89 protein-coding genes (1 of these 89 only partly in view) are annotated in these 110,453 nt (G+C 65.8%); 35 read left to right on the plus strand and 54 right to left on the minus strand.

Annotated features, from left to right (window positions below; translation table 11 throughout):
* Both AAF604_02170 and AAF604_02175 read left to right on the plus strand, forming a co-directional pair.
* Positions 1-2,330, plus strand: partial view of a tetratricopeptide repeat protein gene (locus AAF604_02170; protein ID MEM7048429.1) — the 3' portion only. It extends 844 nt beyond the left edge of the window; the window shows 2,330 of its 3,174 coding nt (coding positions 845-3,174); its start codon lies off the left edge, out of view; it ends in the stop codon at positions 2,328-2,330.
* A 40-nt stretch (positions 2,331-2,370) separates the two neighbouring features.
* Positions 2,371-3,255, plus strand: a complete 885-nt coding sequence (locus tag AAF604_02175; GenBank protein ID MEM7048430.1) for a hypothetical protein — start codon at positions 2,371-2,373, stop codon at positions 3,253-3,255.
* A 207-nt stretch (positions 3,256-3,462) separates the two neighbouring features.
* Here the strand turns inward: AAF604_02175 and AAF604_02180 are convergent, their stop codons facing one another.
* Positions 3,463-4,152, minus strand: a complete 690-nt coding sequence (locus tag AAF604_02180; GenBank protein MEM7048431.1) for a DUF2461 domain-containing protein — start codon at positions 4,150-4,152, stop codon at positions 3,463-3,465.
* Positions 4,153-4,332: 180 nt separating this feature from the next.
* On the opposite strand from AAF604_02180, the gene AAF604_02185 reads away from it, so the two are divergent.
* From AAF604_02185 to AAF604_02195, 3 genes are all read left to right on the plus strand, one after another.
* Entirely contained in the window at positions 4,333-5,124 is a 792-nt protein-coding gene (locus AAF604_02185) for a hypothetical protein (GenBank protein ID MEM7048432.1), read from the plus strand.
* Positions 5,121-7,961: an Ig-like domain-containing protein gene (locus tag AAF604_02190; GenBank protein ID MEM7048433.1), complete on the plus strand. Its 2,841-nt coding sequence runs from the start codon at positions 5,121-5,123 to the stop codon at positions 7,959-7,961. Before AAF604_02185 ends, AAF604_02190 begins: the two co-directional genes overlap by 4 nt.
* Positions 7,962-8,061: 100 nt before the next feature.
* The gene (locus AAF604_02195) at positions 8,062-8,928 is read left to right on the plus strand and encodes a class I SAM-dependent methyltransferase (GenBank protein ID MEM7048434.1); all 867 of its coding nucleotides are present in this window, start codon (positions 8,062-8,064) and stop codon (positions 8,926-8,928) included.
* A gap of 31 nt (positions 8,929-8,959) precedes the next feature.
* Here the strand turns inward: AAF604_02195 and AAF604_02200 are convergent, their stop codons facing one another.
* From AAF604_02200 to AAF604_02215, 4 genes are all read right to left on the minus strand, one after another.
* Complete coding sequence (locus tag AAF604_02200) at positions 8,960-9,514, minus strand: hypothetical protein (GenBank protein MEM7048435.1); 555 nt, start codon at positions 9,512-9,514, stop codon at positions 8,960-8,962.
* Between the two features lie 98 nt (positions 9,515-9,612).
* The gene (gene carB / locus AAF604_02205; protein ID MEM7048436.1) at positions 9,613-12,840 is read right to left on the minus strand and encodes a carbamoyl-phosphate synthase large subunit; all 3,228 of its coding nucleotides are present in this window, start codon (positions 12,838-12,840) and stop codon (positions 9,613-9,615) included.
* A 65-nt stretch (positions 12,841-12,905) separates the two neighbouring features.
* Positions 12,906-13,241, minus strand: coding sequence for a gamma-glutamylcyclotransferase family protein (locus tag AAF604_02210; GenBank protein ID MEM7048437.1), 336 nt, complete (start codon positions 13,239-13,241; stop codon positions 12,906-12,908).
* The gene (locus AAF604_02215; protein MEM7048438.1) at positions 13,238-13,501 is read right to left on the minus strand and encodes a hypothetical protein; all 264 of its coding nucleotides are present in this window, start codon (positions 13,499-13,501) and stop codon (positions 13,238-13,240) included. The genes AAF604_02210 and AAF604_02215 overlap by 4 nt, the downstream gene beginning before the upstream one ends.
* A 376-nt stretch (positions 13,502-13,877) precedes the next feature.
* On the opposite strand from AAF604_02215, the gene AAF604_02220 reads away from it, so the two are divergent.
* The gene (locus AAF604_02220) at positions 13,878-15,026 is read left to right on the plus strand and encodes a serine hydrolase domain-containing protein (GenBank protein ID MEM7048439.1); all 1,149 of its coding nucleotides are present in this window, start codon (positions 13,878-13,880) and stop codon (positions 15,024-15,026) included.
* Here AAF604_02220 and AAF604_02225 read toward each other — a convergent pair.
* Entirely contained in the window at positions 14,978-16,366 is a 1,389-nt protein-coding gene (locus tag AAF604_02225; protein MEM7048440.1) for a MiaB/RimO family radical SAM methylthiotransferase, read from the minus strand. The genes AAF604_02220 and AAF604_02225 overlap by 49 nt on opposite strands.
* 112 nt (positions 16,367-16,478) lie before the next feature.
* Positions 16,479-17,303, minus strand: a complete 825-nt coding sequence (locus tag AAF604_02230) for a hypothetical protein (GenBank protein ID MEM7048441.1) — start codon at positions 17,301-17,303, stop codon at positions 16,479-16,481.
* Between the two features lie 216 nt (positions 17,304-17,519).
* On the opposite strand from AAF604_02230, the gene AAF604_02235 reads away from it, so the two are divergent.
* Entirely contained in the window at positions 17,520-19,442 is a 1,923-nt protein-coding gene (locus tag AAF604_02235) for a PilT/PilU family type 4a pilus ATPase (GenBank protein MEM7048442.1), read from the plus strand.
* Between the two features lie 18 nt (positions 19,443-19,460).
* Positions 19,461-21,233 carry an SLC13 family permease gene (locus AAF604_02240; protein MEM7048443.1) on the plus strand — a complete coding sequence of 591 codons (1,773 nt, stop codon included), beginning with the start codon at positions 19,461-19,463 and terminating at the stop codon, positions 21,231-21,233.
* Between the two features lie 39 nt (positions 21,234-21,272).
* On the opposite strand, the gene AAF604_02245 is transcribed toward AAF604_02240, so the two are convergent.
* The 4 genes from AAF604_02245 to mutM all read right to left on the minus strand — a co-directional run bounded on the left by AAF604_02245 (position 21,273) and on the right by mutM (position 26,319).
* The gene (locus tag AAF604_02245; protein ID MEM7048444.1) at positions 21,273-21,866 is read right to left on the minus strand and encodes an ECF-type sigma factor; all 594 of its coding nucleotides are present in this window, start codon (positions 21,864-21,866) and stop codon (positions 21,273-21,275) included.
* A gap of 92 nt (positions 21,867-21,958) precedes the next feature.
* Complete coding sequence (locus AAF604_02250) at positions 21,959-24,787, minus strand: tetratricopeptide repeat protein (protein MEM7048445.1); 2,829 nt, start codon at positions 24,785-24,787, stop codon at positions 21,959-21,961.
* Between the two features lie 43 nt (positions 24,788-24,830).
* The gene (udk, locus tag AAF604_02255; protein ID MEM7048446.1) at positions 24,831-25,457 is read right to left on the minus strand and encodes a uridine kinase; all 627 of its coding nucleotides are present in this window, start codon (positions 25,455-25,457) and stop codon (positions 24,831-24,833) included.
* Positions 25,458-25,494: 37 nt separating this feature from the next.
* Entirely contained in the window at positions 25,495-26,319 is an 825-nt protein-coding gene (gene mutM / locus AAF604_02260; GenBank protein MEM7048447.1) for a bifunctional DNA-formamidopyrimidine glycosylase/DNA-(apurinic or apyrimidinic site) lyase, read from the minus strand.
* A gap of 83 nt (positions 26,320-26,402) precedes the next feature.
* On the opposite strand from mutM, the gene AAF604_02265 reads away from it, so the two are divergent.
* Positions 26,403-27,332 (plus strand): radical SAM protein, encoded by a 930-nt coding sequence (locus AAF604_02265; protein MEM7048448.1) that lies wholly within the window; start codon positions 26,403-26,405, stop codon positions 27,330-27,332.
* A gap of 103 nt (positions 27,333-27,435) precedes the next feature.
* Here AAF604_02265 and AAF604_02270 read toward each other — a convergent pair whose 3' ends face one another.
* Positions 27,436-27,930 carry a YHS domain-containing (seleno)protein gene (locus AAF604_02270; GenBank protein MEM7048449.1) on the minus strand — a complete coding sequence of 165 codons (495 nt, stop codon included), beginning with the start codon at positions 27,928-27,930 and terminating at the stop codon, positions 27,436-27,438.
* Positions 27,931-28,214: 284 nt separating this feature from the next.
* Between AAF604_02270 and AAF604_02275 the strand changes: the two genes are divergently transcribed.
* From AAF604_02275 to AAF604_02295, 5 genes are all read left to right on the plus strand, one after another.
* Positions 28,215-29,147 (plus strand): AraC family transcriptional regulator, encoded by a 933-nt coding sequence (locus AAF604_02275; protein MEM7048450.1) that lies wholly within the window; start codon positions 28,215-28,217, stop codon positions 29,145-29,147.
* On the plus strand, positions 29,144-29,740 hold the full coding sequence (locus tag AAF604_02280) for a uracil-DNA glycosylase family protein (protein MEM7048451.1): 597 nt from the start codon (positions 29,144-29,146) through the stop codon (positions 29,738-29,740). Before AAF604_02275 ends, AAF604_02280 begins: the two co-directional genes overlap by 4 nt.
* Positions 29,741-29,821: 81 nt before the next feature.
* A complete protein-coding gene (locus AAF604_02285; protein MEM7048452.1) occupies positions 29,822-31,183 on the plus strand; it encodes a PQQ-binding-like beta-propeller repeat protein in 1,362 nt (453 codons plus the stop codon).
* A gap of 8 nt (positions 31,184-31,191) precedes the next feature.
* Positions 31,192-32,205, plus strand: coding sequence for a hypothetical protein (locus AAF604_02290; protein MEM7048453.1), 1,014 nt, complete (start codon positions 31,192-31,194; stop codon positions 32,203-32,205).
* A gap of 60 nt (positions 32,206-32,265) precedes the next feature.
* The gene (locus AAF604_02295) at positions 32,266-32,718 is read left to right on the plus strand and encodes a YaiI/YqxD family protein (protein MEM7048454.1); all 453 of its coding nucleotides are present in this window, start codon (positions 32,266-32,268) and stop codon (positions 32,716-32,718) included.
* Between the two features lie 9 nt (positions 32,719-32,727).
* Here AAF604_02295 and AAF604_02300 read toward each other — a convergent pair whose 3' ends face one another.
* From AAF604_02300 to def, 4 genes are all read right to left on the minus strand, one after another.
* Positions 32,728-34,212, minus strand: a complete 1,485-nt coding sequence (locus AAF604_02300; protein MEM7048455.1) for a hypothetical protein — start codon at positions 34,210-34,212, stop codon at positions 32,728-32,730.
* Between the two features lie 338 nt (positions 34,213-34,550).
* Complete coding sequence (locus tag AAF604_02305; protein MEM7048456.1) at positions 34,551-34,940, minus strand: TraR/DksA family transcriptional regulator; 390 nt, start codon at positions 34,938-34,940, stop codon at positions 34,551-34,553.
* 279 nt (positions 34,941-35,219) lie between these two features.
* Entirely contained in the window at positions 35,220-35,687 is a 468-nt protein-coding gene (locus AAF604_02310; GenBank protein MEM7048457.1) for a 23S rRNA (pseudouridine(1915)-N(3))-methyltransferase RlmH, read from the minus strand.
* A 27-nt stretch (positions 35,688-35,714) separates the two neighbouring features.
* Complete coding sequence (gene def / locus AAF604_02315) at positions 35,715-36,248, minus strand: peptide deformylase (protein MEM7048458.1); 534 nt, start codon at positions 36,246-36,248, stop codon at positions 35,715-35,717.
* Positions 36,249-36,404: 156 nt separating this feature from the next.
* On the opposite strand from def, the gene ileS reads away from it, so the two are divergent.
* Together ileS and AAF604_02325 are read left to right on the plus strand one after the other, a co-directional pair.
* Positions 36,405-39,737: an isoleucine--tRNA ligase gene (gene ileS, locus AAF604_02320; GenBank protein MEM7048459.1), complete on the plus strand. Its 3,333-nt coding sequence runs from the start codon at positions 36,405-36,407 to the stop codon at positions 39,735-39,737.
* A gap of 142 nt (positions 39,738-39,879) precedes the next feature.
* Positions 39,880-41,226, plus strand: a complete 1,347-nt coding sequence (locus tag AAF604_02325) for a phosphomannomutase/phosphoglucomutase (GenBank protein ID MEM7048460.1) — start codon at positions 39,880-39,882, stop codon at positions 41,224-41,226.
* Positions 41,227-41,534: 308 nt separating this feature from the next.
* Here the strand turns inward: AAF604_02325 and AAF604_02330 are convergent, their stop codons facing one another.
* On the minus strand, positions 41,535-42,245 hold the full coding sequence (locus AAF604_02330; protein ID MEM7048461.1) for a zinc metallopeptidase: 711 nt from the start codon (positions 42,243-42,245) through the stop codon (positions 41,535-41,537).
* A 93-nt stretch (positions 42,246-42,338) separates the two neighbouring features.
* Between AAF604_02330 and AAF604_02335 the strand changes: the two genes are divergently transcribed.
* Positions 42,339-43,049, plus strand: a complete 711-nt coding sequence (locus AAF604_02335; protein ID MEM7048462.1) for an SDR family oxidoreductase — start codon at positions 42,339-42,341, stop codon at positions 43,047-43,049.
* A gap of 80 nt (positions 43,050-43,129) precedes the next feature.
* Here the strand turns inward: AAF604_02335 and AAF604_02340 are convergent, their stop codons facing one another.
* Together AAF604_02340 and AAF604_02345 are read right to left on the minus strand one after the other, a co-directional pair.
* Entirely contained in the window at positions 43,130-43,990 is an 861-nt protein-coding gene (locus AAF604_02340) for an anti-sigma factor (protein ID MEM7048463.1), read from the minus strand.
* On the minus strand, positions 43,990-44,577 hold the full coding sequence (locus AAF604_02345) for a sigma-70 family RNA polymerase sigma factor (protein ID MEM7048464.1): 588 nt from the start codon (positions 44,575-44,577) through the stop codon (positions 43,990-43,992). Before AAF604_02345 ends, AAF604_02340 begins: the two co-directional genes overlap by 1 nt.
* A gap of 105 nt (positions 44,578-44,682) precedes the next feature.
* Here AAF604_02345 and AAF604_02350 point away from each other — a divergent pair, with 105 nt between their 5' ends.
* A complete protein-coding gene (locus AAF604_02350; GenBank protein MEM7048465.1) occupies positions 44,683-45,171 on the plus strand; it encodes a TIGR00725 family protein in 489 nt (162 codons plus the stop codon).
* Positions 45,172-45,197: 26 nt separating this feature from the next.
* Here the strand turns inward: AAF604_02350 and AAF604_02355 are convergent, their stop codons facing one another.
* The 3 genes from AAF604_02355 to AAF604_02365 form a co-directional block, all read right to left on the minus strand.
* Positions 45,198-45,791 (minus strand): thymidine kinase, encoded by a 594-nt coding sequence (locus AAF604_02355; GenBank protein MEM7048466.1) that lies wholly within the window; start codon positions 45,789-45,791, stop codon positions 45,198-45,200.
* Positions 45,792-45,977: 186 nt separating this feature from the next.
* Entirely contained in the window at positions 45,978-46,331 is a 354-nt protein-coding gene (locus AAF604_02360; protein ID MEM7048467.1) for a DUF2203 family protein, read from the minus strand.
* 23 nt (positions 46,332-46,354) lie between these two features.
* Entirely contained in the window at positions 46,355-47,062 is a 708-nt protein-coding gene (locus AAF604_02365) for an HAD family phosphatase (GenBank protein MEM7048468.1), read from the minus strand.
* Between the two features lie 222 nt (positions 47,063-47,284).
* Between AAF604_02365 and AAF604_02370 the strand changes: the two genes are divergently transcribed.
* Positions 47,285-47,656 carry an iron-sulfur cluster assembly accessory protein gene (locus AAF604_02370; protein MEM7048469.1) on the plus strand — a complete coding sequence of 124 codons (372 nt, stop codon included), beginning with the start codon at positions 47,285-47,287 and terminating at the stop codon, positions 47,654-47,656.
* Here the strand turns inward: AAF604_02370 and AAF604_02375 are convergent.
* A complete protein-coding gene (locus AAF604_02375; protein ID MEM7048470.1) occupies positions 47,653-48,567 on the minus strand; it encodes a hypothetical protein in 915 nt (304 codons plus the stop codon). The two genes, AAF604_02370 and AAF604_02375, sit on opposite strands and share 4 nt — an antisense overlap.
* Positions 48,568-48,608: 41 nt before the next feature.
* On the opposite strand from AAF604_02375, the gene AAF604_02380 reads away from it, so the two are divergent.
* Together AAF604_02380 and AAF604_02385 are read left to right on the plus strand one after the other, a co-directional pair.
* Complete coding sequence (locus AAF604_02380) at positions 48,609-49,445, plus strand: alpha/beta hydrolase (GenBank protein MEM7048471.1); 837 nt, start codon at positions 48,609-48,611, stop codon at positions 49,443-49,445.
* Positions 49,442-50,104 (plus strand): cysteine hydrolase family protein, encoded by a 663-nt coding sequence (locus AAF604_02385; protein MEM7048472.1) that lies wholly within the window; start codon positions 49,442-49,444, stop codon positions 50,102-50,104. Before AAF604_02380 ends, AAF604_02385 begins: the two co-directional genes overlap by 4 nt.
* 8 nt (positions 50,105-50,112) lie before the next feature.
* On the opposite strand, the gene AAF604_02390 is transcribed toward AAF604_02385, so the two are convergent.
* From AAF604_02390 to AAF604_02400, 3 genes are all read right to left on the minus strand, one after another.
* Positions 50,113-51,294, minus strand: a complete 1,182-nt coding sequence (locus AAF604_02390) for a LysM peptidoglycan-binding domain-containing protein (GenBank protein ID MEM7048473.1) — start codon at positions 51,292-51,294, stop codon at positions 50,113-50,115.
* Positions 51,295-51,341: 47 nt separating this feature from the next.
* Positions 51,342-53,402: a serine/threonine-protein kinase gene (locus tag AAF604_02395; GenBank protein ID MEM7048474.1), complete on the minus strand. Its 2,061-nt coding sequence runs from the start codon at positions 53,400-53,402 to the stop codon at positions 51,342-51,344.
* A 149-nt stretch (positions 53,403-53,551) separates the two neighbouring features.
* Positions 53,552-55,039, minus strand: coding sequence for a deoxyribodipyrimidine photolyase (locus tag AAF604_02400; protein MEM7048475.1), 1,488 nt, complete (start codon positions 55,037-55,039; stop codon positions 53,552-53,554).
* Positions 55,040-55,256: 217 nt separating this feature from the next.
* Here AAF604_02400 and AAF604_02405 point away from each other — a divergent pair, with 217 nt between their 5' ends.
* Positions 55,257-56,453 carry a low temperature requirement protein A gene (locus AAF604_02405; GenBank protein ID MEM7048476.1) on the plus strand — a complete coding sequence of 399 codons (1,197 nt, stop codon included), beginning with the start codon at positions 55,257-55,259 and terminating at the stop codon, positions 56,451-56,453.
* 80 nt (positions 56,454-56,533) lie between these two features.
* Here AAF604_02405 and AAF604_02410 read toward each other — a convergent pair whose 3' ends face one another.
* The 7 genes from AAF604_02410 to AAF604_02440 form a co-directional block, all read right to left on the minus strand.
* Positions 56,534-57,214, minus strand: a complete 681-nt coding sequence (locus tag AAF604_02410; protein MEM7048477.1) for an HAD family hydrolase — start codon at positions 57,212-57,214, stop codon at positions 56,534-56,536.
* Positions 57,211-59,538, minus strand: coding sequence for a YfhO family protein (locus AAF604_02415; protein MEM7048478.1), 2,328 nt, complete (start codon positions 59,536-59,538; stop codon positions 57,211-57,213). Before AAF604_02415 ends, AAF604_02410 begins: the two co-directional genes overlap by 4 nt.
* A gap of 38 nt (positions 59,539-59,576) precedes the next feature.
* A complete protein-coding gene (locus tag AAF604_02420) occupies positions 59,577-60,386 on the minus strand; it encodes an enoyl-CoA hydratase-related protein (GenBank protein ID MEM7048479.1) in 810 nt (269 codons plus the stop codon).
* A complete protein-coding gene (locus AAF604_02425) occupies positions 60,383-60,724 on the minus strand; it encodes a hypothetical protein (GenBank protein MEM7048480.1) in 342 nt (113 codons plus the stop codon). Before AAF604_02425 ends, AAF604_02420 begins: the two co-directional genes overlap by 4 nt.
* Positions 60,721-61,113, minus strand: coding sequence for a hypothetical protein (locus AAF604_02430; protein MEM7048481.1), 393 nt, complete (start codon positions 61,111-61,113; stop codon positions 60,721-60,723). The genes AAF604_02425 and AAF604_02430 overlap by 4 nt, the downstream gene beginning before the upstream one ends.
* Complete coding sequence (locus AAF604_02435) at positions 61,110-62,477, minus strand: acyclic terpene utilization AtuA family protein (GenBank protein ID MEM7048482.1); 1,368 nt, start codon at positions 62,475-62,477, stop codon at positions 61,110-61,112. The genes AAF604_02430 and AAF604_02435 overlap by 4 nt, the downstream gene beginning before the upstream one ends.
* Before the next feature lie 102 nt (positions 62,478-62,579).
* Positions 62,580-64,400, minus strand: a complete 1,821-nt coding sequence (locus tag AAF604_02440; GenBank protein ID MEM7048483.1) for a long-chain fatty acid--CoA ligase — start codon at positions 64,398-64,400, stop codon at positions 62,580-62,582.
* Positions 64,401-64,620: 220 nt separating this feature from the next.
* Here AAF604_02440 and AAF604_02445 point away from each other — a divergent pair, with 220 nt between their 5' ends.
* Together AAF604_02445 and AAF604_02450 are read left to right on the plus strand one after the other, a co-directional pair.
* Positions 64,621-64,995 (plus strand): NFACT RNA binding domain-containing protein, encoded by a 375-nt coding sequence (locus tag AAF604_02445; GenBank protein ID MEM7048484.1) that lies wholly within the window; start codon positions 64,621-64,623, stop codon positions 64,993-64,995.
* 55 nt (positions 64,996-65,050) lie between these two features.
* Entirely contained in the window at positions 65,051-65,392 is a 342-nt protein-coding gene (locus tag AAF604_02450; GenBank protein ID MEM7048485.1) for a hypothetical protein, read from the plus strand.
* A 79-nt stretch (positions 65,393-65,471) separates the two neighbouring features.
* Here AAF604_02450 and AAF604_02455 read toward each other — a convergent pair whose 3' ends face one another.
* The 6 genes from AAF604_02455 to AAF604_02480 form a co-directional block, all read right to left on the minus strand.
* Positions 65,472-67,085 (minus strand): carboxyl transferase domain-containing protein, encoded by a 1,614-nt coding sequence (locus AAF604_02455; GenBank protein ID MEM7048486.1) that lies wholly within the window; start codon positions 67,083-67,085, stop codon positions 65,472-65,474.
* Between the two features lie 247 nt (positions 67,086-67,332).
* Positions 67,333-68,943, minus strand: coding sequence for a S8/S53 family peptidase (locus AAF604_02460; GenBank protein ID MEM7048487.1), 1,611 nt, complete (start codon positions 68,941-68,943; stop codon positions 67,333-67,335).
* A 135-nt stretch (positions 68,944-69,078) separates the two neighbouring features.
* Entirely contained in the window at positions 69,079-69,366 is a 288-nt protein-coding gene (locus AAF604_02465; protein MEM7048488.1) for a hypothetical protein, read from the minus strand.
* A 344-nt stretch (positions 69,367-69,710) separates the two neighbouring features.
* Positions 69,711-70,499 (minus strand): hypothetical protein, encoded by a 789-nt coding sequence (locus AAF604_02470; protein MEM7048489.1) that lies wholly within the window; start codon positions 70,497-70,499, stop codon positions 69,711-69,713.
* A 57-nt stretch (positions 70,500-70,556) separates the two neighbouring features.
* Entirely contained in the window at positions 70,557-73,286 is a 2,730-nt protein-coding gene (locus AAF604_02475) for a CHAT domain-containing protein (protein MEM7048490.1), read from the minus strand.
* 41 nt (positions 73,287-73,327) lie between these two features.
* Positions 73,328-73,921 (minus strand): sigma-70 family RNA polymerase sigma factor, encoded by a 594-nt coding sequence (locus AAF604_02480; GenBank protein ID MEM7048491.1) that lies wholly within the window; start codon positions 73,919-73,921, stop codon positions 73,328-73,330.
* Between the two features lie 152 nt (positions 73,922-74,073).
* Here AAF604_02480 and AAF604_02485 point away from each other — a divergent pair, with 152 nt between their 5' ends.
* Both AAF604_02485 and AAF604_02490 read left to right on the plus strand, forming a co-directional pair.
* Positions 74,074-74,319, plus strand: coding sequence for a MoaD/ThiS family protein (locus AAF604_02485; GenBank protein ID MEM7048492.1), 246 nt, complete (start codon positions 74,074-74,076; stop codon positions 74,317-74,319).
* A 34-nt stretch (positions 74,320-74,353) separates the two neighbouring features.
* A complete protein-coding gene (locus AAF604_02490; GenBank protein MEM7048493.1) occupies positions 74,354-74,782 on the plus strand; it encodes a molybdenum cofactor biosynthesis protein MoaE in 429 nt (142 codons plus the stop codon).
* Here the strand turns inward: AAF604_02490 and AAF604_02495 are convergent.
* The 3 genes from AAF604_02495 to AAF604_02505 form a co-directional block, all read right to left on the minus strand.
* Complete coding sequence (locus AAF604_02495) at positions 74,725-76,170, minus strand: hypothetical protein (GenBank protein MEM7048494.1); 1,446 nt, start codon at positions 76,168-76,170, stop codon at positions 74,725-74,727. The two genes, AAF604_02490 and AAF604_02495, sit on opposite strands and share 58 nt — an antisense overlap.
* Positions 76,171-76,232: 62 nt before the next feature.
* The gene (locus tag AAF604_02500) at positions 76,233-78,383 is read right to left on the minus strand and encodes a sulfatase (protein MEM7048495.1); all 2,151 of its coding nucleotides are present in this window, start codon (positions 78,381-78,383) and stop codon (positions 76,233-76,235) included.
* A gap of 194 nt (positions 78,384-78,577) precedes the next feature.
* A complete protein-coding gene (locus AAF604_02505; GenBank protein MEM7048496.1) occupies positions 78,578-79,525 on the minus strand; it encodes a methylenetetrahydrofolate reductase in 948 nt (315 codons plus the stop codon).
* A gap of 158 nt (positions 79,526-79,683) precedes the next feature.
* On the opposite strand from AAF604_02505, the gene AAF604_02510 reads away from it, so the two are divergent.
* Positions 79,684-81,087, plus strand: coding sequence for a sugar transferase (locus tag AAF604_02510; GenBank protein ID MEM7048497.1), 1,404 nt, complete (start codon positions 79,684-79,686; stop codon positions 81,085-81,087).
* Positions 81,088-81,358: 271 nt separating this feature from the next.
* Here AAF604_02510 and AAF604_02515 read toward each other — a convergent pair whose 3' ends face one another.
* The 3 genes from AAF604_02515 to AAF604_02525 all read right to left on the minus strand — a co-directional run bounded on the left by AAF604_02515 (position 81,359) and on the right by AAF604_02525 (position 87,704).
* Positions 81,359-81,802 (minus strand): gamma-glutamylcyclotransferase family protein, encoded by a 444-nt coding sequence (locus AAF604_02515; GenBank protein ID MEM7048498.1) that lies wholly within the window; start codon positions 81,800-81,802, stop codon positions 81,359-81,361.
* Positions 81,803-81,824: 22 nt separating this feature from the next.
* Positions 81,825-82,307, minus strand: coding sequence for a GNAT family N-acetyltransferase (locus AAF604_02520; GenBank protein ID MEM7048499.1), 483 nt, complete (start codon positions 82,305-82,307; stop codon positions 81,825-81,827).
* Positions 82,308-82,700: 393 nt separating this feature from the next.
* Entirely contained in the window at positions 82,701-87,704 is a 5,004-nt protein-coding gene (locus AAF604_02525; protein ID MEM7048500.1) for an RHS repeat-associated core domain-containing protein, read from the minus strand.
* A gap of 248 nt (positions 87,705-87,952) precedes the next feature.
* On the opposite strand from AAF604_02525, the gene AAF604_02530 reads away from it, so the two are divergent.
* Together AAF604_02530 and AAF604_02535 are read left to right on the plus strand one after the other, a co-directional pair.
* On the plus strand, positions 87,953-90,322 hold the full coding sequence (locus AAF604_02530) for an FdhF/YdeP family oxidoreductase (protein MEM7048501.1): 2,370 nt from the start codon (positions 87,953-87,955) through the stop codon (positions 90,320-90,322).
* 90 nt (positions 90,323-90,412) lie between these two features.
* Positions 90,413-90,991, plus strand: coding sequence for a hypothetical protein (locus tag AAF604_02535; GenBank protein MEM7048502.1), 579 nt, complete (start codon positions 90,413-90,415; stop codon positions 90,989-90,991).
* A 229-nt stretch (positions 90,992-91,220) separates the two neighbouring features.
* Here the strand turns inward: AAF604_02535 and AAF604_02540 are convergent, their stop codons facing one another.
* Together AAF604_02540 and AAF604_02545 are read right to left on the minus strand one after the other, a co-directional pair.
* The gene (locus AAF604_02540; protein ID MEM7048503.1) at positions 91,221-92,459 is read right to left on the minus strand and encodes a tryptophan 7-halogenase; all 1,239 of its coding nucleotides are present in this window, start codon (positions 92,457-92,459) and stop codon (positions 91,221-91,223) included.
* The gene (locus tag AAF604_02545) at positions 92,422-92,844 is read right to left on the minus strand and encodes a hypothetical protein (protein MEM7048504.1); all 423 of its coding nucleotides are present in this window, start codon (positions 92,842-92,844) and stop codon (positions 92,422-92,424) included. The genes AAF604_02540 and AAF604_02545 overlap by 38 nt, the downstream gene beginning before the upstream one ends.
* A gap of 143 nt (positions 92,845-92,987) precedes the next feature.
* On the opposite strand from AAF604_02545, the gene AAF604_02550 reads away from it, so the two are divergent.
* Both AAF604_02550 and AAF604_02555 read left to right on the plus strand, forming a co-directional pair.
* On the plus strand, positions 92,988-95,108 hold the full coding sequence (locus tag AAF604_02550) for a tyrosinase family protein (protein ID MEM7048505.1): 2,121 nt from the start codon (positions 92,988-92,990) through the stop codon (positions 95,106-95,108).
* A gap of 12 nt (positions 95,109-95,120) precedes the next feature.
* Complete coding sequence (locus tag AAF604_02555) at positions 95,121-97,766, plus strand: LodA/GoxA family CTQ-dependent oxidase (GenBank protein ID MEM7048506.1); 2,646 nt, start codon at positions 95,121-95,123, stop codon at positions 97,764-97,766.
* 180 nt (positions 97,767-97,946) lie between these two features.
* Here AAF604_02555 and AAF604_02560 read toward each other — a convergent pair whose 3' ends face one another.
* Positions 97,947-99,479, minus strand: coding sequence for a YifB family Mg chelatase-like AAA ATPase (locus AAF604_02560; protein MEM7048507.1), 1,533 nt, complete (start codon positions 99,477-99,479; stop codon positions 97,947-97,949).
* A 116-nt stretch (positions 99,480-99,595) separates the two neighbouring features.
* On the minus strand, positions 99,596-100,618 hold the full coding sequence (locus AAF604_02565) for an alpha/beta hydrolase-fold protein (GenBank protein MEM7048508.1): 1,023 nt from the start codon (positions 100,616-100,618) through the stop codon (positions 99,596-99,598).
* Between the two features lie 233 nt (positions 100,619-100,851).
* Here AAF604_02565 and AAF604_02570 point away from each other — a divergent pair, with 233 nt between their 5' ends.
* Positions 100,852-102,282 carry a winged helix-turn-helix domain-containing protein gene (locus tag AAF604_02570; protein ID MEM7048509.1) on the plus strand — a complete coding sequence of 477 codons (1,431 nt, stop codon included), beginning with the start codon at positions 100,852-100,854 and terminating at the stop codon, positions 102,280-102,282.
* A gap of 115 nt (positions 102,283-102,397) precedes the next feature.
* Here AAF604_02570 and AAF604_02575 read toward each other — a convergent pair whose 3' ends face one another.
* Positions 102,398-103,675 carry a hypothetical protein gene (locus AAF604_02575; GenBank protein ID MEM7048510.1) on the minus strand — a complete coding sequence of 426 codons (1,278 nt, stop codon included), beginning with the start codon at positions 103,673-103,675 and terminating at the stop codon, positions 102,398-102,400.
* Positions 103,676-103,996: 321 nt separating this feature from the next.
* On the opposite strand from AAF604_02575, the gene AAF604_02580 reads away from it, so the two are divergent.
* Both AAF604_02580 and AAF604_02585 read left to right on the plus strand, forming a co-directional pair.
* Positions 103,997-104,170 (plus strand): hypothetical protein, encoded by a 174-nt coding sequence (locus tag AAF604_02580; GenBank protein MEM7048511.1) that lies wholly within the window; start codon positions 103,997-103,999, stop codon positions 104,168-104,170.
* Positions 104,163-104,657: a nucleotidyltransferase gene (locus tag AAF604_02585; GenBank protein ID MEM7048512.1), complete on the plus strand. Its 495-nt coding sequence runs from the start codon at positions 104,163-104,165 to the stop codon at positions 104,655-104,657. Before AAF604_02580 ends, AAF604_02585 begins: the two co-directional genes overlap by 8 nt.
* 152 nt (positions 104,658-104,809) lie before the next feature.
* On the opposite strand, the gene AAF604_02590 is transcribed toward AAF604_02585, so the two are convergent.
* The 4 genes from AAF604_02590 to AAF604_02605 form a co-directional block, all read right to left on the minus strand.
* Positions 104,810-105,637, minus strand: coding sequence for a hypothetical protein (locus AAF604_02590; protein MEM7048513.1), 828 nt, complete (start codon positions 105,635-105,637; stop codon positions 104,810-104,812).
* A gap of 701 nt (positions 105,638-106,338) precedes the next feature.
* The gene (locus AAF604_02595; protein MEM7048514.1) at positions 106,339-106,761 is read right to left on the minus strand and encodes a PIN domain-containing protein; all 423 of its coding nucleotides are present in this window, start codon (positions 106,759-106,761) and stop codon (positions 106,339-106,341) included.
* Complete coding sequence (locus AAF604_02600; protein MEM7048515.1) at positions 106,758-106,958, minus strand: type II toxin-antitoxin system VapB family antitoxin; 201 nt, start codon at positions 106,956-106,958, stop codon at positions 106,758-106,760. The genes AAF604_02595 and AAF604_02600 overlap by 4 nt, the downstream gene beginning before the upstream one ends.
* Positions 106,959-107,153: 195 nt before the next feature.
* Positions 107,154-108,158: a serine hydrolase gene (locus tag AAF604_02605; GenBank protein MEM7048516.1), complete on the minus strand. Its 1,005-nt coding sequence runs from the start codon at positions 108,156-108,158 to the stop codon at positions 107,154-107,156.
* Between the two features lie 436 nt (positions 108,159-108,594).
* On the opposite strand from AAF604_02605, the gene AAF604_02610 reads away from it, so the two are divergent.
* Complete coding sequence (locus tag AAF604_02610) at positions 108,595-110,358, plus strand: acetate/propionate family kinase (protein MEM7048517.1); 1,764 nt, start codon at positions 108,595-108,597, stop codon at positions 110,356-110,358.
* Positions 110,359-110,453: the final 95 nt, after the last annotated feature.

Below are 110,453 nucleotides of genomic sequence, written 5' to 3' on the forward strand. Positions count from 1 at the left end.
TCAACCAGCTCACCACCCGCCGTCGACTGGAGCTGATGGGGCGCGAGGCTTCCGGCGACGGCCTCTCGCCCACGATGGTGGCACAGCTTCTACGGCGCATCGCCGAGACTCACGCCTCCCGCGGCCAGCATCCCCTGACCCTGGTTTGTGACGACCTCGAACGGGCCTCGCAGGACGACCTGGCGCTCCTCGCCGAGCTCGCTGCCGGCTGTTCCGTGAGCTCTTTCCAGCTCGTCCTGGTGGGCCGCGGCGAAGTCGCTTGGCCCGACGAGGTGCGCTCCGTCGAGGTGCCTCCCTTCGAAGCCGAAGAGATGGACGAGGTCACGGAAAGCCTGTTCTCGGGCCTTTCCCTGCCGGAAGCGGTGCATCAGGACCTCCTCGAGTCCGCCGGCGGCGTTCCCTTCGTGCTCGAGGAAGGCCTCGCCGCCCTCATCCACGCCAAGCTCCTGCGCCAGATCTACGGCTCCTTTTTCTTCAGCGGCGAGGACGACGTGCGGTTTCGGCCCTCGGATCGCCTGGTGGCCCACGTCGAGGCGGAGGCGCTGCGGGTCGGCCACGCGGTGCCCCTTCGCCTGCTGGCCGCTTCGGCCTTTGCCGTCCCATCTTCAGAGCTGCGCTCGGCGGCGAGCATTCTGGGGTCGGCCGGCGGGCCCAAGAACTGGTATCAGTCCTACCTCGAGGCCGGATGGCTGGAAGCTCGAGAATCCCCCTGGGGCGAGGGTCTGCAGTTCGCCAGCCGCGGGATCGGCGACAGCCTGCGGCGCACCCTCGACGATCCGGTGGCCTGCCGCCACGCGGTGGGCGAGCTGTTGGTCGAGCTCTCCGGTAGCGACCGCGCTCGCTGGCAGGCTTATCAGTTGGTCAGCGGCAGCGCCGAGGGAGTTCCGATCTTGCTGCGCGTCGCCCGGCAGCGACGCGACGCCATCAACTCCAGCGACCGACCGGCAACGGATGAGGACCTGCTCGCCGCCCTCACCCACGAGGTGGTCGCCCACCGCAGCCGCAAGGGCGATTCGGAAACCGAGCTCGAGCTGCTCATGACGCTGCTGCCAATCGCCCTCCAGACGGCCAACCTTGAAGGCCTGGCGGAAGAGCTCAAGCACGCCATGCACCTGGCCCTGCAGCAGGCCGAGGCGAGCCCCGAGACGCTGCTGGCGCTGGCCCGCCTCAAGGCTGACCTCGACCGCCGCGAAGGCCGCCTCGACAAGGCCGAACAAACCCTGCAGTCGGCCCTGCGTTCGTCGCGCACCACCGACAAGGCGGGCAAGGCCGCCCTGCTGCTCCAGCTCGGCCGGGTGCTGATGGAGCAGCAACGCTTCGACGAGGCCGAGCGCCTGCTGGAGCAGGTGCTCGAGCCCATCGACCAGCCCGGGTTCGAGTCCCTCACCGCCACCTGCCGCTTCTATCTCGGCAATATCGCCCTGCGCCAACACCGCCTGGACAAGGCCTACGATCATCATCTGCAAGCCCTCAAGCAGCGTCGCGAGCGGCCCGAAGACTCGGGCAAGCCGACCATCGCTTCTCTCACCGCCCTCGGCGCCGTCTGTTTGTCGATGGGACGCTACTCGGAGTCCCTGCTGCACTATCAGGCCGCCGAGCAGGGAGCCCGCGCGCTAGGCGACCGGTCGGAGCTCTCCTACGTCCTGCTCGGCCTCGGCCGCATCCTCGGCCGACTGGGCGACTTCGCCGCCGCTTCGGCGCCGTTGCGCCAAGCCCTCGCCTTGCGGGAAGAGGCCGGCGACGAGCTCGGCGAGGCCCTCGCCCGACTGGCGGTAGCCGTCAACCACCTCGACCTCGACCGCCCGCAGGATGCCCTGCGGGAAGCCCGCGAGGCCAGCTTTCGCCTCAACTTGCTGCCGGACAGTCCCTTCGGGGGCCGCGCCGAGAGGCTTCTCGGTCGCATCCAGCTCGCCCGTCGGCGCACCGAGGAAGCCCACTCGCATCTGCTCAAAGGCCTGCAGCTCCATCAGCGCTTCGACGATCCGCTGGCGGCGGCCTTCGACCGCGCCTGGCTGGTGGAAACGGCGATCACCCAGGAACGCACCGAAATCGTCGATGGCTTGATTCAGGAGCTCGGCGACTTCCTCGCCCGGGAGGAGTATCCGGAGCAGGGAGAGCGGCTCGACTACCGCATGTTCCGGGCCCTCGAATGGATGGCCGAGCGCGGCCACGCCCGCAAGAACCCCCTACCGTTCCTGCAGCGAGCCTACGATGCACTGTTGCGCAAGGCCGGGCGCCTCGATCCGGAGCTGCGCCAGCACTTCCTCTACCAGATTCCAATCAATCAGCAGATTCTGGTCGCCGCCACCCGCAACGGTATCGCCAGTTGACCTGACCTTCTCACGGCCCATGCCCTCGAGAGGAGCCCCCATGCGAGCTGTTCTGCCCGTCTTGATCGCCCTCGCTCTCATGCTGTCGGCGGGCTCTTCCGCCAGCGCCCAGCTGCTCTTCGCAGACGCCTTCGACTCGGGCGATCTCTCCGCCTGGACCTCGTTCCTGAGCGTTCCGGAGCGGGTCTACCGCTTCGATGACCTCGATCTGCGCGATCCCCACCTGTTCGTCGACGCCGGTCCCTTCGGCTGCCTCGACGTCACCGACGGTCCGGTACCGTTCGACATCGCGCCGGCTTTCAACGAGCTGGTCGCCACCGCCCTCGGCGGGGACGGCGACGGCGATGGCTTCCTCGATCTCAATCCGCTGCTGATCTTTCGCCCCTTCGACCTCGGTGCTAAGGCGGCCCGCCTGAACTTCGATCCGGGCCGGTGCGACGCCCCACCGGATCCGCTGTCTTGCTTCCAGGTCAGCGGCGGATCCGCCGCCGACTACGATGGCGAAGAGTTCGGGCCGGCAACCTGCCTCGAGGTCGTGACCGGCACCACCGGCGGCTACTCACCGGCGATTGCGGAGCCCACCAATCCCTGCTTCTCCAGTCGCCCGCGGACCCTGTTCCTCGAGGTCCAGGGCATCAATGTGCCGCTGCAAGAGGGTCGCATCGGCGCGACCACCGTCTTCGCCGGCACCGAGACGCTGGCCGACGGTCTGCTGAGCGGCTTTCTCTTGCAGAGCGACGCCGACGCCATCACCCTGCCGGCGGACTTTCCCATCGTCGGCGGTCAGCCGCTCTCGGTGCTGCTGCCGGGAGGTACCGGCAACTGCGCCGCGGTCAGCGATCTCGATTCCCTCGACGGCGACGATGGCTGGTGGTTCTACTTCAACTTCACGGCCGCCGAGCTCGACCTCTTCACCGGCTTCTAGCGGCGCGCGAGCCCCTTTTGCCCAGGAGAAGCCGCCTGCTACTCAGCAGGAGGCCTCCGAGGGCGAAGCCCGAGGCGGCGGCAAAGCCGCCGAGGACGGGGGTGAGGGCGCGCGACATGTGCGCGCGGCCGAGGGGGGCGCCTCTAGCCCCCCTGAAGCAATCAGCAGGCGCTAAAGAAGTCGCAACGCGACTTTTTCAGCAGCCTGCTAGAAGGGCACGTCGACGGCGCGGCAGAGAAAGCTCATCAGGGGCGCCCCCTGACTGCAGAGCTCCGTCAGACGATCGAGCAGCGTGGACTGGGTGGCCTGGCGTTCGGTGAACCGGGTCACCGCAATGAAGTCCTTCCGCTTGATGTCCTCGATCAAGGGATGGTCGCCATCGAAGCCCCGCGGCGGACGCTTCAAAGAATCACCTTCGAACTGAAAACCGCTGTCCTCGCCGTAGTGGGACGCCGCCTTCTTCCAGGCTGCCGACCGCTCGACGATGGCGCCGCGAATCTGCTTCAGGGTCGCCGAGTCCGGGTGCCAGATCCCGGCCCCGAAGAACACCTGGCCGGGTTCGAGATGGAGATAGAAACCGGGCGCATGGACGTCCTTCGCCTGCTTGTGGCGGAAGTGAATCCCGGCGTGGGTCTTGTAGGGGCTCTTGTTTTTGGAGAAACGAACGTCGCGGTAAATCCTGAAAAAGGAACCGCCAACTGCCTTGGGGATGGCATCGACGTGCCGGCTGACGGTCTCGAGCCGCGGACCGAAGTCGCTGATGAGCTGCAACGCCGGTGCCTTGACATCGTCCTCATAGCGCTTCTTGTTGGCTTGGAACCAATCGCGGTTGTTGTTGTCCTTGAGCTCGCGAAGGAAATCGAACAGCGCCGGGCGGATGGGGTTCTTCCAGGTCATGGTCGGAATTCTAGCTCGGGCGGCTCACAGGCTCATCAGCGAGAGTGTAGGTTCCAACCTCGAGCTCTTCACCATCGGGTGAATGGTACTCGCCAACAGGATATGATTTGCTCAACAGCGAAAAGCACCGCAAAGTCAACCGCTGTCCGAACTGAACCTCGAGACCGTGGGAACCGCCCTATGACTGGCTACTTCCTGATTCTGTTACTCACATCCTCGGCCTTCGGCGAAGCATCAGCCTCGGGTGCGCGTATCGCACCGCCGCTCGACGCTGGCTCTCAATCGAAGACCGAATCCCCTCTCACTCTCGAACCACCGCACACGCTCTGGAACCTCGAAGAAAAAACAGGGGCTGCGCTCTTCATTTCGGGGGACCTGATCGACCAAGTACCAAGGGACGAGCTCCCCGCCGACGACTATTGCCTGAGGGCTCTCTCGAGATCCGCCGATTTTCACAAGATGGCGACGTCACCAGAGACCTGGTACGTAGGGCTACCAAAACAAGGGTGCTCATTTGTTGGATCGCGCCGTGATGATTCGACAGTAGACCGCGAGGCAGAGATCTCGAATACGGTCCAGACCGCCAAGATCCTCCTCACAGCCAAAGTTCGAAGTGATCGCATCGGCTGGAACTGCCATCGCTCGCGCGTCGAACGGATCGTTGTCGTCGACATCCTCGAAGTGATCAAGGGGGACTTGTCCGACCAAGATCCACAGCAAGCTCTATTTCTCGACACCGGCGGATCTCTCACTTTCGAAGGCCGAAAGCTCTGTACCTTCCCGATTCGAAATCAATATCGACCTCAGATCGGCGACACCGTCGTGGTCGCCGCGAAACACTTCGAACCAAGCAATCGCCTCCTGCACCAAGTCACAGTGCTGCCATCCGAAGACGGATCGATCTACTGGCTCACCGACTCCCTGCGTGAAGGGCCCAGCGTTTTGATGCGAGATATGCCGAGGACTCCATGATGCGTTCCATATCTCCGGCTGTCGGTATCTTAGCTTGCTCAATAACCTTTTGCGCCGCCGGCCAGCCCAGCTTCTGCCCGAGGGGAACCTCTCTGGAAGAAGGCAATACGATCCCCTTTCTCGGCAATAGATACGCCGGCATTCACCAAGTCACAATCTACGCGAACGGAGAAGCCCGATCGACCAACTTTCTCGACCTCCAGGATGTCGAGACCGGTGCAAACGAATGGAACGACGCATGTCCTCAGGAAGAAAGTTCCCCCTATCGGGGATTCCCGAGCTTTAACGTCGACTGGGAAGGAACCCGGCCTCCTCTCGAGGGCGGCCAGAACGGAATGACCTACCGTAGCTCGATCCAGCTCAATTACCTCCCAAACGAGAGGGCCTACATTGAGGCCATTGCCGGAACGAGCAAACTCGTCGCTGCAAAGTGGATCCCTGAAGACAACTCCCTAGAACTTTACGGAAGATGCCCTTCAACAGACGCCGGCAACCTACCTTGCATCCCAGGGCCCAATGGAAAAATAAATTTCTCAACGCCATGGGGCCGCAAGCTCATTGCCCATGAACTAGGACATGCCCTGGGATTCGATCATGATGCGACGACGGGCTGCTCCGGCCCTTCAGTAATGCAGGCCTCCATCGATCCCGTAGACGCTCATCTCCTCGGCGTTACACCGGCAGCCGCCCAGCTCGCAAAGAACATCAATGACGAGGAGTCAGGCTGCCATAGTGAGGAGCCCGCGCCAGGCCACACCAGCCCCTGCGATCCCCTGACTCCGCGTGAGGCAGGTCAAGACCCTCGATCGGAGACTCGCATCGACGGTGCAGGCGCCGACCTCTGCCTGCGGACGCCCGACGCCTGTAACCAACCCAACGTACCCGGCGGACCCTGGATTCACTGCGGCTGGGCCTGCGTCACTGTGAAGGACGGGGCAGGGAATATCATCTCGACCCACTGCTCTTGGCAATGTGACCAGTTTGCCCTAGCGAGCGCCCCGGCCAACGGCCTCGGTCCTCTGGTCGCGCTGACCGATCCCGGTCCGGGCACTGTCCTCAGCGGCACTGTCCGGCTCTCCGGATGGGCAGTCGACTACGCCGGCGTGCCGATCCTGAAGGCCAGCGTCGACGGCGCGGAGATCCCTCTAACCCAGCTCAATCTCGGTTTGCACAACCCTGCAGCCTGTCAGCCACCCTTCGGCTGGAATCACTTCGCCTGTGATCCAAACAGCGGCTTCACGGCCCTATGGGACACTACGACCGTGGCCGATGGAGCCCATGAGCTGCAGATCATTGCCTTCGACTCCAACGGCTGGGTGACACCCCTTCACCGCGACATCATCGTCGATAATTCGGTCTGTAGCGATTCCGTTCTCCCCTCAGCAGTCATCACTTCACCTTCTGAGGGCTCCACCGTCGCCGGCACGACAACGGTTCGAGTCAACGCTTCGGACAACGGGGTGGTGACGAAAGTCCAGTTGCTGATCGATGGTCAATTTCACAGCAGCGATAGCTCTCCCCCGTACTCATTCAGCTGGAACACGACCAACCTTCCAGACGGGCTGCATAAGCTGCGGGTTCGGGTCATCGATGGATGTGAAAATCGGGCGCTTTCGAGCCCCGTTCAGATCACGGTCCAGAACTCCGATCCACCGCCGCTACTTCACATCGCTGCGCCCATTCAGGACGCGACCGTGACGGAAATCGTCTCTCTAACGGGCTGGGCGACGGCAACCGATGGCGTGCAAAGGCAGGACGGAGTGACCTTCAGTATCGACGGCCAGCCTTTAACCCTCCACTCAACGCTCACCTGGACGGGACGCCAGGATGTCTGCGACAGTCACCCGATAGGGGATCCCTTCTGCCCTTGGGTTGGCTGGACAGCTGCCTTCGACTCGTCGGTTCTCGCCGACGGACCAAAAACCCTTCGCGTAGAGGCAGATGACGGGAGATCGTCTTCGGTTGTAGAACGACAAATCGTCATTGCGAACAACTCCAGCGGACCGCGTCCACTGTTGGTCATCGACTGGCCACAGCAGAACCAAGTAGTCTCTGGTCCTCAAGTGACCCTGGAAGGCTGGGCCTCTGACCCCAGCGGAATCGAAGACTTGGTGTTCACTATCAATGGCCAACCTCTCGTTCTCAACGCAACCTGGAGTAGAGGCCCGAGGCCAGAGGTCTGTGACGGAATCGGTTCCGGCGACCCTTTGTGTCCGGACATTGGCTGGCGCGCATCCTTTGATTCCGGCGCGATTGTGGACGGCCTTCACACTCTCGCCGTGGAAGCCGACAACGGCAATGCTAGGTCCCTTGCCGAGCGGGTGATTACGGTCAACAATAACCCCGCAGGAACGACCACGGATTTTTACCCTGAGGCCGACAGCTACGCCCAACAACTCTACCCTGATTCAGCTCTCGGAGGCTTCCGGCCGAATCTCTCGATTCGCGGTCCAGGTAGTGGCTTCGGGCGACGGTCTTTCGTCCGCTTCCACGTCACCGGGCTTTCCGGCCCGGTCACTTCAGCCAAGCTCATCCTGTCGGAGTCCGACGGTGTCGATATCCCCGAGATCAGGGTCTGGCACGTTCCGGATTCGTCGTGGAACGAGCAGAGTCTCACTTGGAACATGACGCCTTCAGGGCCCTACGTCCAGCACTCGGTCAGCTACGACCTGATCCGCTGGGGTGCCCACGAGCTCGACGTCACTCCTCTCGTGCAAGGCAATGGCCTCCTCACGATCGGGCTCTCGACAAACACCGACGCCGAGAGCTTCCTTGGAAGCCGAGAGAACCAGAGTCCGAGCAGGCGACCGGTCTTGAGGATCACCAGCCTGCCCTGAGATTGCCCGGGGACTTGACTTACTCCAGGCTGAAGACTCGGCTTCCTCGAAAACCGTGCCTGTTCTAAAACCACCAGAACAATGACCTCGGACGGTAGCCATGACCCACTCCGATATCGAAGAATCCGCAGCCTATTGGGATCAGCACAATCTTGCGCCAACTGACGACATTCGCTACTGGCTGGCCGTTCCCGAGTTGCGGCAGGACATCAATCAGCGCCTGAGTGGCGATCCGGCGGTGCTTTTCATCGCCAGGTTTCTCGACGGACTGCCTTGCCCGGCGGAAAGAGCACTCTCGATCGGCTGCGGTACCGGAGACCTCGAAAGAGGCGTGGCCAATCTGCAGGCGGCCCGAGAGGTACACGGCGTCGATGTCAGCACTGCTTCCCTGGACGAAGCGCGGAGGCTCGCCGACGAATCCGGACTGTCAGAGCGGGTCCAGTACTTCCTCGAGAACGCTTCGACTTGGCTCGGCCGCCAGCCATCGGCATCCTATGGACTGGTGTTCTTCCACGGCAGTCTCCACCACATCGAAGATCTGGAAGGAGTCCTCGACGGCGCCGCCAGGGTTCTCAACGGTAGCGAGCCAGGACTTCTCTACGTCGACGAATACATCGGACCTTCGCGAGGGGAGTGGTCCGACCAGAACCTGATCACGGCACGCGAGTTGTTTGCGCAAATCCCCGAGCGATTTCGCCGAACCCCAGAGGTTTGGCCACCGATCGCCATGGAAGATCCTACGGAGATGATCCGGTCCTCAGAAATCCCCACCATGCTCGAAGAACGTTTCGAGATCATCGATCGGCAACTCTATGGAGGACAAATTCTCTCCCCCTTGGTTTCAGCCCTGCGGGGAAGCACCCTCGAGCATCCGGCGGTGGCACCAATTCTCCGCGAAGCTCTCGAGCTCGAGCAACGGGATATCGAGAGCTCTCACTACGGAATCTTCACGGCGCGACCGCGATAAAGGGGGACCTCACTCTCCCGAAAGAAAGCCCTCAGTCCTGCTCCCGCTCGCCGGTCCACCAGAGCTTCGACTCCGGGGTTCCGGCATCTAAGAAGCGCCCGACGAAGGAGGCGCCGTCGGCGAAGGCCAGGAACTCGAGCTTGCCGGTGGCGAGGGTGCCTTCGCCGCGCTCTTCCCAGGTGGCGTTGAGTCGCGCTCCCGACGCCTGACCTTCGATGCGACCACGAACCGGTTGCTGACGCTCGGGATCGAGGTACTCGTAGCTGCCGACGACCTCCCCCGCCGCCGCAGTCTCGAAGACGACCACGATGTTGCTCGGCGTGTCGTTGATCGAGGTACCCCAGGCGGTGTTCCAGGTTCCTTCCCAGGAGACCGTGGGCGGAGGCGAATCTGCCGCCACGGGCACCTCCTGGCTGAGATAGCCGCTCCTTCCGAGGGCCAGCAGCGTGAAGACCACCCCGATGACGGCAGCGATCACCCGTGCCGGCACCTGATCGGTGCCGACCTTGATTTCACGAGCCTCGACGCGGCCGATCAGGCCGAGCAGAAACAGGACGACGCCGAAGCTGAAGATGACCGTGTCCATGGCGGGCTCCTCACCCCTTGAGACCAACAGCCGGTTGCGGGAAGGCTTGCTGCGGGCAGCTTAGCAGCCGCGCAAGCCCTGCACTGCCGCCAAGGTCCTCAGGCTTCCGCTGCCCGCGTGACGGACGCCGTGAGGTCCTGCAGCGAGCGCACCCCCAGACCGTCGTCGCGCAGGGCGCGGATGGCGGCGGCGGCGGCGCGGGCGCCGGTCAGGGTGGTGACACAGGGCACGTCGTGCTTCAAGGCGGTCTGACGAATCACCCCGTCATCGATGTGAGACTCGGAGCCGAGGGGCGTGTTGACCACCAGGGCGATGTCGCCGTTGATCAGGCGATCGACGACGTGGGGGCGACCCTCGTGGACCTTGAGAACGGTCTCCACCTCGAGCCCCTCCCGACGCAGAAAGTCGGCGGTGCCGGCGGTGGCGACGAGGGCGAAGCCGAGCTCCGCGAAGGTCGCCGCGATCGGCGCCAGGGTCTGCTTGTCGCGATCGTGCACGGTGAGGAAGACGGTGCCCTCGAGGGGCAGGCTCTGGCCGGCCCCCAACCAGGCCTTGGCGAAGGCGTTGCCGAAGGTGCGACCGACCCCCATCACCTCACCGGTGGACTTCATCTCCGGGCCGAGCAGAGGGTCGAACCCCGGGAAGCGCCGAAAGGGGAACACCGGAGCCTTGACGAACACCCCGGGCACCGGCGGCTCACGGACGAAGTCGATCTCGGCGAGGCGCCGGCCGGCCATCGTCTGCACGGCGATGTCGACCAACGGCCGGCCCACGGCCTTGGCGATGAACGGCACGGTGCGGGAAGCGCGGGGGTTGACCTCGAGCACGTAGACGCGGTCTTCGTAAACGGCGAACTGGATGTTCATCAGGCCGACCACCCCGAGGCGCAGCGCGAGGCGCCGGGCGATGTCGCGCATCTCGTCGAGGTGGGGATCGAAGAGGCGGTGCGGCGGCAACACCGCCGCCGAATCCCCGGAGTGGATGCCGGCTTCCTCGATATGGCCGAGGAGGCCGGCCACGACCGCCGTCTCGCCATCGCAGATCAGATCCAGGTCGAGCTCGGCGGCATCTTCGAGGAAGCGGTCGAGGAGCACCGGGTGCCCTTCGGAAACGTCGGTGGCGCGCTCCATGTACTCGATCAGCGAACGCTCGTCGTAGCACATCGCCATCGCCCGACCGCCGAGCACGTAGCTCGGCCGCACCATCACCGGAAAGCCGATGCGCCGCGCCACCTCGAGGGCCTCTTCGAGGGACTCGGCGGCGCCGTTCTCGGGCTGCAGGATGTTCTCCTCGGCGAGCAGGGCACCGAAGCGCTCACGGTCCTCGGCGAGATCGATGGCGTCCGGCGAGGTGCCCCAGATGGGCACCCCGGCAGCTTCGAGGCCACGGGCGAGCTTCAAGGGCGTCTGGCCGCCGAGCTGCACGATCACCCCCTCGGGCTGCTCGCGCTCGACCACCGCCAGCACATGCTCGAGGGTCAAGGGCTCGAAGTACAGCCGATCGGCGGTGTCGTAGTCCGTCGACACGGTCTCCGGGTTGCAGTTGAGCATGATGGTTTCGTAGCCGATACGCGACAGGGCGAAGGCGGCGTGGACGCAGCAGTAGTCGAACTCGATGCCCTGACCGATGCGGTTGGGCCCGGAACCGAGAATCAGCACCTTCGGCCGGTCCGTCGGGTTGCTCTCGCACTCGTCGCCGAGGGTCGAGTAGAGGTAGGGGGTGGTGGCCGGGAACTCGGCGGCGCAGGTGTCCACCCGCTTGAAGACGCGCCGGATGCCGGCTTCGTCGAGGGCCTCGCGCAGCGCCGTTCGGGAAGCGCCCAGGAGGCCGGCGATACGCACATCGGAAAGGCCGGAGGCCTTGGCCCGGCGCAACAGACCCGGAGGCACCGAGGCGAGATTCCAGCAGCCGAGCTCCGTCTCGAGAGCGATGATGGCCTCGATCTCGCGCAAGAACCAGGGGTCGATGCGCGACAGGGCAGAGACCTCTTCGACGGTCCAGCCCTGACGCAGGGCGGCGAACACCGCGAACAGGCGCTCCCAGTTGGGCTCCGAAAGACGCTTGCGCAGGCGCACCGGATCGGCCATCCGGCGGTCGCGGGTGGCCTGCTTGCCGTCGAGCTCGAGGGAGGCCAGGGCCTTCATCAAGGCCTCCGGAAAGCTCGAGCCGAGGGCCATCACCTCGCCGACGGACTTCATCGACGGCCCGAGGTGCGCCTCGGAACCGGGGAACTTCTCGAAGGCCCAGCGCGGGATCTTCACCATCGTGTAGTCGAGGGAGGGCTCGAAGGCGGCGAAGGTCTTGCCGGTGATGTCGTTCTCGATCTCGTCGAGGGTGTAGCCGACCGCCAGCAGCGCCGCGATCTTGGCGATCGGGAAGCCGGTGGCCTTGGAGGCCAGGGCCGAGCTGCGGGAGACCCGCGGATTCATCTCGATCACCACCTGATCACCGTTCTCCGGGTTGACGGCGAACTGGATGTTGGACCCGCCGGTGGCCACGCCGACCCGGCGGATCACCCGAAAGGCGTCGTCGCGCATCCTCTGGTACTCGCGATCGGAAAGGGTCTGCTGCGGCGCCACGGTGATCGAATCGCCGGTGTGCACCCCCATCGCGTCGACGTTCTCCACCGAGCACACCACGATGGCGTTGTCGGCGACATCGCGAATCACCTCGAGCTCGTACTCCTTCCACCCCAGCACCGACTGTTCCACCAACACCCGATTCGCCGGGCTGGCCTGCAGCGCCGCGCTGACCACGTCCTCGAACTCGTCGCGGTTGTAGGCCACGCCGCCGCCCTCGCCGCCGAGGGTGAAGCTCGGCCGGATGATCACCGGATAGCCGACCTCGCCGACGATCTCGTGGGCCTCTTCGAGACTGCCCGCATAGCCGCTCTGCGGCACCTCGAGACCGATTTCCTCCATCGCCTGCTTGAACAGCAGGCGATCCTCGCCCAGGCGCAGGGCGGCGATATCGGCCCCCAGAACCTCGACGCCGAGGCGCTCGAGGACGCCGCTCTCGGAAACCGCAATGGCGAGATTGATGCCGGTCTGACCGCCGACCGTCGGCAGCAGCGCATCGGGGCGCTCTTTTTCGAGCACCTTTTCCACCACCTCCGGCACCAGCGGCTCGATGTAGGTGGCGTCGGCGAACTCCGGGTCCGTCATGATGGTGGCCGGATTCGAATTGATCAGGATCACCCGATAGCCGTGCTGGCGCAGGACACGGCAAGCCTGGGTTCCGGAGTAGTCGAACTCACAGGCCTGGCCGATGACGATCGGCCCAGAGCCGAGGACGAGAATGGAGCTCAGATCTTGACGGCGTGGCATGTCTCGCGGTCCCTTTTCGAGGTCAGATCACGACAGGAAGGAGCGATCTCCAGGGGCGAGGCCGGTCAAGAAGGGCGCAGAACGTACACGAAGGCCTCGACGGTCTGGCCGTCGTCGAGCCGCACGCGGGTCGCGACGCGCTCGTAAGCCTCCCCTTCGAAGGCGTCCAGCCTCTCCCAGTGGTCGGCGAGCTTATCCGAAGTCAGCACGAACCCGGACACCGGATCGCCGGCCGGGTCGAGGATCAGAGCGGGATAGCCGTAGGTCGCTCCCCAGCCGGCGGCATGGAGGGTTCCGCGCACCTCCGCCGGCTGCCAATCGCCGCCGAGGGCGGTCAGCTGATGCTGGTTGCGCCGGCCCGGCGCCAAGGTGCCGTAGACGAAGAGCCGAGATGGCCTCATGGCGATGGCGGCTCTTGGGGACGCTTTTCGTATCCCAGACAGACGTGCACCGGCAAGCGGGGATAGCGCGGGAAGCGCTCATCGTCGTCCGAGCGGCCACAGCGCACGAAGACGCTGGTTTTCGAAGCTTGCAGCTCGAGGAACTGACAGTTGGCACACAGCCCGGGATGGAGCGGTAGACGCTCCAGAGCGGAGCTATCGAGCTGGCCGCGGCGGCGCTTGCGGGCTCCGGCCCGAGGGCGCGACGAGGAATCGACCATAGACGAAAAAAATATCAGGAACTTTTGGTCAATCGGGCATAAAACGAACACTCGTTCTGTTCCGTATAGGTGAATAGAACAGGTCATCATCCTTCGGGGTGGCGACCTCCTACCGGGGACCCACCAGATTGCGTCCGCGATCTGGGAAGCCCGGGGCCCCAGCGGCGGCAACGTCGCCCTTCCAGACCTCCTACCACCCCCGCGGTTTCGGCCGCGCGGTTCACATCCGAAAGGGGCCGAAATTCTTCGGCCCCTTTCGCCTGCCCGCTGAAAACAATTCGCCCGGCCATTCTGTTTCAGGCGGCGACTTGCCAGGGAAAGCCGATTGCGGCATGGTGACCGCTTCGAAGACCGGCCCGGAGAGAGGAACCGTCCCGTGACCAACAGCTCAACCCGCCTCACCAAGACCCTCGCCGCCATCGAGGGCGGCATCGCAGACCAGCTCCACCTCGGAGCCCAGCTCTACGTCTCCCTGGGAGGACAAGCCGTCGCCGATCTCGCCATCGGGACCGATCGCGAGGGCCAACCCTTGACCTCGGAGCACCTGACCCTCTGGCTGTCGGCCAGCAAGCCGATCACCGCCGTCGCCATCGGCCAGCTTTGGGAGCGCGGACGCCTCGAGCTCGACGATCCGGTGGCCCGCCATCTGCCGGCCTTCGCCGCCCATGGCAAGGAGACGATTACGATTCGTCATCTCCTCACCCACACCGGCGGTATCCGTATGCTCGAGGTCGGCTGGCCCCACGCCACCTGGGAAGAGATCGTCGACAAGATCTGCAACCGTCGACCGGAGCCCCGCTGGATTCCGGGCGAAAAGGCCGGATACCACCTGACGTCGAGCTGGTTCGTGCTCGGCGAGCTGGTGCATCGTCTCGATGGCCGTCCCTTCTCCACCTACGTGCGCCAGGAAATCTTCGAGCCCTTGCGGATGGCCGATTCCTGGATCGGCATGCCGGAGGAGTCCTACCGCGGCTACGGCGATCGTATCGCTCGCTCCTACAACACTGCCGATGGCGAGGGCGCCCCGTTTCGGCGGCCGCGGGAGCATTCCTGGCACGGCATCGAGAGGGTGACACGGCCCTCCCCCGGCGGCAACGGCAGGGGACCGATCCGGGAGCTCGGGCGCTTCTACGAAGCCCTCGCCGCCGGCGGCAGTCTCGGTGGCGGCAGAATCCTGCAGAGCCCGACCGTCGAGGCACTCACCGCGCGCCACCGGGTGGGTCTCTTCGACCATACCTTCAAGCACGTTCTCGACTGGGGGCTGGGCTTCATCCCGGACTCCAAGCAGTACGGCGAAGACACCGTGCCCTACAGCTATGGCCGCCGCTGCTCGCGCCGTACTTTCGGCCACAGCGGCTACCGATCGTCGACGGGCTTCGCCGATCCCACCCACGGGCTGGTCGTCGCCCTGGTGTTCAACGGCACTCCCGACGATGCCGGTCACGACCGCCGCCAGCGGGCGGTGGTGGAGGCGATCTACGAAGACTTGGAGCTGAGCAGCGACGCGTCGACGGCCGCTGGCTGAGCCGCCAGCGGCGTCAGCGCCAGCCGGCGTCCGGCATCCAGAAGGTCCCGCGACGCCGCCAGGTCTCCGACCACACCTCCTCCGGTGGTTGCCACGACGGGGGTCGCCGTCAGGCGATTGAGGAAGTCGCGACCGTCGTCCGGCGCGAAGACCTTCAAGTAATTGTCACTCACCCCCGACCAGCGCCCCTCGCGGCAACGCTCCCAAAGGACCGGCAGGGTTTCGCCGACTCGACTTTCCTGGAAGCGCCGCTCGCTGTCGGCCGCCACTTCCAGCATCGCCTCCATGCGGCGGCGCTTGACCTCGTGAGGCACCGCATCCGGCAGCTCCGCCGCCAGCGTGCCCTCGCGCGTCGAGTAAGGAAAGACGTGAATCTTGGCGAAGTCCATCGAGCGCACGAAGTCGAGGCCGGCGGCAAACTCGTCGTCGCTCTCGCCGGGAAAGCCGACGATGACATCGGTGGTCACCGCCATGCCGGAGATCTCCCGTCGCACCGAGTCGACCACCTCGCGATAGCGCTCGCCGCTGTAGGGACGGCGCATGCGTCGCAAGGTGGCGTCACAACCGCTCTGCAGCGACATGTGGGTGTGCCGGCACAGGCGCGGATCACGCCACAGGTCGATGATCCGGGGATCGAGCTGCCAGGGAGCGATCGAGGTCAATCGCAGGCGTGGCAGGTCGGTGTCGTCGAGAATCGCCCGGGCGAGATCGTAGAGGCGAGCCTGACCCGCCCGATAGGCGGAGATCTGCACCCCCGTCACCACCACCTCGACGGCACCGCCGGCCACCAGCTCGGCGACCTCCGCCACCACCTCCGCCACCGACCGGCTGCGCTGGCGACCGCGGGTGAAAGGAATGATGCAGAAGGAGCACTTCATGTTGCAGCCGTCTTCAGCCTTGACCAAAGCCCGGGTGTTGCCGAAGGCGAGGGCCTGCTCCGGCTGGCCGAGGGCGTCGAGAGGCAGCCCGCCACCCTTCGCCACTCCCGCCGCGGACAGCTCCGGGAAGCGCGCCTCGACCCGCTCGAGAAGCTCTTCCTTGTGGCTGTTCGGCACCACCAGATCGATGCCTTCATGGGCCGCCGCGGCGAGCTCCGGATCGCTGACATAGCAACCCGTGACCACCGTCTTGATGTCGCCTTCGAGGCGCCCTCCCCGTCGCGCCACCTTGCGCGAATCGCGCGCCGCCCGATGGGTCACGGTGCAACTGTTGACGACGTGGAGGTCGGCCTCTTCGAGGCGCCCGACGACCTGGTGCCCGGCGGCGTGAAAGCGCCGCGCCAGGCGTTCGAGCTCCGCCTGGTTGAGCTTGCAGCCGAGATTGGTGAAGTGGACGCGCATGACCAACCGGTACGTTATCGCAGGACTCTCGAGGTCTCGCGCCGGCGCCCTGAGTCGCGGGACTTGCCAAGACCAGGGCGCGGCCCGGCAGGGCCGCCGCGAGGGCGCTCTCCTACTCTCCCCAGGAAACCTCCAGCAAGCCGACCGAGCGCGGCTCCGGATCCTCCGGCAGGAGCAGGGTGTAGTTCGGCGTCAGCGTGAAGCGGCAGTCCTCCGGCACCGCCAGGGAAAGGCGGTGGACGCCGGCTCCGCGCAGCCAGGCCTCGCTGCCGCAGGTCGAGCTCACCCGCACCGTCTGCTCGCGCTCTTCGCCGAGAAAGGTCAGCCCCTGCGCCGCCGTCGGAAGCTCGACCAGTAGCTCGAGGGAACCGGCCCGCTCGACCCCACGCACCTCGAGGGTCGCCTCGCGGCGCAGCCAACGCTTGGCCAGAATCTGACGATCGGCTCCGGCCTCCACCGGCGACCAAGGGCCCTCGAAGTGGAAGGTCGGGAAGGTCGCTCCCGGTGCCGGCACCTCGACGCGGGCAATCACCGTCTCGCGGCCATCGCCGCCGGCGAGAGGAAAGCGCTTGCCCGCCGGCACGAACAGCCCGGCGACCAGCTCGTAGGACCCGGCCTCGAGTGGCGGCGCCAGCATCGATTGGGTCAAGGGCAGGTCGTAGCGCGCCGTGTCCCCGGCCTGCCAGCGCTCCGGAAAAGGATGGTCGAAGGTTTTCACCAGGTCGCCCGCGGCGTTGCGCAGGTGAACGAACACCATCGGCCGCGGCACCGCCTCGAGGTCCATCCGCCACTGCCACTGCACCGCAACGTGGGCCGGGTAATCGAGGCGGATCTCCGCCGGTGACACGGTGAGCTCGCCGACGGCCGGCGGTGATGGCGAGCATCCCCAGAGGAGAAGCGGCAAGAGGGCGAGTAACGAAGCAGTCGTGCGCAGCATTGGGAGTACCTCCCGGGTCGGGTTTTCAGCAGCTGGCGGCGACGCAAAGTAGCTCGTCGCCGCGCACCAAGTCAAGATTTGCCGGTGGCCCAGCGCCTCCGATCGCGTCTTCCGGGCCGCCCCTGGGAGCGGTCGCGGCGAGGGCCGGCGAGGCCTTGATAAACTCCCCATCCGCCTCGACTTCAATGGCGAAACGCTGGGAACGGAGCGATCTTCATGGCAACGATCGACAAGCTCTTGCTGGCTCTTGCAGCCAAGAAGATGGACTGTTTGGTGCTGGAACCCGGCCGTCGGCCCTGCCTGCGCAAGGGGGGAACCGACCACGAGGTGACCAAGACGCCCCTCGATGGTCCGGTGATCGATCGCCTGCTGCGCGAGATCGCTCCACCGGGCGAGGTCCCGGAGGCCCAGGAGCAGGATCGTTGGGAATTCGACTACGCGGTCGGCCAAAGAGTTTTTCGCTTCTTCGGCCTGAACACTCCCAATGGCTGGCTGGTCTCGGTGACCCACGACCCCACAGCCAAAGTCCCCGAGCCACCGCCGGAGACCATGCAGCCGCCGATGCCGGAGCCGGCCCTCTTCGAGCCGCCGGCGGCCGGCGATTCGCTGGAGAGCGCGCCTCCACCGCAGAATCTCTGGCCCAAGGGCGGCGGCGGCAGCTCCGCCGCGGCCGACTCCGTGCTGACGGCCGAGGCCGGTCCTTCCCTTGCCGAGCCGGTACAGACGGAGCTGCCCAAGATCGAGCCGCCGCAGCTCGAGCCCCCGAAGGTCGAGCCGACGGCACCGACGGCCGGGGCGCCATCGCCCCCCGAGGTACCCAAGATTCAGCCGACCGTCTCGCCACCGGTGCTTCCGGCAACGGAGACCGGATCTCCGCGGCCCAGCAGCCCCGAGCCGCCGGCAACCCCGACCGAGGCCGCTCAGGCACCGCCCCGTCCGGTGCTGGTGACGGAGCCGCCACCGCCGGTCCCAGACCCACGGGACGAGACCGTCCCTCCGACCGACCCTCGTCTCGAAGCTTCCGCCACCGGCTCCTTCGAGGTCTCCGATGTCCGACCGCTCCTCGTCGAGGTGATCGGTCGGGGAGCTTCGGACCTGCACCTCGCCCCGGGGCAGCAGCCGCGACTGCGGATCGACGGCACCCTCGAGATCCTCACCGGCTATTCGGGCCCGCGAGCCGACGTCCTCGAGCGCTTGCTGCGGGACGTCACGCCGGACAGCGCCTGGCGCGAGCTCGACCGCGTCGGCGACACCGAGTTCGCCTTCGAGCTCGAGGGTCGCGGCCGCTTCCGCGCCCACCTCTATCGCGATCGTCGCGGCATCGGCGGTGCCTTCCGGCTGATTCCCCCGGAGATTCTTTCCCTCGAGGAGCTCGGCCTGCCGGAGATCACGAAGAGCCTGACCGGTTTGCCCGACGGCTTGATCCTGGTGGCCGGCTCGACGTCGTCCGGCAAGACCACCACCCTGGCCGCGCTGCTCGACGAGATCAACCGCAACCGGACGGCCCACATCGTGACCCTCGAAGAGCCGGTGGAGTTCATCTTCCCGACTCGCAAGAGCCTGGTGGTGCAACGCCAGATCGGTAGCGATAGCGAGACCTACAAGATCGCCCTGAAGGCCGCCTTGCGGAAGGACCCGGACGTCATCGCCGTCGGCGAGCTGCGCGATCCGGAGACCGCCTCCCTCGCGCTGGAGACCGCCGACACGGGCCACCTGGTGTTCTCGACGGTGCACGCCAGCTCCGCGGCCAGCGCCGTGTCACGGCTGATCGACCAGTTCGCGCCGGCCGAGCAACCGCGCATTCGGCGCATGCTGGCCTCGAGCCTGCGAGCGGTGCTGCATCAGACCCTGCTGCGGCGCAAGGGCGGCGGCCGCGTCGCCGCCTACGAGATTCTCCTGATCACCCGTTCCATCGCCGAGCTGATCCGCAACCAGCGCAGCTCGGAGATTCCGAACGCCATGGAGCAGGGTCGCAAGCAGGGCATGGTGCTGCGCGATGACGCCCTTCACCGGCTGGTGGTCATGGGCCTGGTCGAGCCGCGTGAAGCCTACCGCCATGCCCAGGACCGTCCCACGTTCCAGGCCCGCCTCCGCAGCCTCGAAGAAGAGAGCGGAGCGTCGGGCGACGACACCGCCTAGAGCGCCGAATCGATCCCCTTGGAAGTCGCTCTACTCGCCGGCATCGTTCTCTTCACCACCGCTTCCTTCGCGAAGCAGTGGCTGCCGATCGACGTCACCGCCCTCACCGCCTTGGGGCTGCTGCTGCTGTTCGATCTGGTCACGCCGCAGGAAGCCATCGCCGGCTTCAGCAATCCCGCCGTCATCACCGTGATGATGATGTTCGTGCTCAGCGACAGCCTGGTGCACAGCGGGGTCGTCAACCGCCTCGGCCACCGCATCGCCCACCTTTCCGGGCGCTCCATGTGGAAAGCCGCCGTCCTCCTGTTGCTGTTGACCGGAGCGCTCTCGGCCTTCATCAACAACACCGCCGCCGTCGCCATCCTGATGCCCGTCGGCATCCTGATCGCCAAGCACTACCGCATCAGCCCCTCGAAGATTCTGATGCCGCTGTCCTTCATCTCGATTCTCGGCGGAACCTGCACCCTGATCGGCACCTCGACCAATCTCTTGGTCAGCTCGATGGCGGCCGAAAGCGGCCTCGAGCCCTTCAGCATCTTCGAGTTCGCGTGGGTCGGTGGGCTGCTGTTCGTCGTCGGCGGGGCCTATCTCTTGCTGGTTCCCATGCGTTTCCTGCCGTCGCGCAGCATCCTGTCGAGCCTGACCCGCAAGTACCACATGGGTGCCTTCCTCACCGAGGTCAAGGTGCCCGCCGACTCGCGCCTGATCGGCAAGACCGTGGCCGAAGAGGAGATCAGCGACCGCTTCCAGCTCAACGTGCTGGAGATTCTGCGCGGCGAGCTCAAGATCTCGATGGACCTGCGCAATACCCGCATCGCCGCCGGCGATGTGCTGATCGTCCGCGGCTCGATGGAAGACATCCTGTCGTGTAAGGAGCACTACAGCCTGCTGCTGCTGTCGGACACCAAGCTCGGCGATGAGAGCCTGAGTGACGAGTCCAACATCCTGGTCGAGGTCCAGCTCTCCCCGACCTCGCAGCTGGTGGGCCAGACCCTCAAGCAGATCGACTTCCGCAAGCGCTACGGCTGCTTCGTCCTCGCCCTCAACCGCACCGGCGAGATGATCCATCGCAAGATCGCCTTCATCCCTCTCGAGCACTGGGACACGCTGTTGGTGTTCGGCCCTCGGGCCCGCATCGAGGCCCTCAACGGCCTCGAAGACTTCACTCCCCTGCAGGAGGTCGACGTGCGGCTACGGCTGAGCCGACGGTGGTGGATCAGCGCCGCCATCATCCCGATCGTGGTGCTGCTGGCCGCCACCGGAGTGATGCCCATCTTGAAGGCTTCGATCCTCGGTGTGGTGGCGATGCTGCTGACCCGGACGATTCAGATTCAGCAGGCCTACAAGGCGATCAACTGGACGGTGATCTTCCTGATCGCGGCCGTCTTGCCGATTGGCAAAGCGATGGTCAACACCGGCCTCGATTCTCTGATCGGTGATTCCCTGGCCGCCGTCGGCGGACCCTACGGACCGGTCGCCGTGCTCGCCATGATGGTGGTGTTCACCTCGCTTCTGTCGGAGGTCATCTCCAACAACTCGGCGGCGGTGATGATGGTGCCCATCGCCCTGTCGGTGGCGAGCACCCTCGGGGTCGACCCCAAACCGTTGTTGATGGGGATCACCTTTGCCGCCTCGATGAGCTTCATGACCCCCATCGGCTACCAGACCAACACCATGGTCTACGGCCCTGGCGGTTATCGTTTCACCGACTTCACCCGCGCCGGCGCTCCCTTGAGCATCTTCTGCTGGATCACGGCGATTCTGCTGATCCCGCGCATCTGGCCCTTCTAGCAGGCTGCTGCAACGGTCGCGCAGCGACCGATTGAGCGCCTACGATTCCACCTCGATCTGGCGCATTTCCCGGCGCAACCAGAGGCGCGACACCCGCCACTCGCGGGTGACGGTGCCGCGCGAGATTTCGAGCAATTCGGCGACCTCGGCGGCGGTCAGGCCGGCGAAGTAGCGCAGCTCGATGATCTGAGCCTGCCGTGGATCGATCACCGCCAGGCGGTCGAGGGCCTGATCGAGGGCCAAGATCTCGATGTCGAACGGATTGACGAGGTAATCGTCGGCGAGCTCGATGGGGATCAGCTCGTCCTTGGGGATGCGCTTGCCGGCTGTCACCCGGCGGGCGTGATCGATCAGCACCCGGCGCATGGCAATCGCCGCCGAGCCGAAGAAGTGACGCCGGTCGTCCCACACCAGCGTGTCGCGATCGAACAGCCGCAGATAAGCCTCGTGGACGACCTCGGTGGCCTTCAGAGTGTGACCGGATCGCTCGCGCCGGATCAGGCCCATGGCGACCCTTCGCAACTCCCCATAAACGAAGCCAATCAATCGCTCCAATGCATCGTCGCGGCCGCGCCGCAGCTCGCCGAGGAGCTGCGTCACTTCCCCGCGGGGATCTGGAGCTACCTGGTTCAAGTCTCGCCTGCGCTTTGGTCGACGTTCTCGGCCCTGACTCCATCCTACTCGCTGCTCGCCCGTCGCCGAAGCTCGGTTCGCCGACGACCCCTTCACGAAGCGGCAGCGACGGCTTCGGCCCTGGCCTCCAAGAGCTCCGGATGGTCGTCCGGCAGGACGCCCTCGAAGATCTCGAGAGCCCGCCGCAGAAACTCGGCCCCTTCCTCGCGCCGCCCCTGCTTCAGGCGCAGACGGCCGAGCTGGAAGAGATCCTGAGCGACATCACGGGTTGGAACATCGTAGAGGGTTTCGTGGGTCTTCAGGGCCTGGTCCAGCAGCGCTTCGGCCTCATCGTAGAGACCTTGCTCGATCCGGACCGTCCCCAGCCGGCGGAACATCACGGCGCTCACCGGGTGATCCTCGCCGCGCTGCCGAACGGACTCCGCCAGCAAGGGCTCGAAGGCGGCCACGGCGGAGGCGAGATCGCCCCTTTTCCAGGCGACCTGAGCCAGGTCGGTTTGCACTCGACGGACCGCAAACTGGTCTTGTCCGTAGAGCTCGAGGGCGCGCCCTAAGACCCTCTCGGCGCCCGCGAAATCCTCGGCGAGCAACAGCGCCCTCCCCAACTCCCGAAGGGTCCTGCCGATCTCCCGGGCATCGCCCTCGCCCGCCGCCTCCTGCTCGGCCAGCAGGCCTTCCAGATGAACGATCGCTTCGTCCGCTCGCGACCCTCGGCGCCAGAGGGCGCCGAGGGCGCGACGCGCCAAGAGGGTGCGATGGTGGGTCGGGCCGTGCACCTCTTGCCAGGCGCTCGCCGCCCGTCGCAGCAGCCGCTCCGCTTCCTCCCAGCCGCCCAACTGCTCTTCGATCCCTGCCAGATTGAGCCAACACCCCACCACCAACGGGTGCTGGTCTCCAAAAGCCTCGATGAAGAAGCCCTCGGCTTCGCGAAGGATCGGTCGCGCCTCGCCATAGCGGCCGAAGCCGCGCAGCGCGACTCCCAAGTTGTTGAGCGACTCTCCGATCGCTCCGGGGTTGTCGGCCAGCTCGCTGCGCCGGATCTCCAGAGCCCGCCGGTGCCCGGCGATGGCCTCGTCGAACCGGTGCAGACGGTAGTGCAGGTTCGCCAGCCAGGTGACGGTGGCGGCGAGTCGCGCCGGATCCCGCTCGGCGGCGGACTCGATCAGCTCGATAGCCCGCAAGCCGAGGGCTTCCGCCTCGTCGAAGCGCCCCTGGCGGCGATAAATGACCCCCAAGGAGCCGACACAGGTGATGATCTCGGGATCGCCCGGATCCAGCTCCGCTTCGCGCAGCGCCAGCGCTCGCTCATAGAGGGCTGCCGCGCGATCGAGGTCGCTGCGCGTCATCGCGATCCGTCCGAGGGTCTGCAAGAAGCGAGCTCTGACCTGTGGTTGATCCGCCAGCTCGTCGCCCATCGACCCCTCCGCTCGGGCGATCAGCTCGTCCACCGACTCCGGGTCGTCCTCGCCACGATCCGGATCCGCCAGCTCGAAGAGGCCGATCAGGAAGTCCGACACCTGCTCGGCCTCGACCTGGGCCTGACGAGCGCGATCGGCTTCCAGATTGGCGCGGCGCGCTTCCTGAGTGCGCGCCACCACTCCCGCGGTCAAGACGCCGATCACCGCCGCCACCGCCAGCACCGTCCCGACATTGCGCCGCAGATAGCGCGACAGGTTGTAGCCCAGGGACGGTTCCCGAGCCTCCACCGGTCGATGTTGCAGGTAGCGCCTCAGGTCGGCCGCGAGACTCGCCGCGGAGTCGTAGCGGGCATCGCGATCCCGCGCCGTCGCCTTGACCAGCATGGCGTCGAGATCGCCCTGCAGATGGCGTCCGAGGGCTCGAGGGCCGACTGCGCGGCGTTCGGCGAGTGGCCCTCGACGGCCGGTGTCGAGCTCCGCCCAACGCCGGCTCGGCGGCGGCGGATCGATGGTTCGGGCGCGATGTAGCAGGGCCCCGACGCCGAGCTCCGAGGCCTCGTAGGGAGGCACCCCGACGAGCAGCTCGTAGAGCAGGATCCCGAGAGAGTAGACATCGGTTCGGGTGTCGACTTCGGAGCGAAGATCCCAACTCGCGGCCTCGGGGCTCATGTAGGCCGGCGAGCCCATCAACAGGCTCTGGCTGCGGTCCACCTTCAGATCGCCGACCCGTTCGGGGTCGGCATTGGGGGCCGAGGCCTCCGCTTCGTCGAGGGAACGGGCGATGCCGAAATCGATCACCTTGGCCACCGCCTGGCCATCGATCTCGGCGACCAACACGTTGGACGGCTTCAGATCCCGGTGCACCAGGCCCTTCTGGTGAGCGTGGCCGACCCCGGCACAGACGCCGAGAAAGAGCTCGATTCGAGCCCGGATCGACAGCCGATGGCGATCGCACCATTCGGTGATGTGAGAGCCCTCGACCCACTCCATGGCGACGAAGGCGCGGCGATCGTCCGCCACCCCGGCATCGTAGACAGCGGCGATATTGGGATGCTTCAACCGGGCGAGGGCTCGGCACTCGGCGGCAAATCGCCGAGTGCCCTGGTCACCCTCGAAGCCGTGGATCACCTTGAGGGCGATACGGCGCTCGATCGGCTCCCGCTGCTCGACGAGATAGACCGTCCCCATGCCCCCTCGACCGAGCTCTTCGAGGACCCGATAAGGCCCGACATGATCCGGCAGCGCGGGCCGAGCCGCGTCGTCCGAAGCCTCGAGAGCCAGACGATGCTCATCGGCGATGACATCAACCGCCTGGAGCACCGCCGGAATGCCGAGGAAGTCGGCCTTGAGGGCATCTTCCTCGCCGAGCAGCGATTCGACTTCGGCCCTGAGCTCGGAGTCGTCGGAGCATTCTCGATCGAGAAAGGCGGAGCGATCCGGCGGCTCGAGCTCGAGGGCCGCGTCGACCAGCTCGACGACTCGACGATAGTCGGACGGTGCCATGATTGAGCTCCGCGGCCGGTCTCGCGGCGATTGAGGAGGCGCCCTAGCGGGTCGGAAGGGCTTTTTCGACTCGCGCCACCACCATCTCGAGCGCGACCTGATTCGCCCCACCTTCGGGAATGATGACGTCCGCCCAGCGCTTCGATGGCTCGACGAACTCGAGATGCATCGGTCGCACCGAGTCTTCGTACTGGCGCATGATGTCCTCGACCTCGCGACCGCGCTCGCAGAGGTCGCGCTTCAAGCGCCGCAGGACCCTCAGATCAGCATCCGTATCGACGAAGATCTTGAGGTCGAGCAGCTCGCGGATCTCCGGCTCGGTGAAGATCAGGATGCCTTCCAAAACCACCACCGGCAGCGGCTCGACGCGCCGCGTCTCGGCGGTGCGGCGGTGCTCGACGAAGTCGTAGATCGGCACATCCACCCCACTGCCGGAGCGCAGCGCCCGGAGGTGCGAGATCAAGAGTTCGTTGTCGAGGGCGTCCGGGTGATCGAAGTTGTGGCGACGGATTCCCTCGACGCCGCCCCACTTCACATCGCGGTAGTAGCTGTCCTGCTCGAGAAGCCCGATGCGGCCCTCGTCGACGGCGTCGAGAATGGCGCGGGCGACGGTGGTCTTGCCGGATCCGCTCCCTCCGGCGACTCCGACCAAGAAGCATGGCGAGCTCATGGCGCCATTCTATGCCCAGCCGATAGGCGCCGACCGGTCAGGTCTGACAGGAGACACAGTAGAAGGTGCTGCGCCCGGTTTGGACGATGCGCCGCAGGGCCTGGCCACAGCGCCCGCAGGGTTCCCCCTCACGACCATAGACGTTCAGCGACACCTGGAAGTAGCCGCTTTGACCCTCCCCGTCGGCGAAATCGCTGAAGGTGGTGCCGCCCTCACCGATGGCTTCGGACAGCACCGCCTTGACCGCCGCGACCAGCCGATCCCAGCGCGCCGGCGCGATCCGCGCCACCGAGCGCTTGGGATGGACACCGGCTCGAAACAGGGCTTCGGAGGCGTAGATGTTTCCCACCCCGACGACCACGTTGGCATTCATCAGGAAGGGTTTGACCGGCCCGCGGCGGCCGCGAGCCGCGTCGCGCAGCGCATCACCGGTCCAGAGGTCGTCCAGGGGCTCGGGTCCGAGGTGGAGAAAATGGCGGTCGAACTCCAGGTCCTCGGTGGGCAGCGCAAAGACCAGACCGAAGCGCCGCGGATCGACGAACCGCAGGCGGCGACCGGAAGCCAGGGCAAAGGCGACGTGCTCGTGTTTGTCGCGGCCCTCGGCGCCTTCCGAAACCAGCAACTGGCCGCTCATCCCGAGGTGCACCACCAGCGTTCGTCCGCCCTCGAGATCGATCAGCAAGTACTTCGACCGGCGCCTCAGGCGCTCGATCCCGCGGCCGGCGACAGCCTGCTTCAATCCTCTCCGGTCGACCGCCTCGCGCAGATCCGCCGGTCCCACCCAGACCCCTTCGATGCGCTCTCCGACGAGGTGCGGCTCGAGACTTCGGCGCAGGACTTCAACCTCCGGTAACTCAGGCATATCCGCCATATTACCGCCCCCGAAGGCGGTAATCGAACGCAAAATCTCTTGACTTACGCCCCAGAAAGGCGTAAATAGAGCGTATGACAACGACGACCCTGCCCCTGTTTCCCACCCTCGCGCCGCTGCCGGCGCGCGTCGATGAACCGACGACGGAGCACATCGAGCTCGATCGCCGGCAGATTCTCCGCCGGGTGCAGGACGCACGCACCGGGACGGTCTGGGCTCTCGATCCCTACCGCGGCTGCGAGGCGGCCTGCATCCACTGCCCCAACCGCCGCGGGCACCACGCCTTCCAGCTCCTGCGGTGGCGAGACTTCGAGACCAAGATCTTCGTCGAGACCGGCGCCCCCAAGGCCCTCGAGCGCCATCTCCTGTGGCAAGAGTTCGCGGGCGAGACGCTCTCCCTCGGCCACTTCGCCGATCCTTACCAGGAGGCCGAGGAGCGCTTTCGCCTCACCCGCTCGCTGCTCGAGGTGATGACCAAGTTCCGGGGCCTCGACCTGTCGATCGCCACCCGCTCACCGCGCATCGTCGCCGACCTCGACCTGCTGATGGAGCTCGACCTGCGACACACGGTGACGGTCCACATGGGGATCGCGACCACCGATGCTCGCCTGTCGCGGGAGCTCGAACCCGGTGGCGCCGATCCCGCGGACCGCTTCGCCGCCATCGAGCGGCTCACCGAGGCCGGCATTGCCACGGACCTGCGCTGCATTCCCCTGATGCCCGGTATCAACCATGAGGCCGAGCAACTCGCACCGCTCTTCGAGGCCGCCCGCGACGCCGGCGCCTTCGACATCGTCGGCCACTGTCTCGAGCTACCGATGGCGACCCGGCCACGCTTCATGGCTTGGATCGAAGAGCGCAAGCCCCGGCTGATCAGCCGGTACCGGCGCCTCTATGGTCGGCGAAGCAGCCTGCGGCGACCGGACAAGAATCGCCTGCTCTCGGACTTTCGGCGGCTCTACCTGGAAATGGGCTACCCGCGCCCGACGATCAGCCGCGGTTGAGGAACGCCACCGGCCGACCGATCGAGGCTGGAGGAATCTCGGACAAAGAAAAGAGGGCGGCTCCTGCCGCCCTCGAGAAGTCCAGCCATCTGACCCGCCGGCCTCACAGCTCGTCGACGGCCACGGAGGCAATCTTCTGCCACTGCTTTTCGGCTTTGCGCAGGTTGCGCTCCAAGCTCTTTTCCCAAGTCGCCTGGATCTCGGGATTGAGGTTGAAGTAAAGCCGACCGTCGACGATCTTGAAGACCTCCGGATCGCCGTCGAACTTCTTGCCCACCGACACACCATAGGCACAGAAGCCACCGAAGGCCGGCGCGTAGCGCTGCGGATCGGATTCGAAGGTTTCGAGATTGGCCTTGCTGGTGAAGCGATAGACCGCGCCCTGCCACTTGGTCTGGTGCTTCGCCAGACCGCGCCGGGACTCACCTTCCTGGTGATAGGCCACCGCGTCAAAGCCATGGATCGCCAGAGGCGCGCCGGCGCTGGTCAAGCCATTGGAAGCGCTGGTGGCGACACCGGCGGAGGCAACGCCGGCCCCCAGCATGAGAGCCACGGCAGCCAGGGCAAAGAGAAAGCGAAGTCGCGTGAAAGTCGTCATGGAACGGTACTCCTGAGCTCGATTGAGGTTTCCGACATCGACCGTTGGAGTATTGGTCTCTTCGCCCGCTCAGAGGAATGCCCTGACGGCCGCAGTTCCTGCTCGATCGTTCACGACTTCGTTCGATCTGCAAGATGCTCACATGGGCCTTTGCCAGCAGATATCCCAGAAAAGAACTCTCAGAAATAGCCTTCCGCCGCCACGGACCTGCTGATCCGTTCAACATTTCTGCTCGATCGTTCAGAATAATCCGCAAAGACATGACGATGAGTTAGCCTGGAGCCATGGATGTTCTCAGCCGTATTCTCGATCGCGTCGCCATGCGAGGCAGCCTTTACTACCCCACAGAGTTTCGCGCCTGTTTCGGGCTCACCGTACCGGCGAACCGGCACGTGTGTCGCTTTCACGTGGCGGTCGAGGGAGGCTGCCTTCTCAGTGCCAATGGCCAGACCCTTCGCCTCGAACAGGGCGATCTGGCCCTGGTCCCGCACGGCCTCGAGCATCTGCTCCAAGACCAAAAGGCGACGCCACCGGTGCCCCTCGACGAAGCCATCGACGAGGCCGGCTACAGCGGTGATGGCCCCTTTCGATGGGGCGGAGAGGGTCCGGCCTGTCGCCTGATCTGCGGCCACTTCGATTTCGACAAGGACTTCAGCCAGACCTTCCTGCGGTCTCTTCCCCCCATCGTCCATGTCCCCGCCACGTCGACCTACGATTTCCGCTGGATCGACCAGGTCATGCGCTTCATCGGTGAGGAAGTCCACGACCGGCGCCCCGGCAGCGAAGCCATCGCCCGCCGCCTCTCGGAGGTGCTGTTCGTCCAGGTCATTCGACACTACGCCGAGTCGGCGGAGGCTCCCGTCCCGATCCTCGCCGGCATCGCCGATCCGCAACTGAGCCGAGTCCTCGATGCCGTGCACTCTCGTCTCGATCACCCCTGGACCCTCGAGGCGCTGGCGCGCGAAGGCGCCATGTCCCGCACCTCCTTCACCAGCCACTTTTCGAAGCTGATGGGCATGACACCGATGACCTACCTCACCGAGCAGCGCATGATTCAGGCTTGCAAGCTGCTGCGCGCCGGCGAGACCCTCGGCAGCGTCGCCGATCGAGTGGGCTACCGCTCCGAAGCCGCCTTCAGTCGCAAGTTCAAAGAGCACTTGGGACAAGGTCCCGGAGCCTATCGCCGCGCTCACCGCCAGTCGGCGGAAACACGATGAGCCTTTCAGGCCTTCTCGACGACGTCTCGCGCTGCGAAATCTGCCAGTCCCACCTGCCTCTCGGACCTCGTCCTCTGCTGCGCATCGAGTCCGCGGCTCGCTTGGTGATCATCGGACAAGCTCCCGGTCGCCTCGCCCACCAGAGTGGCATCCCATGGAACGACCCGAGTGGTGATCGCCTGCGGGACTGGCTGGGAATCTCCCGCGAGGAGTTCTATCGGCACCCAGCCCTCGCCATCATGCCGATGGGATTCTGCTTCCCGGGGACTGGTCGAGGCGGCGATCTGGCGCCGCGACCGGAGTGCGCCTCTACCTGGCACGCGGCACTGCTTGCCGAGATGCCGCGACTCGAGACAACCCTCCTCATCGGCCGCTACGCCCAGAACACCTATCTCGATGGAACGAAGCGCTCGGTCACCGCCGCCGTCAAGACCTGGGCCGAGACCTTTCCGCGCCTTCTGCCGCTGCCACACCCCAGCCCGCGGAACAACCGCTGGCTCAAGCAGAATCCGTGGTTCGAAATCGAGGTCTTGCCGGCACTCCGGCGGAAAGTCGCCGAAATGCTCTCGGACCACACAGGCACCGATCCGTAGTCCCTGACGTCCGAAGACCCTGACGGAAGCATCTCGACTCGGCCGCCACCTCCGCGCCAGGGGCCGCGATAGAGTCGAGCCATGGCCATCAACCGCTCGTCCGCCCTCCCTGCCGTCGGCCTCGCTCTCCTCCTCTTCACGCTCCTCGGCACCACCGCCTCAGCCCAGCAGTGGCCGCAGTTCCGCGGCGAAGGGGCTCGCGGCATCGCCGAAGGCCATCCCCTGCCGGAGAAGTGGGACGGTGAGAGCGGCGAGGGCATTCTGTGGCGCACCGCCATTCCGGGTCTCGGCCATTCGAGCCCGGTGATCTGGGGCGACAAGCTCTTCCTGACCACCGCCGTCAGCGAGAAGGACGATGCCGGCATTCGCACCGGTCTCTACGGTGACATCGACCCGGTGAAGGACGACTCCAGCCATCGCTTCGAGCTCTACTGCCTGGACCGCCAGAGTGGCAAAGTGCTGTGGCGGCGCACCGCCGTCGAGACCGTGCCCCAGGTCAAGCGCCACCTGAAGTCCACCCACGCCAACCCGACAGTGGCGACGGACGGCACCCATCTGGTGGTCTCCTTTGGCTCCGAAGGCCTCTACGTCTACGACTTCGACGGCAACCTGAAGTGGAAGAAGAGCCTCGGGTTGCTCGACTCGGGCTTCTTCCTGGCGCCTGATGCCCAGTGGGGATTCGGCTCCTCGCCGGTGCTCGTCGACGGCCGCATCATCATCCAGGCGGATGTCCAGAAGGGCTCGTTTCTGACTGCCCTCGCCATCAAAGACGGTCGCGAGATCTGGCGGGTTCCGCGCAACGATGTTCCCACCTGGTCGACCCCCACGGTGCACGACGACGGCAAGCGCAAGCAGGTGATCGTCAATGGATTCCGCCACCTCGGCGGTTACGACTTCGCCACCGGCGAGGAGCTCTGGAAGATGGCCGGCACCGGCGACATTCCAACGCCGACACCGTTCGTAATCGACGACCTGATCTACTTCACCAGCTCCCACGGCGGCGGCAGCCCGATCTACGTCGTGCCGACCAGCGCCAGCGGCACGCTGACGCCCGACAAGCTGCCCTGGTTTCGCGAGCGCGGCGGCTCCTACATGCCCACCACCATCGTCTATCGCGGTCTCCACTTCGTCGGCCGCGACAACGGTGTGCTCACGGTCCTCGACGCCAAGACCGGCGAGCGCCACTACGCCGATCGCCTCGGCGGCGGCCGCTACAGCTTCGTCGCCTCGACCGTCGCCGGCGACGGCAAGATCTACTTCAGCTCCGAGGACGGCGTCATCCTGGTGGTCGCCGCCGGCAAGGAGCCCAAGGTTCTCGCCGAGAACGACATCAACGGCCGCATCCTCTCCACCCCGGCCATCGCCGAGGGCACGATCTACTTCCGCACCCTGAAGGAAGTGGTGGCGGTGGGCCACGCCAAGCCTGCCGAGGCGACTCGCTAGATTGTCTCGTGCGACTCATCGCAACGGCCCTCCTCTTGCTCGCGACGCTGTCCTGCAGCGAGTCGCCTCAGGACAGCGAGAGCGGCCCGCCGCCCCATCCGGGCGTGCGCAACGCCCACAGCATGAGCTACGACAGCTCTCTCGGCGCAGTGGTGATGTTCGGTGGCGCCGACGAGACCGAGGTGCGGGCAGACACCTGGACCTGGGATGGAGCTCATTGGGCACTCCTCGGCGACAGCGGCCCACCGGGTCGGACCTTCGCCTCCATGGCCCACGACGCGGCCCGCGGTCAAACTCTGCTCTTCGGAGGCAATCGCGTCCTCTTCGGCCGGGGAGATGAAGGTCAGACCTTTCTCGACGACACCTGGCTGCTCGAGAACGGCCGTTGGCGGCGTCATTCGAGTCTCGCCGCACCACCCGCCAGAGCTGAAGCCGCGATGGCCTACGACCCACAGCGCCGACGGATCGTCCTCTTCGGCGGCTACTCCGTCACCCAGGAGACGATGAACCGTCTCGCCGACACCTGGGAGTGGGACGGCAGCCAGTGGACGATGGTCTCAGGCCAGGGACCTCCCGCAGGGAATGGAGCCAGCATGGCATTTCAAGGGGATCCCGGCAGGCTGGTGCTATTCGGCGGTCGTGGAGCGCAAGGAACGACCTGGACCTGGACCGAAGATGGCTGGCAAGATCTCGGGGCTGACGCTCCAGGAAGATTCAATGCCGCCATGGCTGCTGAGCCCCACCTCGGTAGCCTGTTGCGCTTCGGAGGCTGGGATGGCGAAGGCCGCCGCAACGGCACCTGGCGCCTGGTGAAGAATCGGTGGTCCGAGATCTCCCAGCCTCAAAGTCCACCGGCTCGCAACCACAGCTCGATGGCCCACGACCCCGCTCGCCAACGATCCATCCTGTTCGGCGGCCACGACGGACAGAACATCTTCGGCGACCTGTGGGAGTGGGACGGGCAACGTTGGCTCGCCCTCGGAGGTGAGCCTCCCAGGCGGCGAGTCTCCAACGGGCACTGAGTAACGTCTCGAGCAGGCCGACTTCCACGATCCCGCCAACCCGACGAGCCAACCAATCGGATGCCCCAGATCTACGTCGACGCCGACAGCTGTCCGGTCAAAGAGGAGACTTACCGCGTCGCCCTGCGCCATCGGGTGCGGGTCTTCGTGGTCTCCAATTCCTACCTTCCGCGACCGCTCAGCGGCGATGTCGAGATGGTCTCCGTTCCGGGCGGCTTCGACGCCGCCGACGATTGGATCGCGGAGCGCGCAGGCCGAGGTGATGTCGTCGTGTCGGCGGACATTCCACTCGCCGCCCGATGCCTCGAAAGCGGAGCCCAGGTTCTCGACCCCAAAGGGCGCTTCTTCACCGAAGACTCGATCGGCGACGCCGTTGCGGTGCGCGAGCTGAGCTCTCAGCTCCGGGACATGGGTGTTCTCTCCGGCGGCCCGAAGCCCTTCGGGAAGCAGGATCGATCGCGTTTCTTGCAGAGCCTGGAGCAGGCACTGCGCCGGGCGGCGAAAAGAAAGTAGCTCCTGAGGTCAGCGCCGCCGGCCGACCTTCTCCCGCCCCCTCTTCGGCGCCGCCCGCGCCGAGGCCAACCGCGCCACCAGCGCCCCGAGGGCGGCGTCGGGCTCGTCGCTCTCACCCTTGAGCCGCAGCTCCGTTTCGAGCACGTCGGCAGGCAGCCGCGCGACGGCGCGGGGGTCGAAGCGGCCGGCCGCCAGGTAGGCTCGATGGAGCCGGAAGGGGTGGAGCTTGGCCACCGGATTGGTCAGGCCGCCCGGCAGGCTGCCCTGGAGCTTGGGTGCGTGGCGCGACTTGAAGCGCGGGTAGGAGCGCTCGCCGGGCGGCACCCGGAAGGCCTCCATCAATCCCCGGATGGCGGTGAGCTGGCGACAGAATCCGGCGAGGAGGGCGAAGAAGGAGAGGCGCGCCGCGATCGGGTCGCTGGCGGAGGAAAAGTAGCGCTGCAGGCGTGCGAGGGCTTCGCCGGCCTTGCCGGCGCCAATCGCATCGAGGAGCTGCCAGACATCCTGCTCGCCGCGGTCTTCGACGACCTCTTCGACCAGGGCTCGGGTGATTCGGCTGCCCTCGGGGGCCAGGCTCGCGAGCTTGCGGTACTCGGCCGCGAGGCGAGCGGTCGATTCGGCCGCCGCCCCGCCGCGCTGAGCCGTGTCCTGACGCAGCGTCCGGTGGGCCAAGAGGTCGAGGGCGACGCAATCGATGCCGCGGCCGGTCTCGCGCTCGAGCTCGGCGGCGAGCAGCTCGAGCCCCTGCCAACCACCACCGCGCTCCCCCGCCAGCTCGCCGACCCGCACCAGAGCCCCGCGCTCCTGGAGGGCCGACACCACCGGATGCTCGGCCGCCACCGATCGCTCCGCCAGAACCAAAGAGTGGTTCTCCGGAAAACCGCCTTCGACGGCTTCCGACAGCAGAGCCGCTTCGCTGTCGGACCAACCCTTGAGATCCCCGGCGCGTGCGGCCTCGAGCAATTCGACCAGTCCGGCGCGAAAGGTCTCCACCTGCTTCTTGCCGCGCCCCCTCCCCTTGCGCTTCTTGCGGAATGACGTGCCGCCAGCGAGAGTCTGGGCCGGGACCTGCTCGAGCACCGCCTGCGAAGACCCGGCCTCGGGATCGAGACCGAGAAGCCGCAAGCCCTGGAGCAATCGCGAAGCGGCCTGGCGACCGCGGCTGTTGAGATCACCGCTGCCCACCGGCAGAGCACCCTCGGCGTCGTCGAGCAGGTCGGCGACCGCATGGCGGTCCGCCAGCACCGCCGTGTCGGTGGCGAGGAGAACCTTCGCCGGCGCGAAGAGAGAAAAGGTCCGCAGGTCGTCGAGCAGGTCGCCCAAGCGATCCGGCCGGCGGTAGATCTCGACCTCGCAACCGGCCTTCGCAGCCAAGGCATCGGCCACCCGCTGCGCCGCCGGCTCGGCAAGCACCAGATCCCCGGCCACCAAGTACACGGCTCCCCCATCACCGGCCGCAATCGCAGCCAGAACCTTGTCGACCGCCGAGCTCAAGAATGCCTCCGCCGACCCTTGCGAGGATGTAGAGAAGCGAGCACCATTACCGGCCGCAGTCTAGCCGATGATGGCTCGCATACCGAGGGGATCCAGGCCCGGCAAAGGGCAGAGGGAGGAGCGGCCAGCGACCCGCGCCAGGGGCTCGTCCCAAGCGAACAGCGAGGGCCGGAGACGAAGGTCGCCGAGGTCGGGCCGCCCTGGATTGGGCCGCCCTGGACGGGGGTGAGGGCGCACGACATGTGCGTGCTGCCGGGCCGCGCAGGCCTGAGGGGGGCGCCTTAGCCCCCCTGGATCAAACGACTAGCTGAAAGAAGTCGCCCGGCGACTGCGTTCAGCTAGTTCATATCGGGCAGCATGCCCTGCTCTTTAAGCTCCTGGCAGTCGATGCACAGCTTGGCCCAGGGCACCGCCTCGAGGCGGGCCGAGCCGATCTCGCGCTGACAGTGCAGGCACGAGCCATAGGTGCCTTCGTCCATGCGGGCGATGGCTTCATCGACTTCCACGAGCATGGCGCGCTCGTTATTCGAGAGCGAAAAGAGAAATTCCCGATTGTAGGAGTTGTTGGCACGATCGACGATGTCGTCCGTGCCCTCATCCGCCGAAGCCTGTCCCGCCTTGAGATCGCTGTTGTAGAGATCCAGGATCTGCTCCCGACGCTGCTCCAGTCGCTGGCGCAGGGGATGGCTATCGGCCTGCTGTACCTCGGCTGGTTCCGATTGGGGCACGTTTCTCTCTCCTTTCTGACCTAAACCGGCAGAACTGGCCGGCGATCATATTTCTAACCGAGGAGCAAGGCAATCTGTTCCCATCTCGGGCGGAATCTCGGCACGCGACGAGCCCGGCTCCCACAGGCTACCGGGGTCCCGTCGGTCCGACCGTTGGGGGCCCCCGAGGCGCCGCCTTTGGGCAGATCTACGTACGAACCTGGAGAGGAGTTCTCGCCCCCCGGCGAAGTGCCTCCCAACGGTGATCGAAATGGCCGGCGACGCGGGCCGGCGGCCACGTCAGTGGTGGTAGCCGCTGCCGCGCTGGATCTCGAGGGCGCGGAAGATCTGCTCGTAGAGGACCAGCCGTGCGAGCTCGTGGGGCAAGGTCATCGGACCGAAGGAGAGCACTTGCCGAGCCGCTTTCCGGACTGCCGGATCGAGGCCGAGATCAGAACCGAGGGCGAAGGCGATGGGATGGGGCCACTCCTCCGAAAGACGGCCCAACAGGCGGGCGAAGTCCGGCGAGGAATAGGACTTGCCGCGGGCATCGAGGGCGAAGAGCCAGACCGGGTCGGGCAGAGCGGAGAGCAAGGCCTCGCCTTCATGGCGGGCGCGATCGGGACCGTCACCGCCGCGCCGCGCCCGGATCGGACGATCCTGGATGGTCACGCTGCGTGCAATGCGATCGCGGTACTCGCCGCAAAGGGCGTCCCATCGGGGGCGTCGATGGCGCCCCGCCCAGAGCACTTGGATCTCACGTCCCACGAGCGTTACCGGGCGTCGCAGCCGGCGTCAGCCGACGGCCGCGGGCTCCCCCAGTCCCATGTCCTGGAGGAGCTGCTCCCACTCTTCGGTGAAGCACAGGGAGCGCAAGTCGCGCATGCGGTCGAGAAAGACGATGCCGTTGAGGTGGTCGTTCTCGTGCTGCAGGATGCGAGCCTCGAAGCCTTCGAAGGTCTCGTCGAGAGCTTCACCGGCGCGGTCGAAACCCTGCAGCCGCACCGCCGGATGGCGCGGCACCAGACCGCGCAGACCGGGTATCGACAGGCAACCTTCCCAGTCGTACACCAGCTCGCCGGGCTCGAGGGTGAGCAGCGGATTGATCACCGCCCGAGCCTCTCCCTGATCCGGTTGAAAGACGAAAATCTGTCTCAGGTCGCCGATCTGGGGGGCCGCCAGGCCGACGCCGTCGGCATCATGCATGGTCTCGATCATGTGATCGAGCAGCTCTTGCACCGCCGGCGTATCGATCTGCTCCTGGGAGACCGGCTCGGCGGCCGTCCGCAGGGCGGGATGACCGAGACGTAGGAGCTCGAGAAGGGCCATCTTGAGACCTCCTTGGAAGCAGCTCGTCACCGCGACTTGCCCGCTTCGAGAGTTGGAAAAGGAGCGACATTATACCGCCCTTCGGGCGTGCTATTCTCACGAGCTTCAAGTCACTTCCCCAGTTCCATCGACCGCCTCGGAAGAAACCATCTCGCCATGAGCCGTCAGCCCTTTCCCAAGATCCCGGCCGGCTACCCCTTCCCCGCCCTCGAGCAGGAGACCCTGCGCTATTGGCAGGAGCAGGAGATTTTTCGCAAATCCCTGGAGAAGGACTCCCCGCGCGGCGATTTCGTGATGTTCGAGGGTCCGCCGACGGCCAACAACGTGCCCCACGTCGGTCACGTCGTCACCCGCGCGGTGAAGGATCTCTTCCCGCGCTTCCGCACCATGCAGGGCTACCACGTGCCCCGCAAGGCGGGCTGGGACACCCACGGCCTGCCGGTGGAGATCGAGGTCGAGAAGCGACTCGGTTTTTCGGGCAAACAGCAGATCGAGGACTACGGCATCGCGGCCTTCAATCGGGCCTGCCTGGAAAGCGTCCACACCTACGAGAAGCAGTGGCGCGCCATGACCGAGCGGGTGGGCTACTGGATCGACCTCGACAACGCCTACTTCACCTTCACCAACGACTACATCGAGTCCGAGTGGTGGGCGCTGGCGGAGCTCGCCCGTCAGGGCCTGCTCGACGAGGGCTACAAGATCCAGCCCTACTGCTCCCGCTGCGGCACCACCCTGTCTTCCCACGAGGTGGCGCAGAACTACAAGGACACGGACGATCCTTCGGTGTGGGTGCTGTTCCCCGCCCGCGCCGGTCAGGCCATCGAAACCGTCTCCGGAGAGAGCTGGGAAGTCCCCGCTGACTGCGCCCTGGTGGCCTGGACCACCACCCCCTGGACACTCCTCGCCCACGTCGCCCTGGCGGTCAATCCGGAGATGACCTATCGCGCCGTCGCCCTGCCCGGCGACGAGGGTCGGCTGGTGATCTTCGGCGAGGACCTCGGCACGGCGGTCCCGGTGGTGGTCGAGATCGACGGCAAGCGCCGCCAGCTCGACCTGCGCGAGGAGGAGACGATCGCCCGCTTCACCGGCCAAGCGCTCCTCGGGTTGCGCTACGCCCGCCCCTTCGCCACCCAGGAACCGGACAAGACTTTTTCGCCGGCCTTCTTCGATCCCCCGCCGTCGGACGAAGCGGGATTCTGCGTGCTGACCGCCGACTACGTCACCGCCGACGAAGGCACCGGCATCGTTCACACGGCGCCGCCCTTCGGCGAGGACGACTACAAGAGCGGCGAGCGCTACGGCCTGCCGTTCTTCCTCACCGTCGACGGCGAGGGCAAGATCACGCCGCGACCCGGCATCGAGGCCTTCGGCGGTCTCGACTTCAAGGCCGCCGACCCGGTGGTCAGTCGCGACCTCAAGGAGCGCCGGCGCCTGCTCCACAGCGACCGCTACAGCCACAACTACCCGTTCTGCTGGCGCTGCGATCGGCCGCTGCTCTACTACGCCACCAATAGCTGGTTCATCCGCACCCGCGGCCGCAAGGACGACCTGACGGCGCGCAATCGCGAGATCGCCTGGCATCCGGAGCACGTCGGCGAGGGGCGCTTCGGCAACTGGCTCGAGAATGTCGTCGACTGGGCCCTCTCCCGGCGCCGCTACTGGGGCACACCGCTACCGGTGTGGCGCTGCGAAGATTGCGAGGGCAGTCTGCGGGTGATCGGCTCCTTCGCCGAGCTGTTCGAGGCCACCGGCCAGCCGGCCCCGGACGATCTCTACGACCCCGAGCAGTTCGATCCCCACCGCCCGGCGATCGACGAGTTCACCTGGGACTGCGAGAGCTGCGGCGGCGCGGTGCGCCGGGTGGAGGACGTCATCGACGCCTGGTTCGACTCCGGCGCCATGCCCTTCGCTCAGCTCCACTACCCCTTCGAAAACAAGGAGCTCTTCGAGCAGCGCCGCTTCCCGGCGGACTTCATCTCCGAAGCGGTCGACCAGACCCGCGGTTGGTTCTACACCCTGCACGTCCTCGGCACCCTGCTGTTCGACTCGCCGGCGTACCGCAACTGCATCGTTCTCGGCCACATCACCGACGAGACCGGCCGCAAGATGTCGAAACGCCTGGGAAATGTCGTCGACCCGATGGAAGTGCTCGCCGAGACCGGCGCCGATGCCCTGCGCTGGTACTTCTACATCAGCAACCCGGAGGTCAACTCGCGTTTCTCGGCCCGCCTGGTGCGGGAGGCGGCGCAGAAGTTCCTCCTGCCGTTGTGGAACGCGGTGTCCTTCTTCTCGATCTACGCCAACCTCGACGGTTGGTCGCCGGCCGCCGCGGGCGATTCGCGAAGCCGCCTCGACTTCGGCCAGCGCCCGGCCCTCGATCGCTGGATCCTGCTGCGCCTCGGGCGCCTGGTGCGCGACACCACCGCCCATCTCGAGGCCTACCGCATCGACGAGACGGCCCGCGCCATCGAGACCTTCGTCGACGAGCTCACCAACTGGTACATCCGGCGCAGCCGCGACCGTTTCTGGGCACCTCACCAGGAGCCCACCGACGGCGACGACAAAGAGAGCGCTTATCAAGCCCTCTACGAAGTCCTCACCACCGTCACCCGCCTGCTGGCGCCGTTCACCCCCTTCGTCGCCGAGTACCTGCACGGCAACCTGGTGCGCAGCCAGGGGGAAAGCACCGAAAGTGTACACCTCGAGACCTGGCCCGAAGCCGCGGCCGAGCGCCAAGACGACCGCCTCGAGCACGGCATGGCGGCGGTGCAGCGCATTGTCAGCCTGGGCCACGCGGCGCGCAACTCGCACGGTTTCAAGACCCGCCAGCCGCTGGCGGCGGTCACCCTGGTCACCGCCGACGACGACCTTCCGGGGCTGGTGGAAGCCCACGGCGACCTGCTGCGCGAAGAGCTCAACGTCAAAGCGATCCACTGGGCCGCCGATCGTTCCCTCTACGTCCACCACGAAGTCCGCCCGTTCTTCCCCAAGACCGGCCCGCGCTTCGGCAAGCAGATGCGCGAAGTGCAACAGGCCCTGGGAGCGGCCGACGGCGATGCCCTGGCGGCCGCCCTCGAGGCCGCGGGCGAGATCACCTTGGAGCTGTCGACGGGAGCCGTTGCGCTGACCAGCGAAGAGCTCGAGGTCCGGTTGGTCGAAAAGGAGGGCACCGCCACCCAGGGCGACCGCGAACTGCTGGTCGTTCTCGAAACCCAGCTCGACGACGACCTCGTCGCCGAGGGCCTGGCTCGCGAAGTGGTGCATCACATCCAGAGCGCCCGCAAGACCGCCCAGCTCGACTACGCCGATCGCATCGCGGTGCGGTACCAGGCCGACGACGACCTCGAAGACGCGATCGCCAAGCACCGCCCCTGGATCGCCGGTGAGACCCTCGCCCTCGAGCTCCAGCGGAGCGCCGACGGCGACCTTCCGGCGGCAGCGATCGAAGGCCACCAGTTCGCTCTCGCAATCGCCCGCGAGGAGGGCTAGATCACGCGGCACCGAGGCGGCGGCAATCCGCCGGCCACCGGCGCCCGAAGGATGAAAGAAAAGACCAAGCCCGGGCCGAGCCGAGCTGTCGACCGGTCACCGACCGCCGTCACTCCGGCTCCCCGAGGAGTGAGGAGATCACATGGCTGGAATCTTCAAAGCGTATGACGTCCGGGGTCTGTACCCCGGCGAGATCCACGAGGAGATGGCGCGCAAGATCGGCCTCGCCTTTCAGTTCGTTCTCGACGACGAGGATCGTGCCGGCAGCAACACCGTGGTGGTGAGTCGCGACATGCGATCGCACAGCGTCGGTCTCTCGCAGGCGCTGATCGGCGGCCTGCTCGATGCCGGCTTCGACGTTCTCGACATCGGCCTCGCGACCACGCCGATGAATTACTTCGCCGTCGGCAGCCTGGGCGCCGCTGGTGGCATCCAGGTGACCGCCAGCCACAACCCGGCGCGCTACAACGGCCTCAAGTTCAGCCGTCGCGGAGCCCGGCCGGTGTCCGGCGACCACGGCATTCCGCTGCTCGAAGAGAAGGTCTCGACGGGCGACCTGCCGGTGGCCAAGCAGCGCGGCAGCCTCTCCGAGGGCAGCGTCACCGAGGCCTACCGGCAGCACATCCTCTCCTTCCTGGAAGAGGGTCGCCGTCTCAAGGTGGTGATCGACGCCGCCAACGGCATGGGGACGATCTACCGCCCGCTACTCGAAGAGATGGGGATCGACCTGGTGCCGATCTACTTCGAGCTCGACGGCACCTTCCCGAACCACGAGGCCAACCCCCTGAAGGAAGAGAACCTCGAGGACCTCAGGGCCGGCGTGCTGCGCGAAGGAGCCGACCTCGGCGTGACCTTCGACGGCGACGCCGATCGCTCCGCCTTCGTCGACGAGCGCGGAGTCGCCATCGGCAGCGACCTGATCACCGGCCTGATCGCCGGCGAGCAGCTCAGCCGCCATCCCGGCAAGGCAGCGCTCTTCGACCTGCGCTCGTCCCGCGCCGTGGCCGAGTACATCGAGGAGAAGGGCGGCGTTCCGGTGCGGGAGCGGGTCGGCCATTCCTTCATGAAGGCCACCCTGCGCAACCGCGACGGCATCTTCGGTGGCGAGCTCGCCGGCCACTATTACTTCCGCGACACCTACTTCGCCGACAACGCCCTGCTGGCGGTGGTCGAGATCCTCAACCTGGTGCGCCAGACGGGCAAGTCCCTGTCGCAGCTCGTCGAGCCGCTGCGGCGCTACCACAAGAGCCCGGAGATCAACTTCGAGGTCGAGGACAAGCAGGGCCGCATCGAGGCCCTCGCCGCGCGCTACGCGGATGGCGAGATCGACTATCTCGACGGCATCACCGTCAACTACCCGGACTGGTGGTTCAACGTTCGCCCGTCGAACACGGAGCCCTATCTGCGGCTGGTGCTCGAGGCTTCCTCGGCGGAAGCCCTCGCCGCGCGCCGCGCCGAGCTCGAGGCTCTCATCGGTACGCCGGCATAGCAGGCGCTACCGGCTCCCGGTGAGGAGCCGGCAGCAGCTCGGAGCACAAGAAAAGGCGGCCTCACGGCCGCCTTTTTTTCTCCTGATCGGGCGCTATGTCGCTAGCAGGTTGCTGAAAATTCATCGGCGACCTGCGACCGGGCCCGAGAGGGCCTGGCGGTGGCGTAGCCGCCGCGACGGGAGAGGAGGCCCAAGAACCGCGCTTCTTGGGCCGGAGCGGGACGCGTAGTCAGGGGCGCGTAGCCCCTCTCGGAAAAAACAGCTAGCAGCGCTGAAAAAGTCGCGAAGCGAACTTTTTCAGCAGCCTGCTAGTCGCGACCTCCCAGGAGGCCGGCTCGAATCAGGAAGTAGAGCAGCGTCATCAGGGTCGAGATCACCGCCGCCACGTAGGTCATGGCCGCCGCATTGAGCACCTTGTCCATACCGCGGCGCTCGGTCTCCATCACGATCCCCTGGCGCACCGCCAGCATTTTGGCGCGCCGCGAGGCATCGAACTCCACCGGCAGCGTCACGATCTGGAAGAGCAGCACCGCCGAGAAGAGCAGGGCTCCGAAGAGCACCACCTTCTGCCCCAGGGCCGGGTTCATGAAACCCATCAGCAACAGGCCGCCGAACATCGCGAAGTAGCCGAACTTCGAGCCGATGTTGGCCGTCGGCACGAGCGCCGAGCGTAGCCACATCGGGGCGTACTTGCGAGCATGCTGGATGGCGTGACCGGCCTCGTGGCAGGCCACTCCGACGGCCGCGATGGAGGCCGAGTTGTAGACCGGCTCCGACAGCGCGAGGGTCTTGTTGACCGGGTTATAGTGATCCGACAAGGTGCCGCGCACGGGCACGATCTTGACGTCGCCGATGCCGGCACCGTCGAGCAGGCGCTGAGCCGCCTGGGCACCGGTCATGCCGCTCATGGCTCGCACTCGCGAAAACTTGTTGAATGCCGACTTGGTGCGCCAGCTCGCCCACATGGACAAGCCAATGGCGGGAATCATCAGCAGGAAATAGAGAGGGTCGAAGAACATGGACGAATTCCTCCTTCGGGAATACCAAACCTCGCGACGGGCAGGCCTTATTCCGCAATCGGCTGAGGCCCCATTGTACCGTTTCAGCGCGCCATGAACGAATCACCGATCGCACTGGTCACGGGCGGCAGCCGGGGAATCGGTCTCGCCATCGTCAGCGCCCTCGCCACCGCGGGATGGCGGGTCCATTTCTGTAGCCGCCGGGAACAATCGGTCGAGGACGCCTTGTCCACCCTACCGGCCAGCCAGGTTTCGGGGCGGGCCGTCGACGTGCGCCAGCAAAGCGAGGTCGACGCCTTCGTCGAACACGTCGTGGCCGCCGAAGGGCGTCTCGATTGTCTGGTCAACAACGCCGGGATCGGACGGTTCGCGCCGGTCGACGAGATCCGTGGCGACGAATGGCGGGAGCTTCTCGAGATCAACCTACACGGCGCCTTCTACTTCCTGCGTGCAGCGGCTCCGACGATGCGCCGCCAGGGATCCGGTTGGATCTTCAACATCGCTTCCCTCGCCGGCCGCCACGCTTTCGCCGGAGGCGCCGCCTACAACGCCAGCAAATTCGGCCTCGTCGCCCTTTCGGAAGCCGCCATGCTCGACTTGCGGCAGGACGGTGTCCGGGTCTCCGCCATCCTGCCGGGAAGTGTCGAGACGGACTTCGGCGGCGCCGGTCGCAAGAGCCCAGGCCACTGGCGTCTCGAGCCGGAGGACGTCGCCCGGACGGTGCTCGATCTGTTGCGTTATCCCGATCGCGCCCTGCCGAGCCGGGTCGAGCTACGCCCCACCCGGACGGCTCCTTCGGACTGACTGCGAGCAAAGCCGCGAGCCAACCAAAAAGGCCTCCCGCGAACGGGAGGCCTTTTCAATCTCGCCCAGGGCGAAGCGGGTCAGAGGTTCAGCATGTCGGCTTGCTCACCATAGAGCAGCATCGGCCCCGAGGGTCGCGCCGTCTGGCGACTCTGTTCCAAGGTCACCGCCACCGCCGTCATGCCCCCACCCACCGGTAGAGCATCACCGGCCACCTGGACGCCGTGGCCTCCGCGCGCTTGGTCGGAGGTCAACACCCCAAGGGGAGAGGCCGCTTCGCCGTCGAGGGCCCAAAGCACATAGGCCGAACCCTCCGGTGCGGGATCGAGGTCCCGCGCTTGCAGGAACCATGACCGCTGCTCCTTGGACAGGAAGAGCGTCCCCTTGGCCGCCGGCTGCGGTGGATCATCGCCGGTCGGCCGCAGCAGGCAGACCTGGATGCCCGGAGCCGTCACCGTCATCAGCTTTTCGGAAATTTCCGCCAGCCGCTCATCGCTCACCGTCCGCGCCTGAATCTCGGCATCGAGCTGTTGCTCGACGCTCGCCAGCTGCGTCGACTGGCTCGAGATCTTGACTCCCAGCCAGGCGGCGAAGGCCAGCGCCAAAATGGTCAAGCTGGCGGCCACCGCGAGCAGCGACGAGAGCGAACGGCCCGGTGCCTTGTCAGGCGCCCGGAAAGGCCGGATTTCTGCAGTCCCGGAACCGTGCCGGGTTTCGTTTCGACGAGGCGGCAAGGACGCCATCAGGCGCTCCTTGACCTCCGGCGAGGGAGGTTCCGGCTCGAGCTCCATCGGAATCAGCCCGAGCAGCTCGTGGAACTCGCGTTCCAGAGCCCCTTCATCACCCTTCGCCGGTGCGGCGGGTCCATCGACCCGCGACGTTTCCAGCGCATCGAGGGCCGCGAGGATCGCACGATCCTCCCGATCGATTCGTTCGTCCATCACAAGAGCTCCCCAATCTCAGCGCCCAAGGCTTGGCGCAGCTTTTTCATCGCCAACAAAGTGCGGGTCTTGACCGTACCGAGCGGAATATTCGCCTCCCGGGCGATCTCGCTCTGGGTCATTCCCGAGTAGTAGGCCAACTCGAGAACCTGCCTTTGTTCTTCGGGCAGGTGACGCATCGCGGCACCGATGCGCTCCCTCCTCTGATGAAGGAATACGTTACGCGACGCCTGGGGGGATTCATGGGCGGAGCGATTCTCCTGGCGTGCCGCATCGGCGGTGCGGTCGATCACTTTTCGGCTGCGCAACCGGTCGATCGAACGGCTGCGGGTGATCAGCGCCAGCCAGGTGGTCACGGACGACCGAGCCGGGTCGTAGCCGGCGGCCCGACTCCAGGCATGAAGGAAGACTTCCTGCAGCACTTCCTCGGCGTCGGAGACATTACCGACGATGCGAGTCGCCAGGCTGAGCAAACCGCCGGAGTAGCGATCGAACAGCTCACTGAGGGCATCCTCGCGGCCGGAGGCCACCTGGAGCATCAAATCGGAATCGGAAAAACTACCGGGATCGGAGGGGTTCGCACTCATGGCTCGAGCGGCGTCTGGCGCCGAAAAAAATAAGAACGCAATTGATGGAAGTCTTGGGCGTTGAACACGATAGCATGAACTCCCATGGGATCCGAGAGGCACCAAATGGCGGTCGTCGGAGCCGGTCGGTGTGGTCCCGAGCTGACCGCTTTGGCCCACGAAACGGGGGAACGACTCGCCACCTCCGGGATCACCCTGTTGACCGGCGGCAGGGGCGGCGTGATGGCTGCCGCCTCGGCGGGAGCAAGGGCCGCCGGCGGCCGTACCGTGGCGGTGCTTCCGGGCCTCGGTGCCGAATCCAACAGCAGTGACGAGATCCTGATTCCCACCGGCCTCGGCCAAGGGCGCAATCTGGTCCTGGTGCTCTCTGCAAGGGCCGTGATCGCCATCGGCGGTGGCTGGGGAACGCTCTCCGAGATCGCCCTGGCTCTGAAGCACGGCATTCCCGTGATCAGCCTGAGAAGCTGGCAGCCGCGACTTCCCGATGGGACGACGGAAGAACGCCTGGCGGCGGTGACCTCACCGGCCGACGCGGTGGAGGGAGCCTTGCGCGCCATGCAGCGCTGGCCGCGCCTCGGCCTTACAGCAGACTGAATCACTCACCGGATCCGGAGTCCGGATCAACCGCGCTCGCTCACCGGCTCGGGCACCTGAGCCGGCGGCTCGAAGGCCTCGTAGCACTGCCGGCAGCGTGCCTCGTAGGCTTCCGTGTCGCCGACCTGGAGCTGCTCCGCTCCGCCCGCCGTGCGCTGGCTGTAGTGAGCCGCCCGCCCACAGCGAACGCAGATGGCGTGCATCTTGTCGACGAACTCGGCCACCGCCAGCAGTCGCGGCATGCAGCCGAAGGGACGGCGCAGGTAGTCGAGATCGAGACCGGCGACGATCACCCGAACGCCGCAGTTGGCTAGCTCTTCGACCAGCTCGACCAGGCCGTCATCGAAGAACTGGGCTTCATCGATGCCCACCACCTGCACACCAAAGCGCAGACGCTGGCGCAGCTCATCGCTGTCGGCGACGCTGATCGCTTCGAGCTCGCGGTTGTCACGCGTCACCAGGCGCTGGGGCCCGAAGCGGGTATCGGCCACCGGCTTGAAGACCTGGATCGACTGGCGGGCGATGCTGGCCCGCCGCAAGCGACGGACGAGCTCCTCGCTCTTGCCGGAGAACATGCCTCCAGCCACGACCTCGATGTGCCCTCTCGACCGCTCCTCCATGCACGCTCCGATTCCCTACAGGGACGCCGATTCTAACACCGCGAAATCACGAACGAAGGGCCGCGAGGGGCCGTTGTCGGCAAGGGTGGGCGGGGCCAAAGACTCGAACGCCGTCGCGAGACGCGGCGACACCGCGGGCCCGGAATCCGCGACTGGAGATCGCGGCAACCGCTCACCTGGCCCTGCCTAATTCAACGGCACGCGGCCTTCGAAGCCCTCGTCGTAGCCGTGGAAGTGACAGACCGCCGCTTCCGGATAACGCCAGCAGTAGTAGCCGTCGCCGCTGTCCCAATCGACCAGCCATCGCCCCTTGACCTCACATCCCAAGGCGGTGACCTCGCTGGTCCAGGCGGCGACGATGCGCTCGATGGTCTCTTCGAGCTCGGAGCGCCGACCTTCCATTTCGTCCAGGCTCTGGAGACGGTTGGTGAGTGCCTCGATCTGACGCAGGGCAGCGCGCGTCAGGTCGCGCACCGCTGGAAAAGTCGAAAGCACCTCGTCGTAGCTGAAGATGCGGCGCGCTGGGGGTCTCTCGGCCATAGGGTGGCGAATCCTAGCAGGATCTAACCATCGGACGAGGCAGTCATCAGCGCCAGAATGCGATCCCAGGTGAGATCCTCGACCTTGGCGGTGAAGGCCTGGGCCTTGGCGAGGCGCTCGGCGCCGTAGGTCTGGCCGATGGCGAGGGTCTGCAAACCCACCGACAAGGCGGATTCGAGGCCCGCCGGGCTGTCCTCGAGCACCAGGACCTCGTGCGGATGGATCAGCCGCTCCGGGAGCGGTGGCGCTGAATTGAGCAGCTCGAGACCGCGACGATAGCTCTCCGGATCCGGCTTGCTCGCGACGACGTCGTCTGCCGTCACCAGCAGCTTGAAGTGGTCGCGCACGCCGGCCTGGCGCAAAGCGCCATCGACCTCTTCCCGCAGCGCACCACTGACCACTCCGAGGAGGGCACCGCTCGCCGCAACGGAGTGAATCAGCTCGATGGCGCCGGGGAAGAACGGATAGCCGTTCTCCCGGATCCAAGCCCCGTAGTAGGAGGCCTTGCGCACCACCAGTCGCGCCGTCTTCGCATCGTCCAGGGGGCGCCCTGCAGCCGCGAAGACGGCCTGAAAGCAACCGCGATCGTCGAAACCGAGGTAGTCGCTCCAGTAGGTCTCCTCGAGCAAATCCAACCCCTCTTCCCGCAGCACCTTCCGGAAGAGCTCGAAGTGCACCGGCTCGTCGTCCAGCAGCACACCATTGAAATCGAACAGCACCGCTCGAAACATGGGCGTGATCTTAGCTCGTCGGCGCCGTCGGTGGGGTCGCGACGCGGCGATTCGGCAATCCAGATCGACCCGATTCCCGGCGCCTCCGGGGGAACTGGCGGAGCTCCCCGCGGACCACCCGGTTGACGCAGGAATTTCGCGGCGCTAATTTGGGGTTGGAAGGAAAGTTCGACAAACTCGGCGCGGCCCGACCGGACGGGCCCGCTTGCGGAGAACGGGATCATGCAAGAAACAACCGAAATCCAGCCCGTGGCGCCGCCGGAGGGTCCCATCGTGGTCACCCCCAAGGCTGTCGAGATGGTCAAGATCACCCGCGACCAGGAGGGCATCGACCCGACCTACAGCCTCCGGGTGGCAGTGCGCGGCGGTGGCTGCAGCGGCTTCGAGTACGCCCTCGACTTCGACGACGAGAAGCGCGAGAACGACTTCGTGCTCGAGTACGACGGCTTGAACGTGGTGATCGACAGCGTCAGCGCCCGCTACCTCGAAGGCACCACAATCGACTACGTGTTGGGCATGACCGGAGCCGGCTTCAAGTTCAACAACCCGAAGGCCGTCGGCACCTGCGGCTGCGGCTCGTCCTTCGCCGTTTAAGGGACGACGCGCGCTTCGACGGAGTCGGCGGTGAGGACGACCCCTTCGTCCCAGGCCTTGCGGCGGACCATCGCCAGGGCCGCCCTGCCGCCCGACCCGACGGTACCGACGATCGCCATCTTCTTGCCGTCGAGCTCGAGGCTCTGCCCTTCGACCAAACCTCCGGTGGGCGCTTCGAGGCGGCGGATCTGCCGCTGAACGCCGCCCCGATAGTGGATGCGGGCGATCACTTCCTGCCCCAGATAACACCCCTTGGTGTAGCTCACCGCCTCGTCGAGGCCGGTCTCCTGAGGAAAGTGAGCCGTGTCGAAGTCGCGCCCGAAGCGCGGCAGGCCCTGCGCGACGCGCCAAGCGTCTTCGACCTGCGGATCCGCCGTCGGCGGTAGCTCCGTCGGCAGCACACCGTCGTCCGCCCACAGGGTCCAGGCCTCGACCCCGAGAAGCTCCTCGCGCCCGGCCCAAAGCTGCCGACCGTCGATCTCGAGTCGCAGGCCGCCCCAGCGGGGCACCGCTGAAAGATCGGCTCCCTCGGCGCGCTGCGCCAGCCATTCGCGACTGCCGTCGCCGGCGAGAACCACGGCAGTCCCCTCGTAGGGCAGGATCTCGACCCGGTCGACGATGACGTACTTGGTGAGGTGCTCGGCGATCTCCTCTCGCAGCCCCTCCGGCAGGGCGAGCAGGAGATCGTCGCCGCGGTGATTCAGCACCGCATCGGCCTGGATCTTGCCCTTGGCGGTGGTCACGAACCCATAGGCCCCATCGCCAGGTGCCAGGCCTTTGACCTCGAAAGTCACCAGGCCGTGGAGGAAACGCTGGTTGTCCGCACCGCGCAGGATCAGGGCCGAGCGGCCGGTCGTCGCCAGGGTCGCCACGGCCGGGAGCTCTGCAGCCTTTGAATCATCTCCGCTCATATTCGCAGCCTAGCAGGTTCAAGCAGAGCTAGAATCGCCGCGTGATCGAGCAGACTTCCTTCTCCCTTCGCCTCTCCACCGAACGTGTTCTCCACGGCATCGTCGATCGGCCCGCCGGCCCGGGACCTTGGCCGGTGACGGTTCTTTGCCACGGCTTCAAAGGCTTTATGGAATGGGGCTTCTTCCCCTCCCTGGGACTGCTGCTAGCGGAGCGCGGCTTCGCCGCCGTGCGGTTCAATTTCTCCGGCGCCGGCATGGCCCCAGGGGACGACAAGGTCACCGACCTGGCAGCCTTCGAAGACAACACCTTCAGCCGCGAAGCGGAAGAGCTGCGGGAGCTGCTGTCGCGCCTGGCGGAGATCGGCGGTGACACCTTCGATCTCGACCGCCTCGGCCTCTTCGGCCACAGCCGCGCCGGCGCCGCCACCTTGCTCGCCGCCGCCGACGAGACATCGGGCGTGCGCGCCCTGGTGACCTGGGCGGCGATCGCGACCGTCGACCGCTGGACCGAAGAGCAAAAGGAACAATGGCGCCGGGAAGGCGTCTTCGGCATTCTCAACGGTCGCACCGGCCAGCGCCTAGCCCTCGGCCGCGGCCTTCTCGAAGACCTCCAGAACAGCACGACGAGTCTCGATCTGGAAGCCGCCGCGAAGCGCCTGAAGATCCCCTGGCTGATCGTCCACGGTGTCGAGGACGAAACCGTCGCGATCGCCGAAGGCCGCGCCCTGGCGCAGGCCGCCAAAGGCCACGCCGAGATGGTCGAAATCGCCGATGGCAACCACACCCTCGGCGCCCGCCATCCCTTCATCGGGCCGACGCCGGCCCTGATTCAGGCCCTCAACGCCACCCAGGCCCTGTACCGGAGAATCCTGCGATGAAGCGCAACGACTGGCTGTTCTGGGACATCGACACCCAGGTGGATTTCATCCACCCCGACGGCAAGCTCTATGTGCCGACGGCCGAGACCCTGACCGAGAATCTCGAGCGTCTGACAACCACCGCCCTGGCCGAGGGAGTTCCGATCTTCGCCTCGGCCGACGATCACGAGCTCGCCGACGACGAGATCAGCGAGCAACCGGATTTCCAGGACACCTTTCCACCGCACTGCATGCGCGGCACCGCCGGGGCGGCGCGGATCGCCGAGACCACCGTTGCCGGTGCGCGGGCCCTCGGCCCCAGCGCGATCCCGGCGGAGGAGATCGCGGCGCTGCTCGATGATCGACCGGCCGTGATCTTCCTCAAAAAGACCTTCGACGTCTTCTCGAATCCCAACACCGAGAAGCTCCTCGACGCCCTCGATCCGGCCCGGGTTGTGGTCTATGGCGTTGCCCTCGACATTTGCAATCGCTACGCCGTCGAGGGGTTGCTGGCCCGCAACCGCCGCGTCACTCTGATCACCGACGCCACCGCCGCCATCGACAGCCACCGCGGCGAGAACCTGCTGAGGAGCTGGAGCGACCGCGGCGTCGAGCTGATGACCTGCGACGACTTCCTCGCCGAGAACTTTCAGACAGCAAGAGTCGAGGCCAGTCCCTGATCGAGGAATCAGCGCTGACCCTTGCGGGAAGCTCGTACGATCCAAAAGATCAGCAACAGAACCGAGACGAGAAGACCGATCCAGAGCGGGCTGAATGACGAGCCCGAGGCAGGCTCCGGCGGCGCCGCCGAAGGCTCGGCGATCTCGAGGGTTGCGACATTGGACGGCATGCCATCGAGGCCCGACGGGCTGATCGCCCTCACTTGCCAAAAGTAACTACCCGCCGCCAAACCGCTCGCAGCCCAACGCGCCTCTTCCGTGACCCCACGCGATACCGGTCGCGCACATCGGCGATCGGCACAGACGGCGATCCGATAGCCCTCGGCTCCCACCACCGGCTGCCACGATAGCTCGGCCGCCTGTCCGTCATCTGACCGCACCGCATTGACCCCCAAATTCGGGGGCGTCGGCAGTACCTCCGGCGCGCTGGGCTCACCGTTCTCGGCCACCACCGTTCCCATGCCGGACTCGAGTCGCACCTCTGATTCCGCTCCCCGCACGGTCGTCGCTCCTTCGAAGGCCATGAAGCGGGTCGTTCCCGCCTCATCGACTCTGCTCCTCAAGTGAGCATCCGAACTGTCAAGGGCCACCTTCGCGACCGCGCCCTTCGCCAGCAGCTCGACTTCCGCGGCAGTGGACGCTTCCGCGACCTGGGCCAAGACGTCGAGGGCTCCATCGACGATCTCGACCTTGCCGTAGCGACTGCGCGGACGCACCTGCCGATCACGCAAGAAGACGATGGAATCCGCACCGACGGTGAGATCGACGTCGTCGAAGAAGGCCAGGCCAGCGGCGGACTTCTCGAAGGTTCGAACGGCATGCCCCCGATCGAGCTTCTCTCCCGTGATGGCCTGCTGCCACGGATTGGGCGGACGCTGTCCCTCGACCCTCTGGAGAGTCCATGCAATCAGGGCGGAGGTGGGCTCGGGGGCAGGAGTCGGTTCCGGGGCAACATCGGCCGGCGCCGATGCCTGGACCAGTGCACAGTCTGATGGCAGCTGAAGCATCGCCCCGACGGGAATCAAGTCAGGATCGGCGAGTTGAGGATTCGCTCGGGCCAGAGCGAGCCACTGATCACCATCGTCGTAGCACCTCTCGGCCAGTGACCAGAGCGTGTCGCCCGGCACAACTTCATACTCGCCTGCCGAGATCTGGGTCCCCAAGACCGAGATCACGACAACGATCGACATCAGACAACCAACCATCTTCGAGTTCATGAGAGTCCTCGCGAGGAGCGCTATTGGTTCTTGGACCGCGGGTCCGTGACCGAATGGGTGGGGAGATTCGAGGAAGCGGACGAAGGAATCCGTACGGTTTGTAAGAGTTGCGCCGAAATGATCGCGCCGCCGAGATCGACCGTGGCGGTCGCGGGAGAAGCCTCGTCTTGCTCGCGCCGATCTGCCTCGGCCCCCTCCCAGGGATGCTGCCTCGCCAACTCGCCAAAACGGCGCGCAGCCTCACGTGCAGACGACAGCCGCTCTGCAGGATCTTTCCGAAGCAGATCCATGATCAGCTCGTCGAGTCCGGGAGGAATTCCAGGCCGGCGCGAGGCCGGCACTGCCACCTCGGCCTGCAATGTCTGCAGGAGCACCGCGCGCAGCGAACCGCCGGTGAAGGGCTCCTCACCGACGACACAGCGATAGGCCATCACTCCGAGGGCGAAAAGATCGGAGCGCTCATCTCGCCCCTCGCCCAGGATCGTTTCCGGCGGCAGGTACCCTGGCGTGCCGTAGAGGAAGCCAGACTCCTTGCTCAAATTGGTCATCGCGTGGGAGATCCCGAAGTCGGTGATCTTGGTGCGACCGTCCTCCCGGATGAGGACGTTGCCTGGCTTGATGTCGTAGTGCAGGACCCCCTCGTGGTGAGCGGCCGCCAGCGCCGTCGCAACGGAATGGCAGACGTGGATGGCCATCGGGATGGGAAGTTGACGCTGACGGCCCAGGTGGGTCCGCAGACTGTCCCCCGAGACGAACTCCATGGCGATGAAGCTGGTCTCGGCGGCGTCCTGAACATCGTAGACCTGAACGACGTTCGGATGATTGAGGCGCGCAATCGTCGCCGCCTCGGTCAGCAGGTCGCCAGAAGGCGTCAAGTCCGACTCGAGCTGCCCCGAAAGCTTGAGGGTTTTGATCGCGACCGGCCGCTTGAGGATCGGGTCCCAGCCCATGAAGACGCTTCCCATGGCCCCTTCGCCGATCACTTCCAACACCTGGTACCGCCCCAAGAACACTTTGTCGAGGGCCTCGTCCTGGGAAACGTGCCGCGCCAGCGCTTCGAAGGAGCTTTTGAGTCGCGAGATTTCGTCGCCACGAAAGTCCGCGGCTTCTCCCAGGACCTCGCTTTGACTGGCGATCAGCCGGCGCAGGGGAGCGACGACGGAGCGGTAGCCGAGAGCGGAGAGCAGCAACACCAAACCCAGTGCCAGGCCAATCGCGAGCACCGATCGCCGACGCATATCGCGGCTCACCCGCTCGGCCACGGCCGAGCTCTGCAGGGACACCACGAACCACGGGGAGTCGAGGACCGGCGAAAAGGCACCCAAGTACTCGACGCCGCGATGCCCGAAGCGGCCTGCACCAGAGAGGCGTTGCTCGGCAGCCAACGTCAACAGGGACGGCGGAACTTCCTCGCTGGAAGCACCGGAGCCCCAGAGAACCCGTTCCTCTTCGGCGAGCCAGACAGTGGCTTCGGGGCCGAGCTCGTCCGGATGGAGAGACCGATCCGTCTCGAGGGTGTCAAAGACTCCAACCAGGAAAAGACCCCGAGAGTCCCTGGCGAGCGCTCGCCGAGCCACGAACCAGCGAGCGCCTTCGAAGGCGACGAAGGTGTCGCTCGCAGCGCCCTGCTCCGCGATCAAGCGAGACACCTCGGCGGGAGCTACCTCGCGCTGCGCCCTGAGGACCTCGCGCCCACCGGCATCTGCCAGTGAAAGGGCGACGAGACCGAGATCCTCGGCCTCCTCGAGAAGGATCGACAGCCGACTCCGGATCGACTCGACTTCCACGGAACTCCAGCCGCCCTCGGCCGCGGCAACTCGCAGGAATGTGCGCCGAGCCGAGATCTCGACCTGGACCTGGGAGGCAGCCGCGTCGGCCGCAACGGCGTGCGATCTGAGAACCTGTTCGGTGAGAGCATTCCGGTTGACTCCCACCAGCTGCAGCGCCAGGGCGAGAATCGGTACCAGGCCGACGATCGCCAAAGCCAGGACCAGCCGAGGCAGCAAACCGACACCACCCGACGTGGTCGGCGAGGGAGACGACGCTGTTTCCGGAGACGGCTTCTCTCGAGTCGGCTGCATGGTGCTCCAGGCATTTCGTCCTGCAGCCAACGACGATGCTCAAAAGAAGGAAAGGAAGGACCAGATCTTACAGCCATCGAGCCGTGAGACGCCAGAACCCCGAAAGAACGGCAGCCGCCGACCGATGATCCCGGAACCGGACTCCCGAGCTAGGCGAAATCGAGCCAGCCTTCGCGGCTTCCGAAGCGCGCTTCGTAGGCCTTGGCGTCGAGCTTGCGGCGGGTGCTGTCGGAGGTCATGTAGCGAATCTTGCCGAAGATCGGCCGCTCCGGCCCCCAGGCCCGATCGAACAGGCCGAGACACCAGAAGATGCCGCTGTAGGAGTTGGGGTTGCGGCCATCGAGGGCGTACTTGTTGTTGAGCTCCACCATGCGCTCGAGCGCTTGCCGCGGCGTCTCCGACCACTCGAAGATCTTCTTGCCCCACAGCATGCGCAGATAGTTGTGGATCCTGCCGGTGGTGACCAGCTCGTTCTGCGCCGCGTTCCACAGGGAGTCGTGGGTCTGGGAGCTCTCGAGCTCTTCGTCGCTGTAGAGGGTCGGCCGAGGGTCCTGGCGATGCTCTTCGAGGGTGGTGCGGGCCCAGGGCGGAAGAGCCTCGTAGGTGTCGTAGTCCGGCCGCAGTCGGGTCGAGTTGTAGCCCAGCTCGCGCCAGGTGACGAGTTGGTCGAGGTAGGCCTCCGCCGGCGGGCTCATGCCCCACCAGCCGTTGCGGCTCCCGGTGGCCTTCTCGGCCAGACGATCGACGTTCCAGTCTTCGTGCCCGCAGAGGGCGGCGAACACCCGATGGCTCGACAGGTGGCCGAAGTGGAGATAGGCCGAGAGCTCGCTGGTCGCCCGATCGCGGACTTCGAGGCGGCCATCGACATAGCGCGCGAAGCGACGCGCCATGAAGCTCTCGAGCGCACCTTCGGCGGCCCGCGGCCCTCCCGGCTCGGACGCCACCACGGTCACCCGGTGGTCGATGGGCAAGGACGCCAGGTCCAGCGACGCCGGTTCGGCGACCGGCCAACGATCGGTGACGGCGGCGGGCAGAGGGCCCGACCAGGGCGGCGCCTCGTAGGTCGACCAGGGATCCGAACGCGGCCTCTCGAGCAGATGGGGCGTCAGGGTCTTCTGCAAGAAGCGGCGAAAATCCACCGCCCGGGAGAACAGCCGATCGGTGGCGGTGAGCGGTAGCAGACCGTTCGAGTCCACCGCCTCGAGGCGTACCGACAAACCCTCGCCGGCCGCCGCCACCATGCGCGGCAGGAAGAAGCAGGGAAATTCGTCGGTCACCACCACGGCCGCCCGTTCCGCCAGGGCGGCCAGCAGACCCCGGCCGGCACCGACCGTCGGCTCGACATAGGGGTAGTAGGCCACCGGCCCGGCCTCGAGCGCCCGGCGGTTGTCTTCCATCCCGGCGATCACGAAGCCGTGGAAGCGATCCGAAGCCCAGCGATAGTCGCAGCGCAGGGCTTCGAGGATCAGCAGGGGCTTGCCGAGGGACGCGGCCCATTCGACGGCCCGATCGAGGGCAAAGTTCCAGTCGGTGCGGCGGTTGGCGATCATCCAGTAGAGAACGTAGTCACCGGCGCCGTTCACTACTTCTCGGTTGACCTGCCGCACCCGCAGCGTGGGGACTTTCGAGGCTTCCATCCAACTTCCTCCCAAACTCGGCTTTTACCCTGGAACCGGCCCCTGCGGGCACCGGTTTTCGGCTCCGAACGGCCCTACTCGACCACCAAATCTCGACAACTTGTAGACTTCAGGCCGACTTCCGACCAGCGATCGAGGTTGTGGATTCGTTCGAGCGCTCCTGCTTCGTGCGACCAATCCCGACCCGGTGAATCAGATCCCCGACTTCGAGGACTCCATGGCGCTTAACGAGAGTAGCAAGTCCGTCTTGATCAATCCGATCGTCGTTCGCGGCGTCGAGGAGGACCACCGTGCCGCGACGCCCTTGGAGCTGTTCTATGACCTGGTCTACGTCGTGGCGATCGCCAGTCTCGCGGCTCAGTTCCATCACAAGATCTCCGATGGGGAGCACGTCGGTTACGCCATTCTGATGTACCTCTGGATCTTCTGGTGTATCTGGTGGCCCTGGAATACCTACACATGGTTCGCCTCGGGCTACGACACGGATGACGCCCAGTTTCGTCTCGCGTCCTTCGTCCAGATGGTCGGAGCCATCATCATCGCCGTCGGCGTCGAGTCGGCTTTCAAGAAGGAAGAGTTTCTGGTCATGATGGTGGGTTACGTCGTCATGCGCCTCCCTTATGTCCTGCTCTGGCTCAAGGTGGCACGGGACGACCGCCGCTCCCGCCCCATTGCGCTGCGCTACGCAGCGGGGGTCTTCCTGGTCCAGGTCGGCTGGTCGCTGGCCGTTCTGTTCTTCCAGAACTGGTATGTGATGGGCGGTCTGCTGGTTCTCGAGATGCTGGTTCCCTTGGCGGCGGAAAGATCCGTCGACCGGGGTCGCAACACCTCCTACCACTTCCATCACATCGAAGAGCGCCTCGGCCTGTTGACGATCATCGTTCTCGGCGAATCGATCCTGGCCTCGGTGTACGCCTTCCGGAAGATGACCGAGCACTACACTCCCGAGTTGGCGACGCTCGCCGCGGGCACGCTGCTGATCCTCTTCTCCATGTGGTGGCTCTATTTCGACGATCGAGTCGCCGACGAGCTGGCCGATGAGCGAAAGGCCTTCGTGTGGGGCTACGGGCACTACTTCGTGTTCGCGGCGGCGACGGCCGTCGGAGCACTGATCAGCGTCAACGTGGACACCCTGACGGACCATGCGACGATTTCCTCGGACCAGGCGGTCGTGGGGTTGGCGTGGGCCATCGCCGCTTACCTGGTGGCCGTCTGGCTGTGCCATGACTTCCTGATCGAGAAACCAGGGCTACCAAAGGTCGAGCTTCTCGGCCTCGCCGTGTTGGTGGTCGTCGTCGCGATGACGACCCGGAGTGTGCTGCTCATCGGGCTCACCTTCGTCGGCCTCAACGCCCTTCGGCTCGCCCGTCGACACCGCGCCCACCTCGCCGAGCGATCGGGCGCCGAAGGGTAGCGGGATGAGAGTGCGCCGTGGAAAGGCGCGCGCAGAAATAGCAGCCGGTTCGGTTCTCCAAGGGTTCGGAGACCAGGCCCTCAATCGTCCACGTAGGGCCAACGGTCCTCGAGGACCGACAGATCGGCGACCACCCGATGGGCGCCTGCTGAGCGCAGCTCACTCGCCGAGCGGCCACCGGTTTCGACCGCCAGGCAGCGCAGCCCATGGGCCCGCGCACAGTCGACGTCGTGCAGCGTATCGCCAATGATCCAGACCCGCTCGGGCGGATAGGAGCGTGAGGCTCGGCGCAGGGCCACTGGCGGCAGATCACGCCGTTGGCGGCCGTCGCCGCCGAAGGCTCCGAAGGAAAAGTAGTGATCGTAGCCGGCGCGGCGCAGCTTGATGCGAGCTCCTCGGTGCCAGTTGCCGGTCAACAGGCCGAGCTCGACGTCGGAGCGAGCGGCGAGACGATCGAGGGTCTCGCCAACGGCCGGAAAGTGATGAATATCGTCACCTCCGAGGCACTCGTCGAGCAGCCGCAACCAGGCATCGCGCACCCTCGGCACGGCCCGCCAGCCCTCTTCGTCGCTCCACCCCGCGAGGACACAGAGGTCGCGCACGATGAGCGGATCGATCTTGCCCGCGAAGTCGTAGCTGGACAGACCGTCGCGCGGGATCCCAGCCTCGTCGAGAGCCCTTCCGAAGAGCTTCCGGATCACCGGACCACAGCGCATCAGCGTGCCGTCGATGTCGAACAACAAGAGGTATCCCGAGCTCATCGCCACCTCATCGCCCATCCCAGGGTCAGCAAGCCGAGGCCGATCGCGAAGGCGCCGCGACCGAGGTCCCAGGTCCAGGGACGATAGCGCAGCTCGACCCGATGGCGACCGGCGGGCACCTCGAGACCGAGAAACGCACCGTTGACCCGCCGTAGCGGCGTCTCGACGCCGTCGAGCCACAGCCGCCAGCCGGGAATCGCGGGCTGACTGGAAGCGACCAGGAGAGGCCCTTCGGCGACCACCAGGGCATCGATCGTCGCGCCAGCCACCCGCAGGTCCTCGACCCTGCCGGGGCCATTGCGCCGACCACCGCCAGGACCGCCGCCAGGACTGCCGCCAGGCCTGCCGGAGACGATCGCGGTGCGGGCGAAATCGTCCAGTTGCACAGCCCGCCTCACGGCGTCGCCGGTCTCCGCCAGCTCGACGAATTGCGGCACGAAGAGCCGCGGCAAGGCTCCTGGATTTTCATAGATCACGGCATCCCGTCCCTGGTAGATCACCTCGACCCCCGGCCGCTGCACCATGCTGGGATCGTCGAACACGTAGCGCACCCCGAGAAAGTCCAAGGCCGGGCGGTCGGGATCGAGGATTCGTACCCAGCCGGTACGGCCGACCTCCCCCAGAGCAGCGCTGAACTCGCGGTAGGGTGCGAACTCCATCGGATCGTAGCTGCGAGCTTCTTCGAAGCCAAAGAAGGCCGCCGTCTGCGGCACCAAGGCGGCATCGAGACCGGCCACCCGATAGCCCACCGGCTCGCTCGCCGCGAGGCGCGCCGCCACCTCCCGAACGCCGAGGGTCTCGGGATAGAAGGCGTCCGCCGAAACCACCGGAACCCAGGTCGCGAACAGCGCCACCCGCGGCAGCAACAAGGCCACGATCACCGCCGGCAGGGCCCAGGCCTCCTTCCGCTTCGCCAAGCCGAGGGCGACGGCGGTCACCAGGATCGGAGTGAAGAAGAACATCTGCTCGGCCGGTGAATGACCGGCCATGACGGTGGCCACCGCCAGCGCCAACACCGCCGACAGAGCCAGAATCCAGCGTCGTCTCACGCGGCCGTGGTGGTGCAGGGTCATCGCCGCCAACAAGGGGACCGCCAGACACCAGCCCAAAGCGAAGCGCTTGAGGAGCGAGTCTGCAACCAGGGGTATAGCGCTCAGGGGAGCCACCACCGGCGGCACCAGCGCCCCGGCGAGCAAGCCGAAGAGCCCGACCGCGGCGAGGGCCAGGACGACCTTGCGCCGTCGGCGCAGGGTGACCGCGAGGAGCCCCAGCAGGACCGCCGACGCTCCGACCGAGGCACCGCCGATCTCGATCAGGTTCTCCGGCCCCTGCCAATCGCCGCGCCGCGGATCGCCGTGGGCTCCGAGACTGAGGGCCGGCAGCAGGCGATCGACCGAGTCGGACCAGGAGCCTCCGGTCTGCACCAGCCGCGAGGTACGACCCTGCTGCCATTCCGCCGAGGCCGACAGGGTCTCGACCATCGGCAACAGCACCGGTGCCGCCAGCAGCAGCGCCAGCAAAGCCGCCACCAGACCCCAGCCGACGATCCGCCGTCGCTGACGCCAGCGCCCGCAGAACAGCGCCAGCGGCGCCGTCAGCAGCAAACCGTGAAGGAGAGTCTCGGGATGACCGGCGAAGACGCCGAGAGCCCCCGCCCAGGCGAGCCGCCGTGCGGCTCGCCAGCTCGGCGATCGGCTGAGATCGAGGGCGGCGGCGAGGATCCAGGGCAGGACCGCCGCCACCAGCGAGTGGGGGTGCAACCGCCAGAGCTGCAGGAAGCCGCTGCCGCCATAGAGCGCCGCCGCCACCAGCGCCGCCCGATCGCCGACGCCGAGGCGTCGCGCCACCAGGAACATCCCCCACAGAGCGATCAGTAACCGAGCCGCCTGGCGATAGGTGACGGCGCGGAATGGCGGGAGCAAGCGGGCGGCCAGCTCGGTCGGGAACAGCACCGCCGACTGGCCGTTGCCGAGCAGAGCCGAGCCGGCCCCCTGATGAGGATTGAACAGCAGGTCCCGCCGCGCCGCCCGCGACCAAGGGATCATCTGGGAGAGGGGATCGAGGAGCAGCGGATTGGCCGCCATCGAGGCCGCCCGGGACCGTTCCACCAGCTCGCCATCGGCCCACGGCGCGACGCCGGCGAGGGAGGCCGTCGGGGCCAAGGTCTTGCCGGGCAGAAAGCCCGCCCCGGTGAACAACAGCGGCACCAGCGCCAAGACGATCGGCACCCAGCGGGACGGCCGACCGCGCAGCCAACGCCGCCCGAGAGCGCTGATCGCGACGGCGGTGACGGCATAGAGCAGCGCCAGCCAAAGGGCTCCCATGGTCTTTCTCTACGCCCAACCTCGGCGGGTCAACGGCCTCACCTCCAGGTGGGAGGCCTCTTGTGATCCAAGACGTGGGCGATACCGCGCTTGCAGTCATCCGTTTCGCGAGCCAACGCGTTGACCTCGGCGGCATGGCGCAGACCATCCGCCAGGCTGCGCCCCGGAAGATCGAGCAGCAGGCGCTTGGTGCTGGCGATCGACCGCGAGCTGCCGTTGGCGAGGATGCCGGCGGCCAGCTCTTCACCGGCCTGCTCGAGCTCTTCCCGCGGCACGACGCGGTTGACCAGGCCGATCTCGAGGGCGCGCTCGGCCGACAGGAACTGCGGATAGAGCAACAGCTCGCGAATGTCCGAGCCCCGCAGGCGCAGCGACAGATAGGTCGCCACCAGGGCGGCGACGAAGCCGATGCGCACCTCGCTGTAGAGGTAGCGGGCATCCTGCGACGACACCACGAAATCGTGGGCCGTCGCCAATCCGCAGCCGCCGGCGACGCAGGAGCCGTGCACCAGGGCCAGGGTCAGCGTTTCCTGGCGCAGCACGGCCTCGAAGAGATCCATCAGCCGACGCGAGTCGACGGCGTTCTCCTCCGGTCCGGCATCGCGCAGCGAGCGCAGGTGGGCGAGATCGGCGCCGGCCGAGAAGTGGCGCCCATTGGCCTTCAGGATGAGCGCCCGAATGCCGTCGTCGAGGAGCGGCCGGCGATAGAGGTCGGTGAGCTCGTCGAGGAGCGCCGGTGACAGGGCGTTGGCCCGCTCCGGGTTGTCGAGGCTGACCCACAGCAGATCGTCCCGCCGCTCGATGGCCAGCCTCTCGAAGCCTGCGAAATCCGACTCCTCGGCACTCACGGCATCGCCTCGAGCAGATGGTCGGCGATCTCGACCTCCATCTGCAGCAGGCCCTGAGCATGGGTCTTGCCCTGGGCGTCATTGATCAAGCTCTCGGTGCCGCCCCCGCCGAGGGAGTCGTGCAGGATGAAGTTGAAGGCGTGCAGGTTGGGCACGGCGAAGCGCTCGACGGGACCACGGCAGACCTGCCGAAAGTGCTCCTTCACCCGCTCCTCGGTGACCTGCTCCGTCAGCGCCTCGTAGATCTCTCGCGAGTTGGCGATCAGGCCGATGTTGCTGGCATCGCCTTTGTCACCGGAGCGGGCGTGGGCGACCCGTGAAAGGGGAACTCTGGTCATCTCTCCTCCGCTGCCAAGAAGTACCGCCAGGAGGCGGCCAGGGTGAGCACCAGAGCCACCACCCAGGCACTCGCCGGACGGGTCCAAAGGGGGTGATAGAGGGACGGCAGGGCCGCCCGGAAACCGAGGTCGTAGATTTCGCCGTGGCGCCACACCAGCAGACCGAGAACCAGCGCCGCCAGGGCGAGCAGGGTGAGGGCGCCGGCGACCCGGCGGCGGCGCGGCCAGGCGCGCTCGAGGCCGATCCGCAACCACAGGGTGTAGGCCAGGCCGAAGGCCAGCGCCCAGCCGGCGAAGGCCAGGCGATTGGCCAGGGCACTGGCCAGGAAGCCGAGCAGCATCACCGGCAGGAGACCGCCGAGGAGCGGCAGGTACCACTCCCGGATCACGCCTCCTCCACGCTCACTTCGATGTGGTCTTCGACCTCTTCGCGGGCCAGCAGGGCGGGCCAGTAGGCCACCACCTTCTGCGGCTTCGGCCGGCCGCCGGCGAAGCCGGTGACCCCCGGTGGACCGGCGGTGACCAGCGGGGCGATCTCCTTGCCGAAGCGCAGCACCTTGTCGTAATCGGTGTCGCGCACGCCGAGGCGCAGGACCACCTCCGGCGGCTCCGCCGGAGGCGTCATCACCCCCGGCAGGCAGGCCCCGACGCCGAGGAGCTCCTGGGATCGGCAGCTCTCCGGAAAGGTCACCCCGGCGCGCTCCAGGCGCTTCCACACCAGCTCCGCCGCCAGCTCCGCCTTGTCCACCGCCCGCGGTCCGCAAAGGGTGATCTGGCCGGAGCTCTTGAAGCCATCGAGATGGGAGGCGGAGATCTTCAAGAAGGGCGTGTTGGGCCGGCCGCGAATGCCCGACACCTCGACCCGGTCCTCCCCCGCCTGTTGCAGATCGATGGAGGTGAAGTCGGCGACCACGTCGGGGGTGATGTACTCCTGCGGATTGCCCATCTCGTAGAGCAGCTGCTCGGCCACCGTGTCGACCGTCACCATGCCACCGGTTCCGGGATGCTTGGTCACCACGAAGGTGCCGTCCTGGCGCGCTTCGACGATCGGATATCCGACGTTCCAGAGATCCGGAACTTCCCACCAACGGCTGAAGTTGCCGCCGGTGCATTGCGGACCGCACTCGAGAATATGGCCGGCGATGGTGCCCGCCGCCAGGCGATCCCAGTCGTCCTCGGCCCAACCGAACTCGTGGGCCAGCGGCGCCAGCGCGAGGGCGGTGTCCGTCACCCGGCCACAGAGCACGATCAGGGCACCCTCTTCGAGGGCATGGCAGACCGGTCGGGCGCCGAGATAGGCATTGGCGCTGGTGAAGCGGTCGGCCACCGGAGCGATGGGCTCACCGGTGTCCATGTTCTCCAAGGGATGCCCCGCCGCCACCAGCTCGCCGAGGCGCGGCAGGATGTTGTCGCCCTCGATCACGCCGACCCGCACCCCGGAAACGCCAAGCTCCCGAGCGACCTCGAAGATCTTCTGGCGGCAGGCGTGGGGATTGAGGCCACCGGCGTTCGACAGCACCCGAACGTTGCGCTCCTTGAGCTCCGGCAGCACGTCGCGAATGAAGTCGATGAAATCCGGGGCATAGCCGAGCTCCGGATTCTTGAGCTTCTGTCGCATCATGATCGACAGAGTCACCTCGGCCAGGTAATCCATGCCGAGATAGTCGATCTCGCCACCGCGTAGCAGTAGCGAAGGGGCGTCGATGTTGTCGCCCCAAAAGCCCTGGCCGTTGCCGACTCGGACGGTCTTCATCGCCTGGTCTCCTCGCTGGGCGCGGTCACGGCCCCCCGACCGGGGAACCCCGCGAAAGCCGCATCGGATCTTCGGATGCGTCGATGGTGTCGTGAAACGGCGTCAGACCTGCTTCACGGTGCCCGCATACATGCTCTCGAGAATGTCTTGATTGCGGGTCTCGACCACCTTGCGTTTGATGCTCATCTTCGGCGTCAGCTCGCCCGTCTCCTGGGAGAAATCGGCCGACAGCAGGTGGATCTTCTTGATCGTCTCATAGGAAGCGAGATCGGCGTTGACCGCTTCCACCGCCTCCCAGATGAGCTGGTGGACCTCCGCCTTGCCGGACAGATCGGCGTAGTCCGTGTAGGACAGGCCGTTGTCGCCGGCCCACTTGCCGACGGTCTCCTCGTTGACCGTGATCAGAGCGATGCAGAACGGCCGTTTGTCCCCCAGCATCACCACCTGGGAGATGTATGGACAGCTCGCCTTGAGCTGATTCTCGACGTTCTGAGGCGCGATGTTCTTGCCGCCGGCGGTGACGATGATGTCCTTCTTGCGGTCGGTGATCTTGAGGTAGCCCTGCTCGTCGACGAAGCCGACGTCGCCGGTATAGAGGCGCCCTTCGGCGTCGAGGGCCTCGGCGGTGTCGTCGGGGCGGTTGTAGTAGCCCTTCATCACGCCGCGGCCCTTGATCAGGATCTCGCCGTCTTCGGCGATCTCGACCACCGTGCCCGGCATCGGCAGGCCGACGGTGCCGAACTTGTACTCCTTCGGCCGGTTGACGAAGCTCGCCGCCGAAGATTCGGTGAGGCCGTAGCCCTCGAGCACCAGGATGTCGGCAGCGTGGAAGAACTCGGCAATCTCCCGGGCCAGCGGCGCACCGCCGGAGACGAAGAAGCGAATCCGCCCGCCGAAGCGGTCCTTGAGCTTCGAGAACACCAGCTTGTCGGCGATCTTGTGCTTGAGACCGAGCAGCCCGCCGGCCTCCTTGCCGGCCTGGCGCAGGCGCGACACCTCCTTGCCGACCTCGAGGGACCAGAGGAAGATCTTGTACTTCAGGCCGCCGGCATCGCGGGCGCCGGAAACCACCTTGTTGTAGACCTTCTCGAAGACCCGCGGCACCGCCGCCATCACCGTCGGCCGGGCCACCCCCAGGTTGTCCACCAGGTCGTCGATGGAGCCGTCGATGGCCGTCGGCACACCGATGCGGATCGAAGCCACCTCCAAAACCTTGGCGAAGGAGTGGGCCAGCGGCAGGAAGAGGTAGTGCTTGTCCGTTGGTGACAGCACTCCAATCTCTTCGATCGCCCCCGCTTCGTATACCCAGTTGTCGTGGGTCAGCATGACTCCCTTGGGCTTGCCGGTGGTGCCCGAGGTGTAAATCAAGGTCGCCAGGTCGGAGGCTCCGACACTGTCCGCCACCGCCTCGTACTGGCCAGGATTGTCGGCATCCCAGGCGGCACCGCGCGACGTCAGCTCGTCGAAGGTCAGCATCCAACCGTCATCGCCACTCGCCTCGCCCTCGATCACCACCACGTGCTTGACCGTCGGAACCTGATCCCGCACCTCCGCCAGCTTGGCGGCCTGCTCAGGGTTCTCGGCGAAGCACACCACCGTGTCCGAGTCGGAGAGGATGTAGGCGCACTCTTCCGGCGTGTTCGAGGGATAGATGGTGGTGGTGGCGCCGCCGGCGGCCAGAATCGCCATATCCACGATCACCCACTCCGGCCGGGTCATGCACAGAATGGCGCAACGCTCGCTCTTTTCGAGCCCGAGGCTGCGCAGGCCGCAAGCCGCCTGGCGGGCCTGTTCGCCGACCTCCCGCCATTGCATCGAGTACCACTCACCATTGCGGCGCCCGAACATGGCATCGGCATCGGGGGACGCGGTGATCCGGTGATGGAACATCTCGACGACGGACGTGAAGGAACGGTCACTCATACGGGCCTCCTCGGTTCAACGATCAGATCGTCCGATTGTCTTCTGAGACAGCCACTTATGCAAGTCTCCGACGGCGGCGAGAGGCCCTGTTGACGGCTCTTCGAGGTCGCGACTGGCCGGCGAAGGGCGAAGTCCGCGCCCACGCCGGCGAAGAACCCTCCGATTAGCCTCCCGGGACTCTCGGCTGGCGCCGCCGATCAACGCTGCTACCATCCCCGCCGTGGCGAGCAAGGGCAAGGGCTACCGCACCGAGGAACACGAAGGGTTCACCATCCTGGTGGGCAAGGGGGCGCGCGACAACGACCACCTCACCTTCGCCATCGCGGAGCCCAAAGACTTCTGGCTTCACATCGCCGGCGGCACCCCCGGCAGCCACGTGGTGGTGAAGAATCCGGACGACCTGCCGGAGCTGCCGCGGCCGGTGGAACGCCGCGCCGCGGCCCTGGCGGCGTACCATTCGAAGGCCCGCAACGCCCGGGGCAAGGTGGAAGTCCACCTCTGCCGCGTCGCCGATGTCCACAAACCGCGCGGCTTCGCCGCCGGCAAAGTGGCGCTGCGGCGCTGGAACAGCCTGCGCGTTTACCCCGAGTCTTGAGGCTGGCGCGGCCCAGCTCCGCCGTCAGCGCCCTCTGAACCGATGAGACCCCGACATGCTCTATGAACGACTGGCTCCCGAGATGCAGCAGATGGTGGACACCTGGGCCAAACGCCTCGGCGGAGTCTCCTGGCAACGCCGCGGCGAGCTCCTGGCACAAGCGGCGGCACCCTTTGGCGAAGTGCTCGAGGGGGATCAGGCGACCACCGCCTCGCGCGGCTTCCTGACCGCCGTCCTCGAACGCATGGCGCCGCAACAGGTCGACGACCCCTATCTCGCCGCCCTCCTCCACCTGTCCCTGCGCCAAGACCACCGCGACCTCGCCGCCGCCTATCTCGAAGATCACCCCGAGATGTCGCAGCTCTTCGAGCAAGAGCTCTCGGAAATCGATTTCTAGAGATTCAGGGCGGCTCGAGGCGCCCCTCGGGCACGCTGTGACTAGGCCTCAGAGCTGAAAGTGGCTGCGTGCACAGCCTTCAGGTCTGCAACACGCCGGTCTTGAACTCGGCGAGGTCCGGGTTTTCGGCCACCGCCGCCAGGGTACGGCCGAGCACCCGGCGGGTGGCGGCGGGGTCGATGATCGCGTCGACCCAGAGGCGGGCCGCCGCATAGCGCGGATCGAGGGCTTCGTCGTAGCGCTTCTGGATGCGCGCCAAGAGAGCCTGCTTCTCTTCCTCGGAGACATCGGCGCCACGATTCTTGAGCTGAATCGAGAGCAGGGTGTTGGAGGCCTGCGCCCCTCCCATCACGGCGATCGAGGCCGAAGGCCAGGCATAGAGGAAACGAGCGCCATAGGCCTTGCCGCACATGGCGTAGTTGCCGGCACCGTAGGAGTTGCCCACGAACAGGGTGATCTTGGGGACCGTCGAGTTGGCCACCGCATTCACCATCTTGGCGCCGTCTTTGATGATGCCGCCGCGCTCGGCGCGACTGCCCACCATGAATCCGGTGACGTCCTGCAGAAAGAGCAGCGGAATCTTCTTCTGGTTGCACAGTTGGACGAAGCGGGCGCCCTTGTCGGCGGATTCGGAGTAGACCACGCCACCGATCTGAAGCTCCTTGTCGCCGGCTTCGAGACCGGTCCGACGGTCGACGATGGAGCGCTGGTTGGCGACGATGCCCACGACTTGCCCTTCGATCCAACCGACGCCGCAGATCAGGGTCTTGCCGTAGGTGGCCTTGAACTCGTCGAGCTCGGACCCGTCGAGGAGCCGGGCGAGCAGCTCCCGCATGTCGTAGGGACGGGAGCGATCGACCGGCAGAACGGCCGCGATCTCTTCGCTCGCCTGCAGCGGCTCGAGGACCGGCCGACGAGCAAAGGGCGAAGCGCCGGATGGGGCGAGCTGCTCGATCTGCCGGCGAATCGCCGCCAGGCACTCGCCATCGCTGCCGTGGCGGTGGTCGACGACGCCGGAGACGTCGACCTGCACCTCGGCCCCGCCGAGGGACTGGTTGTCGATCTCCTCCCCGATCGCCGCCTTCACCAGGTGGGATCCGGCGAGGAAGATCGAACCGGTGCCCTCGACGATGTGGGATTCGTCGCTCATGATCGGCAAGTAGGCGCCGCCGGCAACGCACGAGCCCATGATGGCGGCGACCTGAAAGACCCCCTCGGCCGACAGCCGGGCATTGTTGAAGAAGGCCCGACCGAAGTGCTCCTTGTCCGGGAAGATCTCGTCCTGGAGCGGCAGAAAGACTCCCGCCGAATCAACCAAGTAGACGATCGGGAGGCGATTCTCGAGGGCGATCTCCTGGGCCCTCAGCACCTTCTTGCAAGTCAGCGGAAACCAGGCGCCGGCCTTGACGGTGGCGTCGTTGGCCACCACCACGACGTCGCGCCCGTGCACCGTGCCGAGCCCGATCACGACCCCGGCGGCGGGGGCGCCGCCATACTCCTCATAAAAACCGTGAGCCACCCACAGGCCGAGCTCGAGAAACTCCGTGCCGTCGTCGCACAGGGCGACGATGCGCTCGCGGGCGGTCAGCTTGCCCCGTGCGCGCTGCTTGTCCTGCGCCTTGGCGCCACCGCCGAGACGCAGACTCTCCTCCTCGCCCTGCAGCCGCTCCGCCTCCCGGCGCCAGTGATCCAGTCGCTCCGTGAAGCGCTCGTCCCGCTGCAAAGTACTGTCGAGAATCGCCAATTCACTCCCCTTGTCTCTCGCTCGCTCGGCACCGCCGGCCGGGAATCCGGCCGCGGCCTTCGTCGCCCACGGTTGTTCTCGCCGCAACTTATCAAGGCGAGAACCCAACCGGGGAGTCCGGCGGCCTTACAGGGTCATCGAGGGGGAGTCCGTTCCGGCATCCGGCGCCGGATTACCGCGGGCTCCGAGGCCAAGCTCAGTCGCGGGGAGACTCCGGCAGATGAATGGGAGTCGACGTCCAGAACGCTCCACCGGAGCCACCATCGAAGCGCTCGTCGGCGAAGAGGAAGAGCAGAGAGAGGTCGTCGGTCGCGGCAATGCCTTCGATGACGAGCTCCTCGACACCGGAGGGATCCGCCGCCCCCAGACGAAGACGACCGAGCAGGTCGTCGGATCCCTGCAGATCGTGGAACCGTTCGCCGACCCGTAGCTGGAGCCCGGTCGGCCGGAGCCCCTCGGGAAGAGGTGGAGTCGCCGCCAGGTTCAGCACCAAGCGGTGGTCCGCTCCGCTCACCGGGGGCGGTCGGTCACCGGTGCAAGGAACACAGGCGTTGGTTTCCGGCGTCCCCGTGTAGAGGTCGTCGACGAGCTGAACCAGAGAGACCGCGCTGCTCGGTGAGCAATCGCTGCAGGCGCCGAGAGAGGCCCGGGCGAGACCGAGGTTGCGCCAGCAAGGGTGATCGTGATCGCTCGAGGCGGCGAGTACGGCATCGACAAAGGGCGACTCGGAGCCCACGATCGGCGCGCCGTCGCGAGCCAGCAGGAAGCGCTCCGCGTCGCCGTCGCCACGGATCGGATGCCATAGGCCGGCACCGGGGTCCTCGAACGGCAGGTTCAGGGCTCCACGGCGATGGGCCAGCGCCAGCCAACCGGTTGCCATCGCCGTGGCGTAGGAGGACCCGGGCGGCGCGAGCCACGCGCTCTGGTCGACCACACCATGGTCGGAATAACAAAGCCCCGAGGAGGGAAAAAGCGCCTCGAGCTTGCCGGGTGGCTGGTGCCAGGGCGCCGGCGGGGTCTCCCAGCTCGACTGGACCACCGATTGACGAGCGAGGAACTGCGGCAGGGCCAGGGAGCCCACCGCGAGTACGGTCTCGCTGGCCGCCGGAAAGAGCAGCTCGCGATGATTGCCGGCGCTCGCCAACAAGGTCACCCCGTGATCCGAGAGGCGCTCGAGAGCGGCGCTGATCTCGTCTCCCAACCCCGACTTCGAGGTCGCCAGCCGTCCGAAGCTCATGTTGACCGCCAAGGGCGGTCCCGAGCTTTGCGAGACCTCGAGCACCTGGCACAGGCGGGCCAAGACCCCGAGATCGTTCGCTCCCGTCGTCGGTAAGCCATGGATGCCGGCTTCGAGGTCGAAAAGCACCACGCCCACCTCAGACTCGGCCACCGAATCCATCAGGGAGGCGAGGGACCAGCCGTGCCAGTGATTCCAGTCGACGAGGGCGATCCACTCGCAGTCGCAAGCGGCGGCCGAGTCGCAAAGGCAAGAACCTTGGTCACAGGGCAGCGGCGAATCCGATCGCGGAGCCATGGCCGGCGACGGGTAGGCCCTGGGAACTTCCGAATGGATCGGCCCGGTTCGACACCCCGGCACCGGTCCCGGCGACAACCGCTCGGCCGCCGTCGCAACCTGGTAGATGATGGTCGCGCCATCGCTCTCCTGCCCGCACCGGATCTCGCCACCGGCGAACGGCTGTGGACACGCCAGACGCCGCCATTCGACGGCGGTCGACTCGCCTCGAGCCACGCTCCCTACGAGCACCATCACCCCGAATCCAAACCAACACCAGATTCTCGTCGTCATGCTGAAAATCCCCCCGGAGAAGAGCACTGCAGATCAACCGATCTCGGCGGCGATCAAGCCATCATCGCTAGTCCTTCGCGCCCCCTCGGCCAGCGGGCCGAAGGGGCATCTCGGATCGAAGTCTCTGAGGACGGACTAGGAATCGAAAGCGCTGATGCAGGGGGTGTACATGGCGCTGTCCACAATGCAGGTGGCGGGACCGCGCGCAACCTCCTGGCTGTTGAAGTAGGTCACGCACTGAGCGCAAGTCCGATTCGGTCCACAGCTGATGCTCGGCGGTGGCCCGACATAGCGATTCCAGATGGCGCCATGCTCGGGGTTCTGGGGGCCCGCCGCGAGCTGCAACGAGCCGCAGAGAAGGGCGACGACGGCGATGCAACCCAAGGCGACTCTCCAGCGTTTCGGTGGTGATTGGAGTTTCATGCTCGGTCTCCTTGACGAAATGGACAGGATCAACTGACGTTCCTGTCCCTTAGGGAGTCACCACTCGGCAGGATTGCCCCAAGAAATCGTCGAAGGCCGAATTCTCTCGGCCAACGGTGGTCAGAAGGACCGCTCTCCCGGGGACCGACGAGCGCCTCGGGCTCTGGCGGCGCTAGCAGGTTGCTGAAAAACTCATCGGCAACCTGCTTCCGGGCCCGAGAGGGCCCGGCGGCGAAGCCGTGAGACGGGGTGAGCCCGAAAAATCGCACTTTTTCGGGCGAGGGGGCGCTTAGCCCCCTGAAACAAACAGCTAGCAGCGCTGGAAAAGTCGCAAGCGGACTTTTTCAGCAGCCTGCTAACAGGCGCACCGTCTGCGGATAGACCTTGCGGCGCGAGCCCTCGGCAAGGCGATCGCGACCGGTCTCCCCTGGCTCCAGCTCGAGCAGAACCGGCAGGTCACCGGGCCGGGCAACCACCACGAACAATAAGTAGTCACCCGGCCCTTCGGTCAGGATCTCGGAGGCCCGCAGGCGCAGGACCGCGGCCCCTTGGGAGGCCTCGAGCTGTCGGGCATCGACCCGCTGGAAGCGGCGCAAGGCATCACCGTCTCTGCCGTAGAGGCCGAACTCGACATCCGCCGACGCCTCCTCGCGCGGCGCGATCTCGAATCTCAGCGCGGTCTCCGGCCGCGCCTCCAGCGAACCCGGGGGAACCGTCTCGCCGCGTGCGGTGGCCAAGCCAAAGGCCAAAACCTCGTAGTCCGAGGACATCGGCCGGGGAAGCTGCCGACTGATCACCCCGAACCAAAGGCCCAGCAAGAGAATGCCGACGACGCTGGCGGCCAGCGCCCAGCGCTGCCGGCGAATCCTGGTAAGCGGGGCGTTCGGCTTCTCTCCCCCGCTGCCGGCCGCCAGGGCCCGGGATTCATCGAGCGCTTCGAGGTCGGCGAGCTCGATCAGCCGACGGCGTGCCCCGGGGTTGCGGGACAGTTGCTTCTCGACCGCCTGCGCCTCGGCGTCCGAAAGGCGGCCAGCTCGGTAGGCTCGCAGCGTCTCGTCCCGGGGCATCTCGCCGGTCGAGTCCTCGAGCGAGGCGACCTGGCGCAACAGCTTGTCGAGTTTCGATGGGCTCATGTCTCGCAAATCCGATCGTCGGCCTTCTCCGGCCCTGGACCTTGGTTCATCATCGAGCTATCCGGCTCCCGACGCCGAAGGCTCGACCGCCCCGGAGATCAACATCAGACCACTCCATTCGGCGGCCGAAAAGCGGCGCCGGACTTCGGCAAGGCCTTTCCCGAAGGCTACCGGGACTGGCTGGCCGGCGGCGATCTCTCGGTAGAAGGCACGGTTGAACTCACCCGCCAGACGATCGCCCAGCTCGCCCCGGCTGGCAACCACCCAGGGCACTCCGAGCTGAGCGAGCAGGCCGCCGAGTCCGAAGCGACCACTGTCCGGAGAGACCGGCCAGCGACCGGTGTGACAACCACTGAGGTTCACCAAACGCGTCCCACCGGACCAGACAGGGCCTACCGCCAGGGTGACCTCATCGTCGGCCAGGAGGAGAGCCGAGATCTCCGGGAAACCGGGCTGGTACCGACCGTGACTATCGACATGGATCAACTCCCGGGCAACCTTCAGGCCCTCCCGAGCCCGGCTCCCCGTGACCTGGGCTCCTGAAAGAATCTCGGCACGCGGGAAGAGTCGGCGGTAGAGCGGCAGAAGCTCGACCGCTGCGGCCAGATCGCCGCCCGGATCGACCAGGAAAAGGGGCGGTGCCAGGTGGGCGAAGCGGCGGCGGGGCCGATCGGCCCCGGCTGGCACCACCACCGGCGTCGTCACCTCACCGAGCCAGCGAGCTTCTCCGGCGCCCCACTCCTCGGACAGCGGCAGAGCGCCCAACGGCACCCGCTGCAGCAGACCATGCAGAGCATAGCGAGTGACCGGGTCGGGCGGGCCTTCCGGCGCGAAGGCCTGAGCGATCGGCTCGAGGGTGCGACGCCAGGCTTCTTCGGACCGGCCCACCGCGGGCTGCGCGAGACGATCGAGAGCCCGCTGCAGGGCTTGTCTGCGAAGCGAGGTTCGACGGGCTAGCGAGTACTCGCCACTCCCCTGGCGGCGCAACAGCAGCACTTCGTCCTCGAGGGCGACGGCGCGATAGGCCGCCCCCTGAAGGTCCGCCACGCTTCCAGGGTCCTCACAGGCCGGCCATCGCCGCCAGAGCTGCCGGAGCTCGTCGACCAACGACCGCCGAGTGCGCCGGATCTCATCGCTCCGGGCTCGCGAAGCCGGCACCTCGAGGGCGGCCAGCTCGGCGAGCAGCCGTTCCGCCTGGCGATCGAGGCGGGACCAACGGGAGCGGCTCTGGTCATCGGCGGCACGCTCGCGGCAGCGTTGTCGAGCCCATCCGAGGGTCGACATACGATCGAGGCGCGCGAGCCTCTGCCATCCGACGTCCGGACGGTCGAGCTCCACCGCCACCCGCGCCGCGCGAGCGAAATCCTCGGACTGCGGTCCGAAGCCGACCGGCAGACCACCTCCTCGCCGCTGCCAAGTCGTCACCTCGTGTAGTCCCAGAGCTCGCTCGAAGAGCTCATCGGCCCCCCGGAGGTCTCCCAGGGCACGACGCGCTCTGGCACCGCAGCTCGCCGCCCAGGCGGCGAGGCGCAGATCCGACCCCGGCTCCAGCTCGGCGCAAGCTTGGCGGGCGGCTTCGAACCGGCTGTTGCCGAAGGCCGCTAAGCCCGCAACGAGCTCGATCCAAGCCCGCCGCCGCCGATGCATCTCGCCCTCATCGACCATCTCCCCGAGAAGTGCTCGGGCGCGCTCGAGCTCGGCTCCTGGATCGAGCCCGCGACGCACTCGCAGCAGGGCCAGGTTGAGCATCTGATTGACGCGCTCCAGCGGCGCATGGCCCGGAAGGCGTTCCAGGGCTTGACGCACCACCGACTCCGCCGCCGCCAGCTCATCGTCCGAGATGCGTTGCTGAAACTGCATCAGCCAGGCCAGTTGGCCATAGGCCGAAGGCAACAGAGCATCGTCACAAGGAGCGAAGCGACAGTCGTCGAGGGCAGCTCGCAAGCGGTCGATCGCTTCGTCCACGGCCCCCTGCCGCGCCAACAGCTCGGCCTGCGACACGGTGATCATGAAGCGCTTCCGGTAGGCCACCCTCGTGGCACTCCGCTCAGCCCGGCTCAGCAGCCCCCAAGCCGCTGCAGGATTGCCGAACACCAGCTCGAGAAGCGCCTGTTCCCGCAGCGCCTCGGCGGCAATACCACTCGCTTCCGACTGCTCAAGCCAGGCCGGTAGGGCGCGCAAACGGCGCCGCGCCTCGACCTGCGATTCGCGACTCCCGGCCTCTCGCAGGAAATGAACCGCCACCAGATCGAGCTGAACCGCGGCGAGGGGGAAGCTCTGCCGGTTCTGCCGATTCAGGGCATCCCAACGCTCCAGAAAGCGGTCGAGCCCGATCGCGGACGCCGACCGCAACAGAGCCGCACGGTCCCGGCGAAACTCGGCGTAGGGCAAGGCCGGGCGGAAGCCGATCCGCCGACAAGGCGTCCGGTAGCGAGAACCGTCAAAGCGATCGATCAGCTCACCGCAGAGGTCTCCCTCCCGGCCCGACAGGAGAACGGAGGGCAGCTGACCCTCGAAACAGAGCACCGTCGCCATGCGCGCCACCGGCGGCCGAAAGTCTTGGTTCAGCGGCATCCCTGCGAAGCTCAGGCGCATCTCCCAGCGGCTGGTATCGGCCGTCGCCGCCGGCTGCAGGCAAAGGCTGGGACGGCTTTCCGGCAGCAGGAAGAGTGGCAGGAGCTCAGCGTTCGAAAGGACGACTACCTCCTGGTGGTTGCGAATCACGACCGGAAGATCGAGATCCGGCGCCGGCTGACAGGCGAGAAACACCAGGCAGATGCCCAGCACCCACCCGCAAGCACGGCAGCGCCTCCGGCACCGTCCTACCCTCATGGCAAAACTCCGATCTTCTCGGCACAGCGCCGTGCCGCCCGATCGACGGCCTGCTTCAGCTTGTAGGTCTGCTTTCTCGACCAGCCGGTCACGCGGGCGATCTCTTCCGGCGAGAGACCTTCCGAGTAGCGCAACTTGAAGTAGAGGTAGAGACGATCTCCGGTCGCTCGCAAGCAGGCATCGAGCTTGCGGAGCTGCTCGCGAGCCACGACGGCGGCTTCGCCACTGGCGGCCGAGTCCTCCATCTCGACCTCGAGCAGAGGGCGCGAGTTACGAAAGCTCGCGGATCGCCGATGGTTGCTCACCAAGCCACACACCAGGCCCCACAGATAGCGCTCGAGAGCGGCCCGAGTCTGAGCCGCCGGTGCGACTCGCCGGCCGAACTCCCTCAGCACCCTGCAGTCATCGCGGAAGAACTGCACGAAAGCATCGTGCAGAACATCCTCCGGATCGACGTAGGAGTATCGGCGCTGTAGGCGAGATCGAAAGACCGGCGCAAAGGTGTCGTAGAGCCATGCGGTAGCCCCGCTTTCGCCGACCACCAGGGCCTCGAGACGGGCCGCCACGCTCCGGTCGGCCGGTTCGGTCAAGAGCTAGCCCCCGACCCAACGCGCAGGAGGCCTCTCCCTCACCCGCGACACAACTCTTCGGACTGTCGAAGCATCTCAGGGTCCAAGAAGCTATCAAAACTCCGGCAACGCTCGGGGCGGAGAATTCACCGGTCGCCTGCTACCATCCCGGCGTGAAGATCAGAGTTCTAGGATTCGCCAGCGCCGGGGAGGCCCTCGGTGCGCCCGAGGTCGAGCTCGAGGTGCCTGCAGATTCCTCCCTCGGCGACCTCGAAGGCCCGCTGCTCGCCGCCTACCCGAGCCTCGCGAAGATCTTCCCGCGCCTCGCCCTCGCCGTCGATGGCGAGCTCGCCGCCGCCGACCGACCGCTCCGGCCGGGCTGCGAAGTCGCCCTTCTTCCGCCGGTTTCCGGTGGATGAACGCCGCCCTCGCCGCTCGGCCCTCGACCAAAGCATGACCGGGTTGACGGATCAGGCGATCGACCTCGCCGCGGTGCAACGAGCGGTGCTCGATCGCGGCCGCGGCGCGGTGCTGCTGTTTCTCGGAACGGTTCGAGACCATCACCGCGGCCGTCCGGTGACCGGCCTCACCTACACCGCCTACCGGCCGATGGCGGAGCGCGCTCTGGCACGCATCGTCGACGACCTCGAAGGAACACACGAAGAGCTCGGGGCCAGCATCGTCCATCGCCTCGGCGAGGTCGCCGCCGGCGAGGCGAGCGTGATCATCGCGGTCGCCTCACCGCACCGCGCCGCCGCCTACGAAGCCAGCCGAACCGCCCTCGAGCGCCTCAAAGCCGAAGTGCCGATCTGGAAACGCGAGCACTATCGCGACGGCCCGTCGATCTGGCGCGAAGAAGAGTCGCTGGTCGGACCTTCATAACCGGCCTCGGCTCGCGCTAGCTCCGTCAGCCAAGTACTGAACTCTGCTTCGAGACGGGACCAGTCGATCCCCAAGGAGCCCGTCAGCGCGCCTCCCCCGACCGCACCGCCGCCGGCCACCTGGCGCAGGAAGGTCCGGAACCCGGGGCCGTGCCGTCCCTCCAGCAGATAGCGCACGAAGAAGCCACTGTGGGAGTAGTAAAGCTCCCGATAGTCGGACCGCACAAAGTCCTCCCAATCGAGACCGACCAGCTCCGCGAGCGGCAACAGCTCGCCCCGGTCGCGAAACTGGGTGAGCAAGCGCAACGCCGCCGGCGGACCGAAGTAGCGCACCATGGAGCCTTCCCGCACCGTGCTGCCGCCGAGGGTCGAGGGATCGAGCTTACCGCTGGCGTCGATGCGACAGGCGCCGAAATCATCGGCCAGACCCTCGTCGAGCCAGGGCGGCAAGGCCGGGCCCAAAGCGCGCCGATTGAGCAGGTGACCGACTTCGTGGGCGAGCGTCGACAGCAGCTCGTCGCGCCGCCGATCACCACGATAGAAGGCCACCAAGCCGTAGCCGGCGTGTCCGCCCGCCGGCAGGTCGACCAGCGAGCGCTCGCGATTTTGGAATCGCCGGTAGGAGCGCTCGGACTCGAAAAACACCACCGCTTCGGCGGCTGAGCCGCGCGGAGTCAAGCCATAGCGCTGCCGGTAGGCACCGTCGAGACCTTCGGCGAGGCGATCGAAGGTGGTCACCAGGCCGGCATCGGCGACATCCGTGAACAGACCATAGGGTCCGACCTCTCCGGCCGGTCCGCCGACGCCGAGCAGCGCCATGGCGGCTTCGAGGCGCTCCGGATCAGGGGTCTGGCCGGGCAACGGCCGCGGCGGCTCGGTGGCATTGCCCAACGGCGGCTCGCCGGCGGCAGCCCGCTGCACCGGCCGCACCCAGCCCTCGCCACGGCGGTCGGTTCGTACCCGTAGCCACTCGCCCCGGCGCTCGAGCACGGTCACCTGCTGAAAGGCATCGATCTTCTCGACCAAGGCCGCGCCCTGCCGCCGCTGCTCCAGGAGTTGGTCGCCGGGGCCGAGCCAGGCCATGGCTCCGGCCCGGCGGCTCGAGGTTCGGTTGGCTTGCGCCCGCTGCATCGCCGTCAGGTCGAGGGGTCGATCGACGGTGGGCTCCGGTGCCGGCGCTTCCGAAAGGTCGTCGTCGGCAACGGCTTCGGCAGGCTGATTCGGAGGCAAGTAGAGGCTGCGAACCTTGCCCACCAAGGGCCCCACCACCGGCCAGCCCTCGGCCCGCGCCGCCGCAGGACTGTCGGGATTGCGGGTCAACCAGGCGAAGGCGCCGAACCCGAGCAGGAGGGAGATCAGCAGCAGGTAAGTCGACAGGGTGCGCCACATGAGGCCATTCTACGGCGGCCGCTGACAGCGCCGTAGCCCAGCACTTCAGAGAGGCAGGTAACTCAGAGGTAACCGAGGGCACGCAGCGCCGCGGCCTCTTCCTCCGGGAGCTCACCCGGATCCACCACCAGCGGCGCCGCCGAGAGCTTTTCCAGCACCCGCCGGCGCAAGACCTCGGAACCCTGCGGGCAGGGCTCCGGCCGCCAAGCCGTGCCGCTCCGCCGCCGACACTCTTCGCCGTCCTCCCAGAACACCTGGCGCTGTTGCGACCGCTGCAGCCCGAAGAGCTGCGCCGCGATCACCCGCGGTGCCGGCGGCAACGGGTGCACCAAGCTGCGATGTTCCTCGAACAAGACCAGCGGATGCGTCTGATCACGGCCGAGGACGCGGCCGTCCGACGGCGGAATCTCGAGACCGGCGGCGGCCAACAGGGATGGGAAGAGGTCGACGCCGGAAACCAGCCCATCGCGTCGGCGCCGGTGCCGCTGCCGCGGCTCCTTGATCAGCAGGGGAACTTCCACCAATTCGGGGTCGAGGCGCGCCCCGTGGGAGAAGAATCCGCCTTCACCGAGGAGCTCGCCATGATCGGCGGTGACGACCACCCAAGCGTCATCGAACAGTCCCTTGGATTCGAGCAGCGCAAAGAGCTCGCCGACCTGCTGATCGGTGAAGGCCACTTCGGCACGGTAGGCCGCCTCGAGCCAAGCCAGCTCCCGCTCGCCGGCTGGCGCCTGGTTGTCGCGAATCCGACGCCAAGCCCGCTGGTCACCATTCGCGAGCTGTCCCCAGAGGGTGGCGATCGGAACCTGCTGGCGCTTAGCCGGCACCTGCCAGTCGGAAGCGAAAGGCTCCGGCGGCTCGTAGGGGGCGTGGGCATCGAACAGATTGACGAACAGGAAGAGCGGCCCGCCGAGGGGCTCCTCGAGGGCCCTGCGCACGGCTCGCACCAGGACATCCCCGGTGTCCTGGTAGCGCTCCGGGTCGCGGAAGTAGTCGAACCCCTGGGCGACCCCGAAACGGGAAGACGAAAGGGAGCCGCCGGCGAATCCGAGGGTGGTGTAGCCGGCATCCCGGAGCCGCTCGGCGAGGGTCCGGCGAGCGGGATTGAGGGCCGACTCCTGGACCCCCGCCCGATGTCGCGACGGGTACAGACCGGTGAAGATCGAAGCGTGGCTCGGCAGGGTCCACGGAGAGGTCGAGTGGGCGCGATCCCATACCGTCGCACGACGCGCGAAGCGCGCCAGGTGGGGTGTGGCCTGACGCGGAGCGCCATAGGGGGTCAGGGCATCGCGACGAGTGGTGTCGAGGGTGACCAGAACCACCGGCGGAAGGCGCCCCGGTGCAGAGGTCTCGAGACGTGGCTGCGACCATAGAAAGAGTCCGTGTTCCACGCCGTCGACGGAGAGCTCCCAATGGCTCTCGCCGGCCGGCAGCTCGAGCTCGAGGGAGGTGGCGAAGCCCGCCGGCACTTCGGTCTCGACCACCTCGGCGCCACGCCGCCGAGCCCGAAATCTCCCCGGGCGGGAGGACAGATTTTCCGGCCGCAAGTGCAGCCTGCCGGGTCCCTCGAGAATCAGCGAGCGCGAGCTCGGACCGACGAACATCCATCCGCCACGCTTCACCGGTCCCCGCCCCACCACTCCGAAGCGCAGGAAATCCGAAAGCAGCCGAACCGATGGATGGGTGCGCGGTGGCAGGCCGGTCAGCGACTCCGGGTTGGCTCCGGAGCGAATGCGGCGGAAGCGGTTGTCGAGCCAGTTGGCGCCGTACTGTTGATCGCGATATTCGCGCTGGCGGCGGATCTCGAGCTGATGCTCGCCGGGCGACAGACGCGCCGCGGGGATCACAAACTTCCAAGGTCCAGCCTCGGGCGCGAGCTCGGCGATCACCTCGCCATCCCACAGCATCGAGTAACGGTAGGTCGCCGTTGGCCCCATCGGCTCGAGCTCGAACCACCAGCCATCCTGCGGCGTTTCCCGCACCGCGCAGGGAATCGTCGCCGTGCCGAGGAACAGCCAGGCATCGTCGGCCCGCCATTCTCTGCCCGGCAGACAGAGCACCGGGGGCCCCTCGAAGACGACACCGCGGGGCAGCCGCGCTCGCGGAGCCGAATCGGATTCGGCTGGGGGTCGGCCGCAGCCCAGGATCAGATAGCCCGCCACGGCGAGAGCGCCCGCTCTCGCGAACCACCACCGCGGACCTTTCCTCGTCACCAACTCACGCCTCCTCCGTTCCACTACTCCCCCCACGAACGGACGGATCGCAGCCTATCGTGTCGCGCGAGGGCGAGGAGCCCGGAGAACGCCAGCAGCTCCGCCGCTGGAGCGTCGAGACTGTGCACAGAAGGTGACCGATCGCCAGCCGAGGACCGGCCGCATTCGCTTCCGGCCGGCGGCCGCGGGAGCTCCTAGAGCTTGAGCTTGGCCATCAGGCGAGTGACCGCCACGGCATCGAGCATGACGTAGAAATGCACCGAGGGAACGCCCTTGTCGACCAGCTCCTGGGCCTGGGCCAGGGCCCACTCGACACCGATCTCGGCGACGTTGCCGGGATCGGCCGCCACCTCGTCGGCCAGCGCCGGCGGAATGTCGACGTGGAAGGTGCGCGGAATGCTCGACAGGTGGCGGGTGGAGGTGATCACCTTGAGCCCTGGAATGATCGGGACGTCGACACCTTCCGCTCGGCAGGCCGCGACGAACTCGAAGTAGCGCTGGTTGTCGAAGAACATCTGAGTGACGATGTACTCGGCGCCGGCCTCGACCTTCTCGCGAGCGAAGCGGATGTCGCTCGCCAGGTTCGGGGCTTCGAAGTGCTTCTCCGGATAGCCACCGATGCCGATGCAGAAGCTCGATGGCTCAGCATCGAGCAACGAGTCTTCGAGGTACTGGCCCCGGTTCATGGCCGAGATCTGACGCACCAGATCGACGGCGTAGTTGTTGGCGCTGCGGCCATTGCGCAGGGGCTTGCGGTAGCCGCTGTCGTCCCCGCGTACTGCCAGCACATTGTCGATCCCGAGGTACTTGAGCTCGATGAGGAAGTCTTCGGTCTCTTCTCGGGTGAAGCCCTGGCACAGGATGTGGGGCACGGCATCGATGTTGTACTTGTTCTGAATCAGGGCACAGACCCCGAGCGTTCCAGGTCGCTTACGCTTGATCCGCTTGCGAATCTCCTGCGGTGTCTCCTCGTAGATCACCTCCGCCGGATGGCTGGTGATGTCGACAAAGGGAGGGTTGTGGGGCACCAGCTGCTCGATCACCTCGAGCAGGGCGCGCACGTTACCGCCGCGCAGCGGTGGGATGATCTCGAAGCTGATCAGCGGCCCTTGGGCCTTGGTGAGATGCTCGGTAACCTTCACGGTTCTAGTTCCCCGGCCATGGCTTGCTCGTCCCTCGACGCTACCCGCGGACAACCTGCGCCCGATCAGGGCGCCAGTATAGCGACATCGCTGCGGTTCGATAGAGTCGGCGCTCCGAGACTGCGTCTCGATCTGGCGGGGCCACCCATCGTGAAGCCATGAACACGCTGACACCGCGCGGAAAGATTCTGTCGTCGCTCCGAATGGTCGGCGACCTGGTGATCGCTGCCGGCACCTTCTACGGTGCTTTTTGGGCACGCATCAACGTCCCGCTGCCATTCACCGCCCAGCTTCTCCCGGAAGACCGCCTGCGGCTGGCATCGGCCGAGTGGGGAGGGGTCGCCCTGGCCGTCGTCACCCAGATCTTCCTGCTCTACTTCTTCGGCTTCTACGATCCGCCGGAGCCCCGGCCACGGCTCGACCTGCTGCGCCGCCTGAGCGCCGCCGTCGGGCTGCAGGGGTTGCTACTCGCCGGCTTCTACTTCCTCGCCGAGATCCAGTTTCCGCGCTCGGTGTTGCTGCTCTTCGTCTTCGCCAATCTGCTCTTTCTGCTGCTCTGGCGGCTGCTTTTGGAGCGCTGGCACAGCCCCGGCCGACGGCGCGTCGTGCTGGTGGGCTGCGGTCCGGCGGCGATCGAGGTGGCGGAGAAGATCGGCACCCATCACTGGCATGGCCTCGACATCGTCGGTCACGTCATTCCACCGGACGAAGAGGCGGGAGAGGATTCTCCGGCCCTCGGACCATGCCTGGGAACCGTCGACGACCTTCCGAGTCAGCTCGGGTCCCTCGACATCGATCACCTGATCCTCGCCGGCAGCACCCCGAGCTGGCGCACCCACTTCCTCGACCGCCTCACCGGCAGCCGCGCCAACCGCTCGAGCGTGCTGCTGCTGCCGGGCCCCTACGAGAGCATGATCGGCCGCATGCGCTATCGCTGGGTCCACGACCTGCCATTGATCGAAGTGGTGCGCGAAAGCGAGTGGCAGATCAACCACCCCCTCAAGCGCGGCCTCGATCTGGTCGGCGCCCTCCTACTCCTCTTCCTCGCCCTGCCGGTGTTGGCGGTCTGCATCCCACTGATCCGCCTGACCTCCAAAGGACCGGCCTTCTACCGCCAGCGGCGCGTCGGTCGAGGTCTCGAGGAGTTCACCCTCTGGAAGCTGCGCACCATGGCCCTCGACGCCGAGGCCGAAACCGGCGAGGTTCTGGCGCAGCCGGACGACCCGCGCCTGACCCCCATCGGCGGCTGGCTGCGGGCCCTGCGCATCGACGAAGTGCCCCAGCTGATCAATGTTCTGGGCGGCTCCATGAGCCTGGTCGGACCGCGCCCGGAGCGCCCCGGCTTCGTGCGCCGCTACCTCGACGAGATTCCCGGTTACGCCGAGCGCTTCACCGTCGTCCCGGGCCTCACCGGCCTCGCCCAGGTCAACGGCGAGTACCTCTCCAGCCCGCAAAACAAACTGCGCTACGACCTCGCCTACATCGCCAACTGGAGCCCACTTCTCGATCTCTCGGTGCTCTTCCGCACCGTCAAGATCGTGCTGACCTCGAGCGGGACCTAGCCCGACCTTCTCACCAGCTCTCCGCGACAAGGCCGTAGGTCACAGAATCTGCTGCGTTATCGGCCGGCTGCACTCCTCGCAGTACGTCCAGTACGGTGTCGTCGCGGCACCGGCCGATGCCTTGCATTTTCCGCAACCTTCGACCTTTCGCCAAGAGATCTGGTGAGAAGGGAGGGCTCGCGATCGGGGGTGACCGCCCGGACCGGGACCGGCGGACAGCCGCGTCACACCGACAAGCTAGAAACCGGCCGGCGTCTCCCCGAGTCGGCGACTAAGGCACTTCGCCGAACACGGCGATTTCTTCGACGTACGCCGCATCGAACCCCAGCACCTCGACCAGCTGCGCCAGCTTGATCGCATAGGCGGGATTTGCCCCGGCGAGGCCCAACTCGGGCGGCAGGTTGTAGCAGGAGGCCGCGACGACTTCGTTGGTCTCCAGCAGCTCGACCTGCACGCGAACTGGAACGTACTCGCGAACGCTCGGCTCCGAGTAGAGATCGTCCGCCTCTTGCCCGGTGAGGGTCATGACGACGCCGAAGGCGCGACGACCAGGAGATTGCAGCAAGGTCGCACGCTCGCCGATGTGGATGCGGTATTCCGGAAGAACGGCAGGACCGACAACCTCCGGGCGAAGCCCCTGCCCCGCGAGAAGAGTCCGGTCCATGAAGAGACCGTAGAAGAAAATCCTGTTCATGGGCTTGGATTCGGCGGTCATCGTTTCACTCTTTCGCGTCGTTTCACTGCAGCCCTGCACGCCACAGCCTGAACCTGACGAAACGCTCGCCTCCGATCACCACCTCCCCATCGGGCTCGAAGCCGAGGCGCTGCAAGCCACCGCCGCGCTTTCTGGTCGGGGGCAGCAACGCGATCACCGAGTCCAGCTCGAGCTCCTCGAAGGCGAACTTCACGATCTTGCCGTAGAGGTGCCGGCCGACACCCCACGCCTGCGGACGCAGGATCAAACCGACATCCGCGTCGTCGCCCTCCGGCTGCAGCCCACCCCAGCCGATGAGCTCACCGTGCTGGACGAAAGCCCAGGGGCCGAAGCCGTGCTGCTGCCACATCTCTTCTTTGGCCGCGACGAAGCGCTCGCACTCTGCCGGACCGAAGTCTCCACTGGCGAGCGGTAGGTGGCGACGGATCTCCGGATCGTTCATCAGAGCCATGAGCTTGGCAGGGTCGATCTCCGGCAGTCGCCGAAATTGGATGTCACGGCACACGAACGCTCCCTTCCTCGGACCCAAAGGCCACCTTCGCTCTGAGCCACTCGAGAACGGCTCACCTCGAGGCACCACACGCTGGGCCTTGACCTTGACCGTGGCAATTGACGCGAGACGCCTCCCGGAAGCAGTCTGCAGGCCTCGAGGGAGGTTGCGGCCCCGAAGTCACACGCCGGTGCCTTATCTGCTCTCGAGAATACACGGATCAGAGTTCGGAGCCTGCAGGGAAGGGAGGAGAACAGGGAGTCTCGCCGGCCCTCCGGCTTCAATCAAAAAATCGCGGTGGAACCCGCCGCTCAGAGCGACGGGACCACCGCGATTCATCCATTGTCCGAGGGACACCCTCAGGACGGGACCCTCAGGAGAAGTGAGGGCAACCCACGGTTTCTCGGACTACGGCCGGCATCCAGGGGACTCCTGTCCCGACGAAAAGGGCCGGCCTGCGGCGTTGTACGCAGCCCCTCCTCCCGCCTGCAAGTTTCTCCGACTGATGTTTAGTCTGGATGCCTTGATCCAGAAATCCCTGCCCTTGCCCGGCGCCAAGAAAGACTTCCCCTTGAAGAAGAACAAGGCGGGTTTGATCGCTCCACCGAACGGCCTCGCCACGTTCGCCAATTGATTGTCATCGATGAATCGAAATCCGGCATACCGGGAGCGGTCGATCTTTCGGCTCTCAATGGTTCCGGTGAACCCACAAGGCGGTAGATTCGGATCGATGTTCGGATCGATCAAACCGTCGGCCGGTCCCGGAACCTCGACCTCGGGCACTTCGGGTTCGCCGCCCTCTCCATCCGGACCCTGCGTCCCCTGGCGAGGCCCGGTGCCACGCCGGGGCCCAACCGGCGCCAACGGCTCGGGATCGAGAACGTCGCTGACATCGAAGGGAGGAAGCCCATTGATCACCCCTGGGTTCCTGCCCGTGACCGTAATCTCATCGGAGAAGCCGCCACCCCCACCACCGGCGATGACCTCGATGACCTCACTGTGGAGATAGGCCCAGAAGGCGTAGGCCGCCCGCACGAACACCCATGGCACCCCAAACCGCCCATCGGGATCGACCGAGTTCATCGGATTGCCCATCACATAGCTGTACCGATTGAGGCTCTGCGGCATCGAAGGCACACCCCGGAAGGAATCGACGCTGAGAAAGCGCGCCATATCGCTCGAGTAGTGGCGCGTGTGCATGTAGTCGGTGCCGTAGGAGAAGTCCCGCTCGTGACCGGTGAACAGGCGGTTGTCGAGCTCCTCGTTGAAGACCTCCTGGCCGTAGGGCAGGATCACCGGCCTCCAGACTTCTTGACCGCTGGGGTGCCGCGTGACCAGGCGTTGACTCCCGAGGTGATCGAGGTGGTAGTGAACGGTTTCTCGGTCGCCGATGGAAGCCAGGGGACGTCCATTGGCGTAGATGAAGTCCTTCTGCCGTTCAAAGGTGCCTTGCCCGTCGAGATAGACCGTCGAGAGAAGCTCTTGGCCCAACCCCCGAAGATGGAAAAACGGAGCCGTCGAGTTGGCGGCAAAAGAGGCCGCCCGCTCTCCATAGGCGTCATAGGCGTAGATCATCCAGGCCTGGTTGGTCAGGCGGTTGAAGGGGTCATAGGAGAAGAGCTGTCCGTTCCAAGAAAGGACATTTCCCGCCCCATCGTAGGTCGCGCTGGTCAACCGGTTGGTGAGCGGATCCACCGTCAGCACTCCGGTGGCAGGATCCATCACCGGATCGCGCTGCACCAAATTGCCGAAGATGTCGTAGGCGTAGTGAATCGGCTTGTTGAACGGATGATCCGCGATCCGAGCCCGCGATAGCCTACCCACTTTGTCGTAGGCGAAGCGGTCGGCGCCGATCTGTTTGATGTTTCCGCTACCGTCATAGGTGATCAGCCCGCTGTCCCAGCCGGCGGTTGCGAACCCCGAGGACGTCAGTTGCCGCGGCCGATCGCGACGCGACGAATCCAGGATCTGCTGATCGATCACGCCGTTGCTGTGATCGATACGAGAGTAGAGCCCGCTGGGGTGATAAGAGATGTTGCTCGCCCAGCCCGGCACCGCGGTCAAGAATCCAAAGTCATACTGCTGATCCAGGACGAGCGAGTTACCCACCGGACTGGCGGCACACAGCGGCCCGGAGACACAACGCGGGTATTGCAAGGCCGTGACTTGCCCGACTCCGTCATAGGCGAAGTCGGTTCGCATCGTGTAGGCGCCATTGGGAATCTCGTAGATAGTGTCCTTGCGATTCACCGCTCCGCCGCTGGCTTGATAACGGTAGTCGTGGGTCACCTTGACGGTGAAGTCGACACCGGTGGACGGGATGTTCAGGTAATTGAACGCCGTCGCCCGACGGACCTTCCCTCGGCCGAACCCAGGAGCGCTGTCATAGGTGAACGAGCGGAGCGTGCGATTGCCCTGATTTCGATCGTAGACTCTCTGCATCCGGCCGAGAAAGTCGTACTGGTATCCCAGGTCGTTGTTGTGGTCGAGCTTGCGCAGGGCCAGTCCTCGTGTATCGAAGCTCGAGTGGTGGACGGTGCCGCCTCCGAACGGCCCCTTCTCGGGATGGCTCTCCGTGAGCAGGAAGCCACGGTTGTCGTAGGTGAAGGTGCGAACCTGGCCGAGATCACCGCCGGTCGTTCCAATGCGGGTCAGGCGCCCCGCCACATCGTAGAGGTAGTCGGTGGTGATGTTTCCGCCGCTGGGAGCCGAGGGCTCCAACACTTCCCTCAATCGACCGTAGCTATCGAAACGCTGGATGCGCGTCGACGAGCCTTCGTTGCCGAAGAGACTGAGCTGAATGGGCACCGAGTAGGTGACCTCACGCTCGCCGCGGTAGGTCATCGAGATGTCGTGATTGGCACCTTCCGGCGGACGAATCGTCCCCGGCCTCCCAAATGGGTCATAGTCGAGGTAGCGAGTCCGCAAGTTGGGCTCATTGACCTCGGTCACCTGAGTCAGCCAGCCGCGGGCAGTGTAGTCGCGGCTCTGCGATGACCAAACGCTACCCGGCATGCGGCGGCGGTTCTCAACCACCCGGCCGAAGCTGTCCAGCACCTGTTCCTCTTCTCGGAAAATGTTGACTCCAGAGGCCGAGACATAACGCAGTCGAGCTCCCTGAATGCCGACCGGATTGACGTAGGTCAGGGTGGTTGCGGCACGGTCCTGGGGGGTGATGACCGAGACTCGGCCGGCGCCGTCGTACTGGTAAGTCGTCTCGTAACCGGAGGCATCACGAGAAGACAAGGTCACACCGGAAGCCGGATCGACGGTGACATCGTAGGTGAGGAACAGACCCGGCTTGCCGGTGGGCTGGAAGGGCCGGGTGCGCGCGAGAACCCCGTAATCGTACTCGTGGTGATCCCAGTACGAAGGCTGGGCCGGCAGCGGGCCGCAGTCCGCCATCTGGTTGCGCGAGAACATCGGCGGCAAGGGGTTGCGATCGGCACCATAGCTCTTGACGTCGGTGACCAGTCCACGGCCATTGCGATCATAGGTGACGAGGATGTCGTTGGTCGACGCCGTCACCCCACTGCGCAGAGTCCGACTGCACTCGAGGGCACCGGTGACATCGTCGAAGGAGGTCACCACCCGACTCGTCCGTTCACCCAGAGCTTCCGACTCGGTGGTGTCGACGCGGTCGAAAACTCCGAGAATCCAGGGGTCGGACGGATCCGGATGTGAGTAGCCACCGCCCGGGACGGTCCCCGGAGAGCGCGTGAAGTTGGTGAAGACCTCGCGCCGTTCCTGGTTGGAAGAACCGCTCCACAGATTGCCGGTGGTCACCGCCCGACGGAAGTTGCCGATGCCGTCGAACTGACTCAGCTCGAGATCCGTCCAGCGGTTGCCGTCGTCGTGGAAGACGATGCGCTGGGCGTCCAGGGTGCGATTGGTATTGAACCACTCGTCCAGCCGAGAGCAGGAAGTCGTGCCCTCGCAGGTAGGGTTGCCGGGATCGGTCGCCACTCCGGGAATCGGGTCGTGGCGAAAGCGCACGAAAGTGCTGCGCAACTTGGTGCCCTGACAGAGCATCGAGGATGCGTTGTGACCGGTGTAGACCTCGGAAGAAAGGAAACGGCCGGCATTCTGGACGCTGCGCACGAAGGGCAGGCCGTATTCCCAGCCTTTGCCCTGGGAGGGCGAAACGTAGTTGATGGCGCTGAAGAAATGCCGAGAGCAATCCCCTTCCGGCGAGGCCACGACATCGGTCCAGACCTCCGGATCCTGAGTCTGGGTTCCACCGAAATCCCGGGTCACGTAGTTCCAGGAGCCGAGAACCGAACCGTTGGCCTTGACCACTTCCCGGGTCGCGACACCGGCGGAAGTGTTGAAGGGGCCCCAGTTGTGGCCCGGCGGGAACTCGTACTCCTGGTAAGTCCAGCGGAGCTCTCCTCCGGTCGGCAAGACCATGCGGGTCAACGAGCCCGGCGCGTCATCGATACCAGCCGGGCAGACATTGACGTATGACGGCGTCCCGCCATCCTGCATGACATAAGCGGTTCCGTCCGGCTGGTCGATCCGCACCAGGTGGGGCAAGCGGATTCGCGGACCGAACTGAGTCGAGGTGTTCTTGCAGCTCAGGCTCACCAGAATGTTGCGATAGGTGAAGTAGTACTCCAGTCGCTGACCGTTGACGCCTTGCGCATCGACCTTCGTCACCACCTGCCCCATCCAGCTCAGGGTCTGGCCGTCCACCTGGTCGCCGGCGACGGCGAGGTGGACGTGGTGCCGGCGGCCGTACCGATCGGTCATCGTGCGCAGACGGTTATCCGACGAGTAGGTGACGGTGAAGTCGGCATCGGAGGCCGAGCCGAAGGAATCCCAACCGCTGACGAGCCGATAGGGTTGGCCAGCTCCGGCCTTGACGAAACGGCGAGCCGAGCCGTCCGGGAACTCCACGTCCCAGGTGCTGCCCGCGACGATCTTGCGGAGGCGAAGATAGGAGTTGTCGCGCGTGTAGTAAACGTCCAGGTCGCCGTCGTCCTCATTGCGGTGCAGAGCACCGTAGAAGACATGGCGAGTGCCTTGATCGCCGACATACAGCCACTGGCCGACCGCCGAGTTGTTGTACCAATGGCCTGGGGGATAGAGCTCTCCCCAACCGAGGTGCCAGCCGAACCCGGCGTTCTGCTGCCGATCCGGCTCGGCGCGCAGTCGAGGCTGCATGTTTTCGATCACCGGCGTGTAGCGCCAGACATTGTTGTTGTAAACCAAGGTGAGCGGTCCGACGGGCAAGACGAGCGAGAGACGACCGGAAAACAGGTCCACCTGATCGGGCAGGTCGGGGGCTTGATGAAAGGCCCGATCCGACGGGAATCCTTGCGGCTGATTGGGGTTGTAGGCAGTGGCAGGACCCACCAGAGTCACCAGACTCAACAGCAGGACGAACCACCAACGGCGAGCATCGAGCATAGGAAGTAGACTCCTCCAGGAATGAGGGTTGAAGGCCGTGGGCCCCCGCGGGGACCCAGCGAATGAGGCAGCCCATCCCTGGCCTGTCCCGAGAACACGCCTTCTCGCGAATCTCACCTCCGGGCGAAGGATCGCGACCACCTCGCAAACCTAGCGACGGAATAGGTGAATATCGGTCATCCCTCTCTCTCGCAGAGTCCCTCGAGCCCCTGCCTCGCTCCCGCTCCTTTGGATAAAATCACTCCGCTATGGCCCTGAAGACCACGGACAAAGCCCCCGTCCCGACGACCGAGGAAGACGAGACGCCGCGACGCGACGAGGTGGCGCGCGGACCCTCCGAAGCGCCGCCCGTCGAACAGCGCAAGCCGCCGACCGGTGCGGCTGGACTGAAGGCCGTGATGATGGCCATGAAGCACATGGGGCGAGAAGGCTATGACCCGGTCAAGGCGACTCGCATGCTGGCGCGGATGAACCAGAAGCAGGGATTCGACTGTCCGGGTTGCGCCTGGCCGGATCCGGACGATCACCGCTCGGCCGTCGCCGAGTACTGCGAGAACGGCGCCAAGGCGATGGCCGAAGAGGCGACCCGGAAACGCTGCGATCCCGAGTTCTTCCGCCGCTACTCGGTCGAAGGGCTCGGCCGCTGGACCGACTTCGAGCTCAGCCAGGCGGGACGCATCACCCACCCGATGGTGCTGCGTCCGGGCGCGAGCCACTACGAAACGATCGACTGGGACGAGGCCTTCGGCGAGATCGCCGACCACCTCCACGCTCTCGACTCGCCGGACCAGGCGTTGTTCTATGCCTCGGGCCGCACCAGCAACGAAGCCGCCTTCCTCTATCAGCTCTTCGTGCGTCAGTTCGGTACCAACAACATGCCGGACTGCTCCAACATGTGCCACGAATCGAGCGGCGTCGGCCTGGCTGAAACGGTCGGCATCGGCAAAGGCTCGGTCACCCTGGAAGACGTCGAGATCGCCGATCTCATCGTGGTGATGGGGCAGAACCCGGGCACCAATCATCCCCGCATGCTGAGCGCCCTACAGGCGGCGAAACGCCAGGGAGCGCGCATCGTCGCCGTCAATCCGCTGAAGGAGGCCGGCCTGCAGCGCTTCCAGCATCCGCAGTCCCCGCGCGACCTGCTGTCCGGAGGCACATCGCTGGCGGACCTTTACCTCCAGGTGCAGATCAATGGCGACGTCGCCTTCCTCAAGGCCGCCATGTGTGAGCTCCTGCGGCGAGAGAAGCAGAGTCCCGGCAGCGTCTTCGATCATGAGTTCGTCGCCGAGCACACCGATGGTCAGGACGACCTGCTGGCGCACCTCGAAGAGCAAGACTTCGACCAACTGGTGGCCGCCGCCGGCTTGACCGCCGAGCAGGTTCACGAATTCTGCGATCTGGTCGTCGCCCGCCCGAAGATGGTGGTTTGCTGGGCGATGGGCCTCACCCAGCACAAGAACGGCGTCCACAACATTCGCGAGGTGGTCAATCTCCTGCTGCTCCGTGGGGCGATCGGCAAACCCGGCGCCGGCACCTGCCCGGTGCGCGGGCACAGCAATGTTCAAGGTGACCGCACCATGGGCATTTGGGAAAAGCCACCCGAGGACTTCCTGCAAAAGCTCGAGCAGGAGTTCGATTTCCAGGCGCCGCGCAAGCACGGGCACTCGGTGGTGCACGCCATCGAGGCGATGCGCGATGGCGAAGCCCAGGTGTTCTTCGCCATGGGTGGAAATTTCTTGTCGGCGGCGCCGGACACCGAGGTCACCGCAGCGGCTCTGAGGAGCTGCCATCTGACCGTTCACGTGTCGACCAAGCTCAACCGCAGCCACCTCGTTCACGGTCGCACGGCGCTCATCTTGCCGTGCCTCGGCCGTTCAGAACGCGACGAGCAGGCGAACGGAGACCAGTTCATCACGGTCGAAAACTCGATGGGTGTCGTGCATCGGTCGCAGGGCACCCTCGAGCCCGCCAGCGGTCAACTGCGCAGCGAGCCGGTGATCGTCGCCCGCCTGGCGCAAGCGGTCCTGGGCGACACGTCGTCCGTCGACTGGAGCGGACTGGCCGCCGACTACTCGAAGATCCGCGACAAGATCGAGCGGGTGATTCCCGGCTTCGAGCGCTACAACCAGCGGGTCCGACAGCCGGGCGGCTTCTATCTGCCGAACGGATCTCGCGAGCGCCGCTTCGAGACCAGCAGCGGCCGCGCCCGATTCACCGTCAACCCGGTGCCGCAAATCGAAGTCGGACCGGGAGAGCTACGCATGATGACCATCCGCACGCACGACCAGTTCAACACTACCGTCTACGGCCTCGACGACCGCTATCGTGGCTTCGCCGGCTCGCGACGACTGGTCATGATGCACCCGGACGATCTCGAGGAGCGCGGGCTGACGGCAGAGCAGGCCGTCGACCTGGTCGGTGCCGGCCAGGCCAAGGGCCGCGTCGCGGAGAACTTCCTCGCCGTGCCCTATGACATCCCGCGGGGTTGCGTCGCTACTTACTTTCCGGAAGCCAACGTCCTGGTGCCCCTCGAGATGCGCGCCGACCGTTCGCACACGCCAACTTCGAAGCTGGTTCTGATCAAAGTGCGAGCGCGCCCGGAAGCCACGGCTGAATAAGACCACGTCGCCACCTCGCCGAGGTCGCCGCCAGGGAGGCGGCGGGATCGGCGCCGATTCATCTGCAGCATTTCGATGCGAAAGCCCCTCATGATGAAAATCCTCCTGCCCAGTCTGACGGCCCTATCGTTGGTGGTTCTAGTGACCGCCTGTTCGCCCGCTGACAACCCCGGAGACACAACCCAGGCTCCCCTCACCGCCGAGCAGATCCTCGAGGCCCGACTGAATTACTCGTTGGAGACCCTCGACCTCTCCATCGAGGAGCGGCAAGTCGCCGGCCAGACCACCGCCAGCGGCGAAGCTCGAGCCACCTCCATGGTCGCCTCGGCCGCCGAGGGGGACGACCTCGAAGAGGGAGCCGAAGAAATCTCGGAAGGCCCCCGCACCGTCAACGTTCTGATCGACCTGATCGTCATGTTCGAGGGCGATGGTCCCCCACTTCCCGGGATCACCGTCGAGCTGCGGCACGCCGACTCGTCCGACCAGGAGAAGGCGCGCTATCTCCACTGGGTCGAAGGGCTCTCCCCCGAAGAAGGCGGGACGGTGCAGGTGCCGATCCAACTCGAGGCCAACAACTACGAAGACGGAGATGCCTTCTCGATGGAAATCGCAGAGTTCGTGGCAGCGGAGCGGCGCGGCGAATACCGCGAATTCATGGCGGCCAATTGAGCGCCCCCGGGCGGCGCGCGTCGAGCAGGAATGGAAGTGACCTCCCTTCGACACTCGACCGCGCTGTCGCGTAGTTCAAAGACGACCGCTCACTCCACGACGACCGGTTTCTGGCGATACTGCAGCGCTTCGGAGACGTGAGCCGAGGCGATGCGCTCTGCCGCCGCCAGGTCCGCCACGGTGCGTGCACCTTGAGCACCCGCCCAGCTCGCCGGCCCGACGACGATACTCAGGCGCGATCGGCCTGCGGTCCTGCAAAGCCCGCCATCGGCGCGGCCGTCGTATCGGCTGCTACCCGGCGGCAGCGCCAGAACGGTGATCGAGGCCACCGCCGCTCGGTTGCATAGTAGGCGCCTCGGGTTCCGAGGTACGAGTGGTACTCGCGCTCGACGAAGCGACGGTACTTGGCCAGCGCCCCAGCGTCACCGCGGAGGTGATCGGAAATCGCGTAGGCGGCGCAGGAGCCGGCACGCAAGGCTTTCAGAATCCCTTGACCCGAGAGCGGGTCGAAGGTCGATGCGGCATCGCCGACGGCGAGCCAGTCGTCGCCGCTCGGCGGATCAAGGCGCCCCGAGCTGGCCTGCACCAGCCGCGGTGCACCTTCGAGCTCCGCGGATTCCAGTCGTGCCCGAACGTGGTGTGTTGCCTGCAACGCGGCGAGCCACTCCTGAGGTTGCCAGAGTTGGCGACCGCGCACGATGTCGCTGTCGGTCATAAGCGCCACCACCGCTCGGTCCCGGGACAGGCGCGCCGTGTACCACCAGCCATCCTCGAAAGGTTCGACCAAGAGGCGGGTGTCGCGGCAGCCGGCAGCCGCGAGGCGAAAAAAGGCGAAAACGCCGACCAGGCGATCGTCGAGCAACCGCCTGGCCCCGAACCGACGGGCGACGATCGCCCGCCGGCCGGTGGCATCGACGATGAACGAGGCCGTGAGAGACCGGCGGCCGGCCGGCCCTTCGAGCCGCAGTTGAAAGCCCGCGCTCCTGCGTTCGACACCTATCGGGCGCGTGCGCATTTGGACCTGCACACCCCGGCTGGCCGCCTCCCCAGCCAGCATGGAGTCGAAATCATGCCGGTCCAGATGCCATCCGCGACCGAAGGGCGAGGTGATGAAGTCATCGCCGGCTGGGCGCCCGCTGCCCCAGGTCGACACCGTGCCGAAGGCCCGCAAGTGATCCTGGGCGCAAAACCGATCCCATACACCCAGCCCTTCCAGCAGCGGCTGGGTCATCGGCGGCAGACTCTCGCCGATCCGCTCCTGCGTATAGCCCGAGGCCTCGATCAAAGCCACGGCGAGGTCGGGATCGTGCTGCCGCAGGCGGAGTGCGGTGGCACAGCCGGCCGGGCCGCCGCCAACGACCGCGACGTCACATTGCCCACCGACCTCCGTTCTCACGTCACCTGCTCCCCTCCGACCATCGCCCGCATGCTCAATCGCGCTTGACGGCGTACCACGACGCCACCACACCCGCCGGCGCCGTGCCGCCGTTCGAGGGGTGGGGAATCACGCGGACGATCGAACCGACCATCGCAGTCTTTTGTTGCTCTCCGTCGGGCCACTCCGGAACCAGGTAGCCGACGTATGCATAGATCCACTCCGCCCCACTGACGACGCCCTTGCCACGGAACCGGACCGTCATCGGATTGCCGTAGCTTCTCGAGCCGTGAAGAGTCAGTGACCAACCTTGACCACCGATAGTGCCCCGCAAGATCTCCATCGATGCTTCGACGATTTCGATCGTTCCCGAACCGAAGAGTAGAGCGTTGGGCTCGGTGGCAAGATCGGGATCGTTGAGCCAGCTACGGTAGCTCCAGCTACCGACGAAAACATTGCCATTCACTTGGTCGCTCATGACTTCGAATCCTCTTTGATTATTATGTTGTATAATAGACGATAACATCAAACAATCCGACATGAGCCCACTGCTCGGCGGACAGCCACGCATCTTCAACCAACGAAGTCGCCACCGGAGGCGGCGCTTCTCAGGAGCGTGACATGGCAACCCGATACCAAAGTATCCGAGCGATCCTCGACCGAGCTGCCGGCGACAGCGACGCCGACTACGACGGCAACGGCCGCTTTTGGAACCTACCGTTGACGAAGTTTCTCGAGGTCAGGGTCCATGGGGTCCGCATGATCGCGCCTGCAACCACTCCCTCGTGCTGCGGTTCCAACGCCCAAGACGGTGGTGACGCACGGGTCAGCCGCGGCGAGGAGTCGGGGCTGGTCCGTGGCCTTCGCGGAGCGACCCCTTTCGACGGTTCGCGATTCCCACGTCTGCCGTGGGGCGGCCATCCCGTCTCCGAGGACGACATCGATCTGATCTGCAGTTGGATCGACGACGGTTGCCCGGAGGAGGACCGCATGGCCTCGCTCTCCCTCGAGGGCGATCTCCAGGTGCTGGATGAGCTCCAGGAGGTAGGGCGCGACCGGGTCGAGGTGGTCGGCGAAGCCGTCTTCGACCTACACGCGGCGCCGGAGGAGTACGCCGCACAACGTGGCGGTCTTCAGCAGCGCATGAATATCGACTGCATGAGCCCGTCCCAGGTCGACAAGCTCCGCACCGCCTTCCGCCGGCTTTACGACCTCAACGATTGGCCCGAGGACAGTCGCAACTACAACAACCTCGCCCAGAAGCACCAGGACCATTGCCAACACGGCTGGGAGCGATTCTTGCCTTGGCACCGGATCTACCTCTACGAATTCGAACAGGCGCTCCAAGACCAATGCCCGGGCGTCACCCTGCCGTATTGGGACTGGACCATGCCCCAGTACAGGCCGAGAAATCCGGAGAAAGGGTGGCGCATTCCCCGAGCGCTCCAAGCCTTCCTCACGGAGGCTTCGATCGACTACCTGGAGAACGAGGCCGAACCGGCACTGCCACAGAACGCGGCCAGAACTCTGCGCCGGAACATGCTCGGCGAGCACTTTTACTCCTTGCAGTGTTTCTTCGCGCGTGTCGCCGAGCTCACCAACGAGCACTACACCGTCGATGAGTACCGCAACCGCTTCATCGACGCGCTACTCGACGCCAACGCCCTTTGGTATCCCCTGCGATATCCCGGCGAGTACAACAACGGACCGAATCAAGGGTGCGAGCAGGGAACGATCAATCAGATCATCCACTACCACTATCCCAAGCCCGAGGACATCGACGAGATCATGAGACTGCGGACCTTCCGCGACTTCGGCGGCGGCGATATCTACAACGATTCCTTCGGCTTCCTCGACCAGAACCCCCACAACACCATGCACATCTGGACCGGCGGCATGAATCCGGACTTTCCGGAGTGCCACCCGGCCGCCGGCGAGCGCGTTGCCGGAACCGGTGAGGCACGCGACTTCGACGCCGACCTGAGCGGCGACCGCAACCAGGGCGTACGGGTCGCCGGCCGCAACTTCCACACGCGAGAGGATTTCTACACCCAGCCGCAGTACGGCGACATGTTCAGCAACCTCACCGCCTCCTACGACCCGATCTTCTGGCCGGTACACGCGAACGTCGACCGGCTGTGGCACGCGTGGCAGCAGCAGAATCCACATAGCCTGCCCATCGATCTCGACTCGGTGATGACCCCGTGGGGCTACACCATCGCCGACACCCTCGACATGTCGCGTTTCGGCTACGAATACGTGCGCTCCAGCTTCCTGCTTCCGGTAGGTCTGGAGACGCCGGTCAGCCGCTTTGTCTCGCAGCCGATCGAGGTACCAGCCGAGGCACGGTCCTTCAGCAGCGCCGAGATCCGCCTGCATCGCGTCCCACAGCTTCCGAGATCGTGCTTCATCCGCGTCTTCTTGAACCGCCCCGGGGCCGATGCCACGACCTCCATCAACGATCCCACCTACGCCGGCTATCTGGCGATCTTCGGCCACGGCCCCTGCTACGGTGGCCCCGGCCATTGCGACCCGCCGCCACGGCGCCGGCGCGCGTACGACAGGCGACCGCGCAGCCACAACACTCCCCGCAACCACCGCATCAACGTCACCGAGACTGCCCGGAAGCTGCTCGAAGAGACTTCGACGCTGACCATCACCTTGGTGGTCATCGGCGCCGACTACCGCCCCGAAGACGAGCTCCTGCGCCTCGAAGGCGTGTCGTTGGACCTCCTCGACTGATCAGGAGACAGCATGTCTACGACGACTTACAAGATTCATCCGGCCATCGGTATCGCCCGCCTCGGCAACAGCACCGACGACGACGGATTCTGCATCTCGCCGGAGAAGCCGGCAGCCATGCCGATCGCCTGCGACGCCCAGGGTAATCCGCAGCGTTCCCCGGACGGCGAAGAAGAGCTGACGATCGAAAAATTCAAGGATGATCAAGGTCGCATCCTTCGCCAAGCGGCCCGTTTTCAGATCTGGGCCTACGACGACGACCACCCCGAGGGCCGTCGGCTAGAGATCGGCGATCCGATCTCCGGCGGCGGCAACCAGGGCGTCTTGCAGAACATTCAGTGGCGTGTCTACCTCGCCAACAAGAAAGCCTCGTGGTACGAGTTCGAGCAACTGGAGGGCGAGCACGGGTACGCATCGGATCATCCGCGGCGCAACGCCGACATCGTCGAAAGCAACGCCCGGCAGCGACTGATCATCGATCCCGGGCCCCGCATCGTCGACTGCCTCGAACGACGCTCGGCGCGATTCGATCGCGACGGCGGAAGCGTCTACGCCCCGACCTTCCCGCCCGAGCTCAAACCCTGCAACATCGACACCCTGGGTGAGCTCAAAACCGACGACCGCGGTCGCCTGCTGGTTCTCGGTGGCCACGGTCGCTCGGGCTCGTTCAACTTCGACGAGTTCGGCCAGCCGCGCATCGACACCTACGCCAACAACGACGGTTGGTTCGACGACACGTCAGATGGGCCGGTGATGGCGCGCCTGGTGATGTTCTCCGAGGACGTGCAACAGGTGCGGTTCATCGACGTCGAATACCCGGCCTGGGCGATCGTCGGTTACCCCGCCTACGTCCCCCAGATCCTCGACATGGTCACCATGGACGAGCTGTTGTACGACAACGCCGTGCGGCAGTTCGCCTACCGCACGGACCTCTACGGCAAACCCGGCACCTTTGATAATCCGCAGCGCATCGACCCCCGTGACACCGGCGCCCTGATCCACTGGCGGGCGGGTCGTCTGGGGTGGAACGAGGAATACAAACCGTGGTTCTACCGCGACATCTGGCCGATTCTCTTCCGGCCGGACGAGTTCACCTATCTGACCAGCGTCCTGGCGCTGTCGAACTATCCCCACAACCAGTCGCAGCGGGGCAATTTCGACCCCTGCAAATTGGGCGTGCCACCATGGATCGACCGCGAGAAGCTGGCCGCATGTGAGGAGGCCTGCAAACAGCGCATCCGTTCCGGCGACCTTTTCGTGGAGACCGTCAAGCCGATCCTGCAGCAGCTAGGGAAGCAGGGCGACGGCGCGCCACCGGGCGCCGCCAGCGCCCTGGCCGACCCGGCTCTCGGTGACGGAGAGCTCTGGAACGAGCTCAAGGAAGGATTGTCGACCTTCGCTCATGATCTAGAGGAACGAGAGCTGGTCCGGAAGGACAGCGACCTCGAGAGCTACGTCGCTGCCTGGCGGGCAGCACCGGCGGCCTCGTCGTCCCTGCCTCCATCCCAAGACACGCTCGAGACTTGGATCCTCGACCGCTTTCGCCGTCGCGTGGCCGACGAGGAGGCCTGTGAACGGATCGAGGGAGCACTTCGCGACCAGGTGCGGCGCTATTTCAGCGGTGATTTGTTTCGGCGCTGCCGGGAGCAGTGTCGCCAGGCCGCGACCCACGACCCCTTCCGCGACGACCGCTTGTTCCTCTTCGACCTCCTGCGCCAACCCGGGGAAGAGAATCGCTTCCGGGTCGGCAGCAAAGCGACCAGCCGCATCCACGGACTGCCGTTGATGCCCCTCCTAGCCGGCGACAATCCACTGACCAACACCCTGCCGTCGAAGTTCTTTCGGCTGACCGACTTCCAGTACTATCTGCTCCGCCAATGGGCCCTCGGCCGCTTCCACAACGAGGACCAGGAAGGCTGGCCCCGACCCGACCCATGGCGACCCTATGACGGCTGGGTCAATCGCACCGGGCGCGACCTGGACCAGGGAGTGCTGTCGAACCTCCTGGGCGGATCCTTCTGTCCGGGTGCCGAGGCCGGCTGGATTCTGCGCAATACGTCCATCTACCTCGAGCCCTACCGCATCAAGGCCGATCCCGCCTTCTACGCCTTTCGTCAAACCGCAGCCCAAGCCAACAACTGGCGCGGCCAGGTTCCCGACGTCAACTATGCGTCCTACACCGATAACGATCTCAGCCAAGACGACAACTTCGACGTCGGCCTTCAGCCCGGGGACGTGACCAAGCACATGGCGGTGCCTTGGCAGTCGGACTTCAACGAATGCACCACCCAGCCGATCAACATCACCTACGAGGAGTGGAACGAACTCTACCCGCAAAGCGAAGGGGATACGTTGATGCGGCGCGAGGAGCGGAGCTGGGAAACACTTTGGTGGCCCGGCCATCGGCCGCTCCAGGCTTGGGAGGTGGCAGGATTCGAAAATGGCAAGCCCACGGGGTATCGCTGGCTCGATTGGAGCCCCGGTCTGCCCGGCACCAACGCCGGAGACCTCAAAATGGTCACCGAATGGTGGCGACTGGGTTTCATCCGCGAGAACCCGTATCTCGAGGGAGAGTATGAGCCGACCGAGATGCCCCCGGACCAGAAGTACATCAGCGTCGAACGGACCGAGGGGCGGAAGGACGACGGCGACTGTTGAGCGGACAGGCTGGAAATCCAGCGTTGGTCGCGACACTCCGTGAGTACGAAGACCGCCTGGGCGCGGAAACCTCGAGATCGACGAGCGTCTGCCTCTCGCCAAGACCTTCTGTGGCGATTGCTGCTTCGACGAGCAGCCAACCAGCGGGGCTAGTGGCCCGGCTCAGCCGGCCGGCCAAGCTCACTCCACGACGACCGGCTTCTGGCGATACTGCAGCGCTTCGGCGACGTGGGCCGAGGCGATGCGCTCCGCCGCCGCCAGGTCCGCCAGAGTGCGCGCCACCTTGAGCACCCGGTGGACCGACCGCGCCGACAGCCCGAGGCGCTCGAAGGCGCCATCGAGAAGCCGCCGAGGCGATCGGTCGAGGGCGCAGTGCAGGGCCACCTCCGCGCTGCCCAGGGCGGCGTTCGAAACTCCGTCACCTTGGCGGTGACGCTGCCGCTCCCGGGCCGCGAGCACTCGCTCGGCCACCACCGCGGAGGATTCACCGGGCGGCTCCCTGAGCTCGCCGAGGCTCACCGCCGGCACCTCCACATGGAGATCGATACGGTCGAGCAACGGCCCCGAAAGACGACAGCGATAGCTCTCGACGCGCGTCGGCGGACAGCGACAGGCGGGACCGCGGAGCGAGCCGTAGTGCCCGCAAGGGCAAGGGTTACAGGCGCCGACGAGACTGAAGCGGGAAGGAAAGGTGAGGCGCGCCCGGCTGCGCACGACGGTGACGCGACCGTCTTCGAGGGGCTGGCGCAAGGATTCGAGCACATCGCGCCGAAACTCCGGCATCTCGTCCAGAAAGAGCACGCCGTGGTGCGCCAGGCTGACCTCCCCCGGCCGCGGCACGCTGCCGCCGCCGATCAGTCCGGCGGCGCTGGTGCTGGCGTGCGGACTGCGGAAAGGCCGGCACCGCATCAGGCCCTCGGGGCAGTCTTCGCCCACCAGTGAGTGGATCTTGGTGACCTCGAGGGCCTCCGCCGTGGTGAGGGGTGGCAGGAGACCGGGCAGGCGCCGCGCCAGCATGGTCTTGCCACTGCCTGGCGGTCCACCGAAGAGCAGATTGTGGCTTCCCGCCGCGGCGACTTCGAGGGCGCGCTTGCCGAGGAGCTGGCCGCGCACCTCGGAGAGGTCCGTCGAGTCTCGGGTCTCCCCCACGGCCGCGCTGGCGGCGGTCACCGGCTCCCGCCGCTCGAGGGCTAGCAGGTGCTGGACCGCCTCCCCGAGACTGTCGACGGCCACCACCGGCAGCGCCTCGAGAGCTGCCGCCTGACAAGCCGACGCCGTCGGCAGCAGGACTTCGTCGACCTCGAGGGAGCGAGCGCACTCGGCCAGGGCCAGCCCCCCGCGCACCGACCGTAGGCTGCCGTCGAGGCCGAGCTCCCCGCACACCAGGCGCCGATCGAGGGCCGTCTGCGGCAAATGGCCGTGGGCCGACAGCAGCGCCAGGGCGATGGCGAGATCGAGGTGACTGCCCTCCTTGCGCAGATCCGCCGGCGCCAGGTTGACCACCACCACCCGCGGCGGCAGCTCGAAGCCACAGTTTTTGATCGCCGCCCGCACCCGCTCCCGGCTCTCCCGCACGGCGGCATCGGGCAAGCCGACGAGCTGCATCTGCGGCAGGCCGTTGCGCACGTCGACTTCGACCTGCACGGCGCGGGCATCGATTCCCCAGGGGGTGGCGGCGGTGGCGCGGGACATCATCACTCGGGAGGACGCCAAACACCGCCCAGATCCTTGCGAGGCGCGCTGCTTTCGCGCACTGTCGCGTTCCCTGGACTCGGCGACCGCTGCAAGAACGACCCGCCGCGCCGCCTGCGGCGGGCTCGGATTGGCGGTCAGGGCGAAGCAAACACCGTCTTCAGCCCTCGGCTGGCGACCATTGGCTGTACGGACCCGTGGGTCTCTCCCGGAAACACATGCAAGGTCAAGTCGAGCCCAGGGTAGTTCCGACCCGCGAGCGTCGCGACGAAGGGCTCGATCGCCTCGACCATCTGCGCCGCACCGTCGATCGCTTTCTGAAAATCCAATACAGGGCGCCTGACTGCCTCCGGTAGCTTTGCAAGCTGCTCTCGCTCATGCTCGTCCGTCTCGTGGCCTCCGGCGCCGATGAAGACGCGAGCGTGCAGGTTCTCGTGCGCCGCGGCGTACTGCTTCTCGAGCTCGAAAATGACTCTCTTGTCCCACCAGAGGGATGGACTTCCGATCACATAACGTTGGAAGGTATCGGGCGCTTCGAGAAGGGCATAGGTCGCGAATAGACCGCCGAAAGATGCACCGAAGATTGTCGCGTCGTCCGGGTTTGCCGGGTAGCTCGCCTCCACGAAGGGCTTGAGCTCCTCGCGAATGAAGCGGAGGAAGGACGCTGCCTCGCCGGAGGTGCCGTCGCTGCCGCCCCAACGGCGCGCGAACTTCGTGAAGACCGGATCAGGTGTCGGCGTGTAGTCGCGGGTCCGTCGAACGCTGTTCTCTCGGAATCCGCCGGGGTAGCCAATACCGACGATGAGGACCGGTGGCATTTCGAAGCCGCTTTGCAAGGACAACACGATCTGCTGGACGAGTGGGAAAGACATCTCGGCATCGAGCAGGTAAAGCACCGGGAACTTGCCATCGTCCGCTACGGGTGGTCGGAATGGCCGGGCTACGAATAGCTTGAGGTCTTGCCCCACGATCTTCGAGCGCAAGAGGCGGACCTCGGTGTTCTCGAGAGTCACTGGCTGCCGGTCTGGCGAGCCCTGGACGACGGCCGCTGGCTGCGACGCGGTGGGGGGCGCGGCCGGCTTGGGCTCGTCCTGCGAGAAGGCGACCGCGGCCGGCCACCACAGGAGCGCGATCAAGATGAGTTGTCGGTGGTTGATCATGATTTTCTCTCCTCTTCAGTCATCGGTTCTCTTTGCTGCATGGTCCGTCGCTTGGCCTTTTGACGGGTTCCTTTCCGTGTTCGCCAGTCGGTCTATCCGAACTGACAGGACCTCTTACGCGGCCCCTGAGGAGAGCTCCCTTTGCGAACCCTGAACGAACTCTGATGATCCGTTTCGGCCTGCCAGAACAGGCCGGACCCCAACTCCCACGCGTCTTTCGCGTAACCAACCTCATGACCGACACCGTCTCTCGCCGCGTGCGGTTCGACAACTACGAGTTGGATCTCGATACCGCCGAGCTCTGGAGCGCGGGCCTACCGGTCGACCTGCCGCCGCAACCCTCGCGCGTGCTCGCGCTGCTGGTCGACCACGCGGCCGTCCTGGTAACGCGCGACGTCCTGAGAGAGCGAATCTGGGGCACGGCTGCCGTCGAATGGGAGACGGGCCTCCATCAAGCGATCAGCCGGATTCGCACGACCTTGGGCGACTCGGCCGCCGAGCCGCGGTTCATCGAGACCGTCCCACGCCGTGGCTATCGCTTCATCGGCCGCCTGCGATCCGACGAGCACCAGACTCCAGCGGCTGGCGCTCTTCCACCGGTCGATGTTCGGAACACCGGCCGTTCAACCCAGATCATCTACAGCGGGATCGCCTTCGTGCTCGCCGGAGTAACGGCCTTGGTCCTCTCGATTCCGACCGCGTTGCAGCAACACGGCGACGGCACGGCACCATCGGACGCCTTGGCCCCATTCTCAACCGACCCCCACGACGCCGAAGCGAACCGGCTCTACGAGGAAGCGTCGCACCTGGTCCGTCAGCGGGACTTCGAGGCCGCCATCGAGCGCTTCGAACGGGCGACCGCGCGCGCCCCCGGTTGGGCTGAGCCTTGGAGCGCCCGTGCCGAGACCGAGCTCGCTCGCCCGGCCGTGGGCCGCGTTGAACGGGCTCGGCTCGCACTCGAGGGCGCGCTCGCTCGCGATGCGGACAATGCACGGGCCTGGCGGCAGCTGGCCCAGCTCCGGCTGTGGGAAGAATGGGACTGGCTGGGTGGCCAACAGGCCCTCGAGCGGGCTGCGGCGTTGGAACCGAAGAGCGCCAATCTTTGGCAGTTGCGAGCGGCCATGGAGATCGTTCACGGCCGGTTCGACAAAGCAGTTGCAGCGGCGCGACGAGCGGTCGCGCTCGATCCGATCTCGACAGGTCTGCGCGCAGATCTCGGGTGGACGCTTTACTACGCCGGCGACATCGCAGGCGCGACCTCCGAGTGCCGGCGTAGCCTCGAGCTGGATCCCGCCAATCCATCGGCGTTCCAATGTCTCGTTCAGGCGCTACTGGTCGAAGGACGGAACGACGAGCTCGTGACCCTGGTCGCGGAGCGAGCCATCTCGCCAACGTCGTCACGGTCCGGAGAATCGATGGTCGAGGACTACTTCCGCCGCCACCTCGCGTACCTCGATGCCGAGCCTGGCTGCGGGACCACAGCCGCGGCAGAAGCCTTGGCAAAACTCTCGCTCGGGGATACGGAAGGCGCCCTCGATGCGCTGGCCGACGGCGCCCGCGAAGGCCGAGGCTGGGCACTTCCTTTCGCCATCGTCGATCCCTTGTTCTCTGCCCATCGCGAGGACGCGAGGTTCATCGAGGCGGAGCGCGCGCTGGGACTGTAGGCCAACATCATTGAGCACCTCGCAAACCGGAGCTGCTTCTCACAACCCGGGCTCGACGCTGTGGCCTTGGATTCCAGACCGTAGAAGCCCTCCGCCTCGCTCGAACAGTCACACTCTAGAACGAGCGCGGACTCCTCAGGCCCGCAGCCTGCCGAGCCGCCAGCTGCTCCACTCGCTCCTCAGCCGAGAAATCCGGCTCGTCGTCGGGTAGGCGCTCGCGGAGCTCGTCGAAACGGACCACGCGGGCACGGGGGAACTCGGAAGGAGCCAACGTGCATCCCTGCTGCAGTCCTTGCCACCGAACGTACACAAAGGCAGTGGACGCGCCGGCTGGATCCAGCCAATTGGCGACGCCGGGATCCTGGGCGCTCAGCACCAGCCGATAGAGACCGTCGCTACTTTCCCGCGCTTGCGAGAGGGTGAGGCTCGACTGGCGGTGGCAGAAATCCAGGCCGCTGAACCAGAGATCACCGACTTGGGCGGCCTGGTACCGTGCGGGTACTTTTGGCAGCGTGATGATGACGGCTCGATCCGGCCGCATGCGGAAGAAACCGGCGGAGGCGTATTGGCCCGGGAGCTTGGTTTCCTTCGGCGGACTCAAAATGCCTGGCGGAATCTCTCCGCGCAGGAACGTGACCAGATTGACCCAGGCGGCGGCAGACGCCACGAGGTATTGGGAGGCACGTTCGTACTGGTAGTTCACGAGGTCGCGATCGGGAAGAGGGCTCGGCATGCCGCGCGTATCCGTGCGCTCGAGGTACCAGGTGGTGCCGACCTCGGTGTTCCAGTCCATGAAGCTTTCGCGAAGCAGGAGATTCTTCGCCGTGAGGTCCCCATTGGTGTTGCAGAGCCAGTTTCCTCCCGGGTCGGTGTCGCTGATGGTGATCTCGAAGGAGCCGTCGTCCTCGACCTCGAGGTCGTCCAGGGAGAGCAGGCTCACGGGGTCGAGGTTGGTCTCGTCGGTGAAGCCCGGGTCGCCGGCACCCACCTGGATTTGCAAATCGGCGCTCGTTCCACGCTTGCCACGAAGGGTATAGGTGCCGGGGGTCGTGATGTTGGCGATGTGGTACCGGTTATCCGGATTCACCAGGCCAAACTGGTTGTGTTGGTTTAGCAGCCGAAGCTCTGGCTGGCACACGTCGTGGAGAATGAATCCTTGATCGAGAGCAGCCGACAGCTGATGCTTCAGCTGTCGCTCGGCGGCCGCCCGTTCCTGTTCAGGGTCCGGGCTCTCGGCGACCCAGGGCGCGTCGAACATGATCTGACGTGCTTGCTTGATCGCTTTGGCGAGTTGGCCGGCGCCGCGTGAGAGGTCTTGATCATCTGGTATGTATTTCATGCTCTTGTCCTTTTCTTCGAAGTCACCGGGGTTGCACCAACCAAACCCAATCAACGTCGAGAAATCCTGTCTGACTCGCCCGCGGATCGACACTGGAAGAAGTTAGAAATCTCCCCAACGAAAGTTGGTTGGGAGGCTGGTGCTACGGTGGGCGCGCTGGATTCCTCGATGCCACGACAGGCATCAGCGAGGACAGCCCGGATTCTTCGTCTCCTGTCGCAACGGACAACACCTAGGGATAGTTCCCCGTAGCTGAGCAGGACCGTGTGCGACTCTCTAGCCGACCTTCGAGGCCGTCCTCCTGCCTGGCTGGCGGGCCTTTGGTAGAATCCAAGAATGGAACGGCGGCAAGAAGGGCAGCGTGCAAGTCCAGGGATGGAGCGGACATGTACCGACGACTATCGAGGAGAACAGTCGCAGTGGGGACTCGACTGGGGTGACGTCAGTCAGATCCGCGAGAGGCTCCAGCTCACGCCGACGGAGCGCCTGCGAGCTGCCCAGAATTTCATGAACACTGTATTCCGAATCCGCGCCCAGAACGGTGGTTGAAGCCCGATTCGACGAGGTTCTTCGGATTCTGAACCGAAACGAAGTCGAGTTCATCGTCGTTGGTGGTATCGCGGCGATCCTGCAAGGATCTCCTCTCAGCACCGAAGACATCGACTTGGTCTACCTCTCATCGGAGAGGAATCTGGGCCGTCTGGCCAACGCGCTTGGAGACTTAGAGGCCTACTACCTCGATCCCGCAGGCCGCCATATCGAGCCGGACGTTTCTCGGTTGGCAGGCATGAGTGTCCACCTGCTCAAGACGAACTGTGGCCGTGTAGATATGCTGCGCACTGTGGGCCAGAATTTGGCGTTCCAGGATCTGATCGAAGACACACAGCTGCTCGAAGTGGCGGACTTCGTGGTGAGAGTCCTCAATCTCGAGATGATCATCGCGACCAAGGAGCATGCTGGCCGGCCGAAGGACCAATCCCAACTTCCTTTCCTGAGGCAACTCCTTACCGAGATCCAACGTCGCGACGCCCAGTAGTTGGTTCAGCTCGAAAGGCCCCACCTCCGGAATCGAGAAGTCCCCATCCGGTGCCACTGCAATCCCGACGCTTACACGAACGCCCAGCGACTCACCAATTCGGTCCTCCCAGTCGTCACTGCTTGCGGAGCTTTTCCGGAGGACGATCTTCACTACCTATCAATCGGTGAGGTCATCTCTCGCACGAAATCGACGGGGCTCTTGAGCATATCGATGAAAGGTAGCTCGACGGAGCTCGCCGAAGGGGCACGCCCGTCGTGAGACGCGCTGTATCGCCACTGGTCTCCCTCGAGAACGAACCAGCGCCATTCATGACTGGCTTCCTTGCTGACGAAGTAATCCACATCTTCTATCTCGTTGTGGACCAAGTCGCATCGAATCTCGTCCTTCTTGACTCCAATATCGGTGCGATAATCACCGTTGATGTCTTCAAGCGTGAAGTCGTGATGGTAGGCCCTGGCGCAGCCCATGAAGCGAATTCGTCTCTTGGTGACACCGAGGTCCATCAGCCCTTCATGCAGCTCCTGCCTCTGTGGATCGAACAACAAGAAGACATCTCTCCCAGCCGCCGCTCTCGCCGACCCCTCTTTCTGAATCTGATAGGACGACAGGTGAAGACCGATGAGCTCATTGGTCACGCGAAAAGCCGTAACGGGCTTGCTGTAGTCGAACGAGGAGACATAGGTCGACTCTTCTTCCCTGACCTGCTGAGCAGGCATGAGCCATTCCCGAGGCACTGGAACCGACTGGCCATCCGAACTGTGCAAGGTGAATTCACTGCCTACAGAAACGAGCTGGAATCTATGGATGTCGAGTGCCTCGCCAGAGACGCAAGGCGGCGCGAGAAAGAGACCTATCAGCATGACGCATGAAAGAGGCTTGCAAAAGCTCATCGCCCAGAGGTCTCCCAAGTTTGGATTCGCAATCCCCAAGAAGAAGCGTGCTTTGCTATCTCGTTTCATCCGCTCGATCACAGCCACGAGGATCGCCGAAGAAGGAGCTTGTGTGCTTCCCAAGAAGGACGAAGTCATTTCTTGACGAGTGCAGCGATTTCAAGAGAACACCAGCACGATACCGGTTGATACGAAGCCCACGACAAGGGTCGAGAGCACAGCCAAGCCCACTGCTGGCAGCCCTCGGCGACAGGGAGCCTGGGGTAGTGCCCGAAAACCCAGCAGCCAAAAGACGGGTCCGCTGAGAAGAAATAGGCCGAAGGCAGTCACTTCAGCGAGTCCTGACAGCACTGGTCGTCGATCGGGCCACTGGGCGGGGTCCGCCAAGAGCACCGCGGCCACAGAGAGACCTGCCAGCAGAAGGACCGCCGCAGCCCCACCCTTGGCAAGACGGGGAAGGGTCCCAGCCAGACTGGCATGGATGAGCCCGATCGTGGCCCCGATCAGAAGAGCGACGGCCAAGATGGAGCCATAGTCAAGCGCCGCGACCACCGCGGAGGGCACTTCCCAGTCGGGTCCACTTTGGGCGATTCTGAGGAGCATGCCCGAAAGGCCGAGAGCGAGCAGGGCTGTACCCAGACCGAGACGAAGAGATACCTGAGGAGACACTTTGGGCGTCTTCACAGCTCGATTCGTAGCCATTGCTGCATGATTCTATCCTCGCCGGAGGGCGAAGTCGTCGCGGCCGAGACTTTGATGATTCGAGCTCGAAGCTGAGTGTTGCGAACCTAGCCTACTCTCGCCTTGCCGGGTTTCCAGATCTCCAGAGGGAACAGGCGAGCGGCGTGGTGGAAATCGCGATCGGTCGTCAGCAGGGTCAAGCGGCGACGCAGGCAGAGCTGGGCCAAGAGCGCGTCGATGGTGCTCAACTGGACTCCGCGTCGTCGGCATTGGTTGCGAAGCTCAGCAGCCTCGACGTGGTCGTTGCGATCCGGGACGATGATGGGAAGAAAACGGAATCGGTCGATCAGGGCCTCCGCCGCCTTGGGACCGCGCAGGCCCTGCAACAGCTCCTGAAGCACCAAACCCGTCGTCAGGACCGTTTCTCTCTTCTCCAGCGCATGCTGAAGACGCAGCGTTTCCTCGCTGCTCTCGGGGCGATCCCGGCGAAAGGCCAGAGACCAAACGCTGGTATCGACGAAGAGACTCAATCCCGAGCGCGTTCGGTCTTGTAGTCGTAATCCGGATCCCAGTCGAGAGAGCCGAAGAGCTCCACGATGCGGGCTTGTTCCCGGCGGGCGACGAGCTCTTTGAGGGCAAGGGTCACGGCAGCCGTCTTGGTCTTCACGCCACTGACCTCGACAGCTCGTTCGAGGAGATCGGGATCGATGGCTAGATTGGTCGCCATGGCGAGATTTTCGCACAAGCACTCGCACAAAGCCAAACGGCATTTGTCGACCTCCGCCGGAACGGCGCGGGCATCGAATCCCCAGGGGGTGGTAGCGGTGGCGCGGGACATCATCACCCGAGAGAACGCCAAACACTGCCCGAGTCCTTGCGATCTCGGTTTTTCAACCGCCTTCGGCGGCCGGGTTCGTCTCGGTCAGCGGTCGCCGAGAACGCAGGCCTTGATCATGCCATCGAGGATCGAGAAGGCGCGAAAGTGCGGGTAGCCCTGGCCGTAGGCGGACTGCTGGATCGAAACCACTAGGTCCAGCCTGGGCACGATCGCCACCACATTGCCACCGTTGCCGGAAGCGTAGAAAACTCGGTAGCTCTTTCCAAAAACGTCTCGATCCGCTACCAACCAAAACCGGCCATAGCCGGTCTGAAGGAACGGCGGGCCGTCGACCGGGAATCGACTGCGCAGACTTTCTTCGACCCACTGCCGACTGATGATCTGCTGGCCGTTCCATTGACCCTGGTTCAAATACAGAGCTCCCAACTTGGCGAAATCGCGGGCGGTCACGAAGAGGCCGCCCATGCCGTGGGTGGTGTTCTTGGGGCCTTTGGTCCAGTAGTACTGGGACATGCCGAGTGGCCCGAAGAGATGCTCGGCCGCGAAGTCCGAGAGCGTCCGGCCGCTGGCCCTCTCAACCGCCGCCCCAGCGAGATAGGCCGCCGCCGAGTTGTATTGATACTTCTCCCCGGGGGGAAAGCTCATCGGGAGATCCAAGATGAACTGCACGAAATCATCCGACTCCCGGAGGTGCAGCTCATTTCCCGGCGTCCTCACGTCGTAGGCATCGGCTGCCATGCCCGAGGACATGTTGAGGAGATTCTCCAAGGTGATGTCCTCTTTACCGTTGCCGGGGTTCGCGTACCCCTTCGGACTCCCAAAGAGTGCAAGAACGGTCTCACTAGTACCTCGAATCAGGCCCTGGTCGATGGCGATCCCGACCAGTGCGCCGGTAAAGGTCTTCCCGGCCGACCGGACATCGTGGATCGTGTCCACGGCGTAACTGTTGAGGTACTGCTCCACGACCAGCTTGCCATGGCGGGCGACGAGGATGCTCCGCAGATTGTGGGTGCCGTGAGAGTAGCCGACGGTGGTGATCACGTCCTTGACCTGGGCTGGATCGATGCCGACCTCCTGCAAGGTCCCCACGGCCCATCCATCGTTGCGATCTCGAGGCTGAACGTGATCGTAGGACTGACCTTCGGCTGAGCAGAAGGGCAAGATGATGAGCAGGGTCATGAACCGTGCGATGCGTCGCGTCATAGGCCTCCCTCGAGTTCCGGAGAGCGTCTTGTCGTGGCATTGCACAACGGCATAGCCCAAGAGCCGGTCTTTCCGGCGGGTCTGTCCACGATCGTCAGGCGACCCTCCTGGCGCCATCGTAGCCGCGCCCCGGTTGAGCGATCAATCACGGCCCCCGAAGAGATCGACCTCCACGGCTCCTCCAGCACCGAATCCCGCCGGGCTCCCCGAGGTGGGTCGCCGGTGGTAGATTGCATGCCGATCCCAAACGTCGGTCGACCTGCCCGTCGCACTGCTGAAACCTGCAAAGCCCCAAGAGACAGAAACTCAAGCGAGGTTCTCCATGAAGGTCTTGGTCATCAACTGCGGATCGTCGAGCGTCAAATACCAGGTGATCGACACGGCGACCGGCGAGGCGCTGCACACCGGTGTCGTCGAGCGGATCGGTCACCAGGGGCAAACCCACGAAAAGGCCGTCACCGAAGTTCTCGCGCAGGTCGAGGGATTCGAACCCGAGGCGGTTGGCCATCGCGTGGTCCACGGCGGCGAGCGTTTCCAGGACGCCACCTTGATCGACGACGAGGTGGTTGCCGGAATCGAGGGCTGCGTTCCGCTGGCGCCGCTGCACAATCCGGCGAACCTCTCCGGCATTCGGATCGCCCGCCAGGCACTGCCGGCCCTGCCGCACGTCGCGGTTTTCGACACCGCATTTCATCGCCGGCTGCCCCGCAGGGCCCAGTACTACGCTCTCGATATCGACCTGGCGCGCCGCCTCGGCATCCGCCGCTACGGCTTCCACGGCCCGTCCCACGCCTACGTCTCGCAAGTGGCCGCCGACTACCTCGAGCGGGACCTCCGCGAGCTGCGCCTGATCACCCTCCATCTCGGCAACGGCGCCAGCGCCTGCGCCATCGAGCTCGGGACCTCCGTCGAAACCTCGATGGGCTTGACGCCCCTCGAAGGATTGGTCATGGGAACCCGCTGCGGCGACCTCGATCCCGGAGCCGTTCTCGAGCTGGTACGCCAGCTCGGCGTCGACGAAACGGATCGAGTCCTCAACCGCGAAAGCGGTTTGGCGGGCCTCAGCGGTCTGGGCAATGACCTGCGCGATATCGAAGAGCAGGCGGCCGCCGGCAACGACCGCGCCCGCCTGGCGATCACCGTCTACGCCCACGCCGTGCGCCGCTATATCGGCGCCTACGCGGCCGCCATGGGCGGGGTCGATGGCATCGTTCTGACCGGCGGAATCGGCGAGAACAGCGCCCAAATGCGCCGCCGGATCCTGCAGCAGCTCGACTTCCTGGGCGTCCGCCTCGATGAAGACCGCAATCAGGACGTGCGGGTCGGAGCCGACTGCCCGGTGGTAGACGTCAGTGCCGACCGAGCGCTGGTTCGTACGCTGGTGGTCAAGACCAACGAGGAGTTGATGACCGCCCGCCAGACCGCCCTGGTGGCCCAGGGCAAGACGGAGGTCCGTACACCGGGACCGATCCCCATCGCCATCAGTGGTCGCCACGTGCATCTCGACCGGGCCTCGATGGACGCCCTCTTCGGCCCCGACCGCGAGCTCACGGTCTACCGCAATCTCTCGCAACCGGGCCAGTTCGCCGCCCACGAAACGGTGACCCTGGTCGGACCGCGAGGGCGTATCGAAAATGTCCGGGTGCTCGGGCCCTTGCGCAAGACGCCCCAGATCGAGATCTCACGAACCGATGAGTTCGCATTGGGCGTCGACGCGCCGATTCGCGCTTCAGGGAAGACCCAGGGTTCCGCCCCGATCACCCTGATCGGACCAGCCGGCACGCTCCATCTGGAAGAGGGCCTGATCTGCGCCTGGCGCCACATCCACATGACGGCCCAAGATGCCCTGGCCTATGGCGTCGAGAACGGCGACCAGGTCGAAGTCGCGATCCAGGGCGGTGATCGCGACCTGACCTTCGGTGATGTCCTGGTACGGGTCAAAGACAGCTACGTCCTCGAGATGCACATCGACACCGACGAAGCCAACGCCGCCGAGCTGTCGAGCGGCGGCGCCCGCGGCGACCTGATCTTCCAGCCACCGGACGTTGCCGCCTCGGCCAGCCTGCAACGTCGACGCACGCGCTAGCAGGTTGCTGAAAAACTCGTTGGCAACCTGCTACCGGGCCCGAGAGGGCCCGGCGGTGGCGAAGCCACCGCGATGGGTGAGGAGGCCCAAGAACC

Source organism: Acidobacteriota bacterium, assembly GCA_039028635.1.
Lineage (GTDB): Bacteria > Acidobacteriota > Thermoanaerobaculia > Multivoradales > JBCCEF01 > JBCCEF01.

Bases quoted from the DNA above. Each gene is read 5' to 3' on its own strand.
- AAF604_02565 (MEM7048508.1), bottom strand. From the start codon at position 100,618: ATGATCAACCACCGACAACTCATCTTGATCGCGCTCCTGTGGTGGCCG.
- AAF604_02440 (MEM7048483.1), bottom strand. From the start codon at position 64,400: ATGAGTGACCGTTCCTTCACGTCCGTCGTCGAGATGTTCCATCACCGG.
- AAF604_02530 (MEM7048501.1), top strand. From the start codon at position 87,953: ATGGCCCTGAAGACCACGGACAAAGCCCCCGTCCCGACGACCGAGGAA.
- AAF604_02470 (MEM7048489.1), bottom strand. From the start codon at position 70,499: ATGAGCCCATCGAAACTCGACAAGCTGTTGCGCCAGGTCGCCTCGCTC.
- AAF604_02515 (MEM7048498.1), bottom strand. From the start codon at position 81,802: ATGACCGCCGAATCCAAGCCCATGAACAGGATTTTCTTCTACGGTCTC.
- AAF604_02510 (MEM7048497.1), top strand. From the start codon at position 79,684: ATGAACACGCTGACACCGCGCGGAAAGATTCTGTCGTCGCTCCGAATG.
- AAF604_02250 (MEM7048445.1), bottom strand. From the start codon at position 24,787: ATGGCACCGTCCGACTATCGTCGAGTCGTCGAGCTGGTCGACGCGGCC.
- AAF604_02280 (MEM7048451.1), top strand. From the start codon at position 29,144: ATGAGCCTTTCAGGCCTTCTCGACGACGTCTCGCGCTGCGAAATCTGC.
- mutM (MEM7048447.1), bottom strand. From the start codon at position 26,319: ATGCCTGAGTTACCGGAGGTTGAAGTCCTGCGCCGAAGTCTCGAGCCG.
- AAF604_02435 (MEM7048482.1), bottom strand. From the start codon at position 62,477: ATGAAGACCGTCCGAGTCGGCAACGGCCAGGGCTTTTGGGGCGACAAC.
- AAF604_02415 (MEM7048478.1), bottom strand. From the start codon at position 59,538: ATGGGAGCCCTTTGGCTGGCGCTGCTCTATGCCGTCACCGCCGTCGCG.
- AAF604_02195 (MEM7048434.1), top strand. From the start codon at position 8,062: ATGACCCACTCCGATATCGAAGAATCCGCAGCCTATTGGGATCAGCAC.
- AAF604_02370 (MEM7048469.1), top strand. From the start codon at position 47,285: ATGCAAGAAACAACCGAAATCCAGCCCGTGGCGCCGCCGGAGGGTCCC.
- AAF604_02200 (MEM7048435.1), bottom strand. From the start codon at position 9,514: ATGGACACGGTCATCTTCAGCTTCGGCGTCGTCCTGTTTCTGCTCGGC.
- AAF604_02235 (MEM7048442.1), top strand. From the start codon at position 17,520: ATGGCAACGATCGACAAGCTCTTGCTGGCTCTTGCAGCCAAGAAGATG.
- AAF604_02580 (MEM7048511.1), top strand. From the start codon at position 103,997: ATGGAGCGGACATGTACCGACGACTATCGAGGAGAACAGTCGCAGTGG.
- AAF604_02210 (MEM7048437.1), bottom strand. From the start codon at position 13,241: ATGAGGCCATCTCGGCTCTTCGTCTACGGCACCTTGGCGCCGGGCCGG.
- AAF604_02395 (MEM7048474.1), bottom strand. From the start codon at position 53,402: ATGCAGCCGACTCGAGAGAAGCCGTCTCCGGAAACAGCGTCGTCTCCC.
- carB (MEM7048436.1), bottom strand. From the start codon at position 12,840: ATGCCACGCCGTCAAGATCTGAGCTCCATTCTCGTCCTCGGCTCTGGG.
- AAF604_02525 (MEM7048500.1), bottom strand. From the start codon at position 87,704: ATGCTCGATGCTCGCCGTTGGTGGTTCGTCCTGCTGTTGAGTCTGGTG.
- AAF604_02365 (MEM7048468.1), bottom strand. From the start codon at position 47,062: ATGTTTCGAGCGGTGCTGTTCGATTTCAATGGTGTGCTGCTGGACGAC.
- AAF604_02490 (MEM7048493.1), top strand. From the start codon at position 74,354: ATGACCGGGTTGACGGATCAGGCGATCGACCTCGCCGCGGTGCAACGA.
- AAF604_02610 (MEM7048517.1), top strand. From the start codon at position 108,595: ATGAAGGTCTTGGTCATCAACTGCGGATCGTCGAGCGTCAAATACCAG.
- AAF604_02270 (MEM7048449.1), bottom strand. From the start codon at position 27,930: ATGACGACTTTCACGCGACTTCGCTTTCTCTTTGCCCTGGCTGCCGTG.
- AAF604_02350 (MEM7048465.1), top strand. From the start codon at position 44,683: ATGGCGGTCGTCGGAGCCGGTCGGTGTGGTCCCGAGCTGACCGCTTTG.
- AAF604_02215 (MEM7048438.1), bottom strand. From the start codon at position 13,501: ATGGTCGATTCCTCGTCGCGCCCTCGGGCCGGAGCCCGCAAGCGCCGC.
- AAF604_02265 (MEM7048448.1), top strand. From the start codon at position 26,403: ATGACAACGACGACCCTGCCCCTGTTTCCCACCCTCGCGCCGCTGCCG.
- AAF604_02345 (MEM7048464.1), bottom strand. From the start codon at position 44,577: ATGAGTGCGAACCCCTCCGATCCCGGTAGTTTTTCCGATTCCGATTTG.
- AAF604_02390 (MEM7048473.1), bottom strand. From the start codon at position 51,294: ATGTCGATCGTTGTCGTGATCTCGGTCTTGGGGACCCAGATCTCGGCA.
- AAF604_02185 (MEM7048432.1), top strand. From the start codon at position 4,333: ATGACTGGCTACTTCCTGATTCTGTTACTCACATCCTCGGCCTTCGGC.
- AAF604_02460 (MEM7048487.1), bottom strand. From the start codon at position 68,943: ATGACGACGAGAATCTGGTGTTGGTTTGGATTCGGGGTGATGGTGCTC.
- AAF604_02180 (MEM7048431.1), bottom strand. From the start codon at position 4,152: ATGACCTGGAAGAACCCCATCCGCCCGGCGCTGTTCGATTTCCTTCGC.
- AAF604_02425 (MEM7048480.1), bottom strand. From the start codon at position 60,724: ATGACCAGAGTTCCCCTTTCACGGGTCGCCCACGCCCGCTCCGGTGAC.
- AAF604_02545 (MEM7048504.1), bottom strand. From the start codon at position 92,844: ATGAGCGACCAAGTGAATGGCAATGTTTTCGTCGGTAGCTGGAGCTAC.
- AAF604_02355 (MEM7048466.1), bottom strand. From the start codon at position 45,791: ATGGAGGAGCGGTCGAGAGGGCACATCGAGGTCGTGGCTGGAGGCATG.
- AAF604_02335 (MEM7048462.1), top strand. From the start codon at position 42,339: ATGAACGAATCACCGATCGCACTGGTCACGGGCGGCAGCCGGGGAATC.
- AAF604_02465 (MEM7048488.1), bottom strand. From the start codon at position 69,366: ATGAAACTCCAATCACCACCGAAACGCTGGAGAGTCGCCTTGGGTTGC.
- AAF604_02275 (MEM7048450.1), top strand. From the start codon at position 28,215: ATGGATGTTCTCAGCCGTATTCTCGATCGCGTCGCCATGCGAGGCAGC.
- AAF604_02550 (MEM7048505.1), top strand. From the start codon at position 92,988: ATGGCAACCCGATACCAAAGTATCCGAGCGATCCTCGACCGAGCTGCC.
- AAF604_02535 (MEM7048502.1), top strand. From the start codon at position 90,413: ATGATGAAAATCCTCCTGCCCAGTCTGACGGCCCTATCGTTGGTGGTT.
- AAF604_02570 (MEM7048509.1), top strand. From the start codon at position 100,852: ATGACCGACACCGTCTCTCGCCGCGTGCGGTTCGACAACTACGAGTTG.
- AAF604_02555 (MEM7048506.1), top strand. From the start codon at position 95,121: ATGTCTACGACGACTTACAAGATTCATCCGGCCATCGGTATCGCCCGC.
- AAF604_02225 (MEM7048440.1), bottom strand. From the start codon at position 16,366: ATGCGCGTCCACTTCACCAATCTCGGCTGCAAGCTCAACCAGGCGGAG.
- AAF604_02450 (MEM7048485.1), top strand. From the start codon at position 65,051: ATGCTCTATGAACGACTGGCTCCCGAGATGCAGCAGATGGTGGACACC.
- AAF604_02360 (MEM7048467.1), bottom strand. From the start codon at position 46,331: ATGGCCGAGAGACCCCCAGCGCGCCGCATCTTCAGCTACGACGAGGTG.
- AAF604_02295 (MEM7048454.1), top strand. From the start codon at position 32,266: ATGCCCCAGATCTACGTCGACGCCGACAGCTGTCCGGTCAAAGAGGAG.
- AAF604_02190 (MEM7048433.1), top strand. From the start codon at position 5,121: ATGATGCGTTCCATATCTCCGGCTGTCGGTATCTTAGCTTGCTCAATA.
- AAF604_02400 (MEM7048475.1), bottom strand. From the start codon at position 55,039: ATGGAAGCCTCGAAAGTCCCCACGCTGCGGGTGCGGCAGGTCAACCGA.
- AAF604_02405 (MEM7048476.1), top strand. From the start codon at position 55,257: ATGGCGCTTAACGAGAGTAGCAAGTCCGTCTTGATCAATCCGATCGTC.
- AAF604_02285 (MEM7048452.1), top strand. From the start codon at position 29,822: ATGGCCATCAACCGCTCGTCCGCCCTCCCTGCCGTCGGCCTCGCTCTC.
- def (MEM7048458.1), bottom strand. From the start codon at position 36,248: ATGGCCCTTCTCGAGCTCCTACGTCTCGGTCATCCCGCCCTGCGGACG.
- AAF604_02385 (MEM7048472.1), top strand. From the start codon at position 49,442: ATGAAGCGCAACGACTGGCTGTTCTGGGACATCGACACCCAGGTGGAT.
- AAF604_02600 (MEM7048515.1), bottom strand. From the start codon at position 106,958: ATGGCGACCAATCTAGCCATCGATCCCGATCTCCTCGAACGAGCTGTC.
- AAF604_02330 (MEM7048461.1), bottom strand. From the start codon at position 42,245: ATGTTCTTCGACCCTCTCTATTTCCTGCTGATGATTCCCGCCATTGGC.
- AAF604_02375 (MEM7048470.1), bottom strand. From the start codon at position 48,567: ATGAGCGGAGATGATTCAAAGGCTGCAGAGCTCCCGGCCGTGGCGACC.
- AAF604_02410 (MEM7048477.1), bottom strand. From the start codon at position 57,214: ATGAGCTCGGGATACCTCTTGTTGTTCGACATCGACGGCACGCTGATG.
- AAF604_02175 (MEM7048430.1), top strand. From the start codon at position 2,371: ATGCGAGCTGTTCTGCCCGTCTTGATCGCCCTCGCTCTCATGCTGTCG.
- AAF604_02325 (MEM7048460.1), top strand. From the start codon at position 39,880: ATGGCTGGAATCTTCAAAGCGTATGACGTCCGGGGTCTGTACCCCGGC.
- AAF604_02230 (MEM7048441.1), bottom strand. From the start codon at position 17,303: ATGCTGCGCACGACTGCTTCGTTACTCGCCCTCTTGCCGCTTCTCCTC.
- AAF604_02495 (MEM7048494.1), bottom strand. From the start codon at position 76,170: ATGTGGCGCACCCTGTCGACTTACCTGCTGCTGATCTCCCTCCTGCTC.
- udk (MEM7048446.1), bottom strand. From the start codon at position 25,457: ATGAGCTCGCCATGCTTCTTGGTCGGAGTCGCCGGAGGGAGCGGATCC.
- ileS (MEM7048459.1), top strand. From the start codon at position 36,405: ATGAGCCGTCAGCCCTTTCCCAAGATCCCGGCCGGCTACCCCTTCCCC.
- AAF604_02340 (MEM7048463.1), bottom strand. From the start codon at position 43,990: ATGGACGAACGAATCGATCGGGAGGATCGTGCGATCCTCGCGGCCCTC.